Genomic DNA, 115,343 nt, shown 5'->3' with positions numbered 1-115,343 from the left:
TCATCCGCTGGCACGTAGATGGCCTGGATGGATGTAACGGACCCTTTTTTGGTTGATGTGATTCGCTCCTGCAGCTGACCCATTTCCGTTGACAATGTCGGCTGGTAACCTACCGCGGAAGGCATACGTCCTAAGAGGGCGGATACTTCCATACCTGCCTGTGTGAAACGGAAAATGTTGTCGATGAAAAGAAGTACGTCGGCACCTTTTTCATCACGGAAGTGCTCTGCCATTGTCAGTCCTGTCAGGGCCACCCGCATACGTGCTCCTGGCGGCTCGTTCATCTGACCGAATACCATGGCAGTTTTGCTGATAACGCCGGAGTCTTTCATTTCAAAGTAAAGGTCGTTCCCTTCACGGGTACGCTCCCCTACACCGGCGAATACTGAGATACCGCCGTGCTCCTGGGCGATGTTGTTGATAAGTTCCTGAATAAGTACTGTTTTACCTACACCGGCGCCTCCGAAGAGACCGATTTTACCACCTTTAACGTAAGGGGCAAGCAGGTCAACGACTTTAATGCCTGTTTCAAGAATTTCTGTCTGGGTAGACAAATCGTCATAGGCAGGTGCTTCGCGGTGAATTGGATCACGCGGCACCTCTGCCCCGATTTCTTCGTCGAGGTCAATGTTCTCGCCTAATACGTTAAATACACGGCCCAATGTGGCGTCTCCGACTGGTACGGCAATTGCTTTACCTTGGTCGATAGCTGCCATGCCGCGGACAAGTCCGTCTGTGGATGCCATGGCGATTGTACGTACGGTGTCATCGCCAAGATGAATGGCAACTTCCAACGTAAGATCGACGTCCACTTCGCCTGCAGACTGGGCTTTGTGTTCAACCTTAATTGCGTTATAGATCTCAGGCAGCTGGCCTCGTTCGAATTGAACGTCTACGACCGGACCAGTTACTTGAGTGACGCGTCCTTTATTCATCGTCTTTCCTCCTTCTTTACAAGACTAGGCTTATCGCCCGCAACGGCGAAAGACTTAGTCGCAGTTATACTTTCTTCCTTAAAGAAAGCTCCTTGAAAGTGTTACAAGACTAGGCTTGTCGCCCATAACGGCGAAAGCTTTAGTCGCAGTTATACTTTCTTCCTTAAAGAAAGCTCCTTGAAAGTGTTACAGACCAGGCTTATCGCCCGCAACGGCGAAAGCCTTAGTCGCAGTAAACTTTCGCTAATCCGGGAAACTAATTTATGTGAAGTGAAGGCGGTTCAGCCCGGGCCTGTTAGCTCTGGGCTGCCGCGCCGCCTACAATTTCGTTAATTTCCTGTGTAATTGCGGCCTGACGGGCGCGGTTATAGCTTAATGTCAAGTCGTCAATCATGTTATCCGCATTGTCTGTAGCAGAACGCATGGCGGACATTCGGGCTCCGAATTCACTTGCTTTTCCGTCAAGCAAGGCACCGAAAATTAAACTTTCAGCATAATGCGGAAGCAGCTGTTCAAGGATTGTCCCGGCATCCGGTTCATAAATATAATCCAGATTGCCGACCGGTTCACTTGACTCGCCGCTGTCTTCCGTATTTTCAACTTCTTCCCCAAGGTCAGTTAACGGAAGCAGTTTTGCTTCGGTTACCACCTGGCTGATCGCGCTGACAAAGTGGTTATAGTGCAGGTACACTTCGTCAAACAGTTCGTCTTCAAACATTTCTACTGTTGTAGCTGCGATGCTTTTAATATCGGTGTATTCAGGCTGGTCAGGCAGACCAGTGATCTCCTGGTAAATCGGCATGTTGCGTTTTTTGAAAAAATCGCGGCCGACTCGTCCGATCACAACAATACCGTATTCATCGGGAGAGCTGTGCCGTTTATTGATGAGGCGCATCGTTTCCCGCAATAGTCCGCTGTTATAGGCGCCGCAAAGTCCGCGGTCTGAGGTAATGACTATATAGCCGGTTTTCTTAATTTCCGGGCGGTCTTCGAGCATCGGATGGGATACCCCTTCCGTGCCTGCGGCAATGCTTGTAACAACTTCACGGATTTTATCAGTATAAGGCTGAAAAGATTCAGCTCTGTTCTGAGCTTTATTCAGCTTGGCAGCTGAAACCATTTCCATCGCCTTTGTGATTTGCTTTGTCTTTTTAGTGGAACTAATACGTGTTTTAATTTCTTTTAAAGAGGCCATCGTTCTTCACCACCTTCGTTTTGGAACTTGGAAAAAATCAGATCGTTCCGCTCTTTACTTTGCCTGGAATGTTTTCTTGAATGCTTCGATCGCCTGTCTCATTGCATCATCATCAGCAAGGTTGCCTGTCTCTCGAATATGGGAGAGAAGGTCCTTATGATTGTGCTCTAAGAACGTGTGCATTTCAGATTCGAAGCGGCCGATATCTTCTACTTCAACATCGTCAAGGAAACCTTTTGTTAAAGCAAAGAGGATAAACACCTGTTTTTCAACTGCAAGTGGCTGGTGAAGGCCTTGTTTTAGAACTTCAACTGTCCGTGCCCCACGATTAAGTTTAGCCTGAGTGGAGGCGTCAAGGTCCGATCCGAACTGGGTGAATGCCTCAAGTTCACGATAGGATGCCAGGTCAAGACGCAGCGTACCGGCAACTTTCTTCATCGCTTTAATCTGGGCGGAACCACCTACACGGGATACTGATAAACCGGCGTCAACCGCTGGCCGAACACCTGAGAAGAACAGGTCGGACTGAAGGAAGATCTGTCCGTCAGTAATGGAAATAACGTTCGTTGGAATATAAGCTCCAATGTCGCCTGCCTGTGTTTCAATAAAAGGCAATGCCGTTAAAGAGCCGGCGCCTTTATCATCACTTAGCTTGGCTGCACGTTCCAGCAAACGAGAGTGAAGGTAGAAGACATCACCCGGGAATGCTTCACGGCCCGGCGGACGTTTTAAAAGTAAGGACAATTCACGGTAAGCTGCTGCCTGTTTAGTTAAATCATCATAAATACAGAGGACATGCTTGCCGTTGTACATGAATTCTTCTCCCATTGTAACCCCTGCATATGGTGCAAGGAACAGAAGCGGCGCAGGCTGGGAAGCACTTGCTGTAACAACGATTGTGTAATCGAGTGCTCCATGCTGGCGGAGGGTCTCCACCACTCCGGCTACCGTGGATTCTTTCTGGCCAATTGCAACATAGATACATATCATATCTTCATCTTTCTGGTTAATGATTGTATCGATGGCAATGGCTGTTTTACCTGTCTGACGGTCCCCGATAATCAGCTCACGCTGACCACGGCCGATCGGAATAAGTGAATCGATGGCTTTAAGGCCAGTTTGCACCGGTTCGTGAACCGATTTACGGTCCATAACCCCTGGTGCCGGACTTTCAATTGGACGTGTTTTGCCGGTTTCCACAGGACCCATGCCGTCAAGCGGCTGTCCGAGCGGATTTACAACGCGGCCAAGAAGTTCGTCACCTACAGGAACTTCCATGATACGGCCTGTACGGCGCACCTCGTCCCCTTCACGAATTTCTGTAAACGGTCCAAGGATAATGATCCCGACCGTATTTTCTTCTAAGTTCTGTGCCATACCCATGACACCGTTAGAAAACTCAAGCAGTTCCCCGGCCATCGCGTTTTCAAGACCGTGAGCAACTGCAATCCCGTCCCCGACACGGATGACGGTCCCTACATCGTTAACTTCAATCTCTGATTGATAGCCTTCGATCTGCTTTTTTAACAGAGAGCTGATTTCATCGGCTCTGATGCTCATTTCGTTCACCCCTATCTACTAACGTTCCCGTGAATCATGCGCGCCTGAATGCGTGCAAGCTGGTTTGCGACGCTCCCATCATAAACGGTATCTCCTATACGGACTTTTAAACCGCCGATGAGCTCTTCGTCTACGATATTCTGAATCAATAATTTTGCTTTACCTGCGCGTTTAGAAAAAACGCCTGCGACAGCGGCTTGTTCTTCGCCGTTCAATGCTTTGGCTGAATAAACCGTTGCTTCGGCAATGCCCTGTGCTTCATTTGCAAGCTGTTTATAATTATCAGTCACGGCCTGCAGTACATCCAGCCTCTTGTTATCTACCATTAAAAGTAACAGATTCATAACAGATGGGCTCACTTTTTCAGAAAAAGTGTTCTTCAGGATGTTTTTCTTCTCTTCATTCGTCATTTTAGGGTGTCTGAACACTTCGTCAAGAAGGTTCGTATCCTTAAAGACTTGTGACACAATCTCAAGGTCGTTCGTTGTTTCGACGAGACTTCCTTGTTCCCGCGCAAGCTCAAACAACGCGTAAGCGTAACGGTAACCTACGGGATGTCTTCTCATAGGTCTTCGCCCACTTCCTTAAGAGTGTCCTGGATGAGCTTTTCCTGCTCTTTCTCATCGAGTTCTTTCTCGATGACTTTAGACGCCACAAGTACAGACAAGGTCGAAACTTGCTCACGAAGCGCGGAGATTGCTTGTTCTTTTTCTGTATTGATTTCAGCAAGCGCGTTCTGTTTCATGCGCTCTGCTTCTTTTCTCGCGTTTTCCAGCACCTCGTCCGCCTGCTGGTCACTCATTTTCTTAGAGTTTTCTACGATTTCCTTAGCTTCCTGACGGGCTTCCTGAATCGCTTCCCGTTGTTCAGCGAGGAATTTTTCTGATTCTTCACGGTTTTTTTCCGCGGAAGAAATCTGGTCTGCCACATGCTGTTCACGCTTTTCCATCATGTCCATGATTGGACCGAAGGCAAACTTTTTCAAAAGCAATAAAAGTACACCAAACGCTAAAATCTGATAAATGGCATTAATCCATTCGATTTCCGTTACATCAAACAACGAATTCGCCTCCTTTTTTCAGTCATTCATACAAAAGGAATGGCGAAGAGTGTATGATTTACGTTCTCCGCCATTTTTCATTCGAGACTTGTTTCCTTACATGTTACCTAATAATAAGAAGGCAATAACGATTGCGAAGATCGGAAGGGCCTCAACTAACGGTACACCAATGAACATAACTGTTTGAAGCGGACCGCGAATCTCCGGTTGACGAGTAATCCCCTGTAATGTACTTCTCACAACGATTGCTACCCCAAATGCTCCTGCCAGAGCTGCTAACCCTGCTGTAATTGCTACTGCAATAGCGACTGCACCCATAATAAAAATCCTCCTTTAAGTATTAAAAAATATAATTTTTTTTATTAAATAAAGTACTCTTTAAATATGTGTAAAGAGTTCTTATTCACAAAAGATGTTTGTTCCCCCGATTAATGGGGATACTGTTTAATGATCTTCACTGACTTTGTGTGCCATATAGACCATAGTCAGCATACAGAAAATAAAGGCCTGCAAAGAACCGATGAACACACTGAATGCCTGGAATACCACGAGTGGAATGAAGGCTCCAAACGCCCAGAAAACGGAAGAGGCTCCAAGCCCTACGAGCATAACCATAATCATTTCTTTCGCATAAATGTTGGCGTAAAGACGCATTCCAAGTGTTAAAGTGTTTGAGAAATCTTCAATCACTTTAAACGGAGCCATAAAAAAGGCTGGCCGGAAATAATCTTTCCCGTATTCTTTAGGCCCTTTCAGCTTCAGCCCGTAAATATGGGTGAGCACAATAACAAAGGCCGCGAGGGAAATGGTTAAGACCGGATTGGATGTAGGTGAGTTCCACCACACATCGTGATTAGCTGTTGCCAGTTCAAACGGCACCCCCATCATATTGGCTACGAATACATAAAGAATGATTGTAATACCTAACATGACGAAGTTCTTTCCCTGCTTCCAGTCCATCGTACTGTGAATAATGTTCTTGACGAACTGGACCAGATACTCCAAAGCATTTTGGGCACCGGTAGGGTACATGCGGATTTTTCTCGACATAAAAAATGTTACAAAAAAGACAATGGCCATGGCGACAGTAGTCAAAATTAAATTAGGAACATTCACCGTCATCCACGGAATACCAAACAAATCCATTTTGTAAAAATAACTATCCAATTCTTCTCACCTCTTTTCTGTATTGCAAAGAGCGGTCCCATGTGCTTAAGCCGCCGAGCCCCAAAGAAAGTCCGGGAACAGAGCCGCATAAAGGGTCACTCTTTAACTGCAAATGCTTTATGGTTGAAAATAGGCTCTATCAAGAGGATGATATAGGTCACAGCCAGTCCTATAATCACTCCTGTTAGATTTAAATACTGGGGAAACTGCTGAGCGGTAAACAGCGCAGCTACTACTATAATGATTCTTCCGAGAGTCCCGACAGAAAACCTGAATTTCCTGTCTGCCACTGATTTCCCTATACGTTTCACCTGGAAATATGTACTTAATAAATTCAAAAAGCTGAAACTCGCTCCGAAAGCCATCCCCCAGAAAAAAGCTGGTTCAGAACTGAACAAGGCTGCGAACAGAAGAATAAGGATAATGACAGCCGAGTAAATGGCGTAGCGCCTTACCAGGACTTTGATGTCGTTCATGATGAATCGTCCCCCATAAATTGGTGAACAGCCTGATAAATGCCGTAAACGGCTGTCGTGATACCGACCAGCAGTCCGATCACTATATACAGCCCGCCACCATCCAGCTGGTTATCCAGCCATCTCCCCCCGAAAACGCCAATTAAAATGGCTCCGACAAGATAAGAGGTAATCGTGGTCATTAACGCAAAAGCTTTCATTAATTGACGGTACTTTGACGGCTCAGACATCGTCCCCCACCTTGTCTTGTGAATGGGTGTTCACCCATTCGGTATTTTCGGAAAAATCCTCCCGCGAAACGAGTGGAAAATTGGTGGATATCCTTTGTAATCGTACAACAGTCAAGGATTTGTGTCAATATTACGAAAGCGACAGGCCTTATGTGTAAACGATTTAAAAGAATGCGTAAAACGCTTACACGTAAGTTCATAAAAATTTCAAAATTTGACCTTGCGCACGATTTATATTATACATAATTCTGTTGTGAATGTCTTTGGAATTTTCAAGAAAATTAAAGTCTGAATTTTCAAGAAAAAAGAGCCTGGGATAGAATTGCTCAAAAGCAGTTAATTGTCATAAATTGTAAAAAAACTACAGCTATAAAACGCAGCGAACTTTTATACACAGACGGCAACTCCGAGGTGTTACAGCACGCTAAGAGATTAGCCGAGTTAAAGTTCCTGTGCCTGATGCCGCGCTTATGATTTTCAGACTGCAGGCAAGCGTATGCCGAACAATTATTATGAAAAAAATGGCCCTCACATGAGAGCCATACATTTTTCCAGTTTGTCACCAGCCGTGGTTAATCACCTATATAGAGCATTTGTTCAATCGTATCTTCCTGCCCGTTTTTCCCGGCAAAAATCAGGGCTTTATATATCCCACCTGGCACACCCTTTACTTTAATCTCTTTTTCAAACATTCCTCTGTGCAGATTTTTTTCTGCATCGAGGTAAGTTATGAACTGGAAGGTATCCGGATCATAAAGAACTACTCCCATTTCATCGGCCCCTCCGGGCAGATACACTTCGTAATGGTACGTATCGGGTTCAGCCCCTTTTTCAAACATAAAAGACATAAGCCGGGGATAATCCGGTTCTTCTACGAAAAATAAATACGGGATATAAATCGTATCTCCCCCGCTTTTTACGGAAATTCTGTCATGGTAAATCCCTTCTTCAAACACAGCCGGAAACACATCAACAGTGACAGGCACTTCTGTTGTTTCACCCGGGTCTAAATAGGTGGAAAAAGGGACTTTCCATTGGATGCCGTCCGGTACTTCAAAAGGAGGTTCTACAGTATATTTTCGCCGCTTGTCTGAAAGGTTTTCTATAGTAAGAGTGACTTCCTTTTCAAGCCTGCTGTCGGTCCGCATCCATTGGCCGAAACTGATCTGGGCCGGATAAACAAGCGTGTCGGCAGCCAGGGCTTTGTCCACCTGAAGCCTCCCTGTCCCCTGGACGTGCGGAGGATGAAGATTGCCATCTTTATCTGTTAACGGCTTGGCTGTATTCATAAGAGCGGCCTTTATTTTTTCAGGAGTCCAGTCCGGATATTTTTGTTTTAACAGAGCCGCTGCGCCTGCGACATGAGGCGATGCCATACTTGTTCCATTTAAATCCAGATAACCACTCGGAACGGTACTGTCAATTTGGACGCCCGGGGCGACTAAATCCGGTTTTACCTCCCAAGTATGAGTTACAGGACCCCTGGAACTGAACGGGGCAATCCGGTCTTCTTCTTCCCGGTAAATGGTCCGAAGATGCTCATTTCCGTTTTCTTCAAGCCTTTTTGCCAGCCCTTCCCCCTCTTCTTTCGGGATACTGACGACAGGGAGATCAACCGGCTCTTCAAGCATACCCGCAAATTCTCCGGGCAGGTGGTTGTACACTATTAAGGCTTTAGCTCCCTTCTTTTTAGCTATTTTAGCTTTCCTTGTAAAACTGATCAAGCCCCGTTTTGCGAGGACAATTTTATTGGCGACGTCGATATTTTCATAATCTTCCTCTCTTCCAAGCTCTGCATTTATCACAGGATAAGAGCGGTCAAGCTTCCATTTATCAGCTTTCTGCATAGGCTGAACGGCTATTTCCCGTTTCCGGTCTGAATCTGTAATCAGATAAGGAATAAGCATCGGCGGTGTCGAGGCGCCTACAGAAATGGCTTTTGCTGAAGTGCCCGGGGAACCGACTGTCCACAGGCTCGGACCGCTGTTTCCGTTTGAAGTGACTGCTACGACTCCTTTTTCCACTGCTTTATCGAGAGCGATGCTGGTAGGCCAGTCAGGTCCGTTCACCGTGTTTCCAAGCGACAGGTTTATGACGTCAACCTCTTCTTCCACCGCTTTTTCAATTGATTCTATCACCTGTTCTGTCGTCCCCATTCCTGATGGGCCGAGTGCGCGATAGGCGTAAATGTCAGCTTCCGGCGCCACGCCTTTAAGCTTTCCGTTGGCAGAAATAATGCCGGCTACATGTGTCCCGTGAAGGGTTGGCATCCCCTGGTCTTTCTGCGTCTCCATTGGATCCTCGTCCTGATCTACCACATCAAATCCGCCTCTGTAATTATTTTTCAGGTCAGGATGGTTATAATCAACCCCTGTGTCTATGACAGCCACTTTTACTCCTTTTCCAGTGAGCTTATCGTTATCTCTTGTAAAAAGACTGTTTGTTTTGCCGCTTGTCCCCCCGATGAAAGGGACACTCTCGTCAACGTAAGGTTCATAGTAAGCTAATTCGTCCACCCGGTTAACGCCTGCCATTTCAGCAATATTTTCCACCTCATCGACAGGAAGCTGAATTGAAAACCCGTTATAAAGTGTGGAAAACAGTTTACGGACCTTTGCCCCTTCTATATTGCTTTCTATTTTTTCAGCCAGTCGCTCCGGGCTTGAAGAGGCTTCTATTATATAAACTCCTGTTTGTCCCTCAGTGGCACTGCTCGCTAAAGCGTCTTCCTCGAAAGCCGGCCGTTCGGGAAAGGTGACACTCCCGTCTTCTTCGGACGTTGCAGCAACACTGTATGCCGGCAGACAGGCGCCAATTAAAATAAATGCAATCAGTGTACAAAGAGTACCTAATTTGTACAGATAAGAAGGTAAAAAGTATTCATTGTATTTTTTCACAGGAAATCAACCTCTCTTTGTACTGGCTTCTGAACTATATCGTTTGCTGTGATCAGCCATTTTATGTGTAAGAGGCCGGATAAGGTCACTGGACATGGAAATTCACAAGGGGGATCTGGAAATTAGTGGGGGGTCTGTCCCCCCACTATGTCCCCCCACTAATTGAGAAAAAACTAAAACAGGTCGTAAAAGACGAACATGGTTTTATCTCTTTTAGTGCCTGTCAACTTAAGTGTTATAAGCTGTTCTACAGTAATAATTATTCTAAGTTACTGATAGAAGGGGGAAATTCGCTGATTGAATCATTTTTTCGCTGATAGAAATCATTTTTCGCTGATTGAACCCTCATTTTCGCCGATAGAGATGCTTTTTCGCTAATTAAATTGAATTATAACCGGCTTAACTGCTCTTATTCTTTGTAAAAGTTCATTTTCTTTATGTACAAAAACAAAAATCCGGAGAAATATCATCAGATGATATTTCTCCGGATTACTTTGTGACTATTTTTTGTGCCAGCCTTTTTCGTCCTTCTAATATAGGAAGCTGTTTGGTTTACTTAGTGCCGAATAAACGGTCGCCTGCATCGCCCAGTCCAGGTACGATATAACCTTTTTCATTCAGCTTCTCATCCATTGCAGCCAGGTAAATATCGACTTCAGGATGAGCTTTTTGCATCTCTTCAACACCTTCAGGAGCGGCAACAAGGCACATAAGTTTAATATTTTTCGCGCCGCGCTTTTTCATTACATTAATTGCCTCGATAGCTGAACCGCCTGTAGCAAGCATCGGATCAACTACAATCAGTTCGCGTTCCTCTATGTCTTTAGGGAGTTTCACGTAATATTCGACTGGTTTAAGCGTATCCGGATCTCGGTATAAACCGACATGTCCGACTTTTGCTGCCGGAATCAGTTCAAGAATACCGTCTACCATGCCAAGCCCCGCTCTGAGAATGGGTATAATTCCTAATTTTTTACCGGCAATCATATGGCATTTAGCCATTGCAACCGGCGTCTCTACGTCCACTTCCTTTAAAGGAAGTTCTCTAGTTATTTCAAACGCCATTAAGCCTGCAATTTCGTTCGTCAGCTCACGAAATTCCTTTGTCCCTGTTTCCTTATTACGGATGTAAGTCAGTTTGTGTTGAATAAGTGGATGATCAAATACATATACCTTCCCCATGAAACTCCGCTCCTTTATAAAAAATTAGCTTTTCAGCCTGTTTACAGCAGTTGTTACAAGCTTTCTTTTTACACTCCTATGAAATTCTACATAATATGACTCTTATATTCAAGCTGAAAATTAATCCCAGCCGGCTTTTACCGGCCATTGGACATGAAAGTAGCACCTGCTGAATAGGTGAGCAGGTGCTACTTTCGGCTGCAGTTCAGGTACCTTCCGGACACTTAAGGCCTGTTGTCTGTTGGTTCACCGGCAACTGCGCTAAGCAGCCTTTTATTCGCCTTCGTAAAGAGGGAACTGGCCAGTCAATTTGCTGACCGCTTCTTTAGCCTCTTTTAAAGTCGTCTCATCTTCCGTATTTTTAAGGACACGGGCCATAATTTTCCCTACCTCTTTCAATTCCTCTTCTTTAAAGCCGCGGGAAGTAACAGCCGCTGTACCGATTCTGAGTCCGCTTGTAACAAACGGGCTTTCAGGATCAAACGGAATGGTGTTTTTGTTGGTAGTAATGCCAACTTTATCAAGCGCTTCTTCCGCGATTTTTCCCGTCAGGGAGAGGCTTCTTAAATCAAGAAGAACAAGGTGGTTGTCAGTTCCGCCAGAGACAAGGTCAATGCCTTCTTCTTTTAGCGATTTAGCGAGTGATGCGGCGTTTAATTTAATTTGTTTTGAATACGTGACAAAGTCATCAGACAGGACTTCTCCTAATGCGACAGCTTTTGAAGCAATGACGTGCATCAGCGGGCCGCCCTGGAGTCCCGGGAAAATAGCTTTGTCAATTTTCTTGCCGTATTCTTCTTTGCACAGGATCATACCGCCTCGTGGTCCGCGAAGCGTTTTGTGAGTAGTGGTGGTCACAAAATCGGCATACGGGACAGGATTCTGGTGGTGGCCTGCAGCAATCAGACCGGCAATATGAGCCATATCAACCATCAAATAAGCATCAACTTCATCTGCAATTTCTTTGAATTTGGAAAAATCAATTTCACGAGGGTATGCGCTCGCACCGGCAACGATCATTTTCGGTTTATGCTCCAGCGCCTTTGCACGGACATCCTCGTAATTTATTTTCCCTGTTGCTTTATCTACTCCATAATCAACAAACTGGTACTGTTTACCGCTGAAATTGACCGGGCTGCCGTGGGTGAGATGTCCGCCGTGAGATAAATTCATTCCGAGAACTGTATCTCCCTGGTCTAAAAACGCAAAATAAACTGCCATGTTAGCCTGCGCTCCTGAATGCGGCTGAACATTGACGTGGTCTGCACCGAATATCTTTTTCGCTCGTTCACGGGCGATGTCTTCCACTACATCCACATGTTCGCACCCGCCGTAATAGCGTTTACTTGGATAACCTTCTGCATATTTGTTCGTCAATACCGATCCTTGCGCTTCCATGACTGCTTTTGAAACAAAGTTTTCAGATGCGATTAACTCAATGTTTTCCTGCTGGCGTTTTAACTCTGCGTCCATAGCTGCAAAAACTTCTGCGTCCTGTGTTCTTACGTGACTTAATTCCCGCTTATCAATCGTCGTCATTTGTCGGAACCTCCCTGAACTCATTCCACGCTGATTATAATTAGTAAGTATATACGTGTTATAGTTATCAATCTGCTCTCTATTCTATACGTTTATTCTCCCGTTGTAAAAGGGGTGACGACTTGTCAGACAAATGTATCCGTTACCAATTTAAAAAAATAATGAATTGTCGAAAATTTGTTGGTAATTATACTTGTTTCTGGGTGTTTTTACTGGATGAGGGGTCAGACGTATTTGGCAGAATACAAGAGTAGGGGCTCTTCTTACCCGTCATCAAAAAAGACGCTACCTGTTTTCAGGTAACGCCTGGAGAATTACTTTTGTGAAGGTGGCTGTACAGTATAAACAGCTCTTGCTCCTCCGATAAGTTTTGGACGGGTGCGGGCCAGAGTCAGGTGTGCCTCTCCGATTTGTTTAACAGAGGTGCGGACAGGAACAGCGACTTTTTTCAAATGCATACCGATAAAAGTGTCACCTATATCAATACCGGCGTGCGCTTTCACTTCTTCCACAGTGATCGGGTCTTCCATTTGCCTGTAAACAAACGAGGCCATTGAACCTCCGGCTTTGGCTACAGGGACGGCTGCTACTTCGTCGAGCCTCTCTGCTTCTGCCACTTCCCTTTCTAGAACAATCGCGCGGTTCAAATGTTCACAGCATTGGAAAGCAAGGTTGACACCTGTTTTTCCCTGGAACTGTTTAATTGTATGCCACAGTTCAGCAGCTACCTCTTCAGAACCGGCACTGCCGATATGCCTGCCAATTACCTCACTTGTGCTCGCTCCGATCACGAATAGCTGGCCGGCTTTAAGCTGTGCCGCTTCCTGGAATTCGTCCAAAGCTTTCATCAGATCGGATCCTGTTTGTCCTGCGAATGTCTCTGCCATCAGACACCGCTCCTTCCTTATTTTACAAGTAGCCCTAAGTCCCTCGGTTTTTGAAAAAGAAAAGAAAGATATCTCACCATCTCATCACTGCCGGCGGACGCTTCCCCCCCTGAACGGGGACAAGCGTGGGGGCTTGTCTTCAACTAATTCTGACTCAGCGAGGCATCGTCAGAATGGATTTTCAGACTGCGCTTATCCCATCGGAGTCGCCGCCTTTCGTTCTTCATCAACCTAAATGAAGGATGTATTATCCTTCATTTTTTGTTTCGTATTCTGAAATTTTTCCGATACGGCGCTCATGACGGCCGCCTTCAAATTCAGTTGAAAGCCATATTTTCGCAATTTCCTGAGCCACTCCAGGACCTACAATGCGTTCTCCCATCGCTAACACATTGGAGTCGTTGTGTTCTCTTGTTGCTTTCGCGCTGAATAAATCATGCACAAGGGCACATCGAACACCCTTTACTTTATTAGCGGAGATGGACATGCCGATCCCCGTGCCGCAAATGATAATGCCTCTGTCTGCTTCTCCGGAAGCTACTTTTTCCGCAGCAGGGATGCCGTAATCGGCATAATCTACCGAGTCTGCGCAGTCGCAGCCTACATCTATCACTTCATGGCCTAATTCTTTTACTACTTTAACGATCTCTTCTTTTAACGCGTAACCTGCGTGGTCCGATCCCATTGCAATTTTCATTGTAACGACCTCCTCTATAGTTAAACAGTAAAACGTGGAACAGTTTTTTTCAAGTCATCAGCTCTATGTATCCGGCCGCCGGCGCATAGTTGCCGGCGGTTTTTAAAACCCGGGGGCGGGTGTTTACCATTCTTATTTTCCCTGCTATTTCGCAGATTATTTATTTTGCTCTTCTTTTAAGATTTTCAGAAGTTTTTCAATTGCCTTTTCCATTTCCTGATATAACTCTTCGTATACTTCATGGCCTGACCCGAAAGGATCGGAAATATCAAGAGACGGCATGTCCCATTGCAGACGGTCAATGGCAGCCTGGTGCGGATGCAGCTGGTCCAGCAGCTCTTGTTCCAAATCAGACTGTTTGTTAATTTTTTTATTTTTGTTGTACTTCTCGACCTGGTTGTGGTTTTCAGCTAAGAAAGACGCCCGTTTAAGTTCCAGCTGAGTCATATGATGTTCCAGATCTTTAATCTTCTGCTTGATATCCGGATCGTCAATAATAAACTCTTTTAATGTAAAAACATTGGACACGAGCTCAGGGTACTGTTCTACCACGATCCGTTTATGGTTTTCTGTCATTGTTAACACCACGTCAGCCCAGTTGATTAATTCCTTTGACAGGGAACCTGACTGGTGGCTTTCCATAATTCCCCTTTTCGCGAGCGCGCTTTTCGAGCCTTCAGACATCGGCATACCCTCCATGCCGTGAATGCCTGCTGACCGGGCTTCAAGTTTCTCATCATCTTTTTTGTGTTCAAAAATTGCTTCTGCCATTGGACTTCTGCACGTGTTTCCTGTACATACAAAAAGTATTCTTTCCATTTTATCCACCCTCTGTTTCTTAAATTGCTCTATTTTCCGATAAAAAAACTTGCTTTCAACCAGGCACTGGGCGAAAGCTTTCATTTTCTTATAATTTAATTCCTGAAAACAAGGACGATCTTCCTATTATATATTATCATAAGCTGCCATGATTTAGCATTGTCTGACAAAATAATGGCTAAAAGACTCCTGTAATCATTTTTACCCCGAATGCAATAAGCACCAAACCGCCAATCCACTCGCCGCTTGAGCCTACTAAATGACCTGCCTTTTTTCCGAGAATTAATCCGGCCCAGGTGAAAACGGCGCTGACGATGCCGAAGCTTCCTACAGTCAGCCATGTTTGCGCCCCCAGCATACCGAGACTGAGTCCAGCCGCAAAACTGTCCATGCTGACACTCAGTGAAAAAATAAACAGCCCTATTCCACGTGGCGAGAAAATAGGAGACTCGTCTTTACTAAAGGAAGAAACGATCATCTGCAAGCCAATTATGATCAGGCCGCTTCCTCCTGTAAAAATTGCGATGACGCCTAAATACTGCGAGAGCATCTTGCCTATGACGAGCCCGCACAAAGGCATCAGAATATGAAAAAATCCAACTGAGGTACCGACTGCCGCGATCCGGCGGTAACGCATGCCAAAAAGCCCCAGACCTACAGCTATAGAAAAGGCGTCCATACTTAAAGCGACAGCCATAACAGCAACAGTGATAAGTTCACCAGACACAAAATCACCCCTCGGACCAGCTATTCCAACTTATGCATGTCCGAAGGGGTTTATTATGATTATTTAATCTATTCCTTTTGGCTGATTATTTTTCCGCCGGCTGCTTTCCTGAGACGGTTCATTATAGCACCGCCAAGCTCTGTTTCCGGAAACACCTGGGCGAAAATCACGTCGACTTCATTTTGATTAAAAGCCCGTAAAGAATCATACAGGCGGCGGGCTACAGCAGGCAAGTCGCCTGCAGGCCCCAGCCGGATTTCCTTGTCGGCAGGCACTCCTTCGTACTCATCAGTGATAAGGACACCGACCTTTTTCCCTTCCCTGCGTGCTTCCTCTGCTTTTTCCGCAAAAAAACGCCGGTCGCCGTCTACAAGAATAAGCGGCGCGTGCGGGGCGTAATGAGTATATTTCATCCCGGGCGACACAGGTGCCTGATCCTCTTCCACTAACGCCGGATCAGTCGTCACCGGACCCGCCACTTTCTCCAAATCCTCTTTCGTTATTCCTCCAGGCCGAAGAATAACAATCTCATCGTTCGTACAATCCACAACGGTTGATTCCACCCCTACACCTGTAGGGCCGCCATCAACCACCCCGGCAATCAGGCCATGCAGATCATCTGTCACATGAGCGGCAGTCGTAGGGCTGGGACGTCCTGAACGATTCGCACTCGGAGCTGCCACCGGCAAGCCGGATGCTTTAATTATTGCTGATGCTACGGGATGATCCGGCATTCTCACAGCCACTGTAGGAAGGCCGGCCGTCACTTTTTCCGATAACTCCCCGTTATGCTCTAAAACGATCGTCAACGGCCCCGGCCAAAACGCTTCAATCAGCTTGTCTGCTTGAGAAGAAACAGAACGGACATACCGGCAGAGCTGTTCTTTCTCAGCTATATGCACAATCAACGGATTATCTGAAGGTCTTCCTTTCGCTTGAAAAATCAAGTCGATCGCTTCATCCGATTCAGCATTCCCGCCCAGCCCGTATACGGTTTCGGTAGGAAATGCGACCACTTTATTCTGCTTTATAAACCCGGCTGCTTCTTGAATCTGTGGGGACGCTTCCAGGTTACCCACAGATTTATCCACAACCCAGTGTCGAGTATGTTGATATGTCATAAACGTGCCTCCTTGCTCTTCATTATTTTGCTTATCATTTGATCGTATGTCAATAGCAAAGAGCCCGGCAGGCACCAAAAAAATAAGTTATCCACATGAATTGGTGGATAACTTAAGTTGTATTGTTTATAACTTGTGGGTAAGACTACTTTTTATCCACAGGTTTCGAAGTTTTATACACAGGAAGGCCATTTTCCAAGTGTGTGTAGATTTCCGGAACTACTGTGATTTCCACAGGCAGGTCCTCTTTCTCCACTTTTTTAAAGCCGAGATTTTCCATCATCTCTCCTGCTTCTTTAACCATCATATAGATTTCTTCGTTATTTTTCTCCCAGGCGTATTGCACCGCAGTCTCCAGCATTTTTAATACAAAACTCGCTCCTACTTTTTCAGAATCAATGACGAGTGCCCTGATCAGACTTGATGTGTCTGTTACAGGCTGAAGAGCGGCTGTGGCTGCAATCGCCCCCTGTCCATCTTCAGCTACTATAAACTGTTTCCAGTCCAGGGGGACTGCCCCCAGCTGTACACCTGCTTTACTAATAAAGTGCTGAATCAACAGCACGTCCTCTTCCACTGCTTCACGAATAGCAACGCTCATTGAGATCCCTTCTTTCATAGCACATTTAATAGAAATCAAAAGCAATTCTATCAGCTTGTACTATATCGTATTCATAGAAAGCAGGAATATGATTGCTATTTTAATAGAAAAGAAATTCAGATGTTTGTGGAAAAGTCACCGAACCTGTGGATAAGTTGTGCATAAATTTTAAGCGGATGTTATTTTTCCCCACAAGCTCTGTACGACTTCAACGACGAAGAATGAGACTTCCACTTCTTCTTCACTCTCCGGAACGTCAGTGTTTTCACTCTCAGCACTTTCTTTGGAATCACCCATATCGACAAAGCAGAGTGGTGGAAAAAGCACACACCACCAGTTGTCCCCAAGCCCATCACCAATTTCAACAAAAACCGCTTCATATTCCCCTGCAGGATAAATACGTTTCCCATATTGTTTCGTTGGAAAGTCTACCCCTTCCTTAAGTGACACGTTAAACGGGGTGGACACATTCATTTTATCCAGTTCGTTCTGGATAACGGTTTGAAGTTCAGGCATTCGGTTTTCAATTTCTGCCCGTGCTTGTTTCAGATCCTCAAAATCCGAAGTCCACGTACTGACATGCCTGTTCACTTCATTACGAATATTTAATTTAAGCTGCTGGTCAGCCGGTGAATTGCTGTTCGATTTAATTCTTAGCCGGATGGACTCTTCAGGAATATAATCCTCTTTTCCGTCCGCCCAGTTATAGCTGGTTAATGGCGTTGAATGCGCCTGATAAGCCGGATAAAAGAAATGAGCCTCCCATGACATAAGGAACATAGATAATATAAATATAAAGTATAATGGCATTTTGGCATTTTTCTTGTATTCTTTGAAAATATGTTTAACTTTTTCCCACATGTTTCGTTCCCTCCCTCTTATGTTCCCTAGTCTTGGCGGAGAGGAAAAAAAATAAACATAAGAGTGTCCGACATTTTCAGACAATGGAAAAAAAAGGCGGGTCTGACCCCCCAGTTTCTGGGGGGGCAGACCCGCAAAAAAATCCCATATTTACCATACTTCAGCCAGAACGATCCGTTCGTTTTGGTTGATGTCTCGGATCACCTGAATGGTTGCCGTTTGAGGGAGTTCTTTTTTCAAAAGGTTGCTGACAGCTTCACCTTGGTCGTGCCCGATTTCAAAAGCGACGATACCCGGCGTTTTTAATACAGCCGGCACTTGTTTAAGGAGGCGTCTGTATATATCCAGACCGTCCTCCCCTGCAAACAGGGCGTTTTCAGGCTCGTGTCCGGTGACATTCTCTTTCATGCTGCTTCTGTCTCTTTCGGGAATATAGGGAGGATTGGACAGAATGACCTCTGCTTTGATGCCTGACTCAATAAACGGAGTCAGAAGATCCCCTTCTAAGAAATCAACCCGGGCTCCGAGCCGTGCGGCATTCTTTTTCGCGACCGTGAGAGCTCTCGAGCTGATATCGGACGCGAGGACATGGGCTGTACCCAATTCAAGCGCCATCGTCGCAGCAATAATTCCGCTTCCTGTTCCGACATCAATAATGGCAGGCGTTTCTTCTCTGTTTTTCCAGAAAATATCTTTACGGCTGTTCAACATGCCCAACACCCGCTCAACCAGTTCTTCAGTCTCAGGCCGTGGAATGAGTACATCCGGCCCCACCTTAAATGAACGCCCGTAAAACACTTCTTCCCCTGTCAGATGCTGCACAGGCGTCCCAGTGGCTGCTTCCCTTACATCTGCTTCAAACCGGTTAAGCACTTCTGTTTCTATCACGGTCCGCAGTTCGGTCAGCATGCGTGTCCGGCTCCATCCTGTATGATGCATGAGAAGCCGGCGGGCAATCTCTTCTTCGTAGTCATGACTCTGTAAAAAAGACGAAGCCCAATTGAGGGCTTCGTACACTTTTTTTCCTTCATTCGCATTCATAGACAATTACTCCGCATTTTCCATCATTTTGGATTGTTCTTCAACGATCAGCGCATCGACAATTTCATCCAGCTTGCCTTCAAGAATCTGATCAAGCTTTTGCAGAGTCAGACCGATCCGGTGGTCGGTAACCCGGCTCTGCGGGAAGTTATAAGTGCGGATCCTCTCAGAACGATCCCCTGTCCCTACGGCAGATTTACGGTGCTCATCGTATTCGGCCTGGGCTTCTTTCTGGAATTTATCATATATCCTCGCCCGTAAAACTTTCATCGCTTTATCTTTATTCTTAATTTGCGATTTTTCATCCTGGCACGAAACCACAATTCCTGTCGGCTCGTGAGTCAGGCGTACGGCTGACATGGTGGTGTTAACACTTTGCCCTCCTGGCCCGCTCGCTGCAAAAGTATCCACACGGATATCTTTTTCGTGGATATCCACTTCCACGTCTTCCGCTTCGGCAAGTACTGCCACTGTGGCGGTAGACGTATGAATACGGCCGCCGGATTCCGTTGACGGCACACGCTGGACGCGGTGCGCACCGTTTTCATATTTCATTCTGGAGTAAGCACCTTTTCCGTTAATCATAAAAATGACTTCTTTAAAGCCGCCTATTCCGGTTTCATTCGATTCGATGACCTCTGTTTTCCATCCTTGCGAATCGGCATAGCGGGAATACATTCTGAACAGATCACCCGCGAAAAGAGCTGCTTCGTCTCCACCAGCCGCTCCCCGCACTTCAACGATGACGTTTTTGTCATCATTTGGATCTTTAGGAAGAAGAAGAAGTCTTAATTTTTCTTCCAGATCCGGCATCTGTTCCTCCAGTTCATCAAGTTCCATCTTGGCCATTTCACGCATCTCATCATCCAGGTTGTCGTTCAGCATTTCTTTTGTATCGTCAATCTGGCTTTTAATCTCTTTGTATTTCCTGTAAGTTTCCACAGTTTCCTGAATATCGGACTGCTCTTTGGAATATTCACGCAGTTTATTCGTGTCGCTGATGACATCGGGATCCATCAGTAATTCATTCAGTTTTTCATATCGGTCTTCAACTGCTTGCAGGCGGTCAAACACATTCTTCACCTCATTTTAATGACTATTTTAGTCCTTCTATAGTATAGAACCTATAGGTTGTAAAATCAATTGCTTATTGCCGCGGCGTTATTTTTGCAATAAAAAGAGCTTTTATTATACCCCATTAAGTATACGTTTGGTAAACTGTTAATAGTGGAATACTTTTAAACAGATACTATTTTTCACAGAGGAGGAGTAACTAATGAATGTGGTGATTATTGGCGGCGACGCAGCTGGCATGAGTGCAGCGATGCAGATTGTAAGGGCTCAGCCTGACTGGAAGATTACAGTACTCGAAAAAGGGGCTATTTATTCCTATGCCCAGTGCGGACTCCCTTATTACATAGGAGGCGTTGTCCAGGACAGCAATGATCTGATCGCCCGGAAAAGGGAAGTCTTTGAAGAAAAGCACGGAATTGACGCCAGAATTTATCACGAAGTTACAGAAGTGGATCCTGAAGAACAAGTCGTGAAGGGAACTGTGACGGATAAAAATGAGCCATTTGAAGTCCCTTACGATAAACTGCTGGTGGCAGCCGGCGCTTCACCTGTTATGCCTCCATTTGACGGAAATGAGCTGGAGGGCATCCATGTACTTAAAACTATTCCGGACGCCCGGAAAATAGTAGAGGATATGAAAGAAGACGTCTTAAATGTCACGATTGTCGGGGGCGGATACATCGGCCTTGAAGTAGCGGAAAACCTTGTAGAACGAGGACGAAAAGTACGTCTGATCGACCTTGCCGACCGGCTCGGATCAGCCTATGACCCTGAGATCAGCGAAAAAATCCAGGCCGAAGCTGAAAGAAACGGAATAGAAGTTATCCTTGGCGAATCAGTTAAAGCATTCGAGGGTGAAAACCGGGTGGAACGTGTCGTTACCGACCAGGGTGAGTACCTTGCAGACATGGTCGTCGTAGCTATCGGCGTAAAACCTAATTCCGGTTTTATGAAAAACACAGGGGTTCACTTACATGATTCCGGGGCCATCCTGGTAAACCCTTACATGGAAACAAGTGTGAAAAACATTTATGCGGCCGGCGACTGCGCCACCCAGTATAACCGGATTAAAGAAAAAGATGACTACGTCCCTCTCGGCACCCACGCCAATAAACAGGGCCGGATTGCCGGGTCAAACATTGCAGGTCAAACAAAAACGTTCAAGGGAATGGTCGGCACCTCAGTCGTCAAATTCTTCAACATCACGATCGGAAAAACGGGGATCGGTGAAGAAGAAGCGAAAGAACTGGGAATAAACTATAAAGCGATCGGCTACGATACGGCTCCTTATTCCCATTACTACCCGGGAAGCGACGCCATTTTCATCCGGATGCTTAAGCATAAAGAAACCGACCAGCTGCTCGGCGTGCAAGCTGTCGGAAACACCGGCATCGATAAGCGTATTGATGTCGCAGCTACGGCTCTCTATCATCGAATGACGACCGAAGATATGGAAAATCTCGATATCGGCTACGCGCCTCCTTACAACTCCCCATGGGATCCTCTCCAGCAGGGCGCCCGGCGGATTTAATCTTTTGTCCGACCTGGGGCAGCATAGAGGGGGACGAAAAATATAAGTGCGGTCAAGAGCATGATTGTCAGGCTCTTGACCGCACTTTTTTTCGGCTGGGGGTGCGCGTTTGGGGACGGAGGTTGGGAAGTGCGGGTGGATCGGGCGGGTCTGATGGTGTGGACGGGTGGGACGAGCAAGTGGGACGGGTGGGTGTTACTTAACTGTTACCGGTGTAGCACCTACGTATCACCCACGTATCACCTGCCTACCTGCACCTCGCGTTTACTTCCGTATCCTTCCATTTGCTCCCTGCTACATTGGTGGGTGTTACTTAACTGTTACCGGTGTAGCACCTACGTATCACCCACGTATCACCTGCCTACCTGCACCTCGCGTTTACTTCCGTATCCTTCCATTTGCTCCCTGCTACATTGGTGGGTGTTACTTAACTGTTACCGGTGTAGCACCTACGTATCACCCACGTATCACCTGCCTACCTGCACCTCGCGTTTACTTCCGTATCCTTCCATTTGCTCCCTGCTACATTGGTGGGTGTTACTTAACTGTTACCGGTGTAGCACCTACGTATCACCCACCATGCTTAAGCTTCCATAAATTTGTTTATGATAACCTTATAGTCATAGCGCGGATTAACTTCTTTTAATCTTTTTTCAATATCAGCTAATATTTGGCTTTCCTGCTCTTTTGATGAGGCTCCGTGCTGATCTTCCAGCATAACGTTCACCCACGCGTTTCCGCCTATTAAAATAACCATACCTGGGGTCACCCCTGGCATATCATATATTGCGGTTTCAATCTTATCCTGGTCATCAGCTTCGGTTTGGCGCGGAGTATCCAGCGACCGGAAACTTTTCCCTGTTACGTTTGATTCTGTCTTAGGGTCATAAGGCTCTTCTTGACGGTTAATGGATTCGTAATTAACCGGGCCTGGCCCAAACAGGCTTCTCCCCCAGTCTTTTCTTTGGAAGAGGGTTTCTTCCTGATACAGCCCTTGTGCTTCTCCATCCATTTCCGGAGGATTTGGCCCGTTACATCCAGACAGCATAAGAGTAATCAAAAGCGTGTAAAGTAATATATTTTTCTGTTTCATAACCTCACCACCTTATACATATAGCTTTAGGTTTTCCGTAAGGGTATGATTCCATACAGTACTTTTATTTTCTCTTAAGTTCGAGGTATACATGGGTGAATGCTTCCTCTGTTGTACTTACCTTTTCAAACACTTTTTTTACCTTCTTACAGCTCCCTTTTTCTCTCTGTTTCGTCCTGATACGTTTGTTGGTGCTACCACCGTTGCACCTACCTCTCAAAGCCCTCTTTTTCCTTCTTACAGCTCCCTTTTTCTCTCTGTTTCGTCCTGATACGTTTGTTGGTGCTACACTCGTTGCACCTACCTTGCCAAACACTCTTTTACCTCTTTCCAGCTCTCTTTTCCTTTTGTTTTCGTCCTGATACGTTTGTTGGTGCTACCATTGTTGCACTTACCTTTTCAAACACTCTTTTACCTCTTTCCAGCTCTCTTTTCCTTTTGTTTTCGTCCTGATACATGTGTTGGTGCTACCACCGTTGCACCTACCTTTTCAAACACTCTTTTACCTCTTTCCAGCTCTCTTTTCCTTTTGTTTTTGTCCTGATACGTTTGTTGGTGCTACCACCGTTGCACCTACCTTTTCAAACACTTTTTTACCTCTTTCCAGCTCTCTTTTCCTTCTGGTTTCGTCCTGATACGTTTGTTGGTGCTACACTCGTTGCACCTACCTCTCAAAGCCTCTTTTACCTCCTTACAGCTCCCTTTTTCTCCCTGTTTCGTCCTGATACATGTGTAGGTGCTACCACCGTTGCACCTACCTTTTCAAACACTCTTTTACCTCTTTCCAGCTCTCTTTTCCTTTTGTTTTTGTCCTGATACGTTTGTTGGTGCTCCTGCGCCGCTTCGGCTTGCTCGTCGCAGGTGAAGAATGCTCCTGCGCCGCTTCGGCTTGCTCGTCGCAGGTGATGAGTGCTACCACCGTTGCACCCTACCTCTAACCAACCACTAACAAGCTTCCTTTCAGTTTTTTTGCAAAAAAAAGCCCTGCAGCAGTTTTGCTGAGGGATGAAGGTGTTGTTTTAGTTGTTTGTGGTGTAGGTGCGGCATTTAGTGTTTTCCAGCTGGGGTTTGCCCGGTACTTCATGGCAGTGGCGGCAGCGTGGTTCGTATGATTCTGAAGCGCCTACGAGAATAATCGGATCGTCGTAGGATGCGGGTTTGCCGTCGATCAGGCGCTGTGTTCTACTTGCCGGTGATCCGCAGGATAAGCAGATTGCCTGCAATTTAGTGACTGTTTCAGCTAAAGACATAAGGACAGGGACATGACCGAAGGGTTCGCCGCGGAAATCCTGATCAAGTCCGGCTACGATCACGCGAATACCGTCATCAGCTAAATACTGAACGATTTCAATGACGTTTTCGTCAAAAAATTGTACTTCGTCGATCGCTACCACTTGTGTGTCTTTTTCCAGCCTGTTCAGAATATCTGCCGATTCCTGAATCGGCTGTGCGTAAATTTTGGTGCCGTTGTGGGATACGACTTCCTTCTCACTGTAGCGGTTATCCATTTGTGGTTTGAAGACCTGGATTTTTTGACGGCCGAAACTGGATCTGCGCACACGGCGGATTAACTCTTCTGATTTTCCCGAAAACATGCTTCCGCAGACAACTTCCAGCCAGCCTTCTCTCCTAGTTAAATGCATATTCGACTCTCCCGTTCCTTTTCGTTCTTTGAGGCCTATAAAGCCCCCTGAATATAGGTGGTATGTAAAAAATTTTAATTAGTATAGTGAATGACGACTCTTCTATTATAGTGCTTCATTGTTTAACAAAACAATGGATATTTTCGAAATTAGGCGGTTCTTTTATTATTTGAATGAAGGGCTTTTTTAAATCTTTGAGGGACATGAGTGTGGTTTTTTCGACATTTGATTACATTTTCCCCTGATCGTTTTGTTTAAAACCGGCTAATTATTATTTTACCAGTAAATGGGGGGACAGACCCCCCATTTATTGGTAATAAAAAAACAGGCAAGAGCAATCCTTGCCTGTTTTGATCATTTTGCGGCTGTTGATTACATACCGTATTTTTTCTTGAAGCGGTCCACACGTCCACCTGCATCGGCAAACTTCTGTTTACCTGTGTAGAATGGGTGGGAATCCGAACTTACTTCCACAGTGATTAATGGGTATGTTTCGCCCTCAAATTCAACTGTGTCATTTGAATAACGAGTTGATCCTGTCAAGAACATGAAACCTGTGCTTGTATCCTTGAAGACAACTTTACGATAATTCGGGTGAATTCCTTCTCTCATGCTTTTCATCTCCTTCCGCCCTGAATCTTTCGAAACAGAGTAACGATTCAAGTCCTATTAGACCTTTTTCACACATGACGAAATTATATCAACTGGAAGCTAAGATTGCAATAGCCTGGTTGCAAAAAATAATTAGAGCTCTGCGGCCGGAACTCCGGCTCCATAAAAGCTCCCAAAACAACGACATCGGCTGGCACCGTTTCAAGAGTGAGGGCCAAAACTATCTGCCTGCCTGGCTTATCAGGCAGCCAGTACTCCGGGCTCCCTCATCCCTTAAAAAGAATCGGCACATTTAGTTCCGGCTTCTGGAAGTACCGGATTTTTCGCGTTCAAATGACTCGAAAAATTCTTCGTTTGTTTTCGTGCTTCGGACTTTCTTAAGGAAACGTTCCAGGAAGTCAGGCTGGTCGTTCATTGTTTTTCTGATCGCCCAGAGATTTTCAATCTGGTTTTTAGGCAATAGCAGTTCCTCGCGGCGCGTGCTGGAACGGCGAATATCGATGGCCGGATAAATGCGGCGCTCTGCCAGCTTGCGGTCAAGATGAAGTTCCATATTACCAGTTCCTTTGAATTCCTCATAGATCACGTCGTCCATGCGGGAACCTGTTTCTACGAGAGCGGTAGCAAGAATGGTCAGGCTGCCACCTTCTTCAATGTTACGGGCCGCTCCGAAGAAGCGTTTCGGCCGGTGGAAACTGGCCGGGTCAATCCCCCCTGAAAGCGTCCGGCCGCTCGGCGGAATAACCAGGTTGTAAGCACGGGCGAGTCTTGTAATACTGTCCATAAGGATGACCACGTCTTTTTTCGCTTCTACGAGACGCATAGCCCTTTCAAGAACAAGCTCGGCTACTTTAATATGATTTTCAGGTACTTCATCAAATGTAGAGCTGACAACTTCCCCATCAACCGAGCGCTCCATATCCGTTACTTCTTCAGGCCGCTCGTCGATAAGAAGCACCATCAGTTCCACGTCCGGGTGGTTGACAGCGATGCTGTTGGCTACCTCTTTCAGTAACAGTGTTTTACCCGCTTTAGGAGGGGCAACGATCAGTCCGCGCTGGCCGAAGCCTACAGGCGAGATCATATCAAGCACACGGGACGCCACCATTTTCGGCTGGTATTCCAGCGTTAATTTATTATCCGGATATAAAGGCGTCAACTGAGGAAAATGAGGGCGCTCACTTGCTTTATCAGGGTCTTCCCCGTTTACTGCGGCTACCTGCAGCAAGCCGTAATAACGTTCGTTTTCTTTAGGTTTACGAACTTTACCCGAGACTGTGTCCCCGTTTCTCAGCTGGAAACGTCGGATCTGTGAGGCGGAGATATAAATATCCTGTGAGCTGGGCTTATACGTATTAGAACGTAAAAATCCAAACCCTTCTGAACTGATAATTTCCAGAATGCCTTCCATAAACATTAAATCTTCATTTTCAGCCTGTTTTTTAAAAATGGCAAACATTAATTCTTTCTTCGTCAATTGGCTGTAATACTGTACTTTATGTTCTTTAGCCAATTCGTATAATTCTTTGAGCTTCATATGCTCCATTTGTTTCAATGTCACGCCCATGCGTTTCATCACACCTTTTTCTGAATCTTTTCCATAACAGCTTATCTGAGTGAAACAGAAGCTTCCGGAAAGTAGACCTGTCCCTGAAGGCAGGCAGTTATATTTAAAAAAGTTATCTTCTCATATATGAAATCAAACGATGTGTCAATCAAACTGGAATGAAGGATGATTTTAATACCAAGAAGTTGTTGGCAGAAGTATCGTGAGGCAAAGAAAGGGTTATTTGAAATGGTAAGCTCACGGCAAATTTCAAATACAGAGAAGCACCGGATTTTCACTCTTAATCTAAGCATATTTTTCTGTGTAAAACAAGGGGGACGACCTTCCTACACTCTTCCGCCCTCCGGATGGAGAGCTGAGGGAAAGGCCCCTCAGCGGATAACGAGATCCGGTTTTTTTGTAAGTGAGTGTTTACCGTCAATGAATCGGACAGTTCCTGATTTGGCTCTCATAACGAGAGACTGAGTCGTTCCTTTTGAACCTTTATACTGCACGCCTTTAAGAAGTTCACCGTCAGTTACCCCTGTGGCGGCAAAAATTGCATCATCTCCTGTGACAAGATCGTTCATATAAAGGACACGGTCTACATCTTCAATTCCCATCTTTTTACAACGAGCCAGTTCTTCCTCATTTTGAGGAAGAAGTTTACCCTGGATTTCTCCACCGAGGCATTTCAGACCGATCGCCGCAAGGACACCTTCAGGAGCTCCGCCTGAACCGAGAAGCATATCTACACCGGTGTCTTCAAACGCTGTATTAATCGCGGCTGCTACATCTCCGTCGCCCATCAGTTTAATACGGGCACCCGCTGCACGGACTTCTTCAATGATGCGTTTGTGGCGTTCACGGCGAAGGATCGCGACCACAACATCTTCAACATCTTTATTCTTTGCTTTAGCAACAGCGGCCAGATTCTCGGCTACAGGTGCGTTAATATCAATTTTTCCTACCGCTTCAGGGCCCACGGCAATTTTGTCCATATACATGTCAGGTGCATGAAGTAAATGGCCTTTATCAGCTACTCCAAGTACCGCTAAAGCATTCCATTCCCCATTGGCTACAATATTTGTTCCTTCAAGCGGGTCAACAGCTACATCCACGCGGGGACCGAAGCCGTTCCCAAGCCTTTCTCCTATATAGAGCATAGGCGCTTCATCCATTTCCCCTTCACCAATGACGACAGTTCCTTTCATCGGAATTGTATCAAACACATCCCGCATGGCTTCAGTGGCGGCTTGGTCAGCCTCCTCTTTCCTGCCTTTTCCCATCCATCTTGCTGAGGCAAGGGCCGCTGCTTCTGTCACCCTTACCAGCTCCATTGACAAGCTCCGTTCCATTTCATTTCCTCCCCTTTGTTTTAAAAAATAAAACATATCGTTAAATATAGAAATTTAACTGGTGATATCAGGAACTTTTCAGTTCACGAAGTTCTTCCGGATTAAGAGATTCACGCCAAATATTTGCGCCCAGGCCTTTCAGTTTATCCTCCAGGTAAGCATAACCCCTGTCGATATGATTGACCCCGGTTATTTCAGTGACACCTTCAGCCATAAGGCCTGCGACTACGAGTGCTGCTCCGGCCCTTAAGTCTGAGGCTCTCACTTTTGCCCCTTGCAGACGGCCGCCGCCATTCACGAGCGCCGAGCGGCCTTCAACTTTTATACTGGCTCCCATTCTTCTAAGCTCATCAATATGTTTGAAACGGGCGTTATAAATAGTATCTGTTACAATGCTGGAGCCCTCTGCCTTTGTAAGAAGGCTCGTCATGGGCTGCTGCAGGTCTGTAGGAAAACCTGGATATACAAGTGTTTTAACATCTACAGGCGATAATACGGTTTTACTTTCTATGTAGATGGCATCGTCACTTACTCCAACACCGACATTCATTTCACGAAGCTTTGAGCTGAGCGATTCAAGGTGAAGCGGGATCACGTTGTCGACTTTAACCGCCTGGCCCTTAGCCGCAGCTAAAATCATATACGTCCCTGCCTCAATCCGGTCCGGAATAATCGAATGACGGCATCCGTGAAGTTCATCTTTCCCCTCTATCCGGATGACGTTTGTACCGGCTCCTTTTATATTCGCGCCCATACTGGTGAGTAATGTCGCTACATCGATAATTTCAGGCTCTTTTGCAGCATTCTCAATAATTGTCTGCCCTTTTGCCTTAACTGCAGCAAGCATAATATTAATAGTCGCACCTACACTCACAACGTCGAGGTATATTCTTGCACCTCTCAGTTCCTCCGCCTGCAGATAAAGGGCCCCCTGCTCATTTGTTACTTTGGCTCCAAGTGCTTCAAACCCTTTAATATGCTGATCAATCGGGCGCGGGCCAAGATTGCACCCTCCAGGCAGCCCGATAACTGCTTTATTAAATTTTCCAAGCATAGCTCCCATCATATAATAGGAAGCTCTTAACTGCTTCACCCGGCCGTTTGGCAACGGCATAGAGAACATGTTTTCAGGATGAATCACGAGAGTGTCGTTATCAAGTTCTGTCTTACCGCCGATCTCTTCAAGCAGAAAGGCCAGCGTTTCTACATCAGAAATGTCAGGGAGATTGTCGATTGTCACTTTCGAGTCAGCTAATATGGCAGCTGGTATAAGCGCCACTGCACTATTTTTGGCTCCACTGATTGTAACGGTTCCTTCAAGTGAATGACCGCCTTCAATTAATAATTTTTCCATTTAAAAACAGCTTCCCTTCTGTCATACGTTGTGTAAAGCTCATCTGTAAAACTTCTTAATTTCCATTTTACACGATGTACCGGTCATTTAGACAATCAATTTTCAGAAGATGGGTAAAGTTTACTATACTATAGAAAGAAAGGCACCTTCGAGAAGGTGCCTCTCTTTCATGTTTTATTTATTAGCCTTATTCCAGTCGGTCAGGAATTTTTCGATTCCGAGGTCTGTTAAAGGATGTTTAACTAACTGCTCTATCACTTTAAGAGGCATTGTGGCAATATGCGCCCCGCTCATAGCTGATTCAGCCACATGCTGAGGGTGGCGGATCGATGCTGCGATAATTTCTGTTTCAATTTCATGAAGGTAAAACATTTCTGAAATTGTTTTGATCAGATCCAGGCCGTTATGCCCGATATCATCAAGCCGCCCGAGAAACGGCGATACATATGAAGCGCCTGCACGTGCCGCCAGGAGTGCCTGGTTTGCCGAGAAAACAAGGGTTACATTCGTTTTAATATTTAATTCGCTGAACGTCCGGACAGCTTTTAACCCTTCCAGTGTCATTGGCACTTTAACTGTAATATTCGGAGCAATAGCTGCAAGCTCTTTACCTTCTTTAATCATTCCTTCCGCATCGGTCGCAATGACTTCCGCGCTCACAGAGCCGGGAACAATGTTTGTAATTTCCCGGAGCCTCTCATGAAAATCCACTCCTTCTTTTGCAACGAGTGAAGGGTTGGTGGTCACCCCTGCCAGAATACCTAAAGAATTAGCCTCTTTAATTTCATCTGTATTAGCCGTATCAATGAAAAACTTCATCGTTTCACCTCTCCATCCAAAGTCATAGTCATTGTGATAGCGCTTACTATTAAGTGATTATAACAGCACCAACGGGTGTTGGTGCTGTCAGTATACTGAATTTAAGCTTTTCCGGAAGATCCGAATTCGCGCATTTTACCAATAACTGTTTCTTTGATTGCTTCACGGGCAGGTCCAAGATATTTACGAGGGTCGATCATTTCAGGGTTCTCGTTTAATACCTCACGAACACGCTTTACTGAAGAAATCTGGTTCTCAGTGTTAACGTTGATCTTAGCTGTACCGAAAGAAATCGCCTTTTTGATGTCATGAGTCGGAATGCCAGTTCCGCCGTGAAGAACAAGAGGAACATCAGTCAGGTTAGAGATCTCTTCCATGCGGTCAAATCCAAGGTTTGGTTCCCCTTTATAAGGACCGTGGACTGAACCTAATGCAGGCGCGAAGCAGTCTACCTTTGTTTCGCGGATTAACTGGTCACATTCAGCAGGAATTGCATAAGCAGCTTCAGCATCGCTGACAACCAGGTCATCTTCCTGGCCGCCGATTCTGCCAAGCTCAGCTTCTACAGATACACCTAATGTGTGAGCCACATCAACCACTTTTTTAGTTAACGCAATGTTTTCCGCAAGCGGGTAGTGAGATCCGTCAATCATAACAGATGTAAACCCGGCGTACATTGCTTCCACACACTTTTCAAAGCTTGAACCATGGTCCAAGTGAATAGCTACTGGAACTGTGATTTCATAATCTGCCATAAGTGCTTCAACCATTGATACAACGGTATAGAAACCTCCCATGTAGCGGGCAGCACCTTCAGATACACCTAAAATAACCGGTGACTGTTCTTCCTGGGCTGCTTGCAGAATCGCCTGAGTAAACTCAAGGTTGTTCAAGTTAAACTGGCCGACTCCATAAGAGTTTTCTTTTGCTGTTTCGAGCATTTCTTTCATTGATACTAAAGGCATTCTTTAAATCCTCCTTTGATTTACCGTGCGTGATTCGTCTGACCTGATATGCTTTCACAAAACAAACATACAAATAACACGATTTGAGGGAAACTGCCCGCCCCTTAATCTTTGCCATTTGTACGTTTCGGACGTTTTAAGTGAAAAAAAGCCTTGAACTTCCGCGGTCTCGGGCTTACATTTCGACAGACGCACACACTCATTATAGCATATAGCTTGTGTTTTTCACGTTTATATTATGACAAATTCATTCACAAAAATAAAGCCGGCTTTTAAGAATCGAAAAAGGTGCGGATTTTTCTGCGGACTTCATCAATATCAAACGGCTTGGCGAAGTGGGCTATCGCGCCAAGTTTCTTTGCTTCGTTTATCATTTCAAGCTCTCCGTAAGCCGTCATCATAATGACGTTGACGTTTAAATCCCGGTTGCGGATTTCCCTCAGAATTTCAAGCCCGTCCATTCCCGGAATTTTCATATCAAGCAGTATAAGGTCCGGCTGTTTTTCTTCAATCAGTTCAAGTGCCAGTTTTCCATTGGAAGCATCATAAGTTTCATATCCATCTTTTTCAAATACTTCCTTCAAAAGGACACGAATCCCGAATTGATCATCTACTATCAGCACTTTTTCGCTCATAAAACGTCCTCCCCATCCAGTCTTCGGTCTATTAAATTGAATGATAATTACGAATGTTTTATCCTTCTTTAAATAAGACATTCTCTAAAACTATACAAATTCCTCTAGTAAAACAGAGCTATCTTTTAGAAATTCGCCATAATTATGTAAGTATCTACCGTTTTACCACTACTTTAGATATAACTATATCGGACTGTTCGATAAAAAACAACTTCCGGTTATTTTATCTATTTCTCCAGTCGTGTGGGAAAACCCTGCCCATAACTGGTAAAATAATTTTTACAGATCACTCTTCAGAAAGGAGACTATTGAAAAATGAAGATTTTCACCACTCAATTGACAGGTTTAATCAAACGTTTGAATAACTATGAAGAAGACATAGAAGATGCGTCACGAGCCATAGCCCAGAGCGTCATAAGTGACGGCCGCCTTTTATGGTGCGGCGATAATGAAATGGAAGGATTAACGATTCAGGCATGTTCGGGAGAAGACCGGATCCCCGGGAGCATTAAAATAGGCAAAGACCCCTCTTTTACTGAAATGGATACGCTTGTTACTGCCTCATCAAGCCTGGAAAACCCGCATTTAGAGCAATTGGCAGATGAAGCAAAAAAGCAGGGCGCCACCGTTATTTCCATCTATTCAGGAGGTAGTGAAGAAAAAAATGTATGGCAGGAGAAAGCTGATTTCTCGTTTAACACTCATATCCAGCACGGGCTTGTTCCGATGGAATCAGGAAACCGAATTGGCAAACCCCACCTTTTAATAGGGCTCCACATTTATTATCATTTATACTTTTCAGTTATGGAAATTCTTGAAGAACATGACATGTGATCAAAGGAGCGGGGATTTTTCTATTCCGGGAGGCAAAGGGGGCGTCCGTCTCGACTGATTTGAGAAGACCCTCTTATATAAGTAGAGGCAGCTGCCTAATTTTAAATCAGGCAGCCGCCTTTTTTAATGAAAAGTTATTTTTTAAATGTATCCGGCATTTCTACAGCTGTGACCTCTCCTGTTACTACAAGGGCATCTTCAGCATAAACGTCCACTTTTATTGTAATTTTCTTACCCTCTGTCTTCTCATGCGTTCCTACCGCACGCAGCGGGACTCCCTGGGGGGTCGGCTTTAAATATTTCACTGCCAGTGATCCTGTTACGAAGCGGGGAGCGTCTTCCGCGTCTTCCGGCTCCAGGCCATTGTCCCTGTGCTTAACCAGCGCTGCCGAACCGGTCCCGTGGCAGTCCACAAGAGAAGCGATCAGTCCGCCGTATACGAAGCCTGGAATTGCTTTGTGTTTTTCCTTAGGCGAATAAATCGTTACAGTTTTGTCTCCGTCCCAGCCAGTACGGAACTGGTGCCCCTGTTCATTCATTCTCCCGCATCCGAAGCAGTGGGCAAAGTCTTCAGGATAGTAGTCTTGAATAGCATGTGTCACTTGATCCATTCTTTTCACCTCTTTGGTTTAAATTACCGGCCGTTGCCGCTTCCTTTACGATTCCGCAACGGCACGACCTCGTATAGACCATCGCTAAAAGCACTTTTACTAAAAGGAAGAAGAAGTTACTTCTTCTAGTAGTATTTGACACATGGAGCTGGAACCCTTTTTTTATTGAAAAACATCAGCTTAACGAAACCAATGCCTGCACATAAAAAAACCGCCTCACCACCTGCCTGCAAAACGCAGGCATGGATGAAACGGTTTGATTTACTGTTATTTTTTATTTTCCAGCTGTGCTCGCCTCGATAAAATCTCTGAACAGAGGCTGCGGACGTGTCGGCCGGGAAACGAATTCAGGATGAAACTGGGAAGCCATAAAAAACGGGTGGTCTTCCACTTCAATAATCTCAACGAGACGGCCGTCCGGGCTCACCCCTGAGAAGATAAAGCCTTTTTCTTCCATTTGCTCGCGGTACTCGTTGTTAAATTCATAACGGTGACGGTGGCGTTCATAAATCACTTGCTCGTCATAGGCGCTGTAAGCTTGTGTGCCTTCTTTAAGTTTACAAGGATAGAGGCCAAGCCGAAGTGTGCCGCCAAAGTCTTCTACATCTTTTTGTTCAGGAAGCAAATCAATAATCGCGTGGCTTGTTTCAGGGTCCAGTTCTGCTGAGTTGGCCCCTTCGTAACCTAATACGTTCCGGGCAAATTCTACGGATGCGAGCTGCATTCCAAGGCAGATGCCGAGGAATGGCACTTTATTTTCTCTGGCAAATTGAATGGCATTTATTTTACCTTCAATTCCTCTGTCTCCAAATCCGCCAGGAACTAAGATGCCATCAGCGCCTGCCAGCTTCTCAGCCACATTCTCTTTTGTCACTTCTTCGGAGTTGACCCAGTCGATTTCTACATCGGCATCAAAAGCAAAGCCTGCATGCTTCATTGCTTCAGCCACTGATAAATAGGCGTCTGGAAGAGCGACATACTTTCCTACAAGGGCAATACGGACTTTTTTAGACAAGTTAGTCACTTTTTCAACGAGGCCGAGCCATTCAGTCATATCCGCTTCGCCGCAAGGAAGATTCAAATAATCGCAAACAAACTGATCAAGTTTCTGTTCCTGAAGATCGAGCGGTACCTGATACAGTGTTCCGGCATCCCGGGCTTCAATGACTGCATTTTTGTCAATATCACAGAAAAGAGCAATCTTATCCTTCATTTCTTCAGGGACAGGGCGCTCAGTCCGTACGACAATCACGTTAGGCTGAATGCCCAGGCTGCGAAGTTCTTTAACACTGTGCTGTGTCGGCTTTGATTTCATTTCACCGGCAGCTGCAAGGTAAGGAATTAATGTACAGTGGATATACATAACATTCTCTCCGCCTACATCCCCTTTAATTTGTCTGATTGCTTCGAGGAAAGGCAAGCTCTCAATATCCCCGACAGTTCCGCCAATTTCAGTAATGACAACATCCGGGTTTCCTTCTTTCGCCGCCTGGAAGACACGCTCTTTAATTTCATTGGTAATATGAGGGATGACCTGGACAGTCCCGCCCAGGTAGTCACCGCGACGCTCTTTTTTCAAGACGGAAGAGTAGACTTTCCCTGTAGTGACGTTGCTGTATTTATTTAAATTAATATCGATAAACCTTTCATAATGCCCTAAGTCGAGGTCTGTTTCAGCCCCATCGTTTGTGACAAATACTTCTCCGTGCTGGTACGGGCTCATTGTTCCTGGGTCCACGTTAATATACGGGTCAAACTTCTGGATAGTCACTTTCATTCCTCTGTTTTTCAGCAAACGCCCAAGGGAAGCAGCAGTAATCCCTTTCCCTAATGATGATACAACTCCGCCTGTGACAAAAATATACTTTGTTGACATGATTCTTTCCCTCACTTTTTAATGATTTAGATATTCGCCGGGGTGATTATAAAAATCTGTTGTGACAGTTAGTCTGCTTCAACAGTTATATAAAATTAAAAAAACAAAAGGCCCCCTCTTTCCACATAAGGTAAAAGGGGGCACTTTTGTTTTTAGAAAGGCCAGCACACTATGGCGCTTTCCTTTCTTATATGTCATTAGCTTTTTAGTTAAACTTTTTGTAAAGCCCAAAAATGATTTTAGCGATATCAGAGGGAAAAGTCAAGCTTATTATTAACGTTCATCTTCCTCAGTTTCTTCATCGCTTGTTTCGTTATCATCATTGGTATCCGTGAAATCATCATCTTCCACTTCATCAAAGTCTGTATCTTCTTCGTTGGCGAGGTCATCCAGCTCATCTTCCAGATCTTCGAATTCATCAAAGTCTTCAGAAAGATCATCGTAAAATCCTTCCTCTTCCTCTTTCTCCTTAGCTCGCTTTTTCCGCGCTTTAGTCGCTTCCTGGGAAAGGTCTTCTTCCGTCTGGTCGAATGGATACCAGGAGCGGAGCCCCCAGCGGTTATCTCCTAAATTAACGAAACGGCCGTCCATGGACATTTCGGTATAAAGATGGGAGATCCGGTTTGTCAGCTGCTCATCGGAAAGTCCTTTAGCCTCACCCACCTGTTTCAGCAGAGAGTGGTACTCGATCGGATTGTTTTGTTCAGTGAGAAGCTCGTTGGCAATTTCAATCATTGATGTTTCCTGAAGCTGTTCTTCAGTAAAATCCTTTAAACTCATTATGGGCACATCCTTTCACCATAAATATTGGCAATTTTTCTTCAGTAAATCCGGGCTTACTGGCAATTTCCAGCAAAAACCTTAGATTTTTTATACTGATTTAATCCTTTAACAGAGCGATACTTTGTTAAAGTACTAAAAAGGCTGCTGCTTTTAAACCTTTTTGATCTTATAGAAGTATTACATAAGTAATTTGTTACAGTTATTAGTCAGTCTTTATTTGCCAGCCTGTAAATCCATACCTTCCATTATAAACACAATTTTATCATTTATGCCATAGTCAGACGAAGTTTTTTGACGGGGCCGGCTACCAGCCAAATGAAAAGAATCTGCAAAACGGGGTCAGACCCCCCATTTACTGGAAAATAAACCGGCTCCTCCGGGAGGGGCCGGTTTATGCTGGCATTTTTAAAGGTTTCGTCTGTATTGCCCGCCTACTTCGTAAAGGGCGCCGGTAATTTGACCGAGGCTTGCGGAGCGGACGGTGCGCATCAGTTCTTCGAACAGGTTTCCTCCTGAGAGGGCTGTTTGTTTTAATCGGTGCAGCGCTTCTTCTGTCTGCTCTTCATTCTCACTCTGGAACTTTCTCAAATCTTCAATTTGCGCTTCTTTTTCATCTTTAGACGCTCTGGCGAGTTCCATATCGAATTCTTCTTCAGTTGGCGGGTTCGGGTTAAGATACGTATTGACCCCGATAATCGGCAGCTCACCGCTGTGCTTTTTCGTCTCGTACAGCAGGGACTCTTCCTGGATTTTTCCGCGCTGGTACTGTGTCTCCATTGCGCCAAGGACCCCGCCGCGGTCGCTGATCCGCTCCATCTCAAGCAGAACAGCTTCTTCCACCAGGTCAGTCAGTTCTTCAACTATAAAGGACCCTTGCTGCGGATTTTCATTTTTAGCGAGCCCCATTTCTTTCGTAATAATCATCTGAATCGCCATAGCCCGCCGGACACTTTCTTCAGTCGGCGTGGTCACCGCTTCATCGTATGCGTTCGTATGAAGCGAATTACAGTTATCATAAATGGCAAGCAAAGCCTGGAGTGTGGTTCTGATATCATTGAAATCCACTTCCTGCGCATGGAGGGAACGCCCTGACGTCTGGATGTGATATTTCAGCTTTTGACTCCGTTCATTGGCTCCATATTTGTTTTTCATGGCGACTGCCCATATACGCCTGGCCACCCGGCCAATAACTGTATATTCCGGATCGAGACCGTTACTGAAGAAGAAGGACAGATTCGGAGCAAAGTCATTGACGTTCATTCCCCGGCTCAGATAATACTCAACATAGGTAAACCCGTTGGAAAGGGTGAACGCCAGCTGGCTGATCGGGTTTGCCCCCGCTTCAGCTATATGATAGCCACTGATGGATACAGAATAGTAATTGCGAACTTTATGGTCGATAAAGTACTGCTGGATGTCCCCCATCAGCCTTAGAGCAAATTCAGTGGAGAAAATACAAGTATTCTGCCCCTGGTCTTCTTTTAAAATATCAGCCTGAACAGTGCCCCGCACAACCGATAACGTTTTAGCCCTGATATCAGCTGCTTCTTCCGGAGATGGCTCACGGCCTTCCTGTTCACGGAAGCGGTCAAGCTGCTGGTCGATCGCCGTATTCATAAACATCGCCAGAATGATCGGCGCAGGCCCGTTAATCGTCATCGAAACGGATGTGGACGGGTCGACTAGGTCAAATCCGCTGTACAATGTTTTCATATCATCCAGCGTACAAATGCTCACTCCGCTCTCGCCGACTTTACCGTAAATGTCCGGCCTGTGGTCCGGATCTTCCCCGTATAATGTCACCGAATCAAACGCCGTGCTTAAACGCTTCGCCTCATCATCTTTTGACAGGTAGTGGAAGCGGCGGTTTGTTCTCGCCGGGCCCCCTTCACCGGCAAACTGCCGCTTAGGGTCTTCCCCTTTCCGTTTAAAAGGAAAGACGCCTGCCGTATAAGGGAATTCACCAGGAACATTCTCGCTGCGGATCCAGCGGATAATCTCTCCGTAATCAGCAAATTTAGGCAGAGAGACTTTCGGAATGTTAAGCCCTGATAAGCTTTTCGTTTGAATATCGGTCACTATCTCTTTATCCCGGATCTTAATGACATACTGGTCTTCTTTATAAGCTTTTTTCTTATCTTCCCATGTTTCCAAAGCCTTTTGAGCTTCAGGAAGCATGGAGGTGCGGTAATAGTCGCGCAGCTTTTCCAGTTCTGCCGTATCGGTATCCGAGGCTGAGTGCTCTTCAAGAAGTTCAAGAGTCCCTTCAAGCTGGAAAACCCGCCGGGCTTTGCTGACTTCCGCTTCTGTCTCCCCGTGGTACCCTTTCACCGTCCTGGCAATTTCCCGCAAGTAGTGGATCTGGTCGGCAGGAATTACCGCGTTGCGAAGCTTAATCTCATCGCCCTTGCCAAGCTCCGTCTGCCAGTCTTTTTCGTACTTCTGATTAATCACTTGAACCATTTCATAAAAAAGACGGTTTGTCCCCGGGTCGTTAAACTGGCTGGCCATTGTGCCATAGACCGGCATAGCTTCCGGATCCTCTTCAAAGCGGGTATGGCTGCGCTGGTAGGTCTTCCTTACTTCTCTAAGCGCATCCTCACTGCCTTTACGGTCAAATTTATTAATAGCAATTAAATCAGCAAAATCAATCATATCTATTTTTTCCAGCTGTGACGGTGCGCCAAACTCGCTGGTCATGACATACATTGAGACATCCGCCACATCGGTTATAGCTGCATCTCCCTGGCCGATCCCGCTTGTTTCCACAATGACCAGGTCATAGCCTGCCCGTTTGACAACAGGAATCGCTTCGGAAATTGCTTTAGACAGTTCCTGCCGGCTGTCCCTTGTAGCGAGCGAGCGCATATACACCCTTGGAGAATCGATAGCGTTCATACGGATCCGGTCCCCGAGAAGTGCCCCCCCCGTTTTCTTTTTCGTCGGATCAACAGATAATATCGCAATATGTTTATCAGGAAACGCCATGAGAAAACGCCTGACGAGCTCATCAGTCAACGAACTTTTACCCGCTCCTCCAGTCCCGGTAATTCCAAGTACCGGCGCTTTCGGCAGTTCGCCGTCGAGAAGCGCCTGCTGAAACTGTTCTTGTTCATCTTTCGTCATCGTTTCGCCGAATGCTTTCTTTTCAGCGACCGTCACAAACCTGGCCACAGCCCCGCTGTCTTTTTCCAGCAGCAAGTCTTTAGAAAGATCCTGAACGGCGCTCGTCGCGAAATCACAGGCTTCCATCATCCCGTTTATCATTCCCTGAAGGCCTTGTTTACGGCCGTCTTCCGGTGAAAAAATACGTGCGATGCCGTAATCATGGAGTTCTTTTATTTCTGACGGAATAATGACCCCTCCGCCTCCGCCGAAAATCTGAATATGGCCTGCTCCTTTTTCCTGCAGCTGATCGTGCAGATACTTGAAATATTCCATATGGCCGCCCTGGTAAGAAGAGATGGCGATGCCTTGCACGTCTTCCTGGATTGCTGCCCGGACCACTTCATCAACTGAACGATTATGCCCTAAATGGATTACTTCAGCTCCGGAGGCCTGGAGCATCCTGCGCATAATGTTGATGGAAGCGTCGTGACCATCAAAAAGACTTGAAGCCGTGACAAATCTGACTGGATGAACCGGCTCATACATGCTCATATCGTTTCCTCCGTTTCCGGCTTATTTTCTAATAGTTGAAAGGTGCCGTTAATGTTTTTGTTTAACCCAAACCCTCTGAACAGCTGGGCAATCTGCCATTTACAATATGAATCAATATCATGGTCTCTCTGGACTGCCCACCGGCGGAACGTCCACATGTGGCCGGCAACAAGGATATTATGGCAGGCGAGGGAGATTTCTTCGTCATGAAGGCTGATAATTCCTGAGTTCCTCGCCTCTTTAAGCTCTTTTTCAAACATTGCTTTCATACTCATTTCTTTCTCAAGCACGTATGCGAGGGCATCGTCAGACAAAGATTTGGACTCCTGGTAAAGGACCAGCACTTCATCCTGCAGACTGTGTATGACCCTGAAATAAGCTTCTATTACCTGATACAGCCGATCCAGGCCTTCCAGGTTGCCATCCCTCAATTTTTCCCATTTCCCCATGACCTCGTCATATACCGCGTCACAGACGAGGTAAAGAATATCTTCTTTAGAACCGATATACTCGTACAACGTCCCGATACTGAACCCCGACGCTTTAGCCACTTCTCTCGTCGTCGCTTTGTGATAGCCTTTTTCGTTGAAAAGCAGGACAGCCGCTTTAATAATCTGGCCCCGCCTTTTTTTAATCAGGCGCTGGTCTTTCACTAATGACGGTACGTCTTTCTTTTTCACGTGCTCACTCTCCTCTCTCATCATTACGGTGCATTTTTGCCAGCCACTGTTTATATATCACTTCTGCCAACTCATAAGGATCAGCTTCTTGCAGCTGTCCTTTTCCATGGTTGTTTTGATTCAGAGACTCTTTAATATAAGGAGTGAACTCTTCTTTTAATCTCTCAATCAGCCGTCGTTCCACTTCGGTTTCCTTCTGGCTGATCCGCCGTTCAGATTTTTCTTCTGATAAAAGCAAGTGCCGGTGATGGTTATCAAGCGACTCTGCCACCTCGGCCACCCCGTGCTTCTCTGTAGAGATCGCCGGTAAAATCGGCGGTTCCCAGCTTTCCGGAAGACTTGTTATATGCAGCAAGTCTTCCAGCTCCCCTTTAAGCTGTTCCACACCGGGAAGATCAGCCTTGTTAATAATAAACAGATCGGCAATTTCCATTATTCCTGCTTTAAACGCCTGGATGACGTCGCCGCCGGAAGGATACAGCACGAGGGCAATCGTGTCCGCGGTCTTCATAATATCCAGTTCTGACTGGCCGACCCCGACCGTCTCTATAACCACCTTGTCAAACTTGGCAGCTTCCATCAGCCGGACCGTGTCCTGGCAAGCTTCAGATAACCCCCCAAGGCTTCCCCTCGTCCCCATGCTTCTTATAAAAACTCCTTCATCATCTTCGTGATCCTGCATCCGTATCCGGTCACCAAGAAGAGCCCCTCCAGAGAAAGGACTTGTTGGATCTATGGCAGCAATAGCCACTGACTGGCCTTTCTTGCGCCATTCACGGACAAGCCCGTTTACGAGCGAACTTTTTCCTGCTCCCGGTGAGCCAGTAATGCCAATAATATGGGCGTTTCCTGTATGCGGATAAATCTGTTTCATAAGTTCCCGGTGAGACGGCTTTCTGTCTTCCACGATGGAGATGGCTTTCGCCAGTGCCCGTTGTTTTCCGTTTAAAAGTTCATCTGCTATTTTTTTCTCCATCGTGTCTCATCCTTTCTTTCTATAAAGCTGGTATTAGTTATGCCTGTAAACCCGTACAGGCCCTTTTTAAGGAGGGCCTGTTCACTGTCCGCAAGAGACTGGTCTCTTTCCGCCCTTATTGGCCCTCATTGAGGAATTACCGGCCGGAACCAGACTATTAATCTTTTAACAGCATTTTAGAGATAACCAGTCGTTGAACTTCGTTAGTTCCTTCGTAAATTTGGGTGATTTTAGCGTCACGCATGTAACGCTCGACAGGGTAATCTTTCGTATAGCCGTACCCGCCGAATACCTGGACGGCTTCAGTTGTCACTTCCATCGCAGAATCCCCTGCAAACAGCTTGGACATAGCCGATTCTTTACCGTAAGGAAGATTATGCGACTCTTTCCATGCGGCCTGGTAAGTGAGCAGTCGTGAGGCTTCAACTTTTGTAGCCATTTCAGCAATTTTGAACGCGATTCCCTGGTTGGTACCAATCGCTTTCCCGAATTGCTTGCGCTCTTTTGCATAATCAACAGCAGCGTCAAGGGCACCCTGGGCAATCCCGACTGCCTGGGCTGCAATTCCGTTACGCCCGCCATCAAGGGTCATCATTGCAATTTTAAATCCTTCTCCTTCTTCGCCGAGCCTGTTTGCCTGCGGAACCCGCACGCCGTCGAAAATGATTTCCAGTGTCGGAGAGGAACGGATGCCAAGCTTTTTCTCCTTTTTACCCATTGAGAAACCTGCCATGTCTTTTTCCACAATAAAGGCAGTGCATCCTTTATGCTTTTTCTCAGGGTCTGTCATAGCAAATACGACATAATAATCGGCTTCTCCGCCATTTGTAATAAAGATTTTAGACCCGTCTAGGATATAGTCGTCCCCGTCCCGCTTAGCTGTTGTCTTCATGTTAGCCGCATCACTTCCGGAACCAGGCTCTGTCAGGCCGTAAGCACCCATCTTCTTTCCTTCAGCCATCGGTCGAAGGAACGTCTGCTTTTGTTCTTCAGACCCAAATTTGAAAATCGGCCAGCCGGCAAGAGAAAGGTGGGCTGATAAGGTTACCCCTGTGGACGCACACACTCTTGAAAGCTCTTCTACGGCAATCACGTAGCTCACATAATCAGCTCCGATACCGCCGTATTCCTCAGGCCACGGAATGCCTGTCAGCCCAAGCTCGCCCATCTGGTCAAAAATCGCGCGGTCGAACCGTTCTTCTTCATCTCTTTCCGCCGCAGTCGGCTCCACTTCGTTCTTTGCAAAATCGCGTACCATTTTACGAATCATTTCCTGCTCATCTGTCAGTTGAAAATTCACCGTATCCATCCCCTTCAGTTATATTAATCTCTTAAATAATGTTTACCAATAACGATCCGCTGGATTTCATTGGTCCCTTCATAAATCTGGGTCACCTTGGCATCCCTGAAGAACCGCTCAACTGGATAGTCTTTTGTATATCCGTAACCGCCGAAAACCTGTATTGCTTCCGTTGTTATTTTCATCGCCGCATCTGAAGCGAACATTTTAGCCATGGAAGCTTCTTTCCCTGCCGGCATCCCTTTTGCTACGAGATCTGCCGCGCGGTACGTGAGCAGTCTGGCCGCTTCAAAAGCCGTCGCCATGTCAGCCAGTTTAAAAGCAAGCCCCTGCATCTGGCCGATCGGTTTTCCAAACTGTTTTCTTTCTTTCGCATAGGCTGCTGCAGCATCGAGCGCTCCATGGGCGATACCGAGCGACTGGGCTGCTATCCCTATACGTCCGGTATTCAGATTAGCCATTGCGATTTTAAATCCTTCTCCTTCATTCCCCAGCAGATTTTCTGCAGGAATCCGGCAGTCTTCAAACGACAGAGGGGTCGTATTGGAGCCGTGAAGACCCATTTTTTTCTCTTTAGGAAGGACATAAAATCCCGGTGTATCTTTTTCTAAAATAAACGCACTGACACCTTTACTCCCGGCGGCCGGGTCAGTTTTAGCAAAAACGATATACGTGTCCGCCTCGCCTCCGCTCGTAATCCAGGCCTTCGAGCCGTTTAAAATATAATGACTGCCATCCTTTTTAGCTGTTGTTTTCATTGCCGCAGCATCACTTCCTGCCCCTGGTTCTGAAAGGGCGAAAGCTCCGAGGTACTGGCCGGAAGCCAGTTTAGGCAAATACTTTTGCTTCTGCTCCTCTGTACCGAAATAAAGGATTGGATTAGTCCCAACTGATGTGTGGACCGACAGGATCACGCCGACCGCCGCGCTTACTCTCGACAGTTCATGGATAGCAAGAATATAAGAAGAATAATCCATTTCTGAACCGCCGTATTTCTCGGGAATCGGAATGCCCATCAGTCCCAGCTCCCCCATCTCTTTAACGATGTGACGGGGAAACTCGTCTGTTTTCTCCATATGTTCGGCCGCTTTGGCTACTTTTTCTTCAGCAAACTGGCGCACCATCCGCTGCATCATCTGCTGTTCATCTGTCCATGTGAAATTCATGGCGGTCACCTCTCATGTGTTGTCATCAGCTGTAATTGTAAAAACCACGGCCTGATTTTTTGCCGAGCCAGCCAGCTTTCACATATTTTCTCAGAAGCGGGCAAGGCCTGTATTTGTCATCTCCGAAACCTTCGTGGAGGGTTTCCATAATATACAGACACGTGTCGAGACCAATAAAATCAGCAAGTGTCAGAGGGCCCATCGGATGGTTCATGCCTAACTTCATCACTTCATCCACATCTTCAGGAGTGGCCACCCCTTCAAAAACCGTATAAATTGCTTCATTGATCATCGGCATGAGAATACGATTTGATACAAAACCAGGGAAGTCGTTTACTTCCACCGGTGTTTTCTTTAATGATTCCGACATACTTTTAACGGTATTAAATGTCTCATCTGAAGTAGCCAGCCCCCTGATGACCTCCACCAGTTTCATAACAGGGACCGGGTTCATAAAGTGCATCCCGATCACTTTTTCAGGACGCTTTGTTTCAGCTGCAATTTCTGTAATTGGAAGAGACGACGTATTGGTTGCCAAAATAGCGTGGGAAGGCGCAAACTCGTCCAGCTGGGCAAAAATATTTTTCTTTATTTCCATATTCTCCAATGCCGCTTCAATCACAATATCTGCTTCTTCTGCGTTACTGAGGCGTGTAGACGAATGAATCTGCCGCATAAAACGTTCCATATCCGTTTCAGAAATCCGGTCCTTCTCTACTTGGCGCTGCAACTGTTTCCTTATCCCTTTAAGTCCTTTTTCAACGTATTCTTCCTTTAAGTCATGAAGCATCACATCATAGCCGTTCATCGCGCACACCTGGGCAATACCGGCCCCCATTTGTCCTGCCCCGATTACCATAACCTTTTGTATTTCCATACCAGACTGAACCCCCTTGTCATTTTTATGCTCTATTGTGTTTGGTGCTTTCACCCTTTGGCTTCTTTTACACCTGGATCATAATCGCATCGCCCTGGCCTCCGCCGCTGCAAATAGAGGCAATGCCTGTACCGCCGCCGCGGCGCTTTAATTCATAAGCAAGCGTCAGAATAATTCTTGTCCCGCTCGCACCGATTGGATGCCCAAGTGCTACGGCACCTCCGTTAACGTTTATTTTTTCCGGATCAAGGCCGGCAATTTGTCCGCTTGCCAATGAGACAGCAGCAAATGCTTCATTTACCTCAATCAGGTCGATATCATCGAGTGACTTCCCTGATTTTTCGAGCAGCTTATTTATGACGAGACCTGGCGTTTTAGGAAAGTTTTCAGGCTCTACTGCCAGCTGGGTATGGGCGATAATGGTTGCAAGCGGCTCCAGCCCTTTTTCTTTTGCTTTTTCTTCAGACATTAAGACGAGCGCAGCGGCTCCGTCATTGACTCCAGGCGCATTACCGGCAGTGATCGTGCCTTCGGCTCCGAATACCGGCTTCAACTTGCCCAGCCTCTCTAGTGACGTATCTTTCCTTGGTGATTCATCATTCTCTACGACAAGAGGGTCGCCTTTGCGCTGCGGTACTTCAACAGGGACAATCTCTTCTTTAAACTTTCCTGATTCAATTGCCGCACCGGCTTTTTGATGGCTCTGATAAGACCACTCATCCTGAGCTTCACGGGTCAGGTTATGCTCTTTCGCCACGTTATTTCCGTAATTGCCCATATGGACGCCTGTGAAAGTACAAGTCAGCCCGTCATGGATCATCATGTCATGAAACTTTTGTTCACCCATTTTAAAACCAAAGCGTGCTCCCTTAACAAAGAACGGCGCCTGGCTCATGGATTCCATCCCTCCAGCCACAATCGTGTCCTGCTCTTTTGCCCGGATCAGGATATCGCCCAGTGTGACGCTTCTCATCCCGGAGGCACACACTTTATTGATCGTTTCAGTTTCTGTCTCCCAAGGAATTCCCGCTTCATGCATCGCCTGCCTGGAAGGAAGCTGTCCCTGGCCGCCCTGGAGGACAGATCCCATAATGACATGGCCAATATCCTGCCCTTCAAGGCCAGCCCGTTCAAGTGCTGCTTTGATCGCCTTTCCTCCAAGCTGTGAGGCTGTAAAGCCTGATAAAGCGCCTCCCAGCTTCCCAACCGGTGTTCTTGCTCCACTGACAATCACTGTTTTACTCATGAAAAATTTCCTCCCTTTATTTTCGTTATTTGGCCTTTCCTGTACCAGACTCTTTCTCAAAGTAACTTTACATCAGGAAAACAAATGATCGAACGCTCACTCAGCAGCTTTATAGCTTAATAGTTAAGCGCTTACAAACGTCGCATATGTCTATTGTAAAACATAATTATTCGGATGTCTCGTAAATTTTCCGAGACACCCGAATATTTTGAATTTTGTTTCATAGAGTTATAGGGGGCTGTTAAACTGTCACTGGCTCTTCCTTCTTAACAATGGACTTTTCCACGATTTCCGCAATATCCATTGTTTTAACATCTTCTTCTACTTCTTTCGCCTTCGTTCCGTCACTCAACATCGTTAAGCAGTATGGACAAGCACTTCCGATGACACTGGAAGAGGTGGCAAGCGCCTGCTCTGTTCGCGCTTCATTGACACGTGTGCCGGTATCTTCTTCCATCCACATCATCCCGCCGCCGGCTCCGCAGCACATCCCATTTTCGCGGTTGCGCTCCATTTCAACAAGTTCAACACCCGGAATCGCTTTCAAAATCTCACGAGGCGGGTCGTAAACGTCGTTGTAACGTCCCAGATAACAGGAGTCATGGTAAACGATCGTTTCTTTCACTTCCTGCGTCGGCTTAATAAGCCCGTCTTTGATCCACTGGTAGATCAGTTCCGTATGGTGATAAACTTCCGCTTCAAGTCCAAAATCAGGATACTCATTCTTAAACGTATTATACGTATGCGGGTCTATCGTAACGATTTTCTTAATCTCATTTTTCTCAAATTCCTGAATGTTTGAAGCAGCCAGCTCCTGGAACAGAAACTCGTTTCCAATGCGGCGCGGCGTATCTCCGGAGTTCTTTTCCTTGTTTCCAAGAATGGCAAATTTAATGCCTGCTTCATTCATGATTTTAGCAAAAGACAACGCAATTTTCTGGCTTCTGTTGTCGTAGGACCCCATAGAACCGACAAAGAATAAGTATTCAAAATCTTCATCGCGTTTTTTCATCTCTTTAACAGTTGGAACGTCTACGTCTTCACGCGCATCACGCCAGTTTTCACGTTCCTTACGGTTAATCCCCCAAGGGTTGCCCTGCTTTTCGATATTTTTCATCGTCCGCTGGGCTTCAGTATCCATTTTACCTTCTGTTAAAACAAGGTAACGGCGCATATCAATAATTTTATCTACATGCTCATTCATAACCGGGCACTGGTCTTCACAGTTCCGGCACGTTGTACAGGCCCAAAGCTCTTCTTCAGTAATAACGTCGCCCACAAGGTTGACATCATACGGGTTAAAGTCCAGTGACGCAGCTGCTTCTTCATTCCCTGCTGCAGCCAGCTGGTTTCCTCTTGTATTATTAAAAGCAAAGCTTGGCATCCACGGGTTTCTGGAAGTTACAGCCGCCCCTTTTTCTGTTAAATGATCCCGCATTTTTATAATGAGATCCATCGGTGACAGCATTTTCCCTGTCCCTGTAGCCGGACACATATTCGTACAGCGTCCGCATTCCACACAGGCGTATAAATCCAGAAGCTGTTTCTGGTCAAAGTCTTCAATTTGATTCTTGCCGAATTTTTCAGCTTCTTCATCTTCAAAATTTATGGCTTCAAGCTGGCCCCTTTTATGTGTAGGCCCTGCCCATACATTAGCAGGCCCTGCAATCAAGTGGGCGTGTTTGGATTGTGGTATATAGACAAGGAACGTAAGCAGGAACAAGAGATGCGCCCACCAGAAAATGAAGAACCCGGCTCCTGCCGCCGTCGGACCAATTCCTGCAAAGACGGTCGCAATACCTGATGCAATCGGTTCAGCGCCCGTTGTCGCCTTATCAAGCCAGATCATTTCCATCCCTTTTGCAAACAGTTTTGAAATCATTAAGCCTCCGATAAAGATGAGCACAAGACCGGCTTTAAAGTTTCTTTTAAGCCTGACCAGTTTTTCAACATACCGGCGGTGGAACGCCCAGACGACTGCCACAAGAATGGCGAGGACCACTATCTCCTGGAAAAAAGTAAAGATAGGGTAAACAGGCCCTAACGGCAGATGACTGCCTGGATTTAATCCTTTCCAGATCACATCAATTGCACTGAACTGCACGAGAAGGAATCCGTAGAAAAAGATGACATGGATAATCCCGCTCTTCTTATCCTTCAATAATTTTTTCTGCCCGAAAACCATCGTCATCATGGCTTCCTTACGCTCTTTCATCGACAAAATAAATTCCGGTTTCTTACCAAGCTTGATATATTCCATTCTTGTTTTTACCAGTGAAGCGAATAAGTAAACCGCGTAACCGGTTACAAGAATGAACATGATCCAATTAATTAAAATCGGGTTCATGGAACCATCCCCTTTCAATGTATTCAGAAAATAACTTCAATTTGAATTTTATTATATCACAGAAAAATATGAATGAGTATTCATTCATAGATTTTTTTGTATAATTTTTTTATTTAACACCACACCTGACGTGCTATTCAATTATTTTAAATTTTTGTATATTTTTTTCAGCTCGTCTCTAAAGAAGCAGCGGCCATCACCTCGTTAAAACGCATGAAATAAGCTTCTTATTTCTCAACTAAATTAGCTAATTATCATTTAACACTTCAACTGGAGTAGTTCCTATACGTTCCCACTCTTAATTTCACAAATAATTCACACTAATTTTGCGCTAAAAATCTTCACTTATACCCTAAGGTGTATTAAATTAATAGATGTATTACAAAATAATTATTATAAATAAGGAGAGGTTAAGTCATGGAAAATATGAATCAGGAAGAAAAAGTTATCTCACTTCCCCGTATTGGAGATACTGCGCCGAATTTTGAAGCAGAAACAACACACGGGACATTGCGCTTAGAAGATTTCAAAGGGTCTTGGGTTGTTCTCTTCTCGCATCCCGCTGATTTCACTCCTGTTTGCACAACCGAATTTATCGCTTTCCAGGAGATCGCCGATGAACTGCGCGACCTTAACACAGAGCTTCTAGGACTTAGCGTGGACAGCGTCCACTCCCATATCGCCTGGGTAAGAAACGTGAAAGAGAAAATGGGCGTAGAACTGACCTTCCCTATTATTGCCGACTTAAATAAAGATGTCGCCAAAAAATACGGCATGATTATGCCTGGCGAGAGCACCACAGAAACGTCACGAGCTGTATTTGTCATAGACGATAAGCAAATTGTCCGCGCGGTCATTTATTATCCTCTTTCAACCGGAAGAAATATGCCTGAAATCCTCCGGTTAATTAAAGGACTGCAGACGACCGATGAACATGGCGTAGCTACCCCGGCTAACTGGGAACCAGGAGAAAAAGTCATTGTTCCCCCGCCGAAAACACAGGAAGAAGCTGAGGAACGTGCCAATGACGATAGTGTGGAATGTACTGACTGGTACTTCTGCAAGAAACAACTGTAAAGGAGAGATTCACTAATGGCTTGCGTTAACGGTAACGGCAAACTGACACAATCAGCAAAAAATATTCTACAGGCAGTGGAAAATTCCCCTAAGTCCCCAGCAGACTTGTCCAGGGAACTTGCCATTCCTATGTTCAAAATAAGAAGCTCAATGAGAGACATGGCCTCCATGGGACTCGTACAAGAAACAGAGGGCGCTTATCAACTGGCGCCCGGAGGAAAAAAAATGCTTGATAAATCCAACTGATATGATGAGTGAAAAACCGGTTTGCCCAGGCAGCCGGTTTTTTACTTACCAGAATGATTGATTTTCCACGACATGGGGAATAATACCGGGGACAAACTTTTATGAGAGTTGGAATTAATATGACTATAGTCTTAGCTGTGATCGCCGTCATTATTGCCTGGATTTCTATTGATTTATATATCGGTTTTAAACTCCATCGCTCAAAGATCCGCCCGATGGAAGAAAGCGTACTCAGAAAAAGCCATGTCGATTTCTTCCCCCGGGGAGATAAACTGTTTGACCATATGCTCGATAAGATTGACAAAGCAGAGCATCACATTCATATTCAGTTTTTTATTTTCCGCGATGACCATATCGGCCGGAAATTTCTTGAGCTCCTTAAAGAAAAAGCAGTCCAGGGAGTCGATGTCCGTCTGATGGTGGACTGGGGCGGCTATGCGATCTCCAAAAAAGAGAAAAAGTCTCTTAAAAAAGCAGGCGTCCTTATAAAAAAGACTAACGTCCCCTCTTTTCCTTTACTGTTTTATTCAATGAATGTGCGGAACCACCGGAAAGTAACGGTAATAGACGGATTTCACGGATATATAGGCGGGTATAATGTTGGTGATGAATACTTAGGACGGGATCCTGATCTGGGCCGCTGGAGAGATTACCATATCTATGTCGGCGGAGAAGCAGTTCAGGATTTCCAAAAGCAGTTTATCACTGACTGGAACGGGGCCTCCGGTGAGAAAACCGGCGAAAATAAAATCGAGTCTAAACCAGCAGGATCCGGCCCTGTCCCTCTGAAAGTCATTCCTACTGACGGAGCCCACGTGATTGAAATGGTGGATTCCCTCCTTGACAGGGCAAAAGAATCGGTTATTATCGGCACTCCTTATTTTATCCCTGGAAAAATCTTAAAAAACAAATTAATCAGGCTTGCTAAAAATGGGATTAACGTTAAATTAATTATTCCGAAATATGCCGATCATCCGTTCGTAAAAGATGCAGCTTTCCCCTATTTTCCGGACCTTTTAAAAGCAGGAGTAACTATCCGCCAGTTTACAGAAGGGTTTTACCATTCAAAAGTAATTGTTATTGACGATTACCTGATGGATATCGGCACGTCTAACTTTGACAAACGGAGTTTTCATCTTAACAAAGAGATTAATTGTATTATTGAGGACCGTGACTGGGTGCTTCCTGTTAAAAAGGAAATTGAGAAGGATTTTTATGAATGCTCAGAAGAAATTACCTTAAAGTATGTAAGGAACCGCTCTGTTTTTGAAAGAGGAAAGGAAATGATTGGCACAGCATTGTCACCATTTATGTAGCTTTTCCAGTTCATATTAAAGAAAAAAAGAGTATAATTAAATTAGAGACAATGAATAAAAATTAAAACACTCATATACTTTATTACCCGGAATTTTTTGCTGTCACCTGATATTGGTGGCAGCAATTTCTGCTTTATAAGGGTACTGAAGATGAATTTCTTTATCAATTAGAACGGAGTGATTATCATGGAAATTCAGCCATTAAAATCAGGCGGCTCGCGTATTCTGGCATGCCAGCACTCGTTCAAAAAAGCGTTAGTTGTTCACCGGCAGCTTATTATGTCTCTTTCAGGGGGGATATTTCTTGCAGCAGGCCTTCTCTCTGACCGTGCCGGCGAGCCGGGCTGGGCAACAGCAGCTATTGTTTTTTACATTCTTTCTTATGCTGTTGGGGGCTTCTACAAAGCAAAAGAAGGATTAGAAGACTTGATCCAGGACCGGGCACTGAATGTAGAAATGCTTATGATTCTTGCAGCTCTCGGAGCGGCATCTATCGGCTATTGGAGTGAAGGCGCGATTTTGATTTTTATTTTTTCATTGAGCGGCGCCCTGGAAACCTATACTTGGCAAAAAAGCGAAAAAGATCTCTCTTCGCTCGTTAAATTGGCTCCTTTAGAAGCCAACCGAGTAACTGCAGGCGAAGAACTTGAAACAGTGCCGGTGGACGACCTGCTTGTCGGAGATCGCATACTAATCCGCAGCGGGGAAAGAGTACCGGCAGATGGTGTCGTGGTACGGGGCTCGACCTCAGTTGATGAATCTGCTATTACCGGGGAGCCTGTCCCTGTCGATAAAGATTTAAAAGATGAAGTTTACAACGGAACAATGAACGGACGCGGCTCCATTGTGGTGGAAGTCACAAAGGAAAACGCTAACTCGCTTTTTCAAAAGATGATCGGTCTTGTCGAACAGGCAAAAAGCAGCCGCCCCCCTGCCCAGCAGTTTATTGAAAAAGTTGAAGGCCCTTACGTCATTACGGTATTAATTGTCGTCGCTCTGATGTTAGTGATCCCTCCTCTTATTTTCACTGTGCCTTTTCAGGAGACTTTTTACAGAGCTATGGTTCTTCTGGTAGTCGCTTCCCCGTGTGCTGTCGTTGCCTCAGTAATGCCCGCCCTCCTTTCGGCCATTTCAAACGGCGCAAGAAGGGGCGTTCTAATGAAAGGCGGCACCTACCTTGAACAATTGTCAAAAGCCTCAGCAGTCGCTTTAGACAAAACTGGCACCATTACTAAAGGAGAGCCAGCCGTAACTGACTTCTGTGTTGTGGAAAAAGCGGATTCCGAGGGGATATTAAAGACGGTGGCAGCAGTTGAAGCCCAGTCCAACCATCCGCTGGCAAGAGCGATCACCGCTTTTGTAAAAAAGCAGGGAATAAGCGGCTCAGTCGATGTGGAGTCCATTGAAGATGTGACGGGATATGGTGTAAAAGCTGACATAGGAACTGCCCAGTGGAAAATTGGTAATCTCGAGATGATGACGGGCTGTACGGAAACAGATGATACGACTGAGGAGGAGCCGCTTCCTGAAACCATTGATAACCACAGAACAGCATGGCAGGCAGACGGAAAAACAGTGGTCTATGTATCTAAAAACGGAACAATCATTGCTTCCTTAGCCATCAAAGATGAGATCCGCCCTGAAGCGAAACAACTAATCGATGACCTTCATGACCTTGGAATTAAAACGATTATGATTACAGGCGATCACGAATCCACAGCAGCTTCCATTGCCGCTGAAGCAGGGCTTGATGACTGGGTATCCCAATGCCTCCCTGAACGGAAAGTGACGGAAATCGACCGGCTCAAGGAAAAATACGGCTCGGTAGTGATGGTAGGTGACGGCATTAACGACGCCCCTGCTATGGCTAAGGCTGACATTGGAATCGCAATGGGCTCTGGCACTGACGTCGCCATCGACACAGCCGACATGGTCCTCATGAAAAGCGAACTGGAAAAAATCAGTTTGTCATTTAAGCTGTCTAAACGCCTGAACCGGATCGTGGCTCAAAACCTGATATTTTCTATTTCTGTCATTCTCATTTTAATCGCTGCGAATTTTGCACAGCAGCTGACTTTGCCATTAGGGGTCATCGGCCATGAAGGAAGTACGATTCTTGTCATACTAAACGGGCTAAGGCTGTTACGGTAGGCTGTTCCTGCGTGAGACACGAGTGGGTGTTACCTCCCTGACACTCCGGTAGCACCCACTTCTCACCCACCCGATTCGGACTCGCTTTTTCTCTCGTTTACGCTTGATTTCTCTGTGAGGCACGAGTGGGTGTTACCTGGCTGACACTCCGGTAGCACCCACTTCTCACCCACCCGATTTTTTACCCGATTCCCACCCGATTCGGCCGGGCTAATTATACTTTTTAACAAATTGTTTTATGAGGTGGTGGACTGCTGATGATTTTTTTGTAGGAAGCTGGTGTCCTACGTCCCCTAACAGGATGGTTTCTACCGGTCCCGAAACTTTTTCGTGGAACAGGTGCCGGTAATGATGGACATAATCGTCCCTGTTGCCGTAAAGCAGCAGCACCGGACATTGAATTTGTTCTAACCTGGCTGTGGCCGAGTAGGCCAGTCCAAGCCGGTAATACTGTTCTAACAGGTGCGGCGACATCCGCTTCACATAGTCAGCCAAATCTTTTTTCCTTCGCGGCTCCCGTTCGTGCGCCAGAGCCAGGACATTGGCAATAAGGCCCATCTGCTTCGCCCTTGCGGCATAAATGCCGAGGCGAAATTCATTTCTTAACAGAAAACTGTTTACTTCGGAGAATCCTCCCATAAGAATAATACCGCGAACCCTGTCAGGATATTGAATCGCCGTTTCCTGAACGATCGATCCTCCGTTTGAATATCCGCAGATAAAGGCTGATTTAACGTTTTCGGCATCAAGAACCCTTTTGACGTCTTCGGCCAGAAGCGGCATTGAAAGGGGCCTTTCATCCATTCCGCTCCGCCCGTTCCCTCTCAAATCCATCGTCATGACTTGATAATCATTGGATAACCTGCTTTTTTGACGTCGGAAGGTTACATGTCCCATCGAAGGAGGATGCACAAAAAGGAGCGGAATTCCTTTCCCCTCCTTCTCATAATATATATCTGCTGCGTGCTCATCTTTAGTAAAAGGCATTGCCAAAACCCCCATTTTCATCTCACAGATTCATAATGGGTTTAGCTTATGCCGCTGCCGGGATTCTTATCCAAAAAATGACGTGGAAACCCACTGGAACAATTTAAATCCGAGATAGACCCCAAAAATTCCCATAACACCCGGTAAAGCCGGCGGTGCCGGGATCGGAAGCTTGATAAGGGCAAATACAAAACCGACGATCAAGCCTGCAAGGAGAGCTAATATGATTTCTTGCATTATTTCACCTACTTTTTAACGACTATATTTTTCAGAAGATAAACCTTTCACTTCAAAAAAATTATCTTATTAAACACTATTAAATCTACATGTTCTATACTAACAGAAAGAGGTACGTACATCTATATTTTTGAAAAAATATTAGTAATAATTCTTTGGGAAAAATTAAAAGCCCCCCTGAAAAAAGAGAGGCTTGATTCTTTACATTTTTTCCGGTGCTTCCACTCCAACGAGAGCAAGCGCATTTTTAAGTGTGATACGGACGGCTTCCATCAGCGCCAGACGGGCTTTCGTTAATGCCTCATCATCGCTGATAACTTTTTCTGCATTATAAAAGCTGTGCAACGCCTGGGCCAGTTCATGGACGTAGTTTGTAATTCGGTGCGGCGAACGCCGTTTAGCTGCGTCAGCTACGGCTTCAGGGAATTCGCCTATTTTTTTCATAAGATCCTGTTCTTTATCTGCCGTAAGGCTTGTCAGATCGGCTGCGGGATCGACAGTGTAACCTTTATCTGCCGCCTGGCGGAGCATGCTGCAGATTCGAGCATGTGCATACTGGACATAATAGACCGGGTTTTCATTGGATTGGGATTTAGCCAGATCCAAGTCAAAATCCAGGTGGGTGTCAGCCGCACGCATCGCAAAGAAGTAACGGGTGGCGTCGATTCCAACCTCTTCCATCAGTTCACGCATCGTTACAGCTTTACCTGTCCGTTTACTCATCTTAACTTTTTCGCCGTTTTCAAACAGGTTAACCATTTGAATGATTTGCACGTCAAGCTGTTCTTTATCGTAACCGAGTGCCTGGATCGCTGCTTCCATTCGGCCAATATAGCCGTGATGGTCTGCTCCCCAGATGTTAATCAGCTCTTCAAAGCCCCTGGCGAACTTGTTTTTATGATAAGAAATATCCGGGGTGAGGTACGTGTAGGAGCCGTCGCTTTTAACAAGGACACGGTCTTTATCATCGCCGTAGGCTGTTGACCTGAACCAGACAGCGCCATCCTGTTCGTATGTTTCACCGCGCTCCTTCAGCTCTTCAAGTACTTCTGTGATGTTCCCGCCGGTATAAAGGGACGTTTCCGAAAACCAGTTATTAAAGTTAACGCGGAAATCAGCCAGGTCGTTTTTCAGCTTGTCCAGCTCGCGTTTCAGTCCGTATTCACGGAAAAATTCACGGCGTCCCTCTTCATTAGCTTCTTTAAAACGGCTGCCGTAAGTGTCGGCAATTTCCTTCGCAAAGTTAATGATGTCTTTGCCGTGATAGCCGTCCTCAGGCATCGGCACGTCTTCCCCAAGCTCCTGAAGATAACGGGCTTCAAGGGAAAGTGCCAGGTTATCAATCTGATTTCCTGCATCATTAATATAATATTCACGTGCCACATCGTATCCTGCTTTTTCAAGCACATGGCAAAGCGAGTCGCCGACTGCTGCTCCGCGGGCGTGTCCGAGGTGCAGGGTGCCAGTCGGGTTAGCTGAAACGAACTCAACCTGAATTTTTTTGCCATTGCCTACATTTGTTTCTCCAAATTTATCCTTCTGTTCCAGAACGGTTGCTACGATGTCTGTTAAATAATCTTTTTTCATAAAGAAGTTAATGAAGCCAGGTCCTGCAATATCGAGTTTTTCAACCTTCCCGGCCTCATGATCAAAGTTAGCTGCAATATCTTCAGCGATCATTTTGGGCGCCTTTTTAGCTACGCGCGCGAGCTGCATAGCAAGGTTTGTCGCAAAATCCCCGTGACTCTTATCTTTCGGCGTTTCAATGACCACGTCTGGCATTTCTTCTTTTTCAGCGAGCTCTGCTTTTAATACGGCTGCAATTAACTGCTCCTTTAAGCCTTCTTTCAGCTGTTCTACTTGGCTCATCGTTGATTTATACCTCCTTGATTTTTACGTGCATATGATAATTTCCAGTTTTTGACCCTTGCATCACGAGCGCATAACGCAAGTCGATGAATCCTTCCAGGGCCTGGCTGTCCCATTCATAATCAACTTCAGACGTGTCGGTACGCATATCCATCGGACCATACGGGCTGTGGTACATTCCTTCTGTCTCACGCCCCGGGATAAAGCGCTGGTTCATTGTAATGGCGCCTTTCCTCTGAACAGACATCTGCCCGCGGTGAAGTTTGACTGTTTGAATAGTTGACTGAGTATCATTTTCTTCTTGAGGCTCAGAAAAACGGATCACAGTCATCCCGCCCCGGTGGAACAGCTCTCCAGAGGCTTCCATCGAATGAACCTCTTTACGTCTGCCATCTTTAATTGTCGTTTTCATGTGTATAGTTACAGGTAATCCGCTTGAAGACATGGGGCTTCATCACCTATTCCTTCCTTTTAATAACTCTACTATTATAACGAAAATAAAGTAAGAGGTTCAAGAGCAGAGCCAAGTTTTCTATGATTGGGACAGTAAACAAACGTGAAAAACCCGGTTCATCAAGGGGCATGGCACAAAGAAGCTGGTCATAAAGGGGTTTTTCACAAAAAGCTTTTCCATATAAGTGGTTTTTCGTAAAGGGGATTTTTCACAAAGGGGTCAGACCCCCCATTATATGGAAAATACCCGCGCCGGGATTTTAGACCGGCACGGGTGATGTGGTTACTTTTTAAAGCCGAGCAGCATTTCACGGAGGAATTTACTGGCGGCGATCGCTGTTTGTTCTGAGTTGTCGTAGGCGGGTGACACTTCGACTAAGTCAAAACCGGTAATTTGAACATCCGACGCAGCGATGGCGTGAATCGCTTCGAGCAGTTCTTTGGAAGTGATGCCTCCTGCTTCAGCAGTGCCAGTTCCAGGGGCGTACGCCGGGTCAAGCACATCAATATCAATTGTGACGTAAACCGGGCGCCCCGCTAATTGCGGAAGGATTTTTTTTAACGGTTCAGCTACTTCAAATTTACTCATATGCATGCCGGACTCCCGGGCGTACTGGAATTCCTCACGCATACCTGACCGGATGCCGAAAGAAAAGACGTTTTCCGGTCCGATCAATTCACATGTTTTCCGGATAGGCGTGGAATGGGAAAGCACTTCCCCTTCGTATTCTTCCCTTAAGTCTGCATGGGCATCTATATGAATGACAGCCAAATCCTCGAACTTATTAAACATAGCCCGGATCACAGGCCACGACACGAGGTGTTCACCGCCAATTCCTGCCGGAAGTTTGGCATCCTCAAGAAGACGGTTGGCATACGTTTCTATCATATCGATACTTTTAGCTGCATTCCCAAACGGCAGAAGCATGTCCCCGGCATCGTGCACACTCACCTCTTCTAAATGGCGGTCAAGATACACGCTGTATTCTTCGAGGCCGATGGAAGCTTCACGGATACGGTTCGGGCCGAAACGGGAACCAGGCCGGAAGCTGACAGTGTAATCCATCGGCATCCCGAACATCACAATATCCGCTTCATCATATGATTTAGCTGCCATAATAAATTTTCTTCCTGAATATCCTTCGTCAAAAAACATAAGTCATCCCTCTTCCCGTTACTTAGTTAAGTCTTCTACGAATTTCGGCAGGGCAAACGCTGCTTTGTGGATGTCTTTCGTGTAATATTTCGTATCAAGATCATGAATACGGTCCTCTTGTACATCAAGCGGGTCGTATTTTTTTGAACCGATCGTAAATGACCAGAGACCGCTTGGGTACGTAGGAATATTGGCCGTATAAAGACGGGTAATCGGGAACGTCTCCTTCACATCACGGAAGACGTTTCGGATGAGTTCCTGCTGAAACCACGGGTTATCTGTCTGTGCGACAAATACGCCATCTTCTTTTAACGCTTTGGAAATGCCTTCATAGAATCCTTTTGTAAAAAGATTGACGGCAGGTCCTACCGGTTCGGTGGAATCTACCATAATGACATCGTACTCATTCTCACTTTTGGCGATATGCATGAAGCCATCATCGACCTGAACATCTACACGAGGGTCATCGAGTTTGCCGGCAATCGTCGGCAAATATTGCTTGGAGTATTCAATGACTTTTCCGTCTATTTCCACGAGAGTGGCTTTCTCAACTTCAGGGTGCTTAAGGATTTCGCGGATAACGCCTCCATCACCGCCTCCGACAACCAGGACATTTTTAGGATGAGGATGGGTATGAAGCGGCACGTGAGCCACCATTTCGTGATAGACGAACTCATCTTTTTCTGTAGTCATAACCATGTCATCGAGAAGGAGCATATTGCCAAACTCCTCAGTCTCTACCATATCAAGCTGCTGGAAATCTGTTTTTTCACTTACATACGTTTTCTTTATTTTTGCTGTAATTCCGAAATTCTCTGTCTGTTTCTCTGTAAACCAAATACTCATTTGGCGTCACCTCTTTTTTATTTATAGATCTGTTAATCTTTGTTTTTAGCAGCCCCGGGACCAATCGCCTCATCCCTTGTATGGAGTAAGGCTCCTGGCTTTTCGCCCCCCCCCCGGGCTGAACCGGTGCTTAAACGTCTGTTTAAAGCTTGCCAGGCTGTTACAGCTACTTGTAAACTTAGTGTCCCTTTTCCATCACTTCGTCAACTCAAACTATCTATTTTCCCAATTAAACGAAAAGTACAGAAAAAGTATATAGCAATCCTAAATAAATAGAAACTGTTTTCTTAATTTCATAACTAAAGTAACGTATAAAGCCCTTCAAAAGGTGGAAAACTGTGGGAATGGAAACTTCTGGGGGGGTCTGACCCCCCAGCTGTTCCCAGTAACTACACTTTGGAAATAAATGGGGGGTCAGACCCCGGAAAGGGGCACGGGATGGAAGTGCTGACACGGACGGCCTACCATAAGCGCCGTCGTCTTTGGACTAAAATACTTTGGTTCGGCGTACTTGTTATTTTCTTCAGTTTCCTCACGTTGAGCGCTCTCGTGTTGTACGCTTATCAAATGGAGCGGCCTTCATTATCGGTTCCCGATACTACCGTTGTTTATTCTGCTGACGGTGAGAGGATCGGAGAGTTTCATCAAGGCGAACACCGTTACTGGATACCGCTGGATCAAATGGGCAATACCATAGTGGATGCCACTCTGGCTATTGAAGACCGCCGGTTTTACGACCATTACGGCTTTGACCCAATCCGGATCACCAGGGCTGCTCTGACTAACGTTTTATCAGGCTCTAAAGCGCAGGGAGCCAGCACAATAACTCAACAGTACGCACGGAATTTATTTTTAACACATGATAAAACATGGGCAAGAAAATGGCATGAAGCTTTATATGCTTTACGCCTTGAGCTTCATTATTCAAAAAAAGAAATTCTTGAAGGCTATCTTAATACAATTTATTACGGGCACGGGGCTTACGGAATTGAAGCAGCCGCCAACCTTTATTTTCAAAAAAACGCTGATGAATTAACATATTCAGAAGCTGCGCTGCTTGCAGGAATACCGAAAGGGCCGAGTATCTATTCGCCTTTTGTGGATGAGGAGCGGGCCTTCACCCGCCAGCATACCGTGCTCAGATCAATGGAAGAAGCCGGCACACTCTCTCCTGAAGAAAGAGCGGGTTATGAGTCTGCACCTTTAACCTTTGCCTCCAGCCAGGAAACAGAAGGGAAACGGGTCGCTCCGTATTTTCAGGATGCCGTCCGTCAGTGGCTCGCTGAAGAACACGGGTTTGATCCGGCTATGCTCGATGGCGGCGGCCTGGAAATTCACACGACTCTTCATTCAGGCTTACAAAAGCATGCCGAAGACATTATTTCAAGAGAGCTTGACCCTGACCATGAACTGGAAACTGCCTTAGTGGCAATGGACCCTCGAACTGGCGATGTAAGAGCCCTGGTCGGCGGGAAAAATTATACGGACAGCCCTTTTAACAGGGCTACACAGGCAAAACGGCATCCAGGTTCCACAATGAAGCCTTTCTTGTATTATGCGGCTCTCGAGCATGGTTTAAAGCCTAATTCAATGCTTAAAAGTGAAGAGACCACTTTTGTTTTTGATGAAGGCAGAGATGAATACAAACCTAGTAACTTTAACCACCGCTATGCCGATGATTACATTACGATGCTTCAGGCACTGGCTGTTTCTGATAATATTTTTGCCATTAAAACGCACTTTCTGCTTGGCTTTGAAGACCTTCTTCATACGGCAGGCCGGTTTGGTATTGAGAGCCCGTTAGAGGCTAATCCTTCCCTTGCGCTTGGGACGAGTGATGTCGGGGTGCTGGAAATGACGAAAAGTTACAGTCCGTTTGCCAACGGCGGCTACCGTATCACTCCCCGGCTCGTGGAAAAAATCGAGGATCGCGACGGAAACATCCTGTTCGAAGCGAATATGGAGAGAAAACAAGAATTTAACCCTGCCCACACGGCCATTATGACAGATTTAATGAAAGGCATGTTTGAGCCTGAATTGAGTGCAAGCTTTGGAGCTGTGACGGGAGGGAGCATTTCCAACGTCCTTGACCGCCCAGTGGCCGGAAAAAGCGGGTCGACTCAATCTGACAGCTGGATGATCGGGTACACCCCCCAGCTGTTAACAGGTGTGTGGACAGGTTACGATGATGCACGTTTCCTTGAAAGCGGAGACGCCGCCCATTCGAAACAAATTTGGGCAAAGTTTATGAAAAAGTCGCTGGATGGGGAATTAAAGCTGAGCTTTCCTGTCCCTAAAAATGTGACCGAAGTGAGCATAAATCCAGCAAACGGCCTTCTGGCGACGGAACACTGCCCCGTCAGCCGTCCTACCCTTTTTTATAAAGGAACCGAACCAACCGAATACTGTAATGAACATATTGGAGAATTGGAAGAAGAAACTTTTGAAACAGAAGGCGATTCAGAGGACAGCCCCTCCGGCCGTGAAGATAAAAAGAAAGAAAAATGGCTTGACCGCTTCACCGACTGGATACCTTAAGGAAATAAATGGGGCCAGACCCCCCATTTATTGGTAAATACGCGATGCACTGGTAAAAATACGCAAAAAAAACAGACGAAGGGAACTGGGACGCGTTCCTTCGTCTGCTTTTCTTGTCTTAGTATTTCTTGTGCGTGTGTGGCTTTAAGTTTACAAAAGGATCGGATTTATGACAAGGGGAATTTTGGAAGTTCACATTTTGTTCACATTTTCGACACAAATCTCTATACCCAATTTTCCCCGGAACTTTTTTAAAAGTGTGCGCCATTTCACCCGTCCCGTCTGACTCCTAAACAGTCAAGTCTTCTTTAAGCTGATCGTCCGCGCGTTCCCACATGCCTTCGTCAAAATCAAAAAGAAAATCTTTTAAAATTGTTTTCGACCGGTCATCCATCTGGGAAACGACGATCCGCCGCTTTAAGGATTTATCCATGTTGTTCACATGTTCAGGGAGACTTTTATAACCGCGGCGGATTTCCCGGTCCACGGTCATTTCGCAGGCTGTGACGCCTACATAAGTCGGGCCGCCGTTCAGGGGCTCGACAGTGACCCACACAAGCCAGTACGGCTTTCCATTCGGTACGGCTTCTTTTTCTTTTAGAAATTTAATCCCTTTCTCAACAGCGCTTCGCGCATGCAGAGCGCCCATATCCACAAAGGCTTCTCCGCCTTCCACGTCGACAAACACCGGAGTAATATTATTTAAATTTAATGTTCCCACTCCGAAACCGCCATGGCCATCTGTGGAATCTCCACTTAAAATATTAAAACTTTTACTCATCTTTTTAATCTTTTCATTTTTTGCTTTATCTGATTCGTTCATTCTTATCCCTCGCCTTCACCAAATAGTGATTACGTCTAGTTTATCATACAACGTTTTTCGGATGCACAAATCTAAAACGGGAAAACTTCTGTTTTTAAAAGGAAAAAAGGCGAAGAATGTTGAAAAGGTAAAGGTGAACCTCCCCGCTGCATCCAGCGCGGAAGATTAGATGCTCACTTTGAAAGGAGAAACAGATATGCCGATAGTGACAGTAAAAATGCTTGAAGGACGTACAGATGAACAAAAACGGGCCCTCGTTGAAAAGGTGACAGAAGCAGTTACAGAAACAACTAATGCGCCGAAAGAACGCGTCTCCGTTGTCATTGAAGAGATGACATCTGACAATTTCGGAGTCGCCGGTGTCCGGGCAAGCGACAAAGGATAAATACGTAAAAAAAGCTTGCCGCTAATTCTGGCGGAAACCTCAGATTTAAATTAGTACTAAAAAGGTGCTTTCAAAGAGGGGTAAACCCTTTGAAAGCACCTTTTATTCTTATCTCAACGCGTCATTAGCAAGCCTCAGGCATTTCTGGTAAAAGGCCATTCTCTTATCTTCTTCATACCTTTCCAGTTCCTCATCAATCCAAGCAAAACTCTTCAGCAGCATTTCTTCAGGCACACCTCTCGTTACAAGCACCTGGTGAAGCCATAACGCGTAATCTACAAAAATCTGTTCATTTTCTAACTCATAAGCTGTGTTTAAATAATTAAAGTGATGAAGCAGATCTTCTTTTGTATGCTTCCTTCCCCGGTCACCGAATTTCTCCAGCTCCGCCCCGTCCTGTTCATAGAACTTCTCAGTTAAAGCTTCGGCTACTGCCTCTTCACTGAATGGAAGACTCATAGGCCTCAAACCTCTCCTTCATTCATTGATTCACGCAGCCTGGCGATATAGGCATATGCTTCGTCAATATCTTCTTCGGTATAATTTTGCTTCGCTTTAAGCTTAAATACCTTATTCGTCACGTCTTCCTTTGAAAGTTCTTCGAAATACAGCACGGTTGACACGAGTTCAAGAAATTTAGCGCTCTGACCGTTCATTTCCTGCAAGACACGAGTCACTTCAGGAAATTCATAACCAGTCATACCCAGAAATTCTTCCCCTTTATCAGCCAGTTCATAGCGGTACTGCTGGTAACCAGCCTTTTTTTCTTTCACCTCAGAAATAAAATCCAGCTGGCTCATTTCTTCCATACGCAAAGTCAGTTCTTCTGAATAAGGTCCAAACATATGAAACTGATATTTTTCGTGAAAAGGCAGGTCTATTTTTTTAGCTATGTAAATCATCTTCTGCAATTTTTTACGCCCGACAATTTCACCTGTCTGTTTAAAAAAAGCGAGAAGCTTCGCATGTTCATTAAGCACCTTTTATCCCTCCTGGTTAGTGAGTAAAGATAAGATCTTCTGTTTTTCTTTTGCAAAAGTCGTTTGGTCCGACAGAAAATCTTCGGGAAAATAAAGTTTGTGGTCCGTCCGTTTTTTTCCGGAAATAGCTTCAACGACATCTGATTCCCTGGACAGTTCTCTCAGCCTTCCGTCTGGCATTAACAAGTGAATCGGCAGCCGCTCGTCTTTCTCGCCGGGCCTGTAAAAATCATACGGCAGGTCTGAAGACGAATCGATTACAAGATAATAATCCGGATTAAGCCCTATTTTTTTGAAAAGCTGCTGAAGTTCTGGCCAGATCAGCATTTGCTTACTCGGATTGCATTCCACATATTTGAACAGGCGGCGGTTCATAAACCGCTGGCAGAGATCACTTAAAATCGGATCGTCTTCTTCCTCCCACGCCTGAAAATAATAAAGGATGATCGACTCATCCAGTTTTAGGTAATCCTTTAATGTTACTTCCCCATTAAACATAGATTTAAAATGGATTGGCGTAATTTTAAAAGGATAATTTTCAGCCAGCAATTCTCTCGCCCGGTGCAGAATCTTGCTGAGGATGACTTCCGCACTTCTCGTGACAGGGTGAAAATAAACCTGCCAGTACATTTGATACCGGCTCATGATGTAATCTTCTACTGCATGCATCCCGCTATGCTTAAAGACGGCCTGATCTTCTTCCGGCCGCATGACTCTTAAGATCCGCTCCATATCAAACTGGCCGTAGCTCACGCCTGTATAGAAAGCGTCGCGAAGGAGGTAATCCATCCGGTCGGCATCAATCTGGCTCGAAATGAGGCTTACGAGAAGTTTGTTGTCATATGTCTTCGCTATGACATCCGCCACTTTCTCCGGCACATCCGGACTCATTTGCCGGAGAACCTGATTAATTTCTGTGTCGCCCAGAATAATCTCCCTTGTCCACTTTTCATGGTCCATATGAAAAACTTTTTCAAATGAATGGGAAAACGGTCCGTGGCCCACGTCATGGAGTAATGCTGAAGCGAGGCATACGAGCCGTTCTTCTTCGTCCCATGCCCCTTTTTTCTCCAAGTTCTCCACCATCCGGCGCATCACTTCATACACACCGAGAGAGTGGTTAAACCTTGTATGTTCCGCGCCATGAAACGTCAGAAATGTGGTCCCAAGCTGGCGGATCCGTCTAAGCCGCTGGAATTCTTTCGTCCCTATCAGCTCCCAGATCAGCTCGTCTCTAACATGAATGTACCGGTGCACCGGATCTTTAAATACCTTTTCTTCTTCCAGCTTTCCGTCTTGCCTCTCCATTGCAGGCGTGACCCCTTCCTCTGATTTCTGCTCTGTTAATTTTTTTGTCATATCGTGTCTTAGTTTATCTTGTTTTATTATACTAGATTGTTCCTTGAAAAAAATAGGTGATTTATGACGGCGTATAATATTTTTGCTGCGGCAGTCATAATAAGAACGGGACTGACTTGCGCTCTCTTGCTCTACCGTCTGGTCTAAAGCCCGCAAAAAAACTGCAGATAAGCCGTAGTCTAACGGTCCCTGCAGTTCTTTTTATCTATCTGGCCGGCCACATTATTTCATTCGTTTTTTGACTTTTTCCATTAATTGATCCTCGTCGAGCGCTGCGACAGGACGGTCATTCACAAACGTGAATACTTTTTTCCGGCCCGGCCCGCAGTATGACTGGCACCCGATCTCAATCTCAGCATCAGGATCGAGCTTCTTTAACTTAGGAAGTAATGTTTTAATGTTTGTGGCCTGGCAATCGTCACATATATAAAACTTGTTTGCCATTTTTCACCACATCCTTATTTTTAGACTGCCAGGGCCGGCTCGCTTATGCTTCCCGGCCGCACCTCTTTTTCAGGCTGAAGGTGCTACTGAAGTATTTTACAACTTACCCGTAGTAAAATGCAATAACCTTGCCCAAAAACAGGGCTGGAAATATGATATAATTTTCTCGGCATAATAGCGACATAAAGAGGAGCATGACCAATGATAAATCTCCAACATTTACTTTATAGACAAAACTGGCTGTTTTTAGACCAGTCTGTTTCCGGCCTGGCAATGAATCCGATGCATTCGTTTGCGATGGATGATACGTTGTGCAGGCGGGCATCAGAATTTGAGAATACAGGTATTGCCCGTCCCTGGGTGCATGACAGAACCGTGGTTCTGGGCATTCAGGACAGCCGTCTGCCTTTTATTGATAAAGGCGTTCAATTTTTGAGAAACGAGGGGTACGAAGTGATTGTCAGGAATTCAGGAGGCCTGGCAGTTGTTCTTGATCCTGCTGTTTACAACTTGTCCCTCATTTTCCGGGACGAGAAGAACTTAACAATCGACCGGGGATACGACCTTATGGTGGCATTTACGAGGCTTCTCCTCCACGATGTAGGAGTTATTGAGGATGGAGAAATAAAAGAATCTTATTGCCCCGGAAGATACGATTTAAGCGTCAACGGACAAAAGTTCGCCGGCATCTCCCAAAGACGGCTTCGCGGAGGCGTGGCAGTCCAGATCTATCTGGCTATGAGCGGAAGCGGCTCTGAAAGGGCGTCACTGATCCGGGAATTTTACAGCCGGGCTGTCAATGGGGCTGCGACGAAGTTTGAGTATCCACGGATTATGCCTGAAAAAATGGCGTCACTTGAAGAAATTTCCGGCCACACGTTCACATCTGAAAAATTGAACGAGCGCCTCCTTTTGCAGCTTCAAAAATTAAGCGGCAAACTCGGTATATACGAACTAGACAGCACCGACTGGGAGCGGTATGAAAACAACATTGAGCGAATTGTAAAAAGGAATGAGAAAGTCTCAGCTGTCAACGGCTGATAATGGACCGCACGTTTATTACTGCACTCCGGCCTCTTGGTAAAAAGCAGTAAGTCCTCATCTTCCTGATCCGCTAAAAAGCCTGGCTGGATATATTCCAGTCAGGCTTCCTGTTTAACTTTTGGTTTGGCAGCGGCTTTTTTCCTCCCGCCCGCTCCTGCTGCTTTAGGCTGTTTCTTTGTTTTATCGATTGATGCTTGAAGGGCAGACATGAGGTCAGTGACATTGGCAGCGGCTGCCGGCTGCTTCCCTTCATCTGCTTCCACAATCTGTTTGCCGGTTCGCTTCTCTTCAATGAGTTCCATTAAAGCGGTACGGTAATCATCGCTGTATTTCTCCGGTTCAAACGGGGTGGTGAGCTGTTTAATCAGCATTAAGGCTGTATCAAGCTCTTTTTTTGTGATGTTTTGGTTGTCAGGTATAGAGACATCTCCCGCATTTCGCACTTCGTCCGGAAAATGAATGGTTTCCATAAGCAGCGTATTTTCGTAAACTCTCACGACTGCCAGCTGTTCTTTCGACCGGATAACAATTTTAGCCACCCCTATTTTCCCCGACTTCTCCAAGGCTTGCCTCAAAAGCTGATAAGCTTTTCCTCCACCGGCATCAGGAGCGAGGAAATAACTCTTTTCAAAATAAATAGGATCTATTTCCTCAAGATCCACAAAATCGATAATCTCCACAGCTTTTTCTTCAGTTTCTTTTTTCAGTTTTTCCAAATCATCCTGATCGAGCACCACAAATTTATTCTTCTCATATTCGTAAGCTTTAACGATCTCTTCATTTTTTACTTCTTTATCGCACCCCGGGCACGTTTTTTCATAAGAAATGGGCGTGTGGCACTCTTTATGAATTTGCCGAAGCTTAATGTCTTTATTTTCAGTGGCCGCATGCAATTTCACAGGAATATTGACGAGGCCAAAGCTGATACTTCCTTTCCATACCGTATGCATAATATTTCACCCGCTTTTTTTCTTAATGTGCGGTTTTTAATTGGTGTTTATACATACCGGCTTCTGTTCAAAATAAGAAGACAAAAGCTTTAAAGAATAGGAGCAGTTGCGATGAAACCGATGCGCCTTACGTCTGTAGAAGAGTTGCCGAAAGAGCCGGGCTGGCTGTATGAAGTAAAATACGACGGGTTCAGGTGTTTACTCGTTTGGGAAAAAAATAACGTTCAGCTTTTAACGAGGATGGGAAAAAGCCTGACGGCACAGTTTCCAGAAATTATTGATTTTTGCCGGAGCCTTGAAACTGACGTGTCTCCCTTTCTGCCGCTCACCATGGACGGTGAGCTCGTCTATCTGGTAAGTACGTATAAAAGTGAATTTTCCATCGTTCAGCGACGGAGCCGGATGAAGAGCAGCGACGTGGTTACTGACCACGCCCGGCGTTTATCATGCCATTTAGTTGTGTTTGACTTATTGCAGCTAAGCGGCGAGCAGCTTACCGGCCAGTCGCTTGAAATGAGAAAGCAGCGCCTGAACCGCTTTTTGGAAAAAATGGCCCTTCCTGAAACACCCGATTACGAATCCCCTTCTCTTATTCAGGGAATAGAATCGGCAAACGAACCGGCTTTACTGTGGGAGCAAGCGGACGCTGAAAACGGGGAAGGGCTTATAGCTAAGAAAAAAACAGGGGTATATGAGGCTGGTACCCGCTCAAAAAGCTGGCTTAAAAAGAAAAACTGGCGGGTTGTTACAGTGGTTCTAACCGAATATGACGAAACAAACAATTATTTTCAGGGAAACGTGCTGTTAAATGGTGACTGGACCCCTGTCGTCCACGTCCGCCATGGATTTAAAGAAGAAGAAGAAACGTCGCTCGTAAAGATGTTCCGGCAAAACGGCGTAAAGGAACCTGCAGGAAAATGGCTTTTACCTCCGTCAATTTGTATCGGAGTGGCCTGTATTGACTTTGACGGTAAACATCTGCGAGAGCCGCGCTTTCACAGCTTTCATCTCGACAAATCACCCGAAGAATGCACCTGGAAAACAATGAACTACCAGTTGGGGTCTGTCCCCCAGCGCGTTAAAGTGACAAAGCCCGATAAGCCGGTTTGGGCGGATGCTTCTTTAACGAAAGCAGACTATCTTGTTTTTTTGCAAAGGGCAGCGCCTTATCTCCTGCCTCATTTAAAAGACAGGCTGTTAACTGTGATCCGTTACCCGCACGGCACGGACGGCGAGCATTTTTATCAGAAACACGTTCCCGATTATGCGCCTGAATTTGTAGAGACGCGTATGGATGGGGACACAGAGTTTATTATGTGCAACTCCAGGGAGACTCTTCTCTGGCTCGGCAATCAGCTGGCGCTGGAATTTCACACACCTTTTCAGCCGGCAGGCTGTGAATATCCGTCTGAAATCGTCCTGGATCTTGACCCGCCGTCAGCGTCGGAGTTTAATCTTGCTGTAGATGCAGCGTTAAGGCTCAAAGCAGTTTTCGACGAACTAAATTTCAAACCATTTGTAAAGACGTCCGGACGGAAGGGCCTCCAAGTTTATTTGCCCTTGCCGGCTGAGCGGTTTACTTATGCAGAGACGAGGCAATTTACCTCCTTTGTCTGCCAGTTCCTTTGTGAACAGGCGCCTGACCGGTTTACAACAGAACGGCTTAAAAAAAACCGGGGGAACCGGCTTTACCTGGACTATTTGCAGCATGAAGAAGGGAAAACAATTATCGCCCCCTATTCGCCTCGGGGGACAGAGGGCGGTCTTGTTGCCACTCCGCTGTATTGGAATGAAGTTTCAGAAACGCTTGATCCCCGACGGTTCCATTTGTATGCCGTCCTGGACCGGCTGACCTATGAAGGGGACCCGTTCAGGTTTTACCGTGAAACAGCAGCCGAAAACGGTGCCATGCTGGAAGCCGTCTTAGCAAAGCTGACGACTGGATAAACAAGCGGCGCGGGATTCAAGCATCTTGGGAAACAAAGTTGCTCTTAACCAATTTGGGGTCAGACCCCCCATTTATTCCCAAAAAACCCCGGCTGTTCCCACAGCCGGGGGGGTTGGTAACATATTAATCTGTGACGCCTTGCATGGCGGTAATTAATGCAAGCTTGTACACATCTTCTGCATTACAGCCGCGGGATAAATCGTTCACCGGTTGATTTAACCCTTGAAGGATTGGACCGATCGCTTCAAAATCGCCAAGACGCTGAGCCAGTTTGTAGCCGATATTTCCTGCTTCAAGACTTGGGAAAATGAAGGTGTTCGCTTCCCCTTTTAACGGAGACTCCGGCGCTTTTTTAGCAGCTACACCTGGAACAAATGCAGCATCAAACTGGAATTCACCATCAAGTGTTAACTCAGGAGCTTTTTCCTGTGCGATTTTCGTCGCTTCAACTACTTTTTCTGTTTCAGGGCTTACTGCGGAACCTTTTGTCGAAAAGCTGAGCATCGCCACTTTTGGATCGATACCGAATACTTTCGCTGTTTTAGCCGCTTCTACAGCTGTTTCAGCTAGATCATTGCTGTCTGGAGCAATATTAATTGCACAGTCACCAAAGATATAACGCTGATCATCTTTAACCATAACGAAGACACCTGATGTCTTCCTAACACCTTCTTTTGTTTTGATAATCTGAAGGGCCGGTCTGACTGTGTCGCCAGTCGAATGGGCCGCACCGCTTACAAGCCCTGCCGCTTTGCCTGTATAAACAAGCATCGTACCAAAATAGTTAGGTGTTTTTAAGATTTTTTGTGCTTCTTCCTTCGTATTTTTGCCTTTGCGGCGCTCAACGAAGGCATCACAAAGCTCATCAAACTCAGGATACGTTTCCGGATTGTAAATCGTAAGACCGGACACATCCAGGTCCAATTCTTCTGCTTTGGCTGAAATCTCCTCTTCTGTTCCGATCAATACAGGGTTCAGCAGCCCTTCTTCTTTAAGCCTCACTGTCGCTGACAGGATGCGTTCATCCGTACCTTCCGGGAAAACAATGGACGGATTATTTATTTTGACTTCTTCAGCTATTGCTGTAAACATGTCGCTCACAGGAATTCCTCCTTTATTCTCGCTATATACTAGGATACTCCTTCTCAAGGAAAAAATAAATTATTGAAAACGCTTACTTTCAAAGTTTAAATTTTCAGAACGGGAATTTGACAATTTTATATAATCACTTCCAACTTTTATGTTAACATGCCCTGAATAACCGCTTTAATCTATTATAAAGAGCACCTAATCATTACCAGCTGATGCACCAACTGCTTCATTTTCTGCAAGCTGGGAAATATCTTATTATTCCGATGAACGAAGGCGAGGACACCCAGAGGATGAGCGAAGTCTGAGAATCCACTTTCCCGAAGTAGTTCTTCGGGAAAGTAAGTTGAAGACAAGCCCGCTGGTAAAGAAAACACAGCGAACTTCCACACGGATGTGGTGACTTCGGCGTTTTCACAGGACGTGAAGGGGTTAGCCGAAGATCCTAATGACCTATGCTGCACTTATGCCTGTGGTATAAGCCTTCGCCGAGAGTGAATCGGAAAACTACTCCCTGAGTTCCATTATTCCTATTATAAATCAGCTTTTTCGTGTACTTAAAAGTGTAATAGTGATTAGAATGATTGCCATCCCTATTGTTTGAGTAAAGCTGAGGAAGTCCCCCAGAATTAGAACTCCAAACAACGAAGCTTGCCAGTGCCTCAAAAAAGGTGCCTGACCCCCAGTGTAGTAGCGCGTTAACGCATTGGGGGTCAGGCACCTAAAACTGGCACCTAAAACTAACTATTTAATTGACCTTCTTCACAGTAAGAACGGTGATCGTAAGCAAGATGACGATCATTCCAAGAAGTTCAATGAGGGTCAAATGATCACCGAGAAGCAGCACACCGAATAATGAAGCTGTGACCAGCTCTACCATCGCAACCATCGAAGCAGTGGTCGGAGCGACTTTTCGAATGCCAATGACATAAAAAATAAAGGAAATTCCAGCCCCTACGATGCCCAACAGAAGAAACCACCCTAGGTCGCCTGACGTGATCACGCTAGCTGCTTCCTCGTTGTCAGCAAGAATTAGAAGGATGAGACAAAATGTAAAAAAGGAGATAGTTAAGGTGGTAGGCGGCTTACCTATATATGAAGCATTTTTAAAGCCAAATATAAACAAAGCATAGCAAAGACCAGCACCAAGCCCTGTTGCCGCCCCAAGAAAGTTCACTGAAACCGTTTCAGGGTTGTAGGCACCTGTAAGAAGCGAAATTCCAATGAGGACTCCGACAACACACCCCCATTTAAACCAAGACGAACGTTCGATTTGTAATAAAAAGGCAATTAAAAGGACAAACACAGGGGCGGTGTACATTAAAGTAGCGGCAACGGCAACGTTAGAGGCATCAATACTTAGAAAATAAAAAGTGAAATTTCCAGCGACCCCAACACCTGCCAAGATTGACCACATAAATAACTGTTTAGAGACGATCCAGTTTTGTTTAAAGTTGAAGAGAAACCATGTGAGGAAACACATAAAGCCAACAGCGCCTCGGTAAAGGGAAATCACAATAGGCTCCCACCCTTTATTCATTAAAATACCGCCAATTCCTCCACTAATGCCCCAGCATATAGCGGCTAATAAAATTAAGCAAATACCCGCAAATTTCATATGTACCTCCAAAAGATAAGTCATCGTGCAATTTTTTAACCTACCCATCGACAACCTAATGCCACCACATTAAAGTAAATTCACGAGCTAAATACTCCTCTTTACGCTTTTCCAACATATGAAAGAGGCATTATTTGGGATTCCTTTCATTTATTACTATCAAACTCACATTTTTTCGTATGGAACAAAAAAACAGGTTTCATTTGGAGGCCAATAGAAAACACTTACTATAGCTCTCTTCACAGCAATAATTCCAATCGGCACTTTCCCCAATGATGAAGGATATTCACACCATAGAAGATCGTATCGACCGAAATAGTCGTAGACCATTTCCTCATGTCTTCATAACCCATTGAATAGGGAGAATTCAGAATAAACTTATAGCGATATTGTTATTAAGATTTATATAGGAAAAGTGAAGTTCTATGATCATCTTCATTATTTTTCTGAGGCTATTCATGGAGAATGGCTTGCTTTGTAGTTAATACAGACAATTTAGTTACTAAGTAAGAGTTGTCCCAAATCCTGCCCTCGTTCATTTCCTCTTCCTTCTTCCGAAAAGATATTTATGAACTGTTGAAGACTTATCCACAACTCAAAAATCTATAGTTTCCTAAATAAAAAAAGCTGCCCTTAAGTCGATTGATGATCGACTTATTAGACAGCCCCTTACATTGTAAGCACGTGTTATAAATTTATTTTAATGAGTTAATCGCTATCCCTGCTTCACACTAAGAAAGGTGACAGTAGACAAAATGATACCCATTCCAAGAAATTGAATCATGTCTAACTGATTACCGAGAAGTAGAATTCCAAATAATGAAGCTGTGACCGGCTCTACCATCGCAACCATCGATGCAGTGGTCGGCGTAGTTCTTCGAATCCCAATCACATAAAAAATAAATGAAATTCCTGCACCCACGAGCCCTAATAGGATAAACCATCCTAGGTCGCTTGAAGTCATGACACTGGCTGCTTCCTTCTTATCTGCAAGGAAAATAAGGATAACACAGAAAGATAAAAATGCGATCGTTAAGGTGGTCTGCGGCTTGCCGATCGTTGAGGATTTTTTAAATCCAAATATAAATAATGCATAAAAGAGCCCTGCAGAAAGCCCCGCTGCCGCCCCTGCTAAACTCACTGAAATCTCCTCAGGGTTATATGCACCTGTAAGTAGGATAATTCCCATTAGCACACCGAAAATACATCCCCATTTAAACCAAGATGAACGTTCTATTCGCAAGAAAAAGGAGATTAATAGAACGAACACTGGGGCGGTGTACATTAAAGTAGCAGCAACTGCTACGCTAGAAGCTTCAATACTTAAATAATAAAAAGTGAAATTCCCAGCGACCCCTACACCAGCCAATACAGACCACATAAATAACCGTGGAGAGTAGGTCCAGTATTCTCTAAAGCGCAAGAGAAACCAAGTGAAAAAACAAATAAACCCAACAGCCCCTCGGTAAAGGGAAATCACAAGAGGATCCCAGCCTTTGTCCATTAAAATATCGCCTATTCCTCCACTAATGCCCCAAAATATAGCAGCTAATATAACTAAGCTTATACCCGTATATTTCATAAATACCCCCTAATAATAAGTCATCATGCGATTTTTGATCCAGCCATTGAAAACCTAACGAGACCAAATAACGTAAATTTACGGGCTAAGCAGTCCTCTCTACGCTCTTAATCAAACAGTTGTGACATGGATATTAAATGGAATTCCTTTTATATCTCACACATAAACTAATAATTTCTCGTAAAAGATTGAAAGAATGTGTGCCTTTGTGGACCGGGGATGAGAGTGGAAAGATACTGGTCAGGAGCGCAACAAATAATGGAATGAACGCAACATATGATGGAAAGAGCACCACAATTCTCATCCGGAGCGCAACATATTATGGAGAATGCAACAAATAATTGAGAGGGCGCAACAAATCTCATACCGAGTGCAACAAAAACGTTTTGGCTCCTGGTGTAGATCACTTTAAGAAGGAACTGGAAAAATGTATGTATTACTATAACCACAAACGTATAAAGGCAAAATTAAAAGGCATGAGCCCGGTAAAATACCGAACTCATACCCTGAAAGCTGCCTAATATATAGCGTGTCTAACTTTAAGGAATCACTAAGAAACAAGAAGAGGATCACCAGCCTCTATCCATTAAAATGGATCCTATTCCCCCCACACACCCCATAAAATTGCTGCTAATAAAACAAGTCCTGTTCCAATAAAATTCATTGCCTTCTCCTCCAATAAAACTGTTGTGTTTCTAGGTTTCTGCCCCCCTTCATTACCCTGAATCTCTTCTTGCCTAACTGAAAAATTTCCAGAACGTGCTATATAAGCCCTTTAAATCCTCTGTCCCTCCCTTCTTTACTTGGACACTAATGCTCCTAATTATTTTTAATGTCATCCTAATAATTAAAGAGTTACAGTCTACCCTCCCGCTTTTTTAGTGCCCCGCCCTCACTTTCATAACTAATTACTATGACTATATGTGCGATGACAGAAGGTATTTTAAGCGGTTCTCCCTCCTGAATGTGAATTTCCAATTGCAATCCTTCTCCTTTATTAAGTATAATGAATGAATAATCACTCATTTTTAAATGTTGGGAAAATTCACCGAGAAACTGACTGAAATCTATTTTTTAAAGGGGGATCTTATGGGTTGCGATGCTTTATTTCAACCGCTCACGATTAACAATTTGACGTTAAGGAGCCGTGTGATTATGGGCTCCATGCATGTAGGATTGGAAGGACTGGAAAACGGGATTCATAAACTTACAGAGTTTTACAAACGGAGGGCGGCCTTCGACGTCGGGCTGATCGTCACTGGAGGTGCAGCCGTAAATCCGGAAGGCAGCGGCGGACTCGATTTCATGACAATTTACGAAGACGAAGATGTTGAACGGTGGAAGCCGTTAACTCAAGGTGTCCATGACGAAGGCGGAGCCATTGCCCTCCAGCTGTTTCACGCGGGACGGTACGCGTACAAAATCATGACGGGAATGAACCCAGTGGCTCCTTCCCCTCTTCAGTCGCCTATTAATCCTGATAAGCCGGCTGAAATGAACCACGAACAGATTTTAAAAACTATTGACGATTTCGCACAGGGGGCCCGCCGGGCAAAAGAAGCCGGTTTTGATGCGGTAGAAATTATGGGGTCAGAAGGGTATCTGATTAACCAGTTCGTCTCCCCTGCCACCAACAAGAGAACAGACGAATGGGGCGGCACCTTCAATAACCGCCTTAAATTCCCTGTAGAAATCATGAAGGCCGTCCGTGAAGCTGTCGGGCCGGATTACCCTGTGCTGTTCAGAATGTCAGGCCTCGATTTGATTGATGAAAGCACGACAGAATTGGAAACGCTTCAATGGGCGCGGGAAATAGAAAAAGCAGGTGCTGACGTACTGAATATCGGAATTGGCTGGCATGAATCCAAGGTGCCGACGATCTCTATGAAAGTGCCGAGAATGCAATTCGTTCCTGTCGCTGAAAACATTGCCAAAGAAGTTTCCATCCCGGTAGTAGCCAGCAACAGAATTAATGATCCGCGTGACGCCAATAAAGTTCTTGAAGAAGGAACTGTTCAGCTTGTCTCTATGGCACGGCCGTTCCTGGCTGATCCGGCTATCCTCACAAAAGGAAAAGAAGATCGTTATGACGAGGTAAATACGTGCATCGCCTGTAACCAGGCCTGCCTGGACCATGTTTTTGAAGGAAAGGCAGCCACATGCCTTGTCAATCCGGAAGCCGGCAGAGAAACCGAATTAACGCTCGAACCAGCTGAAAAAACTAAAAATCTTCTTATCATAGGAGCCGGACCCGCCGGTCTGGAAACGGCCCGTGTCGCAGCTGAACGCGGCCACCATGTCACGCTTGTCGACGAAAAAACTGAAATTGGCGGCCAGCTTAACTATTCAAAACAGATACCAGGTAAACAGGAGTTTTATGAAACACTCCGTTACTACCGGGTCCAAATGGACAAACTCGGTGTCGACCTTAAACTCGGAGAACGTTTATCAGCAGAAGATCCGCTTATAAAAGAAGCTGATGAGATCGTCATTGCTACCGGAATTGTTCCCCGGATGCCTGAAATTGAAGGGGTTAATGACAAGAATATCCTGTCCTACCGTGACGTTTTTGAAGGGACAGCCACAACCGGCAGCCGTGTCACCATTATTGGCGGCGGCGGAATAGCCTGTGACCTGGCCTTATTTTTGAAAGGAAAAGGGGTTGAGTCAATTACCCTTCTTCAGCGCAGCACGAAATTTGCCCGAGGGATCGGTAAAACGACACGATGGGCCACTCTTATGGAATTGAAGCAAATGGGCATCAAAATGATCGGCGGAATTGAAGCCTATGAACGAATTGACGGGCAATCGGTCACCTTTATCCACGAAGGCGAGCAGAAAACAGCTGAAGCGGATACGGTGGTACTTGCAGCAGGACAGCTGATTAACGATGAGCTTGCTGCCGCTTTAAGGGATGAAGGCAAGAATGTGCACATCATTGGCGGAGCGAAAGATGCGCTGGGCCTTGACGCTAAAAAAGCCATTTATGACGGAGCAGTACTTGCACGGGCACTATAAAATAACGGAGGGATCGCCATGAAGACTGTAAAGTACGACGTAAAAGACGGCATAGCAACGATTATGATGAACCGCCCGGAAGTGAAAAATGCAATTAATGAAGAGATGCATAAAGACTTATATGAGGCGTTCCAGGAAGCGCGGAGAGACAATGACGTTCAAGTGATCGTGCTTACAGGAACAGAAGGAGCCTTCTCAAGCGGAGCCGATTTAAAGAGCATCCCCGTGAAGGAAATGGAAACATTTGACCACGGTGAGTACCTGGAACGCACTTACAATCAGCTTTTACTGCTGATCGACGAAATCGATAAACCAACACTCGCCTACATGAACGGAACAGCTGTCGGAGCCGGCCTCAGTCTCGCACTCGCCTGTGATTTCCGTTTCGCTTCTTCCGATGCAAAAATCGCGCTCAGCTTTCTGCATATCGGGCTCACACCAGACGCAGGAGCTTCCTACTTTTTGCCGCGTCTTGTAGGCATGGGAAAAGCAATCGAATTGGGGCTGGGCGGGTCTATAAGCCCTGAAGAAGCTTTGAAGATTGGTCTCATTAATCAGATCGGTGATCCTGCACAGTTTGTACAGGCACTCAAGCAGGCCCCCCACCCCGCCTATGGCTGGATGAAGAAAAATATGAAAGCAGGAATGGACAGCTCACTGCGTGATGTTTTATATGCTGAAGTAGAAGGCCAGCGGGCCGCTGGAAAATCTGAAGCCCACCTTCAGGCAGTCATGGCGTTCCTGAACCGGGCTAAAGGATAAAATCAGCACTTCAGCCTTGCACCTTCTGGGCGCGGTGCTCTAAAGACAGAGAGGGCCAGAACCTGAAACCATATTTTGAAAATCGCATCCTGACATTCATCCCAGCAGCATGCCAAACATCGGGCATGCTGTTTGGTTTTTTCTCCAGCGGCTTGTATAATGGGAGATGTGCAATAACGTTACATACACTATAATAATTGTGGAAACCTTTAATTATTGAACATGAACAGGAGTTGATTTAAATGGCAGAACCGGCTAAGACACTGGACGGATGGTATGTGCTCCATGATTTCCGTAAAATGAACTGGGCTGAATGGAAAAAGATTTCTTCCGATGAGAGAGAATCAATTATTGCTGAATTTATGAATTTACTTGAAAAATGGGACAAAACACAATCGAAATTTGAAGGCAGCCACGGCCTCTATTCGATTTTAGGCCAAAAAGCTGATTTAATGATCATGCTTCTGCGTCCGACAATGGACGAGCTCATTGAGATTGAGAGCGCGTTTAATAAAACCCGCCTCGCTGAATTTACAGTTCCGACTTATTCTTATGTCTCGGTAGTGGAGTTAAGTAATTATCTCCCTGCAGACAAAGACCCGGACCAAGACCCGGAAATACAGGCTCGTCTGAAACCGATCCTGCCGAAGTGGCAGTATGTCTGCTTCTATCCAATGGATAAACGCCGCCAAGGCAACGACAACTGGTACATGCTTCCAATGGAAGAGCGCCAGACAATGATGCGCAGCCACGGAATGATCGGACGCAGCTATGCCGGCAAAGTCCGCCAGATTATCTCCGGCTCAGTCGGCTTCGACGACTGGGAATGGGGCGTGACTCTCTTCGCCCACGATGTACTGCAGTTTAAAAAGCTCGTTTACGAAATGCGCTTCGATGAAGTGAGCGCCCGCTACGGCGAATTTGGCTCCTTCTATGTAGGCACCTACCTTGAAGATGAAAAAGTAAAACAATTTTTATATGTTTAAAGATTGAATTCCGTGAGGCGCTTGATAGCTGCCTCACGTTTTTTTGTGCAGGGCGATGGCGGCGGGGCTATGGTGGCACCTACCTTGCCAAACCCTCTTTTACCTCCTTACAGCTCTCTTTTCCTCCTGGTTTCGTCCTGCTACGTTTGTTGGTGCTCCTGCGCCGCTTTCGCTTGCTCGTCGCAGGTAAAGAGTGCTCCTGCGCCGCTTCGGCTTGCTCGTCGCAGGTGAAGAGTGATACACCCGTTGCACCAACTCTTTCAAACCCTTTTTTACCTCCTTACAGCTCTCTTTTCCTCCTGTTTTCTTCCTGATACGTTTGTTGGTGCTACACCCGTTGCACCTACCTTGCCAAACCCTCTTTTACCTCTTTCAAGCTCTCTTTTTCTCCTGTTTTCATCCTGATACGTTTGTTGGTGCTACACCCGTTGCACCAACTCTTTCAAACCCTCTTTTACCTCTTTCAAGCTCTCTTTTTCTCCTGTTTTCATCCTGATACGTTTGTTGGTGCTACATCTGTTGCACCAACCCTTCCAAACCCTCTTTTACCTTCTTACAGCTCTCTTTTCCTCCTGTTTTCTTCCTGATACATGTGTTGGTGCTACACCTGTTGCACCAACTCTTTCAAACCCTCTTTTACCTCCTTACAGCTCTCTTTTCCTCCTGTTTTCTTCCTGATACATGTGTTGGTGCTACACCTGTTGCACCAACTCTTTCAAACCCTCTTTTACCTCCTTACAGCTCTCTTTTCCTCCTGTTTTCTTCCTGATACATGTGTTGGTGCTACACCTGTTGCACCAACTCTTTCAAACCCTCTTTTACCTCCTTACAGCTCTCTTTTCCTCCTGTTTTCTTCCTGATACATGTGTTGGCGCTCCTGCGCCGCTTCAGGCTTGCTCGTCGCAGGTAAAGAGTGCTCCTGCGCCGCTTCGGCTTGCTCGTCGCAGGTAAAGAGTGCTACACCCGTTGCACCTACCTTGCCAAATCTACTGCGCCGCTTTCGCTTACTAATGCTCCTTCAAACTAAATTTGGTTTTTGTCATAGGGGCTTAGGCGGGTTCATACAATGGGATTAGTATGAGTGGGGGCTGCCCTGAAAGTCTGGAAACAACTTTATTCGTGGACCCGGCTAAAGGAGGTGTGGGGTTGGCTGTAATTAAAGCGAGAGATTCGGATATTGACTTACTGGCGAGGCTAATGCGAGCAGAAGCTGAAGGAGAAGGCGAGCAGGGCATGTTGAGCGCCGGAAATGTTATGGTTAACCGGGTGAGAGCCAGATGCCTTGACTTCGTCGATATTAATACCGTTCCCAGAATGGTTTTCCAGTCACCTGGGGGATTTGAGGCGACCCAGAAAGGTTATTTTTATCAGCGGGCAAGGGAACGTGACAGGCGACTTGCAAGGAGGCTGGTTGCGGGCGAACGCTTTGTGCCAGGTGAATTTGATTTATGGTTTTTCCGGCCGGATGGTCCGTGTCCTGCGCAATGGTGGGGGCAATGGAACTCGGGCAGGTTTAAATTGCATTGTTTTTACTCTCCACTTGCAAGTGAATGTCCTTCAGTTTATACAGTTTATTAAAGGAGTGGTGGAATGTATTCACAACAAGATTTTCCGTATTCAGGATACGATGACAAGAATTACGACAGCTCTGAAGGCGATCAGCAGCAAAGGGCTTATGGTCCTGCAGGTGGCCCGCAGCAGGCAGGGGCTTTCTCTATGGGAAGCGGTCAGCAGCATGGGGGCTATCCATCGATGCATCAGATGAGCCAGCAGCACGGGGGCTATCCATCGATGGGTCAGATGGGCCAGCAATATAGCGGCTATCCGTCTATGCAGCACACAGGACAGCAGTTTGGTGGTTTCCAGGCAGGCCAGCAGCAGTTCTCACCATTTATGCCCGGGACACCAATGCCGCCCCCTCCACAGTTTGTTCAGCAGGCCCAGCAGCCATTTTCACCTTTTTTACAAGTCCCAGGGATGCTCCCAATTGAAATGTCGTATATTGAAAATATTCTCCGTCTTAACCGCGGGAAAGTCGGAACGTTTTACATGACGTTTGAAAATAATGATAGATGGAATGCAAAAATATTCAAAGGAGTTATTGAAGCAGCAGGAAGGGATCACATTATTATCAGCGATCCTCAGACAGACAAACGCTACCTCCTCCTGATGGTCAACCTTGATTATGTGACCTTTGACGAAGAAATCGAATACGATTATCCGTTTGACGGAGCTCAGCAGCAGATGGCTGCTTATGCGCCGAGGTAAGGAGACGGCTGTTTCCTTACGCTATCTTTCAAACATAACGTCTATAATACCCATGAAATAAACCTGCTGCGGTTCTGCAGCAGGTTTGATTTTTATTTTTTCACCCAGTATTCCGAGCAGTCTAAGCTGCGTTCCATAAATCCGTATTCGATAAAGTAGCGTCTTAAAGTTGCAAAATCAGAATAGATGGATTTAAGGATCTCGTTAACACTTTTCTCTGAATAAATTTTTGCTGGGTCAAATCGTTGAAGCAAATGCTGGAGGACAATGATCTTTCTCTTTTCCTTGCTCGGAAAAGAGGCAAGCGGTCCGTTTAGCCCTTCTTTAAAATAAGTCTTCAGTACTTTATCCCTTTCTTCTACAGTCACTGCGTAGCGCTCATCCACCATTTTCGCCCCCTTATGGATTTCAACTAAATCATCTTTACTTTCTTTCTGCTCCTGCCTTAATCCATTCATAATGGCGAGAAACACTTTTGCCTGCTTTTCTTTCTCTTTCAGTTTGAAACGGTGGTTGCGGATGGTAGAAGTGCTCCCTCCCTTTTGAGCACTGACTATTTCTCTGTCTGTCATCCCTTGTTTGAAAAAATGAAGCAGTTCCTTTTGATGATCGGAGAGGCCGGTATATTTTTTATCCATGGATAAGAGTGAATCTACGACAGACTGGTGGTCATCGGAAATGTGAAGGTGAATGGCTTTCCTGGCTTCATACAGTCTTTCTTCCCTCTTATAAACTACCCCGTCCTGAAAACGTTCATTGCAAATAAGACAGATATATGCTTCTTCGTGGCTGTCATATGTGAAGCCCTTTGTGAGCTCTTCAACTGACGATTGCCAAAACCTCTCATCCGCTAACATAAACAAAACTCCTTTTCGTTTATTTTTATACAAACATTTTATAATTTTGTTTAATTAAAATCAATAGTCAACTTATATAAACACCTGCTGGCTTTAACAAAACGCAAGGCGAAGCCTTCCAACCAATTTCAGAATATAAAAAAACAGGCTTTCATTTATGACGAAAACCTGTCTGGTAATACATTCAGCTGTTATTATTCCATCCACGCAGCAGCAAACAGAAGGGCCCAGCCTGCCAGAAAGGCCACGCCTCCGATTGGGGTTATAGCTCCAAGTACACGGATTCCGGTTAAGCTTAAGGCATATAAGCTTCCTGAGAATAAAATAATTCCCGCAACAAATGCCCAGCCTGCCCCGTGGACAAGCCCGGTCGCTGACAGATATCTTGATAGAATGGCTACAGCAATCAGGGCGAGCGCATGAATCATATGGTACTGTACACCGGTCTGGAACGTTTCCAGGTACCCTCCTGTTTCGAGACGCTCCTTAAGTGCATGAGCACCAAATGCTCCAATAGCAACAAACAAGAAGGCATTTAAACTTCCAAGCAGCAAAAATAATTTCATTGTTTTCTCCTTTCAGTTCAATGACCACATATCACTCCCATAACATACCATATGCCCAACAACCAGAAAAGGGACTTGCTTCTTAACCCCTTTATTTTTATTAAACTACTTCTAATTTTTAAAGTCATAATAGTTAAAAATGGTTAACTTTCTAACTTATTCACTAGTATTCTTTACTAGGTCATGAAACAAGCATTTTCTGTAATCCTGCATAAATTAAATATTACTTAAAGAGAAAGGAGGGATTCATGTGGGTCTTGTTTTCGGAGCATGTGCAGTAACAGTTGAAATAACAGCTGTAGACGGTCAGGACTTACCGCAGCCAGTAGTGGCTTTTGAAGCCCAGCTAATTAGATTTGGAGAAGAAGATATAACTGTCTCAGTTTTTGGTACGCCTGTTACGTTTCCTTGTCCAGCCACTGATTTTACTGCCACTGTCGATTCTCCGTTTGGATCAGCTGCTTTACGAATTAATGCTGAGCAGCTTCAATAATGTTGGTAAGCATATGCAAATAGGACTTCAGAATTTAAATGACATCCTTTTAAATGTAATAAAACGGCAGTTTCTCGGTTTAGCAAGTGCTAGGAACTGCGTTTTGCTTCAAGTGTGGACAAACAAAGGGACTTGCTTCTTAAACTGAGCCAGTCCCTCTTTTATTCGCCCTATTATTAACGGTTGTGCAGAAAGACCTTTACAGCTTCTTCAACCCGTTCAGCATCTTTTTCAGTTTGGCAGTTAATCAGAATATGATCTCCTTCCACATCTATTTCAATATGACTGAAGCCCTGAGCTTCTAAAAAGTCTGCTATATCTGTCGCTTCTTCTTTTTCCGCATATAGCGTATGGTCTCCTACATAGTCTCCATTTACAAACATTTCATATTGAGCTTCATAAAGCTTCGCATAAGCGTCCTCATTTTCGCCGATATAGCCAAAGAAGATCGGCAAACCTGGTATACCGTTTATCATGTTGTCATTCCTCCCTTTTCCAGATACGTTTAGCTTGCATTTTTCATTTAAAAATTATGTACTTAATCCTTTGCCGTACAGCGGCTCTATCTTCTATAATCAGGCTATACCATATGAAAGGACCGATGAAACATGTCTGAAAAAATAACGGTTCATCCATACACTATAGATGATTTTAACGAGCTTTTAACTATACAAAAAGAAGCCTTCCCTCCCCCTTTTCCGGAAGAATTATGGTGGAGTAAAGAGCATATTACTGCGCACTCAGAAACGTTCCCACGGGGGGCGATGCTCGCCAGGTTCGATGGCCAGCCGGCAGGATCGGCCACGTCATTAATCACCCGCTATGACGGGTCGCTTCATACATGGGAAGAAGTAGCTGATAATGGGTTTATCAAAAACACTCATGATCCAGGGGGGGATACACTTTACGGTATTGATGTTTGTGTACGTCCTGCTTTCCGGGGGAAAGGCGTCGCCAAGGCTCTTTACGAAGCGAGAAAACAGCTTGTACAGGAGTTAGAGCTTTCACGGTATATTGCCGGCTGCCGAATCCCGGGCTTTCACAAATACGCCGACCAGATGTCTCCGGTGGAATATGTCAATAAAGTCACGTCGGGAGAATTAACTGATCTCGTGCTGTCATTCATGCTCACTCAAGGCCTCAGCCCTTTACAGGTGATGCCTGGGTATGTGGAAGATCATGAATCTCTCAACTATGCTGTGATAGTCGAATGGCAGAATCCTTCTATAACACAAGTGTGACCTGTTCTCATGACGTGGATTTTCAGCCAGTTAAAAAGTGCGCTCCATAAGGAACGCACTTTTTTATTTTGATTTTGTTATGACCGTTAATTTTAAAAATCAAACAGGCTGTCGCTTTCCGGTTCATCGCTCTTGTCATAAATCGTCTGTTTCTTTTTATTTCCGGTTTTAGCAGCCGGACGGTCTTCTTCCATATCGCCCATCATCATTTTAATGTCTGCAGCTGAAGGCTGGCGGACATCACCTGATGGCTGTTCTGCTGCACGTTCCTCTGAATCAAGGATCAAATCGCAGTAGGTTTTAAGCGCCTGGGCGTATTGGCGGTAGTCATCTGATTTACCGGATTCATTCACTGCGTGCTTTAATTTAGCCAGTTCCTCTTCCATCTTTCGAAGAACAAGCTTTGCAGGAATCTCCATAGTCTTCCCTCCACTGATTACTTATTTCCTGGTTAATTCCATAAATGTATCGAGGTCCTGCTTCAGGAAATCGATCGCTTTCTGCCAGAATTCTGGTTTTGTCAGATCCACATTCAAATGTTTGATTGCCAGTTCTTCCACTTCGAGACGGCCGGTGTCACGCAAAAGGTCGATGTATTTCTCTTCAAACGCCGCTCCCTCTTCTGATGCTTTCGCATAGATTCCCATGCTGAACAAATAGCCGAAAGTATAAGGGAAATTATAAAACGGGACCCCGGTAATATGAAAATGGAGTTTTGAAGCCCAGAAACTTGGTGAATAGTCACTCAAAGATTCACAGTAAGCTTCCTTCTGAGCTTCAACCATCAGTTCATTCAGACGCTCTTTGCTGATCGGGCCGTTTTTACGCTCGTCGTAAAAACGCGTTTCAAACAGAAAACGGGAATGGATATTCATAAAAAATGCGACACTGCGGTTCAGTTTGTCATCCAGAAGCTGGATTTTTTCTTCTTCTGTTTTGGCTGCTTTAACTGTCGCATCAGCCACGATCATTTCTGCAAAGGTGGAAGCTGTTTCTGCCACGTTCATCGCATAACGCTGGGAAATTTGCGGAAGATCGTTCATGACATACTGGTGATAGGCATGGCCAAGTTCGTGAGCGAGTGTTGCGACATTAGAAGCAGAGCCGTCATATGTCATAAAAATCCGCGACTGTTCACTCATCGGAAAACTGGTGCAGAAACCGCCAGGGCGCTTCCCTTCTCTGCTTTCCGCTTCAATCCATTCCTCATCGAATGCTTTTTGTGCAAACTCAGCCATTTTGGGGCTGAACTTATTAAACTGGCTGACAATCATATCAGCTGCATCATCGTAACTCACTTCTGATACGTTTTCAGAAAGCGGGGCACTGATATCATACATCGCCAGACGTTCTATTCCAAGAAGTTCAGCTTTACGGTTCATATATTTAACAAACGCTTCTTTGTTTTCTGAGATTGTCTGCCACATAACTTCCAGCGTTTCTTTTTTCATACGGTTAATCTGCAGCGGCTCCTTTAAGACATCGTCCCATCCGCGGGCGCCGTAAGTTTCCAGCCTGAACCCTGCCAGGTGATTCAGCGTGCTTGCAAACAAATCAGACTCTTGTGCCCAGGCCTTTTCATACCGGTCAAAAACATGCTTGCGCTTCTCTCTGCTTTTATCCGAAAGTTTATTGGACGCCTGGCCCACTGAAAGAGCCTTTGTTTCTCCATTTTCTTCTATTTCGACTTTCATACGTCCGACAATGGTATTATACATCTCACCCCACGCATGGTAGCCATCCACCGACAGACTTTGAATAAGCTTTTCCTTATCTCCCGGCAGTTTGTCTTTCGCGTTTTCGCGGCGTTCATTTAAATTAAAAAGGATTTGATTCATATCATCCCTTGCCGTAAATGCTCCCCATTGCTCGCTGTTAAAGGCGAGAAGCTGTTCATCAATCGTCGTCATGACCGAAGCGTATTTCGAGGCGAGCTGTTTCGTTTTTCCTCCTAACAGTCTGGCCAGGTCGTCGGTCACATCCTGTGCAGTCAGACAGCTGATAAATGCACTTGCTTCTCTAGCTTTCTTGCCGACCTCCTGTGCCCGGTTCACATAATCTGCCCAGAGGTCCACGTCCTCATTCTCCTCTTCCTGCGTACGGTCCATTTCTGCCTGAAAAGCAGTCAATTCAGTTTCCAGCTCTTCCAGATGCGCCTTGAATTTTTTTGAGCCGCTTCCCCCGGGAAAAATTGTATCCAGATTCCATACCTCACTGTACCTGTTACTCATAAAATAACCCCTTTTGTAAAAGTATTTGCCGTCTATGGCTTTGATAAGTGCAGATTTTTTAAATTCCGCGAGACTCCCGCGGAAGAACGGGGCAGATTAGAGACCCCGCAGGACGGGAGCAGGTTATTAACACCCACAGTTTTCCCTAACAGCGCCTAATTTTTAAGCACTTTTCCTAAACGACGGATTAAAGGTGATTCATAAATGTGAAGCCCACGGCTTTCTTTTTGTGCAACAGCGTACATGGATGCCGCCACGTATGAACCTTTTACAGGCTTATACTTATCCAGCGGGCCTTTCATAAAGACTGATAACGGTTTACTGAGCCACTCGGCGGATTTCTCTCCTGCACGGAACTCATATCTTTCGCCGAGAAGAAGCGATGGGCGGAAAATATGTAAAGAAGGCAGCTTGAGGGTTATGAGCGCCTCCTCAAGAGTTCCTTTAACACGGTTATAGAAAAAACGGGATTCCCGGTTTGCCCCTGTAGCACTGACGACCGTAAAAGTGTCCGCACCGTATTCTTTAGCCAGTTCCGCTATTTTGAGAGGATAGGTGTAATCCACCTTTATAAATTCTTCATGAGATTTAGCCTGTTTCATAGTAGTTCCAAGAGCCACAAAGATATCATTTATTTCTTTAAAGACAGGTCCAATTCCTTCAAGTTCCTCAAAGGATACAATATGTTCCCGGACAAGCGGATGTTTGAAAAAAGGGGTTTTCCTCCGGGTCAGAATGTGAATTTCATCATATTTACGGCTGTTAATGAGCTCTTTGACTACATGTCTTCCCACCAATCCTGTAGCTCCGGCTACTGCAGCTTTTTTCAATCTGATCACCTCTTCCCATAATTTTCTGTACTGCCAATGTACCATGAAAAGGCTCGAAATAGAAACGATTCTGCAGGCCCCGCTGGAGAATAAAATGGTTGAAAAAAATAAATAGTTTTACATTTCTTCATGCCTGATCCTTTACCAGAGTTAACTTCCGGACACAAAAAAACCGGCCTCATATCATATGAGCGTCCGGTTCTGCAGCGTGCTTATTTTTCTGCCTTATCCGCCGATGTTCTGCTTCCTTTTACCGCTGGCTTTGCAGGCAGGTAAATAGTAAAGGCTGTCCCTTTCCCTTGTTCAGATGACACATTCAGAGCGCCATCTACCTCTTCGATCACCCTGTAACTCGTTGTGAGCCCTAAGCCTGTTCCGGTTTTTTTAGTGGTGAAAAATGGCGTCCCGAGTTTTTCTATCGTTTCTTTATCCATTCCCACACCTGTGTCTTCTACCTGAATGATCACATGGGAACTATTGTCAGTTTCATCTTCCACCGTGGTGCGGATATTCATCCTCCCTCCGTCGGGCATAGCTTCTATGCCGTTTTGGATCAGATTAATGAATACTTGCTTTAACTTATTCGCATCCATTTCCACTACTGGAAGCGATCCGTGGAAGAACGTTTCCAAATCAATATGGTTTTTATAAATATGAGACGAATAAAGAGCCAATATATCTTCGAGCATTTGGTCGATATTAATTTCAGCCTTTTTCTCTTCCGGATTTGGATTAGCAATGTTTAAAAGGTCATTCATAATATTATTCACACGGTCAATTTCTTCTATAACTAACTGATAGTAATTTTCCTTCACGTGGCCGTTCTGCTCGTAAAACAGCTGGATAAATCCTTTAATTGTCGTTAACGGGTTTTTAATTTCGTGGGCGAAGCCGGCCGACATTTCTCCAACTACTTTAAGCTTCTCTGAACGGATCAGCTCTCTTTCCATCTTTCTTTTTTCTGTTAAATCATAAAAGACGACAAGCATTTCATCCTCTACCGTTTCATCTTCAGGAGTCGGAAGTGTCGAAAGACTCAGAAACAAAGTCCGCTCCTGTCCGCCGCACTTGCATTCTATTTCATATTCGGAACGCACCTGCTCTTCATCTTTTAATTCAAGCAGCCCGCTGCTCTCCACTACAGACTTAAAAGCCGGAGACTGGCCGATCAACTCATCAAGCTCCATACCGATTACATCATTTTTATCCTGGCTGAACATCTCTTCACACATCCGGTTAAATACGGTGATCCGCTTTGTCTTTCGGTCGAAAGCAAAGACCCCGTTGTCCGTTGTCTCAAGAACAAGAGCGGCCTTTTTATGGGAGCTTTCCCGTTCTTCCAGCTGACGGGTCATTTCGTCAAATGTAGTGTTTAAATCGTTTACTTCCTCGTAAGCATAAACATATTCCTGGCTATCCCGATTCCCTGCTGCCACACGTTTTGTCGACTCAACAAGCTGACTGACCGGCCGTACCAGAAAATCAGACAGGCGGTACACCGCATACGTGAGAACAGGAAAAACAAGACTGAAAAATATCAGGTACCTGATGAGAAGGCTGTTTAATGGCGAATATAATTCGTCTTCCTCTACAGAAACGCCTACGTACCAGTCATGTACAAACCCTGGGAACGGATCAATCCTGTTAAAATAGTGGACTTCCCCGTCCACCACACTGGCCAGTTCCCCGTCTTCAATTTTCTTTTCAATATGGTTTTCGGAAATTTGTTTTTCCTGAAAGTAGTTGACATTTAATACTTTTTCCGGGTCCGGATGAAAAGCAACCTCTCCTTCACTGTTTAAAAGGAAGGTATAACCTCCCCATCCAGCCTCCTGCTGCTCTTCTGTATAATCACCGAGCTGGCTGTAAAGTGTTTCTACGTCAAAAGTCGGTGAAACAACTCCGATAATTTCCTGGTTCATATTATATATCGGTGAGGCAACTACCATCACCGGTTTGTCCAGAAGCGGAGACACATAAAGATCAGAAACGACTGTATGCCCATTAAGCGCTTCCTGGTACCATTCTCTTTCACTCAAATCCTGATTAAGCACTTCCGTTTCCGTGTCTGAAACGACAATCCCATTTTCATCCAGTAAAATTATATCGACGTAAAGGTCATGTACACCCATAAAAGAATATAATTGATCTCTGATATCCAAAGTGGAACTCTCAGGATCCATTAAGACCGGGTTTTGTGCCAGGAAGGCTGCATCAGCAAGCCTCTCTTCCATAAAACGCTTCATTTCAAGATTGACACTGTAGCTTTGAATCGCCAAAGAGCGCTCCACACTTTGTGTCATCTCCTGTTTCTGGCTTGTATAACTGATCACACCAACTGCTGTCATTGGCACAAAAGCAATCAGTATGAAAAATAACAGCAGTTTGGATCGCAGTGTACGAAACATAATTAAATCCCCTTATTAACTTTCTCTATCTATCATTATAAAGCATCGCATGAGTAACATGTGCTAAAATACGACATTTTTCGCAAAAATTCGACATATACAAATTTTATAATTTCATTTGACCATCATATAAGGGTTTAACATGTTTGTAAAGGGGAATTAATAGTAATTTAACAATTATGAAACATTAAAAAAGACCCATAAAAGGAACTCTTTTCCTTAATGGGCCTCTGTTTTCAAGAGTTTTCCATATAGTATTTATATAGTGCCTGAGTACCAGAATTTTCTTCTCCTTTTTCAGCCAGCTCCTGGTAGAGTTTTTTTGCCACTACAAGACCGGGAGTTTTAAGCCCCAGTTCATCAGCTGACTCGATCGCAATGGCCATATCTTTTATAAAATGTTTAATATAAAAGCCCGGAGCAAAGTCGCCTGCAATCATTCTAGGTCCCAGCTTGGACAATGAAAAGCTTCCTGCCGCCCCGGTTTCAATTGTCTGCAGGACATTTTCCTGATCAAGACCAGCTTTCTTTGCGTAAGCAAGCGCTTCGCTAACACCCATCATCGTACTGGCAATAGCAATTTGGTTAGCCATTTTTGTATACTGGCCTGCTCCAGCATCTCCTTGAAGGCGGATATTTTCTCCCATAAGCTCTAACACGGGAAGAAGCTCTTTGAAAACGGGTTCGTCTCCCCCTGCCATGATTGCAAGTTTTGCTTCCCTGGCCCCAGTATCGCCTCCTGAAACAGGGGCATCCAGGGCGTAAATGCCATATTTCTTTGCTTCGTTATAGAGCTGTTGGGCGAGTGCAGGTTTTGAAGTCGTCATATCCACCACATATGTCCCCTGACCGGCATTTGCCAGTATGCCGTCTTTGCCAAAATACAATTCCTCAACGTCATGCGGATAGCCTACAATTGTCAGTATGACTTCAGATTCTCTTGCAAGCTGTGCTGGGGATGCACACCATTGGGCGCCTTCTTTGATCAGGTCATCCGCTTTCCGTTTTGTACGGTTATAAACAGCTACATGATGGCCCCCTTTCATCAGATGACGGACCATGCTTGTTCCCATAACGCCTGTGCCAATAAAACCGATTGATTTTTTAGCCATTGTATCCTCTCACTCCTTTAACAGATTTAAACAAACGTATCAGGGTGAGGTCCGAACCTCAAACCCTCATTGCAGTTATTTAAAACGGCCAATTCTTCTCCCGTCAGCTCAAAATCGAACAGCTCGGTATTTTGTTTAATTCGTGAAGGGGTAACAGACTTAGGAATAGTAACTACTCCGTTTTGCAAATCCCAGCGCAATAAAATCTGAGCAGGTGTTTTGCCGTACTTTTCAGCGAGCTTCATAAGCCGGGGATCATCAAATTTTCTCCCTCTGGTTAACGGGCTCCAGGCTTCAAGCTGTATCCCTTTATCTTTACAGTACTCATGCAGTTCAGGCTGGGTAAGCCATGGATGGTACTCTATCTGATTCACAGCAGGCACGACCTCTGCCTCCTCGAGCAGGTCCTCCAGATGGTGAACTAAAAAGTTGCTTACACCAATCGCACGGACTTTGCCTTCATGATAAAGTTTTTCAAGCGCCCGCCACGTCTCTTTGAACTTGCCGGTGACCGGCCAGTGGATTAAATATAAATCTATTGTTTCCACTCCCAGTTTCCGCCTGCTCTCTTCAAAAGCAGCAAGAGTTTTATCGTATCCGTGATCGTCATTCCATACTTTAGTAGTTAAAAAGATTTCATCGCGGGAAATCCCTGACTCTGCTATAGCCTTCCCGACACCTTCTTCATTAAAATAGAAAGCTGCTGTATCAATGCTTCTGTATCCGGATTCAAGGGCCGTTTTGACGGCATCGACCACCTCTTCACCGTCTTCCGCCTTATAAACTCCCAGCCCGACCAAGGGCATACGGACACCGTTGTTTAACGTTATGGTTGATTGTAGATTTTCCATCAGGTTTGCCTCCTAATTTGACTATTATTATTCAACTGTAACCGGCAATTGCCAATCTACTTCGGTCTGGCCGGTCTTTCTTAGAAATTCATTCGTCCGCGAAAACGGCCTGCTGCCAATAAAACCTCTTCGCGCTGAGAAAGGACTGGGGTGGGGCGACTGGATAATACAGTGATGGCTGTTGGTAACGAGTTCACCTTTCACTTGAGCATGCTTCCCCCAGAGGATGAACACGACAGGCTGCTCTCTTTCATTAAGCTTCTTAATAACCTTATCAGTCAGCTTTTCCCAGCCTTGTCCCTTGTGCGACTGGGGCTTCCCCGCTCTTACAGTCAGTACATTGTTCAACAGTAATACGCCTTCTTCCGCCCATTTCTGCAGAAAGCCATGCTCAGGAACAGGGTGGCCTAAATCCTCATGAAGCTCCTTATATATATTTTTAAGTGAAGGCGGGACTTTTACGCCGGGCTGAACAGAGAAACTGAGGCCATGAGCCTGGCCGGCTCCGTGGTAGGGGTCCTGTCCAATGATTACCGCTTTTACATCTTCATAAGGTATGCAGTGAAGGGCATTATAAATGTCATCCATTGGTGGATAAACGGTTTCATAAGTATATTCTTTTTTCAAAAATTCGCGGAGTTCCAGATAATAGGTTTTATTAAACTCTTCATCCAGGACTTCTTTCCAGTCATTTTTTAAAGGGTTCATGCAAGTCACCTCTCCTGTTTCTTTTGGCGGTTTATATGCTTCATCCCTTCCCTTTTACTGAGCGGTTCAAGCTTCTCATTATCTATGAAAGAGGCAACTGACCGGGGGTTTGTTTTTGAATACTCGCGAAGCGCCCAGCCATTGGCTCTGCCTGTCCGGTGTTCCTGTGCTTTTCAAAAAGATACACGAGTTTTTTTAAGTACACCCTAAACACCCTCTTCATTTAACGTACCAAATTATGGCATAATATAAAGGACTTTAGTAACGAGACGATTGTATCAAAATTACAAAGGCAATCTATTTATAAAACCATAATTATTATTACCGTTTCATAAATTTAAAGGAGGTAAAATGGATGGCAAAACTATTAATTACTGATGACGCCGCTTTTATGAGAATGACGCTTAAGAAGATGGTGACTGATGCAGGGTATGAAGTCGCAGGTGAAGCCGAGAATGGCCAACAGGCAGTCGACCTGTACCATGAGCACCGGCCTGATCTTGTAACTATGGATATTACAATGCCTGAAATGAATGGTATTGAGGCGCTTGAAAAAATTAAGCATATTGACCCGGAGGCTAAAGTCATCATGTGCTCTGCCATGGGGCAGCAGTCGATGGTTGTTGATGCTATTCAAAAAGGGGCCATCGACTTTATAGTTAAGCCGTTTGACAGCCTTCGTATTAAAGAAGCCATTGAAAAAGCATTATCCCGTTAACAGGAAGTGGCTTACTTCACCTGACTTTCCCGAAGGCGGCTTCGGGAAAGTGGGTTTTCAAACTTCGCTTATCCTCTGGGTGTTATCGCCTTCGTTCACCGTAAGAATAGAGTAGAGTTATATAATGGACGATAGGCTAAGTTTCACCCAGCCTCTCTATTAACTTCTATTTGTTAATTGCCTGCAGATTCCATTTTTCAACTGTAAAAGAGGTTTTTTCTGAGCTTTTCAATAAAATGGATTCATCATCATCCTCCGGGAAAAATCTGGAGGTCATGACGGTTTCTCCTCCGTTGATAAACACCTCAAGAGAAGAAGCGTCCATATAAATCTGCAGATCTCTTAAATTTTCTACCCTCGCATGGCGCTGTTCAGTTAACCGGGTTTTCATATTCTTTCTCTCCAGTGTGAGAAGACGCTCTTCTTTATTGTAAACAAGCCTTGCTTCTCCACGGAAAATGGTTTCAAAAATACCTTCAATACCTTCCAGGCCGTTAATAGAAAGCTCCACGGATTTACCGCTTACGTTTTCCAGCTGGACAGGCTCCGGTCCAATCTCTGCTTTTTTGTGCTCTACATGCTTTTCCCGCAGTTCTTTAAGTTCTTCAACCGGCTGTTGAATGACTGTGCTTCCCTTTACAGATAATTGCCGCGGAACTGTCAGACAGTGAATCCATCCGTGTTCAATGGTTGGATGATACTCTTCATCCTGCTCGGGAACGCCCATCCAGGCAGTAAGAATTCTGCGCCCTTTATCATCAACCGCTGTCTGAGGCGCATAAAATTCAAACCCTTTATCCAGTTCAAAAAAATCTCCATGGTGAAAGGCAGGCGTCTCATAGTCCATTTCCCCAATAAAGTAACCCGCCTGATAGGTGTTCTGATAATAAATGCTTTCCTGCTCCAAGCCTTGCGGAGAAACGACAAGCACATCTTTACCATCCAGGTGAAACAGATCCGGGCATTCCCACATAAAGCCGAACTCTTCAAGGCCGCCGATATGTGAACCCGCTATCGGCCCTTCAAACGTCCAGTTTTTAAGGTCGCCGGATTTATACAATAAGGCCTGCCCCTGCTCGTCTGTCGTTTGTGCGCCGATTACAAGGTACCAGCTGCCGTTATGTTTCCACACTTTAGGGTCACGGAAATGCGCCGTATAACCGGCAGGCAGCTCATCTATGACAGGGCCTTTCTTTTCAAAGGTCACTCCGTCTGAAGAAGTGGCCATACATTGGTAAGATTCCCTGTTGCCTTCTTCATCTTTTACATTCCCTGTGTAAATAAGTGCGAGTTCACCATCTTGATCTACAGCACTCCCTGAATAGCATCCATTCTTTTCAAACCACTCACTTGGGGCGAGCGCCACGGGTTCTTCTTTCCACTTCACCATGTCGGCGGAGGAAAAGTGGCCCCAGAATTTAGCCCCGTGTGCGCAGGCAAAGGGATTCCATTGATAAAAAAGATGGTAGACCCCTTTCCATTGGATCCAGCCGTTCGGGTCGTTCAGCAGACCTGCCGGAGGCATCAGATGAAAAGACTGTCTGTAAGGGTCCGCATTCACCCGCTCCTGATGTTTTTTAACTTCTGTATATGCACGCTGATGCAGTTCCTTTTCTCTCTCAGTCATGAAATATTAAACTCCTTTAATTTTTGTAATTAGTACTCACTCATTTTTGTTTTTACTTCATCCAGTGTCGGCAGAGCGGTCATCGCTCCTTTAGTGGATGCCGCCAGTCCTCCTGACACAGAAGCAAACCGGGCCATCTCTTTTATCTCTTCAGCAGTCAGCTCTTTAAGAGGTTTTTCCAGCAGATGAAGCTGGTAAAGAATGCCTGATACAAAGGCGTCGCCCGCACCTGTCGTGTCGACAGCTTTCACTTTCATTGCTTCCACTTTAACAGGCTCCTGGCCGTTTAAAAAGATATAGCTCCCTTCCGCCCCTAAAGTAATAAAGATTAACGGAATGTGAAATTCATCAAGTTTCGCTACACCTTTTTCAATGTCTGATTCGCCTGTGATAAATTCAAGCTCTTCCTCTGAGATTTTAAGAACATCCGCTTCTCCGAGCATGCTTCGGATTTCCTCTCTTGCCTGGTCTTCACTCCTCCATAACCCTAAACGGAGGTTAGGATCATAGGAAACAATCAATCCCTTCTCCCTTGCTGTTTTGACGGCTTTTTTTGTAGCCGACTTTGCCGGTTCACTAATAAGGCTTATAGAACCGAAATGAAGAAGGTTGTGACTGTCAAATAAAGACTCGTCCACCTCGGCTTCTTCTAAAAACCTGTCGGCGCTTGGGTCAATATAAAATTCAAAGCTTCGTTCTCCTCCTTCACCAAGAGTGACAAAAACGACGCCTGTTCGCGTATCCTTTGTAAACAGCATATTTGAGGTATCTACCCCATAACTGTCCAGTGTGTCTTTTAAAAAGCGGCCCAATACGTCATCTCCTACTTTACCTAAAAAAGAGGTTTTAGCATCCAGTCTGGCAAGGCCTACTGCCACATTGGCGGGTGCTCCGCCCGGGCTTTTCTGAAACGTGTCATTATTGTCATCGAGAGGGATAAAGTCTATTAAGGCTTCCCCTAAGCTGATAATTCCTTTAGTCATTGTCTTTTCCTCCTGCCTGTTCGTATTGTTCACTAATCTACATATTTATGCTGTCTATTATACGTCTCCTTCCCTTTATGGACAATGGCACACACAGGAAAAACAGCAATTGTCCTTATTTGTCCAACTTTAAATTTCTGCTGCCTTAGCATTTACATTTTATAGTAATCCGATTGGATTTATTTGCACACTTTCATTGACCTGCTAAAATAAAGAATAAGACTCCGTCGTTCGACAACCTCCCTGTAAAGAAAGGATGACACATGTGAAAATATATATTCTCCATGAAAATGATGAATGGACAAAGCCGCTTCTAGAAGCATTAGAAGAAGAAGGCGTGCCTTTTGAGGACTGGCATTTAAGCGAGGGGACGGTGCCTTTGGATGAAGCTCCGCCGGAAGGCATTTATTACAACCGGATGAGCGCTTCTTCCCACTCACGCGGACACCGTTACGCCCCGGAACTGACCCATACCGTTCTAACCTGGCTTGAAAGCCACAACCGCCCTGTTTATAACAATTCTCAGGCACTCAACCTTGAGTTAAGTAAAACAGCGCAGTACGAAGCTTTAAAAGCGTTTGACATCCCTGTTCCAAAAACAACTGCTGTCCTGGGAAACAGCCAGCTGATCAAGGCCGCTGAAAATTTCGGAACTCCTTTTATTACTAAGCATAACCGAGCCGGGAAAGGGCTTGGTGTCCATAAGTTTGACTCTCCGGAAGCATTAAAGAATGCTGTTGAGGCCGGAACTATTGAACAGCCTGTTGACGGCATTATGCTGCTCCAGCAATACATTGAGGCTCCCGACAACTCTATTATCCGCTGTGAGTTTGTCGGAGGGAAATTTTTATATGCTGTAAAGGTCGACACGTCAGAAGGTTTCGAACTGTGCCCGGCTGAAGCGTGCGATATTCAGGAACAGTTCTGCCCGGCTGACAGCCCGGAACCTGCCGCCGAAACAACGAGGCCAAAATTTGAAATTATTGAGGGTTTTTCAAGTCCGCTAATTAAAAAGTATGAAGCTTTTTTAAAGGCAAATGGCATTACTTTTGCTGGCATTGAGCAAATTACCGACTCAAAAGGCCAAACTTTCACATATGATGTAAATACGAATACAAATTATAACCCTCAAGCCCAGGAAAAGGCAGGAATATACGGCATGAATGAAGTAGCAAGGTTCTTAAAAGGAAAATTAGAAACTCTTCTAGTATGATAGAATAGAGAAACTTAATCAGGATAACGAGGAGGAAGAAAAGATGAAACCAATTGACCCGCAGCTCGTTCAGGAGAAATTAACAGAACTGGCTGGTACGTCTTTATATATTCATCTGGAGACAACAAACGGGGCGTATGCCTCTCATAAAAATCAGTCTTTCTTCTCCGCAGGAGCATTTATCAGAAATGCTCAGCTCAACTTCTTACAAGGAAAGATTACCGGGAAGGGCCCTTACAGAATAGGGCTTGAAACGGAGCTGGGCTGGCTGTATGCAGAAGGACTGACTGAATGGGAAACAGATGAAATGGACAGGGTATTACTCGCCGGCCATGACGCCGACGGAAAACTGGCTATAGCTTTAGAACTGAGTGAAAAGCCGTTCCCAAAATAAACAGAATTAAATTTAAAAGGATGTGATCGGATGGAAAACCATGTACTCGTTATTTTTCCCCATCCAGACGATGAAGCCTTTGGAGTTGCCGGTACAATCCTTTCTCATACCCGAGCCGGCACACCAGTGACATATGTCTGCCTGACTTTAGGAGAAATGGGAAGAAATATGGGAAGGCCTTTAATCGCTAATCGGGAAACGCTCCCTGAAATCCGTAAACGGGAACTTACCGAAGCTTGCCGCCTGCTCGGGGTGGAAGATTTACGACGTTTTGGGATGAGGGACAAAACGGTGGAGTTTGCTGATCAGGAAGCACTTCAAAGCAGGTTATTTGATGTGATTGAAGAAGTAAACCCCTCTCTTATCATTACTTTTTATCCCGGCTATGCCGTTCACCCTGACCATGATGCCACAGGGGCAGCAGTAATTCAGGCGGTTAAAAGGCTCCCTGAAGGAGAACGCCCTAAAATACACGCGATTGCTTTTGCCCAAGGATGTGAAGATATCATAGGCGAGCCGGATATCGTACATGATGTCTCGGATTTTGCCGACCAGAAAATGAAAGTTATTGAGGCACATGCCTCCCAGACATCAGGCGTTATCGACACGATGAAAAAACAATTTCTCGAAGAAGATGAAACCGTGCGCGACCGTATGATTACTGAACGCTTTTGGACCTTCCCTCTGTAGCGCCTGCATTAGAGCTGCGGATACAGCATGCAGTTGCTCATGATTGTGCCGGCAGGACGTACATTAAAAAGCACCGCCCGCTTACCAAGCTAGTAAGCGGGCGGTGCTTTCCTTTAAACCCCTTCACTTTTACTCATTTTATCGTATTTGTAAGGTAAAGATTTTCCGCTTTTTTCTTCAAGTTCCTGCTTTACTCTCTCGAGAGAGCCTATGCAAAACTGAAAGGTTCGGTGTTTATTTGGAAATTTAGCAGTTATCTCGACCGTCTGTCTTTCAAACTCATACCTGACGATTTGAGAAGTTTCCAGAACCGTTTTGATTTTCTTTTTCCATAAAGGAACAAAGAGAACAAAGTTATCAGTTATGACTAGATAACCTTTCCTGTCGCTGGCAATTTTTACAGCATGGACGATGAGACTGCTTTTTTCATTAACCATCCCTTCAGCTTTGTTTAAAGCAATCTGGCGGGTTACAGAATCATAACCGACAGTCAACGCCGCGGCTGCCAATAAGCTCAACACACTGTACAACGGACTCCATTGCCATAAAATGAGCGGGGCGAGAATAGCAAAAAATAAGATTGAAAGCACATAACGTAAATATCTTCCTGAAAATGGACTTGAATGTCTGACCATGATCGTTCACCTCCTGCTTTTTTGTAAATTAATTAAATATTCGGATGATTTTAACAAGTTTAATTATATAATATTACCATACTTTATGACACAAATGAATAAAAAATGTACAGGTTTGGAAAAAAAAGCGCTAATGAACGATTTAATTCACTAGCGCCTGAAAACTACACTTCATATCTAAAATGCAATTATTCGTGAAAACGTAAGAGGTCACTGTAGATAATTTTGTCGGAATAATATAGTTCCCATTCTCCACGATTCACTGCTTCCATACATTTTTCGAGAGGGAGAATATCTCCATTGTCTGCATCAAAACATGTTTCACTAGTATAAATAAACTCATCTGTAATCACACTGCCGTCCCTTTGTACTGCAAAGTCATCCCGCTCTTTTGAAAGAAGGTCCCTTCCAAACATGACATGATCGTCTTCCGGCATGCCTAATAAATTTAATACGGTCGGCATAATATCGATGTGGCCTCCGACTGTATCAGCTGTAAAAGCTTCTTCTTCCATTCCAGGGACATGGATAATTACCGGAACCCTGTCAAGTTTAACCGCTTCGTCGTCGGTCACTTCATAACCGAGATACTCAGACAGATCATCATAATGGCTGTCAGCGATTCCATAATGGTCTCCGTAAAGAACGAACATCGTATTTTCATAAAGGTCCGCTTCTTTCATTTCTTCAAAGAGAACCCGTATCGCTTCATCTGTATAACGGACAGTGGGAAAGTACCGGCTGACTATATCACTTTCAGAATCATAAGGCTCGATGTAATGGTCCTCTGGATCAAGCTCATAAGGAAAATGATTCGTTAATGTCAGAAATGTACTGTAAAAAGGCTGATCCATTTCTTTCAGATAAGGCATGGACTGTTCAACAAAATCTATGTCTTTCAAGCCCCAGCCGACTGAATTATCCTCTGTCACGTCAAAGTAGTCGATATGGTAAAAATGGTCATAACCAAGAATATCGTAAGTGATGTTCCTGTTATAAAACGTCTCATCATTAGCATGGAATGACGCTGTAAAGTACCCTCTATCCTGCAGCGCACCCGGCAGAGGCGTCAGAACGTTTTCATCATGAGTATGAAAGACAGCCCCTCTTCCGAGAGGATAAAGGGAATTGTTTACCATAAATTCCGTATCAGATGTTTTACCCTGTCCTGTCTGATCATAAACATCGCTGAAATAAAAACTGTCTTCAATCAGCTCATTTAAAAATGGCGTAATTTCCTCTCCGTTAACTGTTTCGTTAATGACGAAACTTTCTACTGATTCAAGGGAAATGACTACAACATTCATTCCTTCAGCTGCGCCGTGCAGTTCACGGTTTGGTTCAACCGAGTACATATCCAGATGATCATTAATAGTCTCCCAGTCTTCTTTATCTGCAAAAACTGTCTGGGAACTAGTTGTTAAATGAAGATAAGCGTCATAAATATAAAAATTATATATACCGAGACTTTTAATCACATTGTCCCTGTTAAAAGAGTGGGTTCTGTGATCTGTTGTATCGATCTGTCCGGCTACCACAATCGTTCCAACTACTACAGCCAAAACGGCGTATTTTGACCTGCTTTGCCTGAACAGAACCTTATTGACTGTGAAAAAGGCAGGCTTTTTAGCTAATATATATCCTATAACAATGAGATCGAGAAAAAAGAAAATATCATACCATTGAATAAGCTCAAACACACTCGTACTCAAGTCCCCTGCATTGCCGCTCATTACAAGCATCGGTAAAGTAATAATATCTGTAAATTCGCGGTAATAAACCGCGTTCGAATAAAGCACAATGGTCAGGAGCGTACTGATAATAAAATAATAGGGCCTTTGGATCTTTGGTTTTAAGAGTAAACCCAGACTGAAAACAATTAATAAGAACGCTAAAGGGTTTAACAGAAAAACTAAAGCTTCTAAAAACTGATTTATTGTTAAATTAAAAGTAAGCGTCGATACTATAAATGTTTTAAACCAAAGGACCCCCAGACAAAACAACATAAACCTATGCTGATTAAGAAACTTTTTCATGTTGGGACAATCCTTCCGTAGATTAATATCCAAAAAATATCCATATAATATTTATTTAATATTATATAAATATTTGCTTATCCAACTCAATTGATTAGATCAATTTACACCTTTTTAGAGATTTAAACGAAGCTGGTATATGTGTATTTCCCTTTTCCGAGGCAAATTAACCCTTTTTTACCTAGAAGCTGGAAAAGAGAACTTATTTAGGAACTCGAATTTTCAATATGAGGAGAAAACTGTTAAAATAATCATAAATCTTAAATTGAAGGGAGATAAACAATGAAAACATTTGAAGAAAAGCTTGATCAATATGCTGAACTGGCCGTAAAAGTTGGTGTTAACATCCAACAGGGTCAGACTCTTGTTATTAACGCTCCTTTAAGCAGTGCAGATTTCACCCGTCAGGTAGCCAAAAAAGCTTACGAGGCAGGGGCTAAAAATGTTCACGTTGAGTGGAATGATGAAGACCTTACCCGTATCCGCTACGACATGGCTCCTATGGAATCCTTCAAAGAATTCCCTGAATGGAAAGCAAAAGGATTTGAAGACATGGCTGAAAAAGGCGCCGCCTTTATGACCATTAAATCAACCGACCCTGACTTGCTAAAAGGAGTGGATGGTGAAAAAATCGCCGCACAAAATAAAGCGCAGGGCCAGGCGATGGACAAATTCAGAACATACATACAATCGGATAAAGTAAGCTGGCTCGTTATTTCAACTCCTTCAAAAGCATGGGCAGCAAAAGTTTTCCCTGACACTCCTGAAGAAGAGCAGGAAGCTAAGCTTTGGGAAGCCATTTTCGAGTCTGTAAGAGTAAATACAGAAGATCCGGTGGCTGAATGGCGCGCTCATGACGAAAGCCTTCAAACTAAAGCAAAATTTTTAAACGGAAAAAACTACAAAAAGCTGCATTATAAAGCGCCAGGCACTGATTTAACAATTGAACTTCCTGAGAATCATGTGTGGGTAGGCGGCGGCGGTCCAAGCCAGGATGGCGTTCACTTTGTTGCAAACATGCCTACAGAAGAAGTGTTTACCGCGCCAAAAGCTGATGGCGTCCACGGAACAGTCTCAAATACAAAACCGCTTAATTACGGCGGTAACGTTATTGATAATTTCACTCTCACGTTTAAGGATGGTAAAGTGGTGGATTTCTCGGCTGAACAAGGGGAAGAAACACTTAAACACCTGCTCGATACGGATGAGGGGGCCCGTCACCTTGGAGAAGTCGCTCTTGTGCCGCACAGTTCCCCAATCTCCCAGTCCGGCATTCTTTTCTATAACACTCTGTACGATGAGAATGCCTCCAATCATATCGCTTTGGGAAGCGCCTACTCTACATGTTTAAAAGACGGCGCACAAATGTCCAGTGACGAATTAAAAAAAGCCGGTTTAAATACAAGTATCACCCATGTTGATTTTATGATCGGCTCCGGTGATATGGATATTGATGGCGAACTGGCTGACGGCTCCACTGAACCTGTCTTCCGTAAAGGCGAATGGGCCGTGTAAATATGAAATAAGGCTGACCAGACCCGCCGCTTGACTAATTAGAGCGCGCGGGTTTTTTTGGTGGCGTTGGTGGAAGCTCTGGATCTTTTTACCTTTCTCACTCCCCCTCGGTCATTCGGGCATTTGCCTGCTCCCCTTTTTACCCCATTGAACGGCACCGCCCACCCTCATTTCCATTGAACAAACACCTGCATCCAGAAAAGTGTATGTTTATACCTGCATAAAAAAGGATATTTATAATAAGAATATACTTTTTTAGAATAAATATTCTAAAAAAAGGTTGATTTATGCAAACTCATAAATTAAAATTAATTTTGTTGAATAATTATTAATTTATTATTATGAGGTGACTTTACATGTCTAATGAAAATATATCCAGCCATACTTCGCGCTCAGCAGTGTGGAAATTTATCATTCCTTCTTTAATCGGAATTGGCCTGTTCATGACCCCGCTGCCCACAGAAGAAGGTTTCACTATCCCTGTTGCCCTGCTGTCAAATGCACTTGAAGGTATGCTTATAGAAGTTCTTCCCGCAATCATGACTGTCATTATTATATTAAGTTTTCTAGGATCGCTCATACATAGAGTCTCCCGCCCTCAACTCATTGAAGGGACGCCTTTTTTCAAAAACCTCTTTGATGTGTCGATGTTTTGGTTAATAGTGAGGCTTGCAGCTGTTATTTTTGCCATCATGACGCTGTTTCAGGTCGGCCCTGAAGCTGTGTATTCCGAATACACCGGGGGGTTGCTGTTATATGATCTGCTCCCGCTTTTATTTACAATCTTTCTGTTTGCCGGCTTGTTCCTTCCACTGCTTCTGAACTTTGGACTACTTGAGTTTTTCGGAACACTTCTTGCAAAATTAATGCGCCCGCTTTTTACACTGCCGGGCCGCTCGTCCATTGATTCACTCACATCCTGGCTCGGTGACGGGACGATTGGTGTTATTTTGACAAATAAGCAGTATGAAGAAGGGTTTTATTCAAAACGTGAAGCGGCTGTTATTGGTACAACTTTTTCGGTTGTCTCAATCACTTTCTCACTAGTTGTTATCGACCAGGTCGGACTGGTGCATATGTTTCTTCCGTTTTACGGAACAGTCATTTTTACTGGAATTATCGCGGCATTAATTATGCCACGGATCCCGCCTCTTTCACGAAAGCCTCAGGAATATGCCGGAGGGCAGAAAAACCAGCTGAGCGAAGAGCTGCCTGATACTTACTCTAAAAAATCTTTTGGAGCTGTGAAATTCGGTTTTGATAAAGCGAAAGAGCGTGCTGATAAAAATACAAGTGCCGGCAAGTTTTTTAAAGACGGAGGAAAGAACGTCCTTGATATGTGGCTCGGCGTTGCCCCCGTTGTTATGGCTTTTGGTACCGCAGCTGTTATTCTTGCAGAATATACGCCTGTTTTTACATGGCTGGGCATGCCGTTCGTCCCTATCCTTGAACTGATGCAGGTCCCTGAAGCGGCGGCTGCTTCTGAAACAATTATTGTCGGGTTTGCTGACATGTTTCTTCCAGCCATCTTTGCTGCAGGAATAGAAAGCGAAATGACCAGGTTTATTATTGCCTGCCTGTCAGTTTCACAGCTTATTTTCTTATCTGAAGTGGGCGGTGTCCTGTTAGGGTCCAAAATCCCGGTAGGTTTTAAAGACTTATTTATTATTTTCCTGGAGCGAACTATTATTGCCTTACCGATTATTGTATTAATTGCACATATGATTTTTTAATCCTGTTCTCTGCTCCGGTTCCCGCCGGGGCAGTTTTTCGTATCTTTTCAAATTTATCTGTCTGAGACAACAGAACTTGAAAAATAATGGTAATATATTTTTAAAAGAGGTGATAAGTGATATGGCAATGGATAAACATACTTTAAGAGAACAGGTGTGGGATAAAATGACCGAGGAAAAAGTGGGCCGGTTCCCCTTCCCTTTAAAAGGGAGAATTCCTAATTTTAAAGGGGCCGAAAAAGCAGCATCCCGTGTGTTTAAGCTGGATATCTACAAAAAAGCAGAAGTGGTGAAAGTTAATCCTGACTCTCCACAGCTTCCAGTGCGCGCCCAGGTGCTCAAAGATGGCAAAATCCTGCTCGTGCCTACGCCCAGGCTTAAAGACGGATTTATATTAGTTGATCCTGAAAATGTCCCTGCCGGTGAAGAAAAAACAGCCGCGAGCTTAAAAAATATTCATAATTATGGAAGTGTTGTTCCGTTAAAAGATTTACCGAAAGTGGACTTGCTTTTTGCGGGGTCTGTGGCGGTTCACAGAGATGGCAGGCGTATCGGGAAAGGTGAAGGATATGCGGACAGAGAATATGCCATCTTAAGGGAACTAGGCAACCCGCCAATGCCTGTGGTGGGAACGGTTCATCCTGTCCAAGTGGTCAGCGAGGACTTTCACACAGATGATTTCGATTTAACCCTTGATTACATCGTCACTGAGATAGAAGTGATAGAAACTGGAGCTGGAGACCGGAAGCCGTCCGGAATTCATTGGGATAGGGTCACTGATGAGGAAAAGGAAGCGATGCCGGTACTTGAAGAAATCCGGGAACTGACAAACAAGGAGAAGTAAAAAAATGGGGGGACAGACCCCCCACTTATTTCCAAAAGGCGCGGCTCACATGGGCCGCGCCTTTTGCTGCTGTACCCATACCATCCTGCGGGACTGGATGCTTTACTTCTTTTTAGCAATTACTTCCACTTCAACAAGTGCGCCTTTAGGCATGCGTGAGACTTCTACGGCGCTTCTTGCCGGATAAGGCTCCTCAAAATAAGAAGCATAGATCTCATTAACCGTGACAAAGTCATCCATATTTTGCATAAAGATCATTGCTTTCACGACATCATTCATCTCACAGTCTGCTGCTGCCAGAACTGCTTTTACATTTTTCATCACTTGGTGGGCCTGCTTTTCAAGCCCCTCTGCCATTTCTCCGCTTGCCGGATCCAGTCCTATCTGGCCGGAAGTGTAAATAACATCTCCTGTGCGGACAGCTTGTGAATACGGTCCGATCGCTGATGGCGCTTCGGTTGTTTGGATTGGCTGCTTACTCATTTAAATCATCCTTCCGTTATTTTTGCTGAATGCTTACACTTAATTTTTTTAAAAGATTAGTTTCATACTCATGCCAGAGGTGCCCTTCTTCCACTGAACTTCTCTGAAATGACAAGGTGTGGCCGGGCATGAGCTGGGCCACTTTCCATAAATCGTGCGTGATAATTGTTCCGATTTTAGGATACCCGCCTGTCGTCTGGCGGTCAGCCATCAAAATGATGGGGGCTCCGTCTGCGGGAACCTGGATAGAACCAAACGCCACAGCCTCTGAAAGAATCTCTGCTTCCTGTTTATGACCGATTTTCTGCCCCTGGAGCCGGTACCCCATCCTGTCAGACTGCGGGGTGACTTTAAACGAATGAGTATAAAAGGTCTGAAGAGCCTCTTTAGTGAAGTAACTCTCCTGTTCGTCAGGGATGACCCTCACCATATGGTGCGACTGGTAATAAGGACGCAGTTTTTCCGACAGCAGTTTCCCTTTACGTTTTGAAAGCTCAGTGTCAGGTAAAGTCAAGCCAGGGAGTTCATCTCCCGTTTCAAGCGGCTGCCCTTTTAAGCCTCCCAGTTCTGCTTTCGTGTAAGTGGCCCGGCTTTGAAGTACCTTTTGCGTGTGAATCCCTCCGGCTATGGCGAGGTAAGCTCTTACTCCGTGTTTCGGTTTTCCGAATTGAAGCTCCTGGCCTTTCTTCACATAGAGGCTTCCCCAAACAGGCACTTTTCTCCCGTCTAAAGTAGGCGACAGGTTTGCGCCAGTAATGGCGATGACACAGTTTTCGAGAAACCTTACACTCGGCCCTACCATCGTGATTTCAATTGCAGCATCGTCAGGCGCGTTACCTGCAAGCAGGTTTGCTATACGGAAAGCAAACGGATCCATCGGGCCTGAAGGGACGACCCCATATTGCTGCATGCCGTAACGTCCGGTATCCTGGATCGTTGTATGTAATCCCGGCTCCTCTATTTTTATTAGCGGAATCATGAGTGAGTCACTGCTTTCACAAATACGCCATGGTCATTTAAAACCTGGCGAAGCTTTTCAACAAATCGAAGAGCCTGTAATCCGTCTCCATGCACACATACCGTATCTGCTTTAATCGGCAGCTCCGTTCCATCCGCCGCTGAAACCATCCCTTCAGTAACCATGCGGATCACCCGGTCTGCCGCTTTTTCCGGGTCGTGTATCACCGCACCAGCCTCAGACCTCGGAGTTAAAGAACCATCAGGCTGATAAGTCCGGTCGGCAAACACTTCTTCTGCCACATGAAGATTCCGTTTCCTTCCGGCCCTGACCAGCTCACTTCCCGCGAGCCCGTACAAAATAAGTGACTGGTCAATATCATAGACTGCCTCTGCAATGGCTTCAGCAGTGATGGGATCTTTAGCAGCCATGTTAAAAAGGGCGCCATGGGGTTTTACATGGTTGACTCTTTCATTATAAATAGCAGCGAAACCTTTTAAACTGCTGACTTGATAGATGACCATATTATAAACATCCTCAGGCGTCACTTCCATGATCCGCCGCCCGAATCCGGCAAGGTCCGGCAGACCCGGATGAGCACCTATAGCAGCCCCCTTGTCTTTAGCAAGTTTGACCGTTCTGTTCATGACATTATGATCACCTGCATGGTAACCGCAGGCTATATTGGCTGAGGTAATGAAGTCAAGTACTTCTTCATCCTGGCCAATTTGATAAAGGCCGAAACTTTCGCCAATGTCGCTGTTTAAATCGACGGTAATTTTAGCCATAAGTCCCCTCCTTTATTCTTCTTTCTATTCAATAGATGGCCTGTAAATTCCTTTTTCACATTCATGAAAAATATCTTCATATTCCTGTTCATTGACAGATTTAAATGAGATGAGATCTCCTGCTTTTATTAGCACAGGTTCCTCTTTCCCTGCATCGAACAGCCTTACCGGGGTATGCCCGATAATCTGCCAGCCGCCGGGAGAATCGACAGAATACACCCCAGTCTGCGGACCGGCAATGCCTACTGAGCCTGAAGGCACTTTCTTCCGGGGCGTTTTCCGCCTTGGGGTAGCCAGAGTCTCATCCAATTCCCCCAAATAAGGAAAACCTGGGGCAAACCCCATCATATATACCCGGTAAGTGGCTCCTGTATGCCTTTTAATAACTTCTTCTGTTTCCAGGCTGTTCCAGCGGGCGACTTCCTCCAAGTCAGGTCCTTTATTTCCCCCATAGTACACGGGAAGGATGAGGTGCCTTTTTTGAGAAAAATCACTTTCTAATGGCTGTCCGGCTTTTGCTGCGTTTTTTAGCTGATGGAGCATTTTATTATAAGCCGGGGCTTTTAAAGGGTCATAATAGACTGTCAGCGTCACATACCCGGGAACCATTTCAGAAATATACTCCAATTCCGCATGATCGAGCCGGGAATAGGCTGCCTGCACACTGTCGTTCGCCTTCTCTGTCAAACGGTCTCCAAACGTCATCCGGACCGCACGGTCGCCAAGAGGGGAAATTAAAGGATACAAACGGAATCCTCCTCACCTGTATTGTGTGGTTACATTATAACAAACGGCCCGGTCCGTATGAAATATTGCTTCCTTTTAATAAAAAACACCCGCCATTATGAAGGCGGATGTCCATTTATACTTTTCTCATTTTAATGTCGCTTACTAAATGATGAGCACCTTTCCGTAAGATCAAATCGGCACGGTGGCGGGTCGGCAGAATATTTTCGTGAAGATTTTTCCGGTTAATCCGCTCCCAGATTCCTTTAGCTGTTTCATAAGCTTCCTGATCATTTAAATCCGCGTATTTCCTGAAGTAGGACGCAGGATTTCTAAAGGCGGTTTTCCTTAAAGTCTTAAACCGTTCAACATACCAGTGCAGGATATTCTCTTCCTCGGCATCAACGAAAATAGAAAAATCAAAATAGTCGGATACGTATACCTGTTCCCCGAAATCCTCACTAGTCTTTTTAGGCGGCTGCAAGACATTAATCCCTTCAATAATGACGATATCAGGCTGATTTACCACTTGTTTTTCTTCAGGAACGATATCATATGTCAGATGTGAGTAAACAGGTGCTTCCACTGTTGATTTACCTGACTTCAGTTCTGTTAAAAAAGTCAGTAAGGCATGTACATCATAGCTCTCAGGGAACCCTTTTTTATTCATGATCCCCCGTCTTTCAAGTTCAGCATTTGGGTATAAGAAACCGTCCGTGGTGACCAGATCTACTTTCGGATGGTGGTCAAATCTTGAAAGAAGCGTGTGAAGCACACGGGCAATCGTACTCTTGCCCACAGCTACACTCCCTGCAATCCCAATTATATAAGGAACTTTCCGTTCCTGTTTGTGTAAAAATACGTACCGGCTCCTGTACAGCTCCTGGGAAGCAATGGCGTGAAGATTAATCAGACGCGTTAAGGGTAAATAAATATCAGCTATTTCCTGCATATTTAGGACGTCATTGACACCTTTTAAACGCTCAATTTCTTCCGCAGTCACTTCCATTGGATAAGACTGGCGAAGTTCAGCCCACTCATCCCTGTTAAATGTCATAAATGGCGTTAAGTTCTCCATAGTTCCCATCTTCATCGGTGCACCTCGTTCAAACCGTGTGACTTACTTTCAAGTCGGCAAATTTAAAATCATTGTGCCGCTTATTTTAACACGTTTTTTATATCTTCGTCTTTACTTATGCAAAGCACTGCTGAAATCGCTTTCTTGATTATAACACGTTTTACAGCATATTCGGCTAAAAAAACAAAAAGTTACTGTATTATTGTAGAAATAATACAAATTTTTAGAAATAGAAGTTTATATTCTGCAAATCAATGGAATAAGGGATTTTTAAAAGGGGGTATGTTCCAGCTTTCACTGTTTAAAAAGAAAGGCATGCATATCCTCTTTCCTCTTTGAAAAAATAAACTTAATGTGTAAAGGAGGAAAACAATGAATCATATATGGGCTGTTTTAATTAAATTTGCCGCACTGTTAGCCGTTTTATGGATTGTTTTAAATGGAATATGGAGCGTTCTTACAGTTGGACAGATTCTCATTTTAAGTTTAGTGCTCACCGTGTCATATGCGGGAGACCTGTATATTATGCCAAAGTTAAAAAACACCATTGCCTCTTTGACTGATGGTGCGGGGGTTTTCCTGATCGTTTGGCTTTTAGGTATATGGATGGCCGGAAACAGCACAGAACTGATCCTTGGCTCAGCTGTCACTGGTATAGCCGTAGGTGTGTTTGAATATTTTTATCACATTTACCTTATTAAAAACAGACTGCCAGAGGCAGCCGTTCAATAAGGCAGCGTCATTTAATACATTTGTGGGGCGTCCTGAGAATCCAATGACAACAGATATGACCCACTCACAAGGCAGCACGCCAAGTGAGTGGGTCTTTTATTTCGGATATCACCCGCTCGCTTGGTGCGGCGGCTTTCCAGCGGCTCATATATTGGATATATGGCTCGCTCAACAGACAGCACGACATGCGCGAGCGGACCTTATACTGTCGTGCCGCTCAGCCAGAGCCGCCCTGTCCCAAGGCTGCGCGCCCCCATCCTCAATATTAAACTTTTCAGCAGCCAAGGTTAGTGGTCTAAAATCCGGATCATTGTCCGGCCACGTTCAGCTGTGATATGCGCCCTCCCTCCTACAGGAAAGGTAATCATCGGGGAGGTATGGCCGAAGTCAGCTTCAGTAATGACCGGTACACCGCGCAGCTCTTTTTTCAATTCGATAATCTGCTTAAGCAAATGGCTGGTCATCCGTGATGCTTTCTGGAACTTTCCGATGACGAGGCCTCTGATCTCTTCCCCGCCCGGCTGGTGGAGAAGAGACTGCAGGTCACGGTCGAATGTTTCCGGTCCGGATGCTTCGTCGTCTTCCAGAAATAATACGGCTTGTCTGATACTCGGCATGAATGGTGTCCCCTGGAGTAAATTCAATGTGCACAAGTTGCCTCCGATCAGAGTCCCTTCAGCAGTTCCTTCATGAATAACTTCATTCCCTCTGTTTGTAATAAAATCCCGGTTTACCTGGTCGATATACCATTTGTCATCACTCCAATGGTCTGAAGGAATAACTGAGTACCCGCCTTTTTCAAACAGGCATTTAACCATATAATCTATTGTATAATCGTTTCCCTTCTTCATTCCCAACGTGGAAAAATGCGGCCCTGAATAAGTAATTAAACCTGCTTTTTATAAATAGCAGCGGATAAGGCAGTAATATCCGAATAACCGCAGAGTATTTTCGGGTTGGACTGAATTATACCGTAATTGATATCGGTTAATAACTGATTGGCGTTATACCCGCCGAGTGTCGTGAAAATTCCTTTCACTTCCGGGTCAAGGAAGGCTTCATGTAAATCTTCAATACGGGACGCAACAGAAGCGGAAGAAAAATCGTCTGTTTCACGGGCGTTCTTTGCAATCGTTACTTTTAATCCAAGTGTTTCGAGGCGTCTGACCGCCGTTTTTTCCACCTCATCACTGACAACGGACAAACTGACAGACGGCGAAATAACTCTTACTTCATCGCCTCTCTTTAACTTTGGTGGGATCATAGGAACTCCTCCAGCAGGCTCGTGTAGTTATTTTGGCGGGAGACGGACAGCGCCGTCGAGGCGAATTGTTTCACCGTTCAGCATTGTATTGGAAAGAATCGACTTGACGAGGAGGGCATATTCATCAGGCGCCCCGACTCTGTCAGGAAAAAGCGGCTGGTTTTCCAAGTATTCGCGTGCCTTTTTTGGCAAAGACTTAAGCATTGGCGTATGAAACAGGCCTGGGGCAATGCTCATCACCCTGATGCCGTAATCCGCCAGCTCTCTTGCAAGAGGGAGTGTCATAGAGACCACACCGCCTTTAGAGGCACTGTATGCTGCCTGGCCTGCCTGGCCTTCATAGGCTGCAATAGAGGCAGTATTAATAATAACTCCCTTCTCCCCTTCCTCATTCGGCTCATTATCTTTCATAATTTCAGCAGCAAGCCTGGTTAAGTTAAAACTTCCAATCAAGTTGACCTGCATTACTTCAGAGAATACATCAAGGCTGTGGAGCCCCTCTTTTTTTATCACCTTTTCTGAATGGCCAATCCCGGCTGTGTTTATCAGGCCATGAATGTCTCCGTATCGGTCAAGCCCGCGTTCAAGGCTTTTTCTTACCTGGTATTCCGAGGTGATATCGGCTTTTTCAAACCAGACTCTGGACCCTATATCTTCCTGGACTGACCTGCCTTTTAATTCGTTTTGATCAAGAATCAATACGAGCGCCCCATAATGAACGAGCATTTTAACTGTTGCTTCTCCCAGGCCTGAAGCGCCCCCTGCTACAACAAATGTTGATCCTTTAATATCCATTGTCCATTCCCTCCTTTTTCATATCCTTTTTATAGTCGCTTATCGACAATTTATTTACCTAATTAACATTATTTTGTGCGATGGACCTTAAATCCTTCTTTTTAAAATCTATTTCAGTATTATTTTTTATAACAGAGCTAAAGGAATAGTTTTACTGGCCGAAGCAGACACTAACACCTAACTTACTACACGATGAAAGCAGGGATATATAATGAAAGATGTTTACTCTTCTCGCTTGCCTGATGATCCCCATTCTTACTGGATTGATTCCACTTCTTTTGACGAACCCCGCCCGCTGACTGAAAGCACTGAAACTGAGGTGGTTGTAGCCGGCGGCGGAATTACAGGGATAACAGCTGCCTGGCTTCTTGCTAAAGAAGGCCTGGATGTTATTTTAGTAGATGCAGATAAAGTGCTGCACGGGACGACAGGACACACCACAGCTAAAGTGACCTCCCAGCACGGATTGTTTTACCATGAATTAATTCAGCATACCGATGAAAATCACGCCCGGCTTTACTATGAAGGCCATGAAAAGGCGAAAAACTTTATCGAAAAAGTTGTCACAGATTATCAAATACCTTGTGAGTGGGAAAAACAAGATGCTATTCTTTATGCTTCATCAAAAAAATCCGCTCATCAGCTTCAGCAGGAAAGAGAAGCTTACGATAAGCTGGGAATTCCTTATGACGTTCTCGACAGCCTGCCTTTTAATGTGCCAATCGAGTCTGCTCTCGCAATGAAAAACCAGGCTCAGTTTCATCCTTTACATTATTTGGCCTTTTTATTGCAGGATTTCAAAAAAATGGGTGGGAAAGTGTATGAAGACACGGTAGTCACCGGGCTGGTGGAAGGAGATACTCCGATTGTGGAAACAAGGGACGGCCCTTACATCTCCTGCCGGTATGTTTTATCATGCACCCACTTCCCTTTTTATGAAGCTGACAACTATTTCTTTGCAAGGATGTATGCGGAGCGGGCGTATATCGTCGCTATGAAAGGTAAAAAAGTCAATGGCATGTATTTAAGCGTCGATAATCCTTCAAGGTCGGTCCGATCAGTTAAAATTAACGGAGAGGATCATCTTCTTATTGCCGGTGACGGGCACAAGACCGGCCAGGGAGAACCGACGATGAATCATTACCTTAATCTGGAAACATTCGCCAAAGATGTTTTCGGGGCTAAGGAATTTCCTTACCGCTGGTCCGCACAGGATCTTTACACGATTGATAAAATACCGTATATCGGCCTATTAACTGCCCATTGGCCAAACACGTTTGTAGCGACAGGGTTTAAAAAATGGGGTATGACGAGCGGGACATTGGCCGCCCTTATGTTAAGAGACTATGTGACAGGCCGCGAGACCGAAGAAATGACCGTATTCGATCCGAACCGTTTCTTAGCCGATCCAAGCCTGAAAACATTTTTGAAGCAAAACCTGGATGTCGCTAAGCATTTCTTCGTCGATAAGGTCAAACCTGTGGAGAAAAAAATTGATGAAGTAAAAGCTGGAGAAGGGGCTATCGTTCTGGCAGAAGGCAGACGGTCAGGCGCGTACAGGGATGAAAACGGAAAACTGTTTATCGTCGACTCCACTTGCACCCATCTGGGCTGTGAAGTAGAGTGGAATAACGGCGACCGCACATGGGACTGCCCTTGCCACGGCTCACGTTTCAACTACGACGGATCAGTGGCAGAAGGCCCAGCGGAAAAACCGCTAGACCGAATTGAATAAAAGGGGTCAAAAAAAGGGGTCAGACCCCCCTTTTTTTTCCAGATAAACCTTTTAAGCTATGAATCTGTAAATGAGGTGAAAAAGGATGAAAGAGCAAATTATAAAGACTATTGAGGAACTTAAGGACATGTTTTATGATATCAGCCAGTATATAGGGAATAATCCTGAATTGGGAAATGAAGAGTTTAAAGCCTGTCAGGTTTTGACGGATATGCTAAAGGACCACGCCTTTTCTGTAACGACAGGGGTTGTAGGTCAGCCGACAGCTTTCGAGGCGGTATATGACTCTGGCAAACCTGGGCCGCACGTCGGTTTTATGGCTGAGTATGATGCGCTTCCTGATCTGGGGCACGCCTGCGGCCATAACCTGATCGGCACTCAAGGAATCGCTGCAGCTATCGGCCTTGCCGGCGTTTCCCAAGAAACCGGCGGTAAAGTTTATGTGTATGGAACACCTGCTGAAGAAACAAAAGGCGCCAAAGTAACAATGGCTGAGGAAGGCTATTTTGACCACTTGGATGCCGCAGTGATGGCTCACCCTTCTGCACGCTTTGTTAAAAGCGGGACATCTCTTGCTATGGATGCGGTACAGTTTGCTTTTTACGGGAAAAGTGCCCACGCGGCTGCAGCGCCTGAACAGGGCATTAATGCACTCGATGCCGTCATTCAGACCTTTAATAGTGTAAATGCCCTGCGTGAGCATGTCACACCTGATGTTCGTATGCATGGCATTATCCCTGAAGGCGGCCAGGCCGCTAACATTGTACCTGACTACGCGGTCGCCCAGTTTTATGTGAGGGCAAACGAACGGAATACGTGCGATCCTGTGACAGAAAAAGTGATTAACTGTGCCAGGGGCGCAGCTCTCTCCACAGGTGCCCGCCTTGAAGTTTCCAACTATGAATACTCCTATGATGATATGAAAACAAACAATGTTCTTTCTGATATTTTTACAAATCAGCTCGTGGAAGTGGGGATCCCTAAAGAGGAGATCTATGAACATGAAGGCGGGACAGGCTCCCTCGATATGGGAAACGTTAGCCATCGGTGCCCCGCGATCCATCCGTATATTCAAATATCCTCTGTTCCTATAAGTGCCCATACGCATGAGTTCAGAGAAGCTGCCTTAAGTAAAGAAGGGTTCGAAGGAATGATTACAGGGGCTAAGGCTCTCGCTTTGACAGGGTACGAAATCTTATCAAATGAAGCCGTACGCAGGAAAATAGTTGAGGAATTTAAACGATCGTTCGGAGGTGATTGATGCGGCGGCTCTCAACTGCATTAAGCAGGCATCCCATCTCTTCAAGTTGGCAGGACTGTTAAATACTTTTTGACTCAGTAACCTGAAAAAGCAGGGAGGAATTTTTATGAAAACGCTCGGATTGATCGGCGGATTAAGCTGGGAATCTACGGCGGACTATTACCGGCTTATAAACACCAGTATTCAAAAAAGACTTGGAGGGCTCCACTCGGCTAAATGCTTAATGTACTCATTTGATTTTCAGGAGATTGCCGCCCTTCAGCATGAAGGAAAATGGAAGCAGGCGGCCAAGGCGATGGCCGATGCGGCCCTAAAGTTGGAAACAGCCGGGGCCGATGCTATCGTTATATGTTCAAATACGATGCACAAAACAGCTGAGGATATTGAACAGCATCTTTCCGTTCCTCTGCTGCACATTGGAGATGCGACGGCCGCCAGTATGAAGGAAAAGGGTATATCTACTGCAGTTTTACTAGGGACGGCATTTACAATGGAACAGGATTTTTATAAAAAAAAGCTGGAACATAGCGGGCTTACAGTGGTAACCCCAAACGCTGAAGACCGGAAAGTCATTCACTCAGTCATTTTTGACGAATTATGCCGCGGAATTATTAAAAATGAGTCGAAAGAGCGGATGTTATCTATTATTAATGGTGTAAATACAGCCGGGGAAACAGGGATTATTCTGGGGTGCACCGAACTCCCTATGCTGATTAAACCGGAAGATCTGGACATGCCGGTATTTGATACGACCCATCTTCATTCAAAAATGGCGGCAGATTTTCTGCTTAATAACATTTAAAATAGCCTCCACACGTTTAACTTGGCCCCGATTTCGGGAATACCTTCACTGTGATTGAAATGAATCCTTTTGAAGGAGGAATAAATAATGAGCAAAAAAGTATTAATGGTTTTAACAAGTCATTCAACGATAAATGGCGATCAGGCGACCGGGTTGTGGCTTGAAGAATATGCAGCCCCTTATGCGACATTTATAAAAAACGGGTTTGACGTGACGGTAACAAGTATTAAAGGCGGCCAGGTGCCGATAGATCCGAACAGTCTTCCTGAAGAAGAAAAAATGGAATGGCAGGAAGCCCAGGCGCTCTTGAGCAATACGAAGCAGCTGTCTGAAGACCACATTTCCGGTTTCGATGCCGTATTCATCCCTGGAGGCCATGGGACAGTCTTTGACTTTCCCGAAAGCTCAATGTTAAAACGCGCCTTACAGGAACATGCAGAAGACGGGTCAATTATTGCTTCGGTCTGTCACGGTCCAAGTGCCTTTCTTGAAGTAACTTATAAGAACGGGACACCGCTTGTGAAAGGCAAGAAACTAACCGCCTTTACAGATGAGGAAGAACGTGAAATGCAGCTCGACGGCGCCGTACCTTTCTTGCTTGAGACTGAACTGAAAAAAATTGGCGGGGAGTTTGTACGCGGTGAAAAGTGGACCGATTATTCAATTCGTGACGGCCATTTAATTACCGGACAAAATCCGATGTCCAGCCAAAGCACTGCAGATAAAGTCGTTGAAGCTTTAAAAGAATAGGATGGATTAACATCACAGGCCGGCCCGGTAAGAGGGCCGGTTTTTTTGTTCACAACCATGGAAATAGCTGGGGGGTCAGACCCATAACGATTGCACGTAAGTATAATAAATACATTAATGTTAATATATGTAATGTGTTTTTTAGGCTAATTTTAAAAAAAGGCGGACGAGGC

109 protein-coding genes and 3 pseudogenes (1 of these 112 running past the window's edge) are annotated in these 115,343 nt (G+C 45.1%); 31 read left to right on the top strand and 81 right to left on the bottom strand.

Annotated features, from left to right (window positions below):
* The 21 genes from atpD to prfA form a co-directional block, all read right to left on the bottom strand.
* Positions 1-935, bottom strand: partial view of a F0F1 ATP synthase subunit beta gene (atpD, locus tag BMW59_RS13420; RefSeq protein ID WP_093053084.1) — the 5' portion only. Its footprint begins 478 nt before the window's first position; the window shows 935 of its 1,413 coding nt (coding positions 1-935); its start codon is at positions 933-935; its stop codon lies beyond the left edge, outside the window.
* A 295-nt stretch (positions 936-1,230) separates the two neighbouring features.
* Positions 1,231-2,130, bottom strand: coding sequence for an ATP synthase F1 subunit gamma (atpG, locus tag BMW59_RS13415; protein WP_093053081.1), 900 nt, complete (start codon positions 2,128-2,130; stop codon positions 1,231-1,233).
* A 54-nt stretch (positions 2,131-2,184) separates the two neighbouring features.
* Positions 2,185-3,690: a F0F1 ATP synthase subunit alpha gene (gene atpA / locus BMW59_RS13410; protein WP_093053078.1), complete on the bottom strand. Its 1,506-nt coding sequence runs from the start codon at positions 3,688-3,690 to the stop codon at positions 2,185-2,187.
* 11 nt (positions 3,691-3,701) lie between these two features.
* Entirely contained in the window at positions 3,702-4,256 is a 555-nt protein-coding gene (locus tag BMW59_RS13405; RefSeq protein ID WP_093053075.1) for a F0F1 ATP synthase subunit delta, read from the bottom strand.
* Positions 4,253-4,750 (bottom strand): F0F1 ATP synthase subunit B, encoded by a 498-nt coding sequence (gene atpF, locus BMW59_RS13400; RefSeq protein ID WP_093053071.1) that lies wholly within the window; start codon positions 4,748-4,750, stop codon positions 4,253-4,255. Before atpF ends, BMW59_RS13405 begins: the two co-directional genes overlap by 4 nt.
* Positions 4,751-4,846: 96 nt before the next feature.
* Positions 4,847-5,068 carry a F0F1 ATP synthase subunit C gene (gene atpE, locus BMW59_RS13395; protein WP_093053068.1) on the bottom strand — a complete coding sequence of 74 codons (222 nt, stop codon included), beginning with the start codon at positions 5,066-5,068 and terminating at the stop codon, positions 4,847-4,849.
* Between the two features lie 126 nt (positions 5,069-5,194).
* Positions 5,195-5,896 (bottom strand): F0F1 ATP synthase subunit A, encoded by a 702-nt coding sequence (atpB, locus tag BMW59_RS13390; protein ID WP_093053256.1) that lies wholly within the window; start codon positions 5,894-5,896, stop codon positions 5,195-5,197.
* Positions 5,897-6,012: 116 nt separating this feature from the next.
* Positions 6,013-6,393 (bottom strand): ATP synthase subunit I, encoded by a 381-nt coding sequence (locus BMW59_RS13385; protein ID WP_093053065.1) that lies wholly within the window; start codon positions 6,391-6,393, stop codon positions 6,013-6,015.
* On the bottom strand, positions 6,390-6,623 hold the full coding sequence (locus BMW59_RS13380; RefSeq protein ID WP_093053062.1) for an AtpZ/AtpI family protein: 234 nt from the start codon (positions 6,621-6,623) through the stop codon (positions 6,390-6,392). The genes BMW59_RS13385 and BMW59_RS13380 overlap by 4 nt, the downstream gene beginning before the upstream one ends.
* Positions 6,624-7,195: 572 nt before the next feature.
* Entirely contained in the window at positions 7,196-9,520 is a 2,325-nt protein-coding gene (locus tag BMW59_RS22285; protein ID WP_281244274.1) for a S8 family serine peptidase, read from the bottom strand.
* A gap of 552 nt (positions 9,521-10,072) precedes the next feature.
* Positions 10,073-10,702: a uracil phosphoribosyltransferase gene (upp, locus tag BMW59_RS13370; protein WP_093053059.1), complete on the bottom strand. Its 630-nt coding sequence runs from the start codon at positions 10,700-10,702 to the stop codon at positions 10,073-10,075.
* A gap of 273 nt (positions 10,703-10,975) precedes the next feature.
* Entirely contained in the window at positions 10,976-12,241 is a 1,266-nt protein-coding gene (locus tag BMW59_RS13365) for a serine hydroxymethyltransferase (protein ID WP_093053056.1), read from the bottom strand.
* Between the two features lie 314 nt (positions 12,242-12,555).
* On the bottom strand, positions 12,556-13,128 hold the full coding sequence (locus tag BMW59_RS13360; protein ID WP_093053053.1) for a TIGR01440 family protein: 573 nt from the start codon (positions 13,126-13,128) through the stop codon (positions 12,556-12,558).
* Between the two features lie 247 nt (positions 13,129-13,375).
* Positions 13,376-13,825, bottom strand: coding sequence for a ribose 5-phosphate isomerase B (rpiB, locus tag BMW59_RS13355; RefSeq protein WP_093053050.1), 450 nt, complete (start codon positions 13,823-13,825; stop codon positions 13,376-13,378).
* Positions 13,826-13,981: 156 nt separating this feature from the next.
* Complete coding sequence (locus BMW59_RS13350; RefSeq protein ID WP_177174337.1) at positions 13,982-14,644, bottom strand: low molecular weight protein arginine phosphatase; 663 nt, start codon at positions 14,642-14,644, stop codon at positions 13,982-13,984.
* 178 nt (positions 14,645-14,822) lie between these two features.
* Positions 14,823-15,371, bottom strand: a complete 549-nt coding sequence (locus BMW59_RS13345) for a manganese efflux pump MntP (RefSeq protein WP_245733108.1) — start codon at positions 15,369-15,371, stop codon at positions 14,823-14,825.
* 68 nt (positions 15,372-15,439) lie between these two features.
* Positions 15,440-16,492, bottom strand: a complete 1,053-nt coding sequence (locus tag BMW59_RS13340; protein ID WP_093053045.1) for an L-threonylcarbamoyladenylate synthase — start codon at positions 16,490-16,492, stop codon at positions 15,440-15,442.
* A gap of 145 nt (positions 16,493-16,637) precedes the next feature.
* Positions 16,638-17,093 carry a GNAT family N-acetyltransferase gene (locus tag BMW59_RS13335; RefSeq protein WP_093053042.1) on the bottom strand — a complete coding sequence of 152 codons (456 nt, stop codon included), beginning with the start codon at positions 17,091-17,093 and terminating at the stop codon, positions 16,638-16,640.
* 168 nt (positions 17,094-17,261) lie between these two features.
* On the bottom strand, positions 17,262-17,954 hold the full coding sequence (locus tag BMW59_RS13330; RefSeq protein WP_245733107.1) for a stage II sporulation protein R: 693 nt from the start codon (positions 17,952-17,954) through the stop codon (positions 17,262-17,264).
* A 150-nt stretch (positions 17,955-18,104) separates the two neighbouring features.
* Entirely contained in the window at positions 18,105-18,995 is an 891-nt protein-coding gene (gene prmC, locus BMW59_RS13325) for a peptide chain release factor N(5)-glutamine methyltransferase (protein WP_093053039.1), read from the bottom strand.
* 6 nt (positions 18,996-19,001) lie between these two features.
* Positions 19,002-20,069 carry a peptide chain release factor 1 gene (prfA, locus tag BMW59_RS13320; protein WP_093053036.1) on the bottom strand — a complete coding sequence of 356 codons (1,068 nt, stop codon included), beginning with the start codon at positions 20,067-20,069 and terminating at the stop codon, positions 19,002-19,004.
* A gap of 202 nt (positions 20,070-20,271) precedes the next feature.
* On the opposite strand from prfA, the gene BMW59_RS13315 reads away from it, so the two are divergent.
* Positions 20,272-21,600, top strand: a complete 1,329-nt coding sequence (locus tag BMW59_RS13315) for an FAD-dependent oxidoreductase (protein ID WP_093053033.1) — start codon at positions 20,272-20,274, stop codon at positions 21,598-21,600.
* Positions 21,601-22,183: 583 nt separating this feature from the next.
* Here BMW59_RS13315 and BMW59_RS13310 read toward each other — a convergent pair.
* The 11 genes from BMW59_RS13310 to BMW59_RS13265 all read right to left on the bottom strand — a co-directional run bounded on the left by BMW59_RS13310 (position 22,184) and on the right by BMW59_RS13265 (position 31,625).
* Entirely contained in the window at positions 22,184-22,693 is a 510-nt protein-coding gene (locus BMW59_RS13310; protein ID WP_093053030.1) for a hypothetical protein, read from the bottom strand.
* A gap of 64 nt (positions 22,694-22,757) precedes the next feature.
* Entirely contained in the window at positions 22,758-23,009 is a 252-nt protein-coding gene (locus BMW59_RS13305) for a hypothetical protein (protein WP_093053027.1), read from the bottom strand.
* 4 nt (positions 23,010-23,013) lie between these two features.
* On the bottom strand, positions 23,014-23,151 hold the full coding sequence (locus tag BMW59_RS21780; RefSeq protein WP_177174336.1) for a hypothetical protein: 138 nt from the start codon (positions 23,149-23,151) through the stop codon (positions 23,014-23,016).
* 561 nt (positions 23,152-23,712) lie between these two features.
* Positions 23,713-24,336 carry a thymidine kinase gene (locus tag BMW59_RS13300; RefSeq protein ID WP_093053024.1) on the bottom strand — a complete coding sequence of 208 codons (624 nt, stop codon included), beginning with the start codon at positions 24,334-24,336 and terminating at the stop codon, positions 23,713-23,715.
* Positions 24,337-24,708: 372 nt separating this feature from the next.
* A complete protein-coding gene (locus BMW59_RS13295) occupies positions 24,709-24,948 on the bottom strand; it encodes a type B 50S ribosomal protein L31 (protein ID WP_093053021.1) in 240 nt (79 codons plus the stop codon).
* Between the two features lie 292 nt (positions 24,949-25,240).
* A complete protein-coding gene (gene rho / locus BMW59_RS13290; protein ID WP_093053018.1) occupies positions 25,241-26,515 on the bottom strand; it encodes a transcription termination factor Rho in 1,275 nt (424 codons plus the stop codon).
* A gap of 371 nt (positions 26,516-26,886) precedes the next feature.
* Positions 26,887-27,852, bottom strand: a complete 966-nt coding sequence (gene glpX, locus BMW59_RS13285) for a class II fructose-bisphosphatase (protein WP_093053015.1) — start codon at positions 27,850-27,852, stop codon at positions 26,887-26,889.
* 67 nt (positions 27,853-27,919) lie between these two features.
* On the bottom strand, positions 27,920-29,206 hold the full coding sequence (locus BMW59_RS13280) for a UDP-N-acetylglucosamine 1-carboxyvinyltransferase (protein WP_093053012.1): 1,287 nt from the start codon (positions 29,204-29,206) through the stop codon (positions 27,920-27,922).
* A 174-nt stretch (positions 29,207-29,380) separates the two neighbouring features.
* Positions 29,381-30,025 (bottom strand): fructose-6-phosphate aldolase, encoded by a 645-nt coding sequence (gene fsa / locus BMW59_RS13275; RefSeq protein ID WP_093053010.1) that lies wholly within the window; start codon positions 30,023-30,025, stop codon positions 29,381-29,383.
* Positions 30,026-30,126: 101 nt separating this feature from the next.
* Positions 30,127-30,990 (bottom strand): class II fructose-1,6-bisphosphate aldolase, encoded by an 864-nt coding sequence (gene fba, locus BMW59_RS13270; protein ID WP_093053007.1) that lies wholly within the window; start codon positions 30,988-30,990, stop codon positions 30,127-30,129.
* Between the two features lie 272 nt (positions 30,991-31,262).
* On the bottom strand, positions 31,263-31,625 hold the full coding sequence (locus tag BMW59_RS13265) for a response regulator (RefSeq protein WP_093053004.1): 363 nt from the start codon (positions 31,623-31,625) through the stop codon (positions 31,263-31,265).
* A gap of 315 nt (positions 31,626-31,940) precedes the next feature.
* Between BMW59_RS13265 and BMW59_RS13260 the strand changes: the two genes are divergently transcribed.
* A complete protein-coding gene (locus BMW59_RS13260; RefSeq protein ID WP_093053001.1) occupies positions 31,941-32,459 on the top strand; it encodes a DUF2529 family protein in 519 nt (172 codons plus the stop codon).
* Between the two features lie 134 nt (positions 32,460-32,593).
* Here the strand turns inward: BMW59_RS13260 and BMW59_RS13255 are convergent, their stop codons facing one another.
* From BMW59_RS13255 to BMW59_RS13205, 11 genes are all read right to left on the bottom strand, one after another.
* On the bottom strand, positions 32,594-33,070 hold the full coding sequence (locus tag BMW59_RS13255) for a PaaI family thioesterase (RefSeq protein WP_093052998.1): 477 nt from the start codon (positions 33,068-33,070) through the stop codon (positions 32,594-32,596).
* 274 nt (positions 33,071-33,344) lie between these two features.
* On the bottom strand, positions 33,345-34,946 hold the full coding sequence (locus BMW59_RS13250) for a CTP synthase (protein WP_093052995.1): 1,602 nt from the start codon (positions 34,944-34,946) through the stop codon (positions 33,345-33,347).
* Positions 34,947-35,219: 273 nt separating this feature from the next.
* On the bottom strand, positions 35,220-35,726 hold the full coding sequence (gene rpoE / locus BMW59_RS13245) for a DNA-directed RNA polymerase subunit delta (protein WP_093052992.1): 507 nt from the start codon (positions 35,724-35,726) through the stop codon (positions 35,220-35,222).
* Positions 35,727-36,134: 408 nt separating this feature from the next.
* On the bottom strand, positions 36,135-39,383 hold the full coding sequence (gene icmF, locus BMW59_RS13240; protein ID WP_093053245.1) for a fused isobutyryl-CoA mutase/GTPase IcmF: 3,249 nt from the start codon (positions 39,381-39,383) through the stop codon (positions 36,135-36,137).
* A 2-nt stretch (positions 39,384-39,385) separates the two neighbouring features.
* Positions 39,386-40,069 carry a TetR/AcrR family transcriptional regulator gene (locus tag BMW59_RS13235; RefSeq protein WP_093052989.1) on the bottom strand — a complete coding sequence of 228 codons (684 nt, stop codon included), beginning with the start codon at positions 40,067-40,069 and terminating at the stop codon, positions 39,386-39,388.
* A gap of 4 nt (positions 40,070-40,073) precedes the next feature.
* Positions 40,074-41,045 (bottom strand): methylmalonyl Co-A mutase-associated GTPase MeaB, encoded by a 972-nt coding sequence (gene meaB, locus BMW59_RS13230; protein WP_093052986.1) that lies wholly within the window; start codon positions 41,043-41,045, stop codon positions 40,074-40,076.
* 157 nt (positions 41,046-41,202) lie between these two features.
* Entirely contained in the window at positions 41,203-42,345 is a 1,143-nt protein-coding gene (locus BMW59_RS13225) for an acyl-CoA dehydrogenase (protein WP_093052983.1), read from the bottom strand.
* 23 nt (positions 42,346-42,368) lie between these two features.
* On the bottom strand, positions 42,369-43,511 hold the full coding sequence (locus tag BMW59_RS13220; protein ID WP_093052980.1) for an acyl-CoA dehydrogenase: 1,143 nt from the start codon (positions 43,509-43,511) through the stop codon (positions 42,369-42,371).
* A gap of 25 nt (positions 43,512-43,536) precedes the next feature.
* A complete protein-coding gene (locus BMW59_RS13215; protein ID WP_093052977.1) occupies positions 43,537-44,388 on the bottom strand; it encodes a 3-hydroxybutyryl-CoA dehydrogenase in 852 nt (283 codons plus the stop codon).
* 67 nt (positions 44,389-44,455) lie between these two features.
* On the bottom strand, positions 44,456-45,634 hold the full coding sequence (locus BMW59_RS13210; RefSeq protein ID WP_093052974.1) for an acetyl-CoA C-acetyltransferase: 1,179 nt from the start codon (positions 45,632-45,634) through the stop codon (positions 44,456-44,458).
* Between the two features lie 241 nt (positions 45,635-45,875).
* Positions 45,876-47,981 (bottom strand): (Fe-S)-binding protein, encoded by a 2,106-nt coding sequence (locus tag BMW59_RS13205; RefSeq protein ID WP_093052971.1) that lies wholly within the window; start codon positions 47,979-47,981, stop codon positions 45,876-45,878.
* A 417-nt stretch (positions 47,982-48,398) separates the two neighbouring features.
* Here BMW59_RS13205 and BMW59_RS13200 point away from each other — a divergent pair, with 417 nt between their 5' ends.
* From BMW59_RS13200 to BMW59_RS13185, 4 genes are all read left to right on the top strand, one after another.
* A complete protein-coding gene (locus BMW59_RS13200; RefSeq protein ID WP_093052968.1) occupies positions 48,399-49,058 on the top strand; it encodes a peroxiredoxin in 660 nt (219 codons plus the stop codon).
* 15 nt (positions 49,059-49,073) lie between these two features.
* The gene (locus BMW59_RS13195; protein WP_093052964.1) at positions 49,074-49,304 is read left to right on the top strand and encodes a hypothetical protein; all 231 of its coding nucleotides are present in this window, start codon (positions 49,074-49,076) and stop codon (positions 49,302-49,304) included.
* Between the two features lie 119 nt (positions 49,305-49,423).
* Positions 49,424-50,620 (top strand): cardiolipin synthase, encoded by a 1,197-nt coding sequence (cls, locus tag BMW59_RS13190; protein WP_245733106.1) that lies wholly within the window; start codon positions 49,424-49,426, stop codon positions 50,618-50,620.
* Between the two features lie 186 nt (positions 50,621-50,806).
* A complete protein-coding gene (locus BMW59_RS13185) occupies positions 50,807-52,771 on the top strand; it encodes a heavy metal translocating P-type ATPase (RefSeq protein WP_093052961.1) in 1,965 nt (654 codons plus the stop codon).
* 210 nt (positions 52,772-52,981) lie between these two features.
* On the opposite strand, the gene BMW59_RS13180 is transcribed toward BMW59_RS13185, so the two are convergent.
* The 6 genes from BMW59_RS13180 to speE form a co-directional block, all read right to left on the bottom strand.
* Positions 52,982-53,779 (bottom strand): alpha/beta fold hydrolase, encoded by a 798-nt coding sequence (locus BMW59_RS13180; protein WP_093052958.1) that lies wholly within the window; start codon positions 53,777-53,779, stop codon positions 52,982-52,984.
* 45 nt (positions 53,780-53,824) lie between these two features.
* Entirely contained in the window at positions 53,825-53,995 is a 171-nt protein-coding gene (locus BMW59_RS13175) for a XapX domain-containing protein (protein WP_093052955.1), read from the bottom strand.
* Between the two features lie 201 nt (positions 53,996-54,196).
* On the bottom strand, positions 54,197-55,864 hold the full coding sequence (argS, locus tag BMW59_RS13170; protein WP_093052952.1) for an arginine--tRNA ligase: 1,668 nt from the start codon (positions 55,862-55,864) through the stop codon (positions 54,197-54,199).
* A 7-nt stretch (positions 55,865-55,871) separates the two neighbouring features.
* Complete coding sequence (locus BMW59_RS13165; protein WP_177174335.1) at positions 55,872-56,276, bottom strand: YwiB family protein; 405 nt, start codon at positions 56,274-56,276, stop codon at positions 55,872-55,874.
* A gap of 324 nt (positions 56,277-56,600) precedes the next feature.
* Positions 56,601-57,473, bottom strand: coding sequence for an agmatinase (gene speB, locus BMW59_RS13160; RefSeq protein ID WP_093052946.1), 873 nt, complete (start codon positions 57,471-57,473; stop codon positions 56,601-56,603).
* An 18-nt stretch (positions 57,474-57,491) separates the two neighbouring features.
* Entirely contained in the window at positions 57,492-58,319 is an 828-nt protein-coding gene (gene speE / locus BMW59_RS13155; RefSeq protein WP_093052943.1) for a spermidine synthase, read from the bottom strand.
* Between the two features lie 438 nt (positions 58,320-58,757).
* Here speE and BMW59_RS13150 point away from each other — a divergent pair, with 438 nt between their 5' ends.
* Entirely contained in the window at positions 58,758-60,857 is a 2,100-nt protein-coding gene (locus BMW59_RS13150) for a transglycosylase domain-containing protein (RefSeq protein ID WP_093052941.1), read from the top strand.
* Positions 60,858-61,146: 289 nt separating this feature from the next.
* Here the strand turns inward: BMW59_RS13150 and BMW59_RS13145 are convergent, their stop codons facing one another.
* Positions 61,147-61,680, bottom strand: coding sequence for a YwhD family protein (locus tag BMW59_RS13145; RefSeq protein ID WP_093052938.1), 534 nt, complete (start codon positions 61,678-61,680; stop codon positions 61,147-61,149).
* Positions 61,681-61,876: 196 nt separating this feature from the next.
* Between BMW59_RS13145 and BMW59_RS13140 the strand changes: the two genes are divergently transcribed.
* Complete coding sequence (locus tag BMW59_RS13140; RefSeq protein ID WP_093052935.1) at positions 61,877-62,065, top strand: 2-hydroxymuconate tautomerase; 189 nt, start codon at positions 61,877-61,879, stop codon at positions 62,063-62,065.
* A 108-nt stretch (positions 62,066-62,173) separates the two neighbouring features.
* On the opposite strand, the gene BMW59_RS13135 is transcribed toward BMW59_RS13140, so the two are convergent.
* The 4 genes from BMW59_RS13135 to BMW59_RS13120 all read right to left on the bottom strand — a co-directional run bounded on the left by BMW59_RS13135 (position 62,174) and on the right by BMW59_RS13120 (position 64,848).
* Complete coding sequence (locus BMW59_RS13135; RefSeq protein WP_093052933.1) at positions 62,174-62,524, bottom strand: hypothetical protein; 351 nt, start codon at positions 62,522-62,524, stop codon at positions 62,174-62,176.
* A gap of 5 nt (positions 62,525-62,529) precedes the next feature.
* Positions 62,530-63,045 carry a YwgA family protein gene (locus tag BMW59_RS13130; protein WP_093052930.1) on the bottom strand — a complete coding sequence of 172 codons (516 nt, stop codon included), beginning with the start codon at positions 63,043-63,045 and terminating at the stop codon, positions 62,530-62,532.
* 3 nt (positions 63,046-63,048) lie between these two features.
* Positions 63,049-64,353 carry an HD domain-containing protein gene (locus tag BMW59_RS13125; protein ID WP_093053239.1) on the bottom strand — a complete coding sequence of 435 codons (1,305 nt, stop codon included), beginning with the start codon at positions 64,351-64,353 and terminating at the stop codon, positions 63,049-63,051.
* A 273-nt stretch (positions 64,354-64,626) separates the two neighbouring features.
* Positions 64,627-64,848: a YuzB family protein gene (locus tag BMW59_RS13120; RefSeq protein ID WP_093052927.1), complete on the bottom strand. Its 222-nt coding sequence runs from the start codon at positions 64,846-64,848 to the stop codon at positions 64,627-64,629.
* A gap of 201 nt (positions 64,849-65,049) precedes the next feature.
* Here BMW59_RS13120 and BMW59_RS13115 point away from each other — a divergent pair, with 201 nt between their 5' ends.
* Complete coding sequence (locus tag BMW59_RS13115) at positions 65,050-65,889, top strand: lipoate--protein ligase family protein (RefSeq protein ID WP_093052924.1); 840 nt, start codon at positions 65,050-65,052, stop codon at positions 65,887-65,889.
* 101 nt (positions 65,890-65,990) lie between these two features.
* On the opposite strand, the gene ku is transcribed toward BMW59_RS13115, so the two are convergent.
* On the bottom strand, positions 65,991-66,842 hold the full coding sequence (ku, locus tag BMW59_RS13110) for a non-homologous end joining protein Ku (RefSeq protein ID WP_093052921.1): 852 nt from the start codon (positions 66,840-66,842) through the stop codon (positions 65,991-65,993).
* Positions 66,843-66,953: 111 nt separating this feature from the next.
* Between ku and BMW59_RS13105 the strand changes: the two genes are divergently transcribed.
* A complete protein-coding gene (locus BMW59_RS13105) occupies positions 66,954-68,789 on the top strand; it encodes a DNA ligase D (protein WP_093052918.1) in 1,836 nt (611 codons plus the stop codon).
* 124 nt (positions 68,790-68,913) lie between these two features.
* Here the strand turns inward: BMW59_RS13105 and pta are convergent, their stop codons facing one another.
* The 3 genes from pta to BMW59_RS13090 all read right to left on the bottom strand — a co-directional run bounded on the left by pta (position 68,914) and on the right by BMW59_RS13090 (position 73,079).
* Entirely contained in the window at positions 68,914-69,891 is a 978-nt protein-coding gene (pta, locus tag BMW59_RS13100; RefSeq protein WP_093052914.1) for a phosphate acetyltransferase, read from the bottom strand.
* 736 nt (positions 69,892-70,627) lie between these two features.
* Positions 70,628-71,497 carry a DMT family transporter gene (locus tag BMW59_RS13095; RefSeq protein ID WP_093052911.1) on the bottom strand — a complete coding sequence of 290 codons (870 nt, stop codon included), beginning with the start codon at positions 71,495-71,497 and terminating at the stop codon, positions 70,628-70,630.
* A 715-nt stretch (positions 71,498-72,212) separates the two neighbouring features.
* Positions 72,213-73,079 carry a DMT family transporter gene (locus tag BMW59_RS13090; protein ID WP_093052908.1) on the bottom strand — a complete coding sequence of 289 codons (867 nt, stop codon included), beginning with the start codon at positions 73,077-73,079 and terminating at the stop codon, positions 72,213-72,215.
* 398 nt (positions 73,080-73,477) lie between these two features.
* Between BMW59_RS13090 and BMW59_RS13085 the strand changes: the two are divergent.
* The 4 genes and pseudogenes from BMW59_RS13085 to hemQ all read left to right on the top strand — a co-directional run.
* A pseudogene (locus BMW59_RS13085) lies at positions 73,478-73,600 on the top strand (IS3 family transposase); the annotation flags it as partial.
* Positions 73,601-74,168: 568 nt separating this feature from the next.
* A complete protein-coding gene (locus BMW59_RS13080) occupies positions 74,169-76,097 on the top strand; it encodes an oxidoreductase (protein ID WP_093052905.1) in 1,929 nt (642 codons plus the stop codon).
* Positions 76,098-76,115: 18 nt separating this feature from the next.
* A complete protein-coding gene (locus BMW59_RS13075) occupies positions 76,116-76,859 on the top strand; it encodes an enoyl-CoA hydratase/isomerase family protein (RefSeq protein ID WP_093052902.1) in 744 nt (247 codons plus the stop codon).
* Between the two features lie 242 nt (positions 76,860-77,101).
* Positions 77,102-77,845 carry a hydrogen peroxide-dependent heme synthase gene (hemQ, locus tag BMW59_RS13070; RefSeq protein WP_093052899.1) on the top strand — a complete coding sequence of 248 codons (744 nt, stop codon included), beginning with the start codon at positions 77,102-77,104 and terminating at the stop codon, positions 77,843-77,845.
* Positions 77,846-77,944: 99 nt separating this feature from the next.
* Here hemQ and BMW59_RS21775 read toward each other — a convergent pair whose 3' ends face one another.
* Positions 77,945-78,109, bottom strand: coding sequence for a hypothetical protein (locus BMW59_RS21775; protein WP_177174334.1), 165 nt, complete (start codon positions 78,107-78,109; stop codon positions 77,945-77,947).
* A gap of 882 nt (positions 78,110-78,991) precedes the next feature.
* On the opposite strand from BMW59_RS21775, the gene BMW59_RS13065 reads away from it, so the two are divergent.
* Positions 78,992-79,423 (top strand): cell wall hydrolase, encoded by a 432-nt coding sequence (locus tag BMW59_RS13065; protein WP_093053237.1) that lies wholly within the window; start codon positions 78,992-78,994, stop codon positions 79,421-79,423.
* A gap of 12 nt (positions 79,424-79,435) precedes the next feature.
* Positions 79,436-80,113 carry a spore coat protein GerQ gene (gene gerQ / locus BMW59_RS13060; RefSeq protein ID WP_245733105.1) on the top strand — a complete coding sequence of 226 codons (678 nt, stop codon included), beginning with the start codon at positions 79,436-79,438 and terminating at the stop codon, positions 80,111-80,113.
* Positions 80,114-80,205: 92 nt separating this feature from the next.
* Here the strand turns inward: gerQ and BMW59_RS13055 are convergent, their stop codons facing one another.
* Together BMW59_RS13055 and BMW59_RS13050 are read right to left on the bottom strand one after the other, a co-directional pair.
* Positions 80,206-80,970: a DUF2087 domain-containing protein gene (locus BMW59_RS13055; protein WP_093052896.1), complete on the bottom strand. Its 765-nt coding sequence runs from the start codon at positions 80,968-80,970 to the stop codon at positions 80,206-80,208.
* Positions 80,971-81,164: 194 nt separating this feature from the next.
* The gene (locus BMW59_RS13050) at positions 81,165-81,536 is read right to left on the bottom strand and encodes a DUF423 domain-containing protein (RefSeq protein WP_093052893.1); all 372 of its coding nucleotides are present in this window, start codon (positions 81,534-81,536) and stop codon (positions 81,165-81,167) included.
* 250 nt (positions 81,537-81,786) lie between these two features.
* Between BMW59_RS13050 and BMW59_RS13045 the strand changes: the two genes are divergently transcribed.
* A complete protein-coding gene (locus BMW59_RS13045) occupies positions 81,787-82,029 on the top strand; it encodes a hypothetical protein (protein WP_093052891.1) in 243 nt (80 codons plus the stop codon).
* 176 nt (positions 82,030-82,205) lie between these two features.
* On the opposite strand, the gene BMW59_RS13040 is transcribed toward BMW59_RS13045, so the two are convergent.
* Positions 82,206-82,505: a hypothetical protein gene (locus tag BMW59_RS13040; protein ID WP_093052888.1), complete on the bottom strand. Its 300-nt coding sequence runs from the start codon at positions 82,503-82,505 to the stop codon at positions 82,206-82,208.
* Between the two features lie 132 nt (positions 82,506-82,637).
* Between BMW59_RS13040 and BMW59_RS13035 the strand changes: the two genes are divergently transcribed.
* The gene (locus tag BMW59_RS13035; protein WP_093052885.1) at positions 82,638-83,270 is read left to right on the top strand and encodes a GNAT family N-acetyltransferase; all 633 of its coding nucleotides are present in this window, start codon (positions 82,638-82,640) and stop codon (positions 83,268-83,270) included.
* A gap of 92 nt (positions 83,271-83,362) precedes the next feature.
* Here the strand turns inward: BMW59_RS13035 and BMW59_RS13030 are convergent, their stop codons facing one another.
* The 8 genes and pseudogenes from BMW59_RS13030 to BMW59_RS12995 form a co-directional block, all read right to left on the bottom strand.
* The gene (locus BMW59_RS13030) at positions 83,363-83,689 is read right to left on the bottom strand and encodes a YwdI family protein (RefSeq protein WP_093052882.1); all 327 of its coding nucleotides are present in this window, start codon (positions 83,687-83,689) and stop codon (positions 83,363-83,365) included.
* 21 nt (positions 83,690-83,710) lie between these two features.
* Complete coding sequence (locus BMW59_RS13025; protein WP_093052879.1) at positions 83,711-85,501, bottom strand: M3 family oligoendopeptidase; 1,791 nt, start codon at positions 85,499-85,501, stop codon at positions 83,711-83,713.
* 155 nt (positions 85,502-85,656) lie between these two features.
* Positions 85,657-86,376, bottom strand: coding sequence for an NAD-dependent epimerase/dehydratase family protein (locus tag BMW59_RS13020; RefSeq protein WP_093052876.1), 720 nt, complete (start codon positions 86,374-86,376; stop codon positions 85,657-85,659).
* A gap of 167 nt (positions 86,377-86,543) precedes the next feature.
* Positions 86,544-88,739 carry an ATP-binding protein gene (locus BMW59_RS13015; RefSeq protein ID WP_093052873.1) on the bottom strand — a complete coding sequence of 732 codons (2,196 nt, stop codon included), beginning with the start codon at positions 88,737-88,739 and terminating at the stop codon, positions 86,544-86,546.
* 236 nt (positions 88,740-88,975) lie between these two features.
* Complete coding sequence (locus BMW59_RS13010; RefSeq protein WP_093052870.1) at positions 88,976-89,851, bottom strand: NAD(P)-dependent oxidoreductase; 876 nt, start codon at positions 89,849-89,851, stop codon at positions 88,976-88,978.
* Positions 89,852-89,877: 26 nt separating this feature from the next.
* Entirely contained in the window at positions 89,878-90,702 is an 825-nt protein-coding gene (locus tag BMW59_RS13005; protein ID WP_093052867.1) for an aldo/keto reductase, read from the bottom strand.
* Between the two features lie 27 nt (positions 90,703-90,729).
* The gene (locus tag BMW59_RS13000) at positions 90,730-91,410 is read right to left on the bottom strand and encodes a uracil-DNA glycosylase (RefSeq protein WP_093052864.1); all 681 of its coding nucleotides are present in this window, start codon (positions 91,408-91,410) and stop codon (positions 90,730-90,732) included.
* Between the two features lie 5 nt (positions 91,411-91,415).
* A pseudogene (locus BMW59_RS12995) lies at positions 91,416-91,565 on the bottom strand (DNA alkylation repair protein); the annotation flags it as partial.
* A 200-nt stretch (positions 91,566-91,765) separates the two neighbouring features.
* Between BMW59_RS12995 and BMW59_RS12990 the strand changes: the two are divergent.
* Positions 91,766-92,128 (top strand): response regulator, encoded by a 363-nt coding sequence (locus tag BMW59_RS12990; RefSeq protein ID WP_093052861.1) that lies wholly within the window; start codon positions 91,766-91,768, stop codon positions 92,126-92,128.
* 166 nt (positions 92,129-92,294) lie between these two features.
* Here BMW59_RS12990 and BMW59_RS12985 read toward each other — a convergent pair whose 3' ends face one another.
* Both BMW59_RS12985 and BMW59_RS12980 read right to left on the bottom strand, forming a co-directional pair.
* The gene (locus BMW59_RS12985) at positions 92,295-93,755 is read right to left on the bottom strand and encodes a glycoside hydrolase family 32 protein (protein ID WP_093052858.1); all 1,461 of its coding nucleotides are present in this window, start codon (positions 93,753-93,755) and stop codon (positions 92,295-92,297) included.
* A 29-nt stretch (positions 93,756-93,784) separates the two neighbouring features.
* Positions 93,785-94,738 (bottom strand): aminoimidazole riboside kinase, encoded by a 954-nt coding sequence (locus tag BMW59_RS12980; protein WP_093052855.1) that lies wholly within the window; start codon positions 94,736-94,738, stop codon positions 93,785-93,787.
* 265 nt (positions 94,739-95,003) lie between these two features.
* Here BMW59_RS12980 and BMW59_RS12975 point away from each other — a divergent pair, with 265 nt between their 5' ends.
* Genes BMW59_RS12975 through bshB2 form a run of 3 tightly spaced genes read left to right on the top strand, consistent with a single transcriptional unit; the run spans position 95,004 to position 97,035 of the window.
* Positions 95,004-95,951, top strand: a complete 948-nt coding sequence (locus BMW59_RS12975; protein ID WP_425441276.1) for an ATP-grasp domain-containing protein — start codon at positions 95,004-95,006, stop codon at positions 95,949-95,951.
* 43 nt (positions 95,952-95,994) lie between these two features.
* Complete coding sequence (locus tag BMW59_RS12970) at positions 95,995-96,345, top strand: YojF family protein (protein WP_093052849.1); 351 nt, start codon at positions 95,995-95,997, stop codon at positions 96,343-96,345.
* A gap of 30 nt (positions 96,346-96,375) precedes the next feature.
* Positions 96,376-97,035, top strand: a complete 660-nt coding sequence (bshB2, locus tag BMW59_RS12965; RefSeq protein WP_093052846.1) for a bacillithiol biosynthesis deacetylase BshB2 — start codon at positions 96,376-96,378, stop codon at positions 97,033-97,035.
* Between the two features lie 113 nt (positions 97,036-97,148).
* On the opposite strand, the gene BMW59_RS12960 is transcribed toward bshB2, so the two are convergent.
* Both BMW59_RS12960 and BMW59_RS12955 read right to left on the bottom strand, forming a co-directional pair.
* Positions 97,149-97,670 carry a hypothetical protein gene (locus tag BMW59_RS12960; RefSeq protein WP_093052843.1) on the bottom strand — a complete coding sequence of 174 codons (522 nt, stop codon included), beginning with the start codon at positions 97,668-97,670 and terminating at the stop codon, positions 97,149-97,151.
* Between the two features lie 188 nt (positions 97,671-97,858).
* Positions 97,859-99,706, bottom strand: coding sequence for an LTA synthase family protein (locus BMW59_RS12955; RefSeq protein WP_093052840.1), 1,848 nt, complete (start codon positions 99,704-99,706; stop codon positions 97,859-97,861).
* A 282-nt stretch (positions 99,707-99,988) separates the two neighbouring features.
* Here BMW59_RS12955 and BMW59_RS12950 point away from each other — a divergent pair, with 282 nt between their 5' ends.
* The 3 genes from BMW59_RS12950 (at position 99,989) to BMW59_RS12940 (ending at position 103,798) form a co-directional block, all read left to right on the top strand.
* Complete coding sequence (locus BMW59_RS12950) at positions 99,989-101,221, top strand: aminopeptidase (RefSeq protein ID WP_093052837.1); 1,233 nt, start codon at positions 99,989-99,991, stop codon at positions 101,219-101,221.
* A 356-nt stretch (positions 101,222-101,577) separates the two neighbouring features.
* Positions 101,578-102,954 carry a YjiH family protein gene (locus BMW59_RS12945; protein WP_093052835.1) on the top strand — a complete coding sequence of 459 codons (1,377 nt, stop codon included), beginning with the start codon at positions 101,578-101,580 and terminating at the stop codon, positions 102,952-102,954.
* Between the two features lie 121 nt (positions 102,955-103,075).
* Positions 103,076-103,798 carry a 5-formyltetrahydrofolate cyclo-ligase gene (locus tag BMW59_RS12940; RefSeq protein ID WP_093052832.1) on the top strand — a complete coding sequence of 241 codons (723 nt, stop codon included), beginning with the start codon at positions 103,076-103,078 and terminating at the stop codon, positions 103,796-103,798.
* A gap of 102 nt (positions 103,799-103,900) precedes the next feature.
* Here the strand turns inward: BMW59_RS12940 and BMW59_RS12935 are convergent, their stop codons facing one another.
* From BMW59_RS12935 to coaA, 5 genes are all read right to left on the bottom strand, one after another.
* Positions 103,901-104,281 carry a RidA family protein gene (locus tag BMW59_RS12935; protein ID WP_093052829.1) on the bottom strand — a complete coding sequence of 127 codons (381 nt, stop codon included), beginning with the start codon at positions 104,279-104,281 and terminating at the stop codon, positions 103,901-103,903.
* A gap of 16 nt (positions 104,282-104,297) precedes the next feature.
* Complete coding sequence (locus tag BMW59_RS12930) at positions 104,298-105,260, bottom strand: 5-oxoprolinase subunit C family protein (RefSeq protein WP_093052826.1); 963 nt, start codon at positions 105,258-105,260, stop codon at positions 104,298-104,300.
* The gene (locus BMW59_RS12925; RefSeq protein WP_093052823.1) at positions 105,257-106,027 is read right to left on the bottom strand and encodes a LamB/YcsF family protein; all 771 of its coding nucleotides are present in this window, start codon (positions 106,025-106,027) and stop codon (positions 105,257-105,259) included. The genes BMW59_RS12930 and BMW59_RS12925 overlap by 4 nt, the downstream gene beginning before the upstream one ends.
* A 24-nt stretch (positions 106,028-106,051) precedes the next feature.
* Positions 106,052-106,774 (bottom strand): 5-oxoprolinase subunit PxpB, encoded by a 723-nt coding sequence (gene pxpB / locus BMW59_RS12920; protein ID WP_093052820.1) that lies wholly within the window; start codon positions 106,772-106,774, stop codon positions 106,052-106,054.
* Between the two features lie 115 nt (positions 106,775-106,889).
* Positions 106,890-107,846 (bottom strand): type I pantothenate kinase, encoded by a 957-nt coding sequence (gene coaA / locus BMW59_RS12915; protein ID WP_425441275.1) that lies wholly within the window; start codon positions 107,844-107,846, stop codon positions 106,890-106,892.
* Between the two features lie 357 nt (positions 107,847-108,203).
* Here coaA and BMW59_RS12910 point away from each other — a divergent pair, with 357 nt between their 5' ends.
* Together BMW59_RS12910 and BMW59_RS22280 are read left to right on the top strand one after the other, a co-directional pair.
* Positions 108,204-108,563, top strand: coding sequence for a DUF2512 family protein (locus BMW59_RS12910; protein ID WP_093052817.1), 360 nt, complete (start codon positions 108,204-108,206; stop codon positions 108,561-108,563).
* Between the two features lie 159 nt (positions 108,564-108,722).
* Entirely contained in the window at positions 108,723-108,854 is a 132-nt protein-coding gene (locus tag BMW59_RS22280) for a hypothetical protein (protein WP_281244273.1), read from the top strand.
* On the opposite strand, the pseudogene BMW59_RS12905 reads toward BMW59_RS22280, so the two are convergent.
* Positions 108,851-109,827: pseudogene (locus BMW59_RS12905) on the bottom strand (S66 family peptidase). The gene BMW59_RS22280 and the pseudogene BMW59_RS12905 sit on opposite strands and share 4 nt — an antisense overlap.
* A gap of 27 nt (positions 109,828-109,854) precedes the next feature.
* The gene (locus BMW59_RS12900) at positions 109,855-110,622 is read right to left on the bottom strand and encodes an SDR family NAD(P)-dependent oxidoreductase (RefSeq protein ID WP_093052814.1); all 768 of its coding nucleotides are present in this window, start codon (positions 110,620-110,622) and stop codon (positions 109,855-109,857) included.
* 211 nt (positions 110,623-110,833) lie between these two features.
* Between BMW59_RS12900 and BMW59_RS12895 the strand changes: the two genes are divergently transcribed.
* From BMW59_RS12895 to BMW59_RS12880, 4 genes are all read left to right on the top strand, one after another.
* Positions 110,834-112,357 carry an FAD-dependent oxidoreductase gene (locus tag BMW59_RS12895; protein ID WP_093052811.1) on the top strand — a complete coding sequence of 508 codons (1,524 nt, stop codon included), beginning with the start codon at positions 110,834-110,836 and terminating at the stop codon, positions 112,355-112,357.
* Positions 112,358-112,442: 85 nt separating this feature from the next.
* Entirely contained in the window at positions 112,443-113,618 is a 1,176-nt protein-coding gene (locus BMW59_RS12890; protein WP_093052808.1) for a M20 family metallopeptidase, read from the top strand.
* A 106-nt stretch (positions 113,619-113,724) separates the two neighbouring features.
* Entirely contained in the window at positions 113,725-114,420 is a 696-nt protein-coding gene (locus BMW59_RS12885) for an aspartate/glutamate racemase family protein (RefSeq protein ID WP_093052805.1), read from the top strand.
* Between the two features lie 87 nt (positions 114,421-114,507).
* Entirely contained in the window at positions 114,508-115,170 is a 663-nt protein-coding gene (locus BMW59_RS12880; protein WP_093052802.1) for a type 1 glutamine amidotransferase domain-containing protein, read from the top strand.
* Positions 115,171-115,343: the final 173 nt, after the last annotated feature.

This window comes from Salipaludibacillus aurantiacus (assembly GCF_900111295.1).
GTDB classification, from domain to species: domain Bacteria; phylum Bacillota; class Bacilli; order Bacillales; family Salisediminibacteriaceae; genus Salipaludibacillus; species Salipaludibacillus aurantiacus.
This window is presented reverse-complemented; position numbering and strand designations above follow the sequence as displayed.

Bases quoted from the DNA above. Each gene is read 5' to 3' on its own strand.
- BMW59_RS13145 (WP_093052938.1), bottom strand. From the start codon at position 61,680: ATGAACGAATCAGATAAAGCAAAAAATGAAAAGATTAAAAAGATGAGT.
- BMW59_RS13150 (WP_093052941.1), top strand. From the start codon at position 58,758: ATGGAAGTGCTGACACGGACGGCCTACCATAAGCGCCGTCGTCTTTGG.
- rpiB (WP_093053050.1), bottom strand. From the start codon at position 13,825: ATGAAAATTGCAATGGGATCGGACCACGCAGGTTACGCGTTAAAAGAA.
- BMW59_RS13315 (WP_093053033.1), top strand. From the start codon at position 20,272: ATGAATGTGGTGATTATTGGCGGCGACGCAGCTGGCATGAGTGCAGCG.
- bshB2 (WP_093052846.1), top strand. From the start codon at position 96,376: ATGGAAAACCATGTACTCGTTATTTTTCCCCATCCAGACGATGAAGCC.
- speB (WP_093052946.1), bottom strand. From the start codon at position 57,473: ATGTTTTTTGACGAAGGATATTCAGGAAGAAAATTTATTATGGCAGCT.
- BMW59_RS22280 (WP_281244273.1), top strand. From the start codon at position 108,723: ATGGCTCGCTCAACAGACAGCACGACATGCGCGAGCGGACCTTATACT.
- BMW59_RS13175 (WP_093052955.1), bottom strand. From the start codon at position 53,995: ATGCAAGAAATCATATTAGCTCTCCTTGCAGGCTTGATCGTCGGTTTT.
- BMW59_RS13035 (WP_093052885.1), top strand. From the start codon at position 82,638: ATGTCTGAAAAAATAACGGTTCATCCATACACTATAGATGATTTTAAC.
- BMW59_RS12890 (WP_093052808.1), top strand. From the start codon at position 112,443: ATGAAAGAGCAAATTATAAAGACTATTGAGGAACTTAAGGACATGTTT.
- BMW59_RS13015 (WP_093052873.1), bottom strand. From the start codon at position 88,739: ATGTTTCGTACACTGCGATCCAAACTGCTGTTATTTTTCATACTGATT.
- BMW59_RS13000 (WP_093052864.1), bottom strand. From the start codon at position 91,410: ATGAACCCTTTAAAAAATGACTGGAAAGAAGTCCTGGATGAAGAGTTT.
- BMW59_RS13340 (WP_093053045.1), bottom strand. From the start codon at position 16,492: ATGACATATCAACATACTCGACACTGGGTTGTGGATAAATCTGTGGGT.
- BMW59_RS13405 (WP_093053075.1), bottom strand. From the start codon at position 4,256: ATGAGAAGACATCCCGTAGGTTACCGTTACGCTTACGCGTTGTTTGAG.
- gerQ (WP_245733105.1), top strand. From the start codon at position 79,436: ATGTATTCACAACAAGATTTTCCGTATTCAGGATACGATGACAAGAAT.
- BMW59_RS13195 (WP_093052964.1), top strand. From the start codon at position 49,074: ATGGCTTGCGTTAACGGTAACGGCAAACTGACACAATCAGCAAAAAAT.
- BMW59_RS13200 (WP_093052968.1), top strand. From the start codon at position 48,399: ATGGAAAATATGAATCAGGAAGAAAAAGTTATCTCACTTCCCCGTATT.
- hemQ (WP_093052899.1), top strand. From the start codon at position 77,102: ATGGCAGAACCGGCTAAGACACTGGACGGATGGTATGTGCTCCATGAT.
- fba (WP_093053007.1), bottom strand. From the start codon at position 30,990: ATGCCTTTAGTATCAATGAAAGAAATGCTCGAAACAGCAAAAGAAAAC.
- BMW59_RS13385 (WP_093053065.1), bottom strand. From the start codon at position 6,393: ATGAACGACATCAAAGTCCTGGTAAGGCGCTACGCCATTTACTCGGCT.
- BMW59_RS12990 (WP_093052861.1), top strand. From the start codon at position 91,766: ATGGCAAAACTATTAATTACTGATGACGCCGCTTTTATGAGAATGACG.
- atpA (WP_093053078.1), bottom strand. From the start codon at position 3,690: ATGAGCATCAGAGCCGATGAAATCAGCTCTCTGTTAAAAAAGCAGATC.
- speE (WP_093052943.1), bottom strand. From the start codon at position 58,319: ATGAGTATTTGGTTTACAGAGAAACAGACAGAGAATTTCGGAATTACA.
- BMW59_RS13250 (WP_093052995.1), bottom strand. From the start codon at position 34,946: ATGTCAACAAAGTATATTTTTGTCACAGGCGGAGTTGTATCATCATTA.
- fsa (WP_093053010.1), bottom strand. From the start codon at position 30,025: ATGAAGTTTTTCATTGATACGGCTAATACAGATGAAATTAAAGAGGCT.
- coaA (WP_425441275.1), bottom strand. From the start codon at position 107,846: ATGAAGATGGGAACTATGGAGAACTTAACGCCATTTATGACATTTAAC.
- prmC (WP_093053039.1), bottom strand. From the start codon at position 18,995: ATGAATGCGAATGAAGGAAAAAAAGTGTACGAAGCCCTCAATTGGGCT.
- BMW59_RS21780 (WP_177174336.1), bottom strand. From the start codon at position 23,151: ATGTATCAGGACGAAAACAAAAGGAAAAGAGAGCTGGAAAGAGGTAAA.
- BMW59_RS13255 (WP_093052998.1), bottom strand. From the start codon at position 33,070: ATGGATCAAGTGACACATGCTATTCAAGACTACTATCCTGAAGACTTT.
- atpE (WP_093053068.1), bottom strand. From the start codon at position 5,068: ATGGGTGCAGTCGCTATTGCAGTAGCAATTACAGCAGGGTTAGCAGCT.
- BMW59_RS13265 (WP_093053004.1), bottom strand. From the start codon at position 31,625: ATGAGCGAAAAAGTGCTGATAGTAGATGATCAATTCGGGATTCGTGTC.
- cls (WP_245733106.1), top strand. From the start codon at position 49,424: ATGACTATAGTCTTAGCTGTGATCGCCGTCATTATTGCCTGGATTTCT.
- BMW59_RS12910 (WP_093052817.1), top strand. From the start codon at position 108,204: ATGAATCATATATGGGCTGTTTTAATTAAATTTGCCGCACTGTTAGCC.
- atpB (WP_093053256.1), bottom strand. From the start codon at position 5,896: ATGGATTTGTTTGGTATTCCGTGGATGACGGTGAATGTTCCTAATTTA.
- BMW59_RS12970 (WP_093052849.1), top strand. From the start codon at position 95,995: ATGAAACCAATTGACCCGCAGCTCGTTCAGGAGAAATTAACAGAACTG.
- rpoE (WP_093052992.1), bottom strand. From the start codon at position 35,726: ATGAGTTTAAAGGATTTTACTGAAGAACAGCTTCAGGAAACATCAATG.
- BMW59_RS12925 (WP_093052823.1), bottom strand. From the start codon at position 106,027: ATGGCTAAAATTACCGTCGATTTAAACAGCGACATTGGCGAAAGTTTC.
- BMW59_RS13380 (WP_093053062.1), bottom strand. From the start codon at position 6,623: ATGTCTGAGCCGTCAAAGTACCGTCAATTAATGAAAGCTTTTGCGTTA.
- BMW59_RS12980 (WP_093052855.1), bottom strand. From the start codon at position 94,738: ATGACTAAAGGAATTATCAGCTTAGGGGAAGCCTTAATAGACTTTATC.
- BMW59_RS13350 (WP_177174337.1), bottom strand. From the start codon at position 14,644: ATGGAAAGAATACTTTTTGTATGTACAGGAAACACGTGCAGAAGTCCA.
- BMW59_RS13050 (WP_093052893.1), bottom strand. From the start codon at position 81,536: ATGAAATTATTTTTGCTGCTTGGAAGTTTAAATGCCTTCTTGTTTGTT.
- BMW59_RS13075 (WP_093052902.1), top strand. From the start codon at position 76,116: ATGAAGACTGTAAAGTACGACGTAAAAGACGGCATAGCAACGATTATG.
- BMW59_RS13105 (WP_093052918.1), top strand. From the start codon at position 66,954: ATGAAACCGATGCGCCTTACGTCTGTAGAAGAGTTGCCGAAAGAGCCG.
- BMW59_RS13120 (WP_093052927.1), bottom strand. From the start codon at position 64,848: ATGGCAAACAAGTTTTATATATGTGACGATTGCCAGGCCACAAACATT.
- ku (WP_093052921.1), bottom strand. From the start codon at position 66,842: ATGCATACGGTATGGAAAGGAAGTATCAGCTTTGGCCTCGTCAATATT.
- glpX (WP_093053015.1), bottom strand. From the start codon at position 27,852: ATGGAACGGAGCTTGTCAATGGAGCTGGTAAGGGTGACAGAAGCAGCG.
- BMW59_RS13335 (WP_093053042.1), bottom strand. From the start codon at position 17,093: ATGAGCGTTGCTATTCGTGAAGCAGTGGAAGAGGACGTGCTGTTGATT.
- BMW59_RS13080 (WP_093052905.1), top strand. From the start codon at position 74,169: ATGGGTTGCGATGCTTTATTTCAACCGCTCACGATTAACAATTTGACG.
- BMW59_RS13020 (WP_093052876.1), bottom strand. From the start codon at position 86,376: ATGGTACATTGGCAGTACAGAAAATTATGGGAAGAGGTGATCAGATTG.
- BMW59_RS12930 (WP_093052826.1), bottom strand. From the start codon at position 105,260: ATGATTCCGCTAATAAAAATAGAGGAGCCGGGATTACATACAACGATC.
- BMW59_RS13165 (WP_177174335.1), bottom strand. From the start codon at position 56,276: ATGAAAACGACAATTAAAGATGGCAGACGTAAAGAGGTTCATTCGATG.
- BMW59_RS13185 (WP_093052961.1), top strand. From the start codon at position 50,807: ATGGAAATTCAGCCATTAAAATCAGGCGGCTCGCGTATTCTGGCATGC.
- BMW59_RS12985 (WP_093052858.1), bottom strand. From the start codon at position 93,755: ATGACTGAGAGAGAAAAGGAACTGCATCAGCGTGCATATACAGAAGTT.
- BMW59_RS13025 (WP_093052879.1), bottom strand. From the start codon at position 85,501: ATGAGTAACAGGTACAGTGAGGTATGGAATCTGGATACAATTTTTCCC.
- BMW59_RS13005 (WP_093052867.1), bottom strand. From the start codon at position 90,702: ATGGAAAATCTACAATCAACCATAACGTTAAACAACGGTGTCCGTATG.
- BMW59_RS12935 (WP_093052829.1), bottom strand. From the start codon at position 104,281: ATGAGTAAGCAGCCAATCCAAACAACCGAAGCGCCATCAGCGATCGGA.
- BMW59_RS13115 (WP_093052924.1), top strand. From the start codon at position 65,050: ATGATAAATCTCCAACATTTACTTTATAGACAAAACTGGCTGTTTTTA.
- BMW59_RS13095 (WP_093052911.1), bottom strand. From the start codon at position 71,497: ATGAAATTTGCGGGTATTTGCTTAATTTTATTAGCCGCTATATGCTGG.
- icmF (WP_093053245.1), bottom strand. From the start codon at position 39,383: ATGTATGAGCCGGTTCATCCAGTCAGATTTGTCACGGCTTCAAGTCTT.
- BMW59_RS12950 (WP_093052837.1), top strand. From the start codon at position 99,989: ATGAAAACATTTGAAGAAAAGCTTGATCAATATGCTGAACTGGCCGTA.
- BMW59_RS13030 (WP_093052882.1), bottom strand. From the start codon at position 83,689: ATGGAGATTCCTGCAAAGCTTGTTCTTCGAAAGATGGAAGAGGAACTG.
- BMW59_RS13205 (WP_093052971.1), bottom strand. From the start codon at position 47,981: ATGAACCCGATTTTAATTAATTGGATCATGTTCATTCTTGTAACCGGT.
- BMW59_RS13140 (WP_093052935.1), top strand. From the start codon at position 61,877: ATGCCGATAGTGACAGTAAAAATGCTTGAAGGACGTACAGATGAACAA.
- rho (WP_093053018.1), bottom strand. From the start codon at position 26,515: ATGGGCGTGACATTGAAACAAATGGAGCATATGAAGCTCAAAGAATTA.
- BMW59_RS13210 (WP_093052974.1), bottom strand. From the start codon at position 45,634: ATGAGTAAAACAGTGATTGTCAGTGGAGCAAGAACACCGGTTGGGAAG.
- BMW59_RS12945 (WP_093052835.1), top strand. From the start codon at position 101,578: ATGTCTAATGAAAATATATCCAGCCATACTTCGCGCTCAGCAGTGTGG.
- meaB (WP_093052986.1), bottom strand. From the start codon at position 41,045: ATGGAGAAAAAAATAGCAGATGAACTTTTAAACGGAAAACAACGGGCA.
- BMW59_RS12940 (WP_093052832.1), top strand. From the start codon at position 103,076: ATGGCAATGGATAAACATACTTTAAGAGAACAGGTGTGGGATAAAATG.
- upp (WP_093053059.1), bottom strand. From the start codon at position 10,702: ATGGGGAAGGTATATGTATTTGATCATCCACTTATTCAACACAAACTG.
- BMW59_RS13010 (WP_093052870.1), bottom strand. From the start codon at position 89,851: ATGGCTAAAAAATCAATCGGTTTTATTGGCACAGGCGTTATGGGAACA.
- BMW59_RS12900 (WP_093052814.1), bottom strand. From the start codon at position 110,622: ATGGATATTAAAGGATCAACATTTGTTGTAGCAGGGGGCGCTTCAGGC.
- BMW59_RS13055 (WP_093052896.1), bottom strand. From the start codon at position 80,970: ATGTTAGCGGATGAGAGGTTTTGGCAATCGTCAGTTGAAGAGCTCACA.
- BMW59_RS13360 (WP_093053053.1), bottom strand. From the start codon at position 13,128: ATGGCAGAGACATTCGCAGGACAAACAGGATCCGATCTGATGAAAGCT.
- argS (WP_093052952.1), bottom strand. From the start codon at position 55,864: ATGAGCCAAGTAGAACAGCTGAAAGAAGGCTTAAAGGAGCAGTTAATT.
- BMW59_RS12895 (WP_093052811.1), top strand. From the start codon at position 110,834: ATGAAAGATGTTTACTCTTCTCGCTTGCCTGATGATCCCCATTCTTAC.
- BMW59_RS13180 (WP_093052958.1), bottom strand. From the start codon at position 53,779: ATGAAAATGGGGGTTTTGGCAATGCCTTTTACTAAAGATGAGCACGCA.
- BMW59_RS13125 (WP_093053239.1), bottom strand. From the start codon at position 64,353: ATGGAGAGGCAAGACGGAAAGCTGGAAGAAGAAAAGGTATTTAAAGAT.
- BMW59_RS13280 (WP_093053012.1), bottom strand. From the start codon at position 29,206: ATGGAAAAATTATTAATTGAAGGCGGTCATTCACTTGAAGGAACCGTT.
- BMW59_RS12885 (WP_093052805.1), top strand. From the start codon at position 113,725: ATGAAAACGCTCGGATTGATCGGCGGATTAAGCTGGGAATCTACGGCG.
- BMW59_RS13215 (WP_093052977.1), bottom strand. From the start codon at position 44,388: ATGGAAATACAAAAGGTTATGGTAATCGGGGCAGGACAAATGGGGGCC.
- atpG (WP_093053081.1), bottom strand. From the start codon at position 2,130: ATGGCCTCTTTAAAAGAAATTAAAACACGTATTAGTTCCACTAAAAAG.
- BMW59_RS13040 (WP_093052888.1), bottom strand. From the start codon at position 82,505: ATGATAAACGGTATACCAGGTTTGCCGATCTTCTTTGGCTATATCGGC.
- BMW59_RS12960 (WP_093052843.1), bottom strand. From the start codon at position 97,670: ATGGTCAGACATTCAAGTCCATTTTCAGGAAGATATTTACGTTATGTG.
- BMW59_RS12955 (WP_093052840.1), bottom strand. From the start codon at position 99,706: ATGAAAAAGTTTCTTAATCAGCATAGGTTTATGTTGTTTTGTCTGGGG.
- BMW59_RS13135 (WP_093052933.1), bottom strand. From the start codon at position 62,524: ATGAGTCTTCCATTCAGTGAAGAGGCAGTAGCCGAAGCTTTAACTGAG.
- BMW59_RS13330 (WP_245733107.1), bottom strand. From the start codon at position 17,954: ATGTGGGAAAAAGTTAAACATATTTTCAAAGAATACAAGAAAAATGCC.
- BMW59_RS13220 (WP_093052980.1), bottom strand. From the start codon at position 43,511: ATGAATTTCACATGGACAGATGAACAGCAGATGATGCAGCGGATGGTG.
- BMW59_RS13090 (WP_093052908.1), bottom strand. From the start codon at position 73,079: ATGAAATATACGGGTATAAGCTTAGTTATATTAGCTGCTATATTTTGG.
- BMW59_RS13295 (WP_093053021.1), bottom strand. From the start codon at position 24,948: ATGAGAGAAGGAATTCACCCGAATTATCGTAAAGTTGTCTTCAAGGAT.
- BMW59_RS13300 (WP_093053024.1), bottom strand. From the start codon at position 24,336: ATGCATTTAACTAGGAGAGAAGGCTGGCTGGAAGTTGTCTGCGGAAGC.
- BMW59_RS12880 (WP_093052802.1), top strand. From the start codon at position 114,508: ATGAGCAAAAAAGTATTAATGGTTTTAACAAGTCATTCAACGATAAAT.
- BMW59_RS13260 (WP_093053001.1), top strand. From the start codon at position 31,941: ATGAAGATTTTCACCACTCAATTGACAGGTTTAATCAAACGTTTGAAT.
- BMW59_RS13365 (WP_093053056.1), bottom strand. From the start codon at position 12,241: ATGACGACGATTGATAAGCGGGAATTAAGTCACGTAAGAACACAGGAC.
- BMW59_RS13310 (WP_093053030.1), bottom strand. From the start codon at position 22,693: ATGAAACAGAAAAATATATTACTTTACACGCTTTTGATTACTCTTATG.